The 115,343-nt window shown below is 71.7% G+C and carries 93 protein-coding genes, 1 other RNA gene and 1 pseudogene (1 of these 95 only partly in view); 47 read left to right on the top strand and 48 right to left on the bottom strand.

What is annotated here, in order from left to right; all coding sequences use genetic code 11:
* A protein-coding gene (locus tag FLX07_RS17225; RefSeq protein WP_142571810.1) for a LacI family DNA-binding transcriptional regulator crosses the window boundary here: on the bottom strand, positions 1-383 show its beginning. Its footprint begins 628 nt before the window's first position; only the first 383 of its 1,011 coding nucleotides appear in the window; its start codon is at positions 381-383; its stop codon lies beyond the left edge, outside the window.
* 246 nt (positions 384-629) lie between these two features.
* Here FLX07_RS17225 and FLX07_RS17220 point away from each other — a divergent pair, with 246 nt between their 5' ends.
* The 3 genes from FLX07_RS17220 to FLX07_RS17210 all read left to right on the top strand — a co-directional run bounded on the left by FLX07_RS17220 (position 630) and on the right by FLX07_RS17210 (position 6,919).
* Entirely contained in the window at positions 630-2,006 is a 1,377-nt protein-coding gene (locus FLX07_RS17220) for a glycoside hydrolase family 5 protein (protein ID WP_142571809.1), read from the top strand.
* 184 nt (positions 2,007-2,190) lie between these two features.
* Positions 2,191-5,154: an endo-1,4-beta-xylanase gene (locus FLX07_RS17215; RefSeq protein WP_167748278.1), complete on the top strand. Its 2,964-nt coding sequence runs from the start codon at positions 2,191-2,193 to the stop codon at positions 5,152-5,154.
* Between the two features lie 199 nt (positions 5,155-5,353).
* Positions 5,354-6,919 carry a glycoside hydrolase family 43 protein gene (locus tag FLX07_RS17210; RefSeq protein ID WP_142571807.1) on the top strand — a complete coding sequence of 522 codons (1,566 nt, stop codon included), beginning with the start codon at positions 5,354-5,356 and terminating at the stop codon, positions 6,917-6,919.
* 13 nt (positions 6,920-6,932) lie between these two features.
* Here FLX07_RS17210 and FLX07_RS17205 read toward each other — a convergent pair whose 3' ends face one another.
* Positions 6,933-7,724 carry an SDR family NAD(P)-dependent oxidoreductase gene (locus tag FLX07_RS17205; protein WP_229689808.1) on the bottom strand — a complete coding sequence of 264 codons (792 nt, stop codon included), beginning with the start codon at positions 7,722-7,724 and terminating at the stop codon, positions 6,933-6,935.
* A 456-nt stretch (positions 7,725-8,180) separates the two neighbouring features.
* Between FLX07_RS17205 and FLX07_RS17200 the strand changes: the two genes are divergently transcribed.
* On the top strand, positions 8,181-9,437 hold the full coding sequence (locus FLX07_RS17200) for an NAD(P)/FAD-dependent oxidoreductase (protein ID WP_167748277.1): 1,257 nt from the start codon (positions 8,181-8,183) through the stop codon (positions 9,435-9,437).
* On the opposite strand, the gene FLX07_RS17195 is transcribed toward FLX07_RS17200, so the two are convergent.
* Genes FLX07_RS17195 through FLX07_RS17175 form a run of 5 tightly spaced genes read right to left on the bottom strand, consistent with a single transcriptional unit; the run spans position 9,400 to position 15,068 of the window.
* Positions 9,400-10,380 carry a phosphatidylserine/phosphatidylglycerophosphate/cardiolipin synthase family protein gene (locus FLX07_RS17195; protein WP_142571804.1) on the bottom strand — a complete coding sequence of 327 codons (981 nt, stop codon included), beginning with the start codon at positions 10,378-10,380 and terminating at the stop codon, positions 9,400-9,402. The two genes, FLX07_RS17200 and FLX07_RS17195, sit on opposite strands and share 38 nt — an antisense overlap.
* A gap of 2 nt (positions 10,381-10,382) precedes the next feature.
* Entirely contained in the window at positions 10,383-11,324 is a 942-nt protein-coding gene (locus tag FLX07_RS17190; protein WP_142571803.1) for an SCO2521 family protein, read from the bottom strand.
* A gap of 26 nt (positions 11,325-11,350) precedes the next feature.
* Entirely contained in the window at positions 11,351-12,322 is a 972-nt protein-coding gene (locus FLX07_RS17185; RefSeq protein ID WP_208762250.1) for an SCO2522 family protein, read from the bottom strand.
* Positions 12,319-13,233: an SCO2523 family variant P-loop protein gene (locus tag FLX07_RS17180; RefSeq protein ID WP_142571802.1), complete on the bottom strand. Its 915-nt coding sequence runs from the start codon at positions 13,231-13,233 to the stop codon at positions 12,319-12,321. Before FLX07_RS17180 ends, FLX07_RS17185 begins: the two co-directional genes overlap by 4 nt.
* Positions 13,233-15,068, bottom strand: a complete 1,836-nt coding sequence (locus FLX07_RS17175; RefSeq protein ID WP_142571801.1) for an SCO2524 family protein — start codon at positions 15,066-15,068, stop codon at positions 13,233-13,235. Before FLX07_RS17175 ends, FLX07_RS17180 begins: the two co-directional genes overlap by 1 nt.
* Before the next feature lie 366 nt (positions 15,069-15,434).
* Between FLX07_RS17175 and FLX07_RS17170 the strand changes: the two genes are divergently transcribed.
* Entirely contained in the window at positions 15,435-16,421 is a 987-nt protein-coding gene (locus FLX07_RS17170; protein ID WP_167748276.1) for a 2-hydroxyacid dehydrogenase, read from the top strand.
* A gap of 96 nt (positions 16,422-16,517) precedes the next feature.
* Positions 16,518-18,173, top strand: coding sequence for a thiamine pyrophosphate-binding protein (locus FLX07_RS17165; RefSeq protein WP_208762249.1), 1,656 nt, complete (start codon positions 16,518-16,520; stop codon positions 18,171-18,173).
* A 4-nt stretch (positions 18,174-18,177) separates the two neighbouring features.
* On the opposite strand, the gene FLX07_RS17160 is transcribed toward FLX07_RS17165, so the two are convergent.
* The 4 genes from FLX07_RS17160 to FLX07_RS17145 form a co-directional block, all read right to left on the bottom strand.
* Entirely contained in the window at positions 18,178-19,503 is a 1,326-nt protein-coding gene (locus FLX07_RS17160; RefSeq protein ID WP_229689807.1) for a HAMP domain-containing sensor histidine kinase, read from the bottom strand.
* A 200-nt stretch (positions 19,504-19,703) separates the two neighbouring features.
* Positions 19,704-20,570 (bottom strand): GNAT family N-acetyltransferase, encoded by an 867-nt coding sequence (locus FLX07_RS17155; RefSeq protein WP_229689806.1) that lies wholly within the window; start codon positions 20,568-20,570, stop codon positions 19,704-19,706.
* A complete protein-coding gene (locus FLX07_RS17150; protein WP_208762248.1) occupies positions 20,567-21,745 on the bottom strand; it encodes a M20/M25/M40 family metallo-hydrolase in 1,179 nt (392 codons plus the stop codon). Before FLX07_RS17150 ends, FLX07_RS17155 begins: the two co-directional genes overlap by 4 nt.
* The gene (locus FLX07_RS17145) at positions 21,742-22,845 is read right to left on the bottom strand and encodes a dipeptidase (protein ID WP_229689805.1); all 1,104 of its coding nucleotides are present in this window, start codon (positions 22,843-22,845) and stop codon (positions 21,742-21,744) included. The genes FLX07_RS17150 and FLX07_RS17145 overlap by 4 nt, the downstream gene beginning before the upstream one ends.
* An 85-nt stretch (positions 22,846-22,930) precedes the next feature.
* On the opposite strand from FLX07_RS17145, the gene FLX07_RS17140 reads away from it, so the two are divergent.
* The 4 genes from FLX07_RS17140 to FLX07_RS17125 all read left to right on the top strand — a co-directional run bounded on the left by FLX07_RS17140 (position 22,931) and on the right by FLX07_RS17125 (position 27,393).
* A complete protein-coding gene (locus tag FLX07_RS17140; protein WP_142571799.1) occupies positions 22,931-23,782 on the top strand; it encodes a Nif3-like dinuclear metal center hexameric protein in 852 nt (283 codons plus the stop codon).
* A 10-nt stretch (positions 23,783-23,792) separates the two neighbouring features.
* Complete coding sequence (locus FLX07_RS17135; protein ID WP_142571798.1) at positions 23,793-24,533, top strand: zinc ribbon domain-containing protein; 741 nt, start codon at positions 23,793-23,795, stop codon at positions 24,531-24,533.
* On the top strand, positions 24,530-25,885 hold the full coding sequence (locus FLX07_RS17130) for a bifunctional RNase H/acid phosphatase (protein WP_167748275.1): 1,356 nt from the start codon (positions 24,530-24,532) through the stop codon (positions 25,883-25,885). Before FLX07_RS17135 ends, FLX07_RS17130 begins: the two co-directional genes overlap by 4 nt.
* 305 nt (positions 25,886-26,190) lie before the next feature.
* Complete coding sequence (locus FLX07_RS17125) at positions 26,191-27,393, top strand: erythromycin esterase family protein (RefSeq protein WP_142571797.1); 1,203 nt, start codon at positions 26,191-26,193, stop codon at positions 27,391-27,393.
* Here the strand turns inward: FLX07_RS17125 and FLX07_RS17120 are convergent.
* The 5 genes from FLX07_RS17120 to FLX07_RS17105 form a co-directional block, all read right to left on the bottom strand.
* On the bottom strand, positions 27,390-28,865 hold the full coding sequence (locus FLX07_RS17120; protein WP_208762247.1) for a sensor histidine kinase: 1,476 nt from the start codon (positions 28,863-28,865) through the stop codon (positions 27,390-27,392). The two genes, FLX07_RS17125 and FLX07_RS17120, sit on opposite strands and share 4 nt — an antisense overlap.
* 134 nt (positions 28,866-28,999) lie before the next feature.
* A complete protein-coding gene (locus tag FLX07_RS37795; RefSeq protein ID WP_229689804.1) occupies positions 29,000-29,710 on the bottom strand; it encodes a response regulator transcription factor in 711 nt (236 codons plus the stop codon).
* A gap of 44 nt (positions 29,711-29,754) precedes the next feature.
* Positions 29,755-30,891 (bottom strand): hypothetical protein, encoded by a 1,137-nt coding sequence (locus FLX07_RS37790; protein ID WP_223853496.1) that lies wholly within the window; start codon positions 30,889-30,891, stop codon positions 29,755-29,757.
* A complete protein-coding gene (locus FLX07_RS17110) occupies positions 30,891-31,664 on the bottom strand; it encodes a hypothetical protein (RefSeq protein ID WP_142571795.1) in 774 nt (257 codons plus the stop codon). Before FLX07_RS17110 ends, FLX07_RS37790 begins: the two co-directional genes overlap by 1 nt.
* A complete protein-coding gene (locus FLX07_RS17105) occupies positions 31,661-32,581 on the bottom strand; it encodes an ABC transporter ATP-binding protein (RefSeq protein WP_142571794.1) in 921 nt (306 codons plus the stop codon). Before FLX07_RS17105 ends, FLX07_RS17110 begins: the two co-directional genes overlap by 4 nt.
* Before the next feature lie 193 nt (positions 32,582-32,774).
* On the opposite strand from FLX07_RS17105, the gene rnpB reads away from it, so the two are divergent.
* The 6 genes and pseudogenes from rnpB to FLX07_RS17080 all read left to right on the top strand — a co-directional run bounded on the left by rnpB (position 32,775) and on the right by FLX07_RS17080 (position 36,839).
* Positions 32,775-33,167, top strand: an RNA gene (gene rnpB, locus FLX07_RS17100) — RNase P RNA component class A.
* A 198-nt stretch (positions 33,168-33,365) separates the two neighbouring features.
* A pseudogene (locus tag FLX07_RS38865) lies at positions 33,366-33,491 on the top strand (DUF5984 family protein); the annotation flags it as partial.
* 10 nt (positions 33,492-33,501) lie between these two features.
* Positions 33,502-34,128 carry a DUF5984 family protein gene (locus FLX07_RS17095; protein ID WP_263407642.1) on the top strand — a complete coding sequence of 209 codons (627 nt, stop codon included), beginning with the start codon at positions 33,502-33,504 and terminating at the stop codon, positions 34,126-34,128.
* A 1,084-nt stretch (positions 34,129-35,212) separates the two neighbouring features.
* Positions 35,213-35,935 carry a VOC family protein gene (locus FLX07_RS17090; protein ID WP_142571792.1) on the top strand — a complete coding sequence of 241 codons (723 nt, stop codon included), beginning with the start codon at positions 35,213-35,215 and terminating at the stop codon, positions 35,933-35,935.
* A 105-nt stretch (positions 35,936-36,040) separates the two neighbouring features.
* The gene (locus FLX07_RS17085; RefSeq protein WP_142571791.1) at positions 36,041-36,601 is read left to right on the top strand and encodes a TOPRIM nucleotidyl transferase/hydrolase domain-containing protein; all 561 of its coding nucleotides are present in this window, start codon (positions 36,041-36,043) and stop codon (positions 36,599-36,601) included.
* A gap of 34 nt (positions 36,602-36,635) precedes the next feature.
* Positions 36,636-36,839 carry a hypothetical protein gene (locus FLX07_RS17080; protein WP_142571790.1) on the top strand — a complete coding sequence of 68 codons (204 nt, stop codon included), beginning with the start codon at positions 36,636-36,638 and terminating at the stop codon, positions 36,837-36,839.
* Between the two features lie 150 nt (positions 36,840-36,989).
* On the opposite strand, the gene FLX07_RS17075 is transcribed toward FLX07_RS17080, so the two are convergent.
* Positions 36,990-37,577 (bottom strand): TetR/AcrR family transcriptional regulator, encoded by a 588-nt coding sequence (locus FLX07_RS17075; RefSeq protein WP_142571789.1) that lies wholly within the window; start codon positions 37,575-37,577, stop codon positions 36,990-36,992.
* A gap of 82 nt (positions 37,578-37,659) precedes the next feature.
* On the opposite strand from FLX07_RS17075, the gene FLX07_RS17070 reads away from it, so the two are divergent.
* Positions 37,660-38,526 (top strand): SDR family oxidoreductase, encoded by an 867-nt coding sequence (locus FLX07_RS17070; protein WP_142571788.1) that lies wholly within the window; start codon positions 37,660-37,662, stop codon positions 38,524-38,526.
* A 122-nt stretch (positions 38,527-38,648) separates the two neighbouring features.
* Here FLX07_RS17070 and FLX07_RS17065 read toward each other — a convergent pair whose 3' ends face one another.
* Both FLX07_RS17065 and FLX07_RS17060 read right to left on the bottom strand, forming a co-directional pair.
* On the bottom strand, positions 38,649-39,389 hold the full coding sequence (locus FLX07_RS17065) for a hypothetical protein (RefSeq protein WP_142571787.1): 741 nt from the start codon (positions 39,387-39,389) through the stop codon (positions 38,649-38,651).
* A 95-nt stretch (positions 39,390-39,484) separates the two neighbouring features.
* Positions 39,485-40,465 (bottom strand): multicopper oxidase domain-containing protein, encoded by a 981-nt coding sequence (locus FLX07_RS17060; protein ID WP_208762246.1) that lies wholly within the window; start codon positions 40,463-40,465, stop codon positions 39,485-39,487.
* A 942-nt stretch (positions 40,466-41,407) separates the two neighbouring features.
* On the opposite strand from FLX07_RS17060, the gene FLX07_RS17055 reads away from it, so the two are divergent.
* Positions 41,408-45,454 (top strand): ThuA domain-containing protein, encoded by a 4,047-nt coding sequence (locus FLX07_RS17055; protein ID WP_142571785.1) that lies wholly within the window; start codon positions 41,408-41,410, stop codon positions 45,452-45,454.
* A 110-nt stretch (positions 45,455-45,564) separates the two neighbouring features.
* On the top strand, positions 45,565-48,351 hold the full coding sequence (locus FLX07_RS38450; RefSeq protein ID WP_142571784.1) for an OmpL47-type beta-barrel domain-containing protein: 2,787 nt from the start codon (positions 45,565-45,567) through the stop codon (positions 48,349-48,351).
* A gap of 74 nt (positions 48,352-48,425) precedes the next feature.
* Here FLX07_RS38450 and FLX07_RS17045 read toward each other — a convergent pair whose 3' ends face one another.
* A complete protein-coding gene (locus FLX07_RS17045; RefSeq protein WP_142571783.1) occupies positions 48,426-48,710 on the bottom strand; it encodes a YiaA/YiaB family inner membrane protein in 285 nt (94 codons plus the stop codon).
* Between the two features lie 74 nt (positions 48,711-48,784).
* A complete protein-coding gene (gene atpB / locus FLX07_RS17040) occupies positions 48,785-49,573 on the bottom strand; it encodes a F0F1 ATP synthase subunit A (RefSeq protein WP_142571782.1) in 789 nt (262 codons plus the stop codon).
* A gap of 114 nt (positions 49,574-49,687) precedes the next feature.
* Here atpB and FLX07_RS17035 point away from each other — a divergent pair, with 114 nt between their 5' ends.
* Positions 49,688-50,437, top strand: a complete 750-nt coding sequence (locus tag FLX07_RS17035) for a TetR/AcrR family transcriptional regulator (RefSeq protein ID WP_142571781.1) — start codon at positions 49,688-49,690, stop codon at positions 50,435-50,437.
* A gap of 103 nt (positions 50,438-50,540) precedes the next feature.
* On the opposite strand, the gene FLX07_RS38445 is transcribed toward FLX07_RS17035, so the two are convergent.
* The 5 genes from FLX07_RS38445 to FLX07_RS17010 all read right to left on the bottom strand — a co-directional run bounded on the left by FLX07_RS38445 (position 50,541) and on the right by FLX07_RS17010 (position 57,477).
* The gene (locus tag FLX07_RS38445) at positions 50,541-51,188 is read right to left on the bottom strand and encodes a type II toxin-antitoxin system PemK/MazF family toxin (protein WP_208762245.1); all 648 of its coding nucleotides are present in this window, start codon (positions 51,186-51,188) and stop codon (positions 50,541-50,543) included.
* A 45-nt stretch (positions 51,189-51,233) separates the two neighbouring features.
* Complete coding sequence (locus FLX07_RS17025; RefSeq protein WP_142571780.1) at positions 51,234-52,244, bottom strand: NAD-dependent epimerase/dehydratase family protein; 1,011 nt, start codon at positions 52,242-52,244, stop codon at positions 51,234-51,236.
* Between the two features lie 195 nt (positions 52,245-52,439).
* Positions 52,440-54,716: a SulP family inorganic anion transporter gene (locus FLX07_RS17020; RefSeq protein ID WP_142571779.1), complete on the bottom strand. Its 2,277-nt coding sequence runs from the start codon at positions 54,714-54,716 to the stop codon at positions 52,440-52,442.
* Positions 54,717-54,769: 53 nt separating this feature from the next.
* Positions 54,770-56,734 carry a hypothetical protein gene (locus FLX07_RS36480; RefSeq protein ID WP_167748274.1) on the bottom strand — a complete coding sequence of 655 codons (1,965 nt, stop codon included), beginning with the start codon at positions 56,732-56,734 and terminating at the stop codon, positions 54,770-54,772.
* Between the two features lie 197 nt (positions 56,735-56,931).
* On the bottom strand, positions 56,932-57,477 hold the full coding sequence (locus FLX07_RS17010; RefSeq protein WP_142571778.1) for a YbhB/YbcL family Raf kinase inhibitor-like protein: 546 nt from the start codon (positions 57,475-57,477) through the stop codon (positions 56,932-56,934).
* Between the two features lie 178 nt (positions 57,478-57,655).
* On the opposite strand from FLX07_RS17010, the gene FLX07_RS17005 reads away from it, so the two are divergent.
* Positions 57,656-60,883, top strand: a complete 3,228-nt coding sequence (locus tag FLX07_RS17005) for an AfsR/SARP family transcriptional regulator (protein ID WP_167748273.1) — start codon at positions 57,656-57,658, stop codon at positions 60,881-60,883.
* 33 nt (positions 60,884-60,916) lie between these two features.
* Here FLX07_RS17005 and FLX07_RS17000 read toward each other — a convergent pair whose 3' ends face one another.
* From FLX07_RS17000 to FLX07_RS16965, 8 genes are all read right to left on the bottom strand, one after another.
* Positions 60,917-61,729: an ABC transporter permease gene (locus FLX07_RS17000; RefSeq protein WP_142571776.1), complete on the bottom strand. Its 813-nt coding sequence runs from the start codon at positions 61,727-61,729 to the stop codon at positions 60,917-60,919.
* Positions 61,730-61,775: 46 nt separating this feature from the next.
* Positions 61,776-62,738, bottom strand: a complete 963-nt coding sequence (locus FLX07_RS16995) for an ATP-binding cassette domain-containing protein (RefSeq protein WP_142571775.1) — start codon at positions 62,736-62,738, stop codon at positions 61,776-61,778.
* 128 nt (positions 62,739-62,866) lie between these two features.
* Positions 62,867-63,688 carry an SAM-dependent methyltransferase gene (locus tag FLX07_RS16990; RefSeq protein WP_142571774.1) on the bottom strand — a complete coding sequence of 274 codons (822 nt, stop codon included), beginning with the start codon at positions 63,686-63,688 and terminating at the stop codon, positions 62,867-62,869.
* Positions 63,689-63,898: 210 nt separating this feature from the next.
* The gene (locus tag FLX07_RS16985; protein WP_142571773.1) at positions 63,899-65,101 is read right to left on the bottom strand and encodes a helix-turn-helix domain-containing protein; all 1,203 of its coding nucleotides are present in this window, start codon (positions 65,099-65,101) and stop codon (positions 63,899-63,901) included.
* A gap of 129 nt (positions 65,102-65,230) precedes the next feature.
* Complete coding sequence (locus tag FLX07_RS16980; protein WP_167748272.1) at positions 65,231-66,592, bottom strand: vanadium-dependent haloperoxidase; 1,362 nt, start codon at positions 66,590-66,592, stop codon at positions 65,231-65,233.
* Between the two features lie 401 nt (positions 66,593-66,993).
* Positions 66,994-69,675, bottom strand: coding sequence for a septation protein SepH (gene sepH / locus FLX07_RS37040; RefSeq protein ID WP_208762244.1), 2,682 nt, complete (start codon positions 69,673-69,675; stop codon positions 66,994-66,996).
* A gap of 500 nt (positions 69,676-70,175) precedes the next feature.
* Positions 70,176-71,468 (bottom strand): D-arabinono-1,4-lactone oxidase, encoded by a 1,293-nt coding sequence (locus tag FLX07_RS16970; RefSeq protein WP_142571771.1) that lies wholly within the window; start codon positions 71,466-71,468, stop codon positions 70,176-70,178.
* A gap of 83 nt (positions 71,469-71,551) precedes the next feature.
* Positions 71,552-72,745 (bottom strand): MFS transporter, encoded by a 1,194-nt coding sequence (locus FLX07_RS16965; protein ID WP_142571770.1) that lies wholly within the window; start codon positions 72,743-72,745, stop codon positions 71,552-71,554.
* Positions 72,746-72,947: 202 nt separating this feature from the next.
* Here FLX07_RS16965 and FLX07_RS16960 point away from each other — a divergent pair, with 202 nt between their 5' ends.
* Entirely contained in the window at positions 72,948-74,153 is a 1,206-nt protein-coding gene (locus FLX07_RS16960; RefSeq protein ID WP_229689802.1) for a lytic transglycosylase domain-containing protein, read from the top strand.
* A gap of 30 nt (positions 74,154-74,183) precedes the next feature.
* On the opposite strand, the gene FLX07_RS16955 is transcribed toward FLX07_RS16960, so the two are convergent.
* Positions 74,184-75,170 (bottom strand): ferrochelatase, encoded by a 987-nt coding sequence (locus FLX07_RS16955; protein WP_142571769.1) that lies wholly within the window; start codon positions 75,168-75,170, stop codon positions 74,184-74,186.
* Positions 75,171-75,256: 86 nt separating this feature from the next.
* Between FLX07_RS16955 and FLX07_RS16950 the strand changes: the two genes are divergently transcribed.
* Complete coding sequence (locus FLX07_RS16950; RefSeq protein ID WP_142571768.1) at positions 75,257-77,248, top strand: S9 family peptidase; 1,992 nt, start codon at positions 75,257-75,259, stop codon at positions 77,246-77,248.
* A gap of 111 nt (positions 77,249-77,359) precedes the next feature.
* Positions 77,360-78,181: an inositol monophosphatase family protein gene (locus FLX07_RS16945; protein WP_142571767.1), complete on the top strand. Its 822-nt coding sequence runs from the start codon at positions 77,360-77,362 to the stop codon at positions 78,179-78,181.
* 145 nt (positions 78,182-78,326) lie between these two features.
* Here the strand turns inward: FLX07_RS16945 and FLX07_RS36475 are convergent, their stop codons facing one another.
* The gene (locus FLX07_RS36475) at positions 78,327-78,491 is read right to left on the bottom strand and encodes a hypothetical protein (protein ID WP_167530612.1); all 165 of its coding nucleotides are present in this window, start codon (positions 78,489-78,491) and stop codon (positions 78,327-78,329) included.
* Positions 78,492-78,733: 242 nt separating this feature from the next.
* Here FLX07_RS36475 and FLX07_RS16940 point away from each other — a divergent pair, with 242 nt between their 5' ends.
* The 5 genes from FLX07_RS16940 to FLX07_RS16920 all read left to right on the top strand — a co-directional run bounded on the left by FLX07_RS16940 (position 78,734) and on the right by FLX07_RS16920 (position 83,872).
* Entirely contained in the window at positions 78,734-79,387 is a 654-nt protein-coding gene (locus tag FLX07_RS16940) for a response regulator transcription factor (protein WP_142571766.1), read from the top strand.
* Positions 79,388-79,478: 91 nt separating this feature from the next.
* On the top strand, positions 79,479-80,882 hold the full coding sequence (locus tag FLX07_RS16935; RefSeq protein WP_229689801.1) for a sensor histidine kinase: 1,404 nt from the start codon (positions 79,479-79,481) through the stop codon (positions 80,880-80,882).
* A 259-nt stretch (positions 80,883-81,141) separates the two neighbouring features.
* Positions 81,142-81,441, top strand: coding sequence for a DUF4193 domain-containing protein (locus tag FLX07_RS16930; protein WP_030454398.1), 300 nt, complete (start codon positions 81,142-81,144; stop codon positions 81,439-81,441).
* Positions 81,442-81,460: 19 nt separating this feature from the next.
* Positions 81,461-82,213 carry a hypothetical protein gene (locus FLX07_RS16925; protein ID WP_229689800.1) on the top strand — a complete coding sequence of 251 codons (753 nt, stop codon included), beginning with the start codon at positions 81,461-81,463 and terminating at the stop codon, positions 82,211-82,213.
* Positions 82,214-82,474: 261 nt separating this feature from the next.
* On the top strand, positions 82,475-83,872 hold the full coding sequence (locus FLX07_RS16920; RefSeq protein ID WP_142571765.1) for an alpha,alpha-trehalose-phosphate synthase (UDP-forming): 1,398 nt from the start codon (positions 82,475-82,477) through the stop codon (positions 83,870-83,872).
* Here FLX07_RS16920 and FLX07_RS16915 read toward each other — a convergent pair.
* Entirely contained in the window at positions 83,862-84,179 is a 318-nt protein-coding gene (locus FLX07_RS16915; protein WP_223853495.1) for a DUF4235 domain-containing protein, read from the bottom strand. The two genes, FLX07_RS16920 and FLX07_RS16915, sit on opposite strands and share 11 nt — an antisense overlap.
* 69 nt (positions 84,180-84,248) lie before the next feature.
* Between FLX07_RS16915 and valS the strand changes: the two genes are divergently transcribed.
* The 6 genes from valS to FLX07_RS16885 all read left to right on the top strand — a co-directional run bounded on the left by valS (position 84,249) and on the right by FLX07_RS16885 (position 90,902).
* Positions 84,249-86,783 carry a valine--tRNA ligase gene (gene valS / locus FLX07_RS16910; RefSeq protein ID WP_142571764.1) on the top strand — a complete coding sequence of 845 codons (2,535 nt, stop codon included), beginning with the start codon at positions 84,249-84,251 and terminating at the stop codon, positions 86,781-86,783.
* A 254-nt stretch (positions 86,784-87,037) separates the two neighbouring features.
* On the top strand, positions 87,038-88,318 hold the full coding sequence (locus FLX07_RS16905; RefSeq protein WP_142571763.1) for an AI-2E family transporter: 1,281 nt from the start codon (positions 87,038-87,040) through the stop codon (positions 88,316-88,318).
* A gap of 159 nt (positions 88,319-88,477) precedes the next feature.
* Positions 88,478-88,915 (top strand): dUTP diphosphatase, encoded by a 438-nt coding sequence (dut, locus tag FLX07_RS16900; protein ID WP_142571762.1) that lies wholly within the window; start codon positions 88,478-88,480, stop codon positions 88,913-88,915.
* Between the two features lie 48 nt (positions 88,916-88,963).
* Positions 88,964-89,650, top strand: coding sequence for a DUF3710 domain-containing protein (locus tag FLX07_RS16895; RefSeq protein ID WP_142571761.1), 687 nt, complete (start codon positions 88,964-88,966; stop codon positions 89,648-89,650).
* A 174-nt stretch (positions 89,651-89,824) separates the two neighbouring features.
* Positions 89,825-90,217, top strand: a complete 393-nt coding sequence (locus FLX07_RS16890; protein WP_142571760.1) for an OB-fold nucleic acid binding domain-containing protein — start codon at positions 89,825-89,827, stop codon at positions 90,215-90,217.
* A 16-nt stretch (positions 90,218-90,233) separates the two neighbouring features.
* On the top strand, positions 90,234-90,902 hold the full coding sequence (locus FLX07_RS16885) for a DUF3159 domain-containing protein (protein WP_142571759.1): 669 nt from the start codon (positions 90,234-90,236) through the stop codon (positions 90,900-90,902).
* A 61-nt stretch (positions 90,903-90,963) separates the two neighbouring features.
* Here FLX07_RS16885 and FLX07_RS16880 read toward each other — a convergent pair whose 3' ends face one another.
* Together FLX07_RS16880 and FLX07_RS16875 are read right to left on the bottom strand one after the other, a co-directional pair.
* Positions 90,964-91,632, bottom strand: a complete 669-nt coding sequence (locus tag FLX07_RS16880; RefSeq protein ID WP_142571758.1) for a potassium channel family protein — start codon at positions 91,630-91,632, stop codon at positions 90,964-90,966.
* Positions 91,632-92,300 carry a potassium channel family protein gene (locus FLX07_RS16875; RefSeq protein ID WP_142571757.1) on the bottom strand — a complete coding sequence of 223 codons (669 nt, stop codon included), beginning with the start codon at positions 92,298-92,300 and terminating at the stop codon, positions 91,632-91,634. The genes FLX07_RS16880 and FLX07_RS16875 overlap by 1 nt, the downstream gene beginning before the upstream one ends.
* A 106-nt stretch (positions 92,301-92,406) precedes the next feature.
* Here FLX07_RS16875 and FLX07_RS16870 point away from each other — a divergent pair, with 106 nt between their 5' ends.
* Positions 92,407-94,449: an APC family permease gene (locus FLX07_RS16870; RefSeq protein ID WP_142571756.1), complete on the top strand. Its 2,043-nt coding sequence runs from the start codon at positions 92,407-92,409 to the stop codon at positions 94,447-94,449.
* On the top strand, positions 94,446-95,714 hold the full coding sequence (locus tag FLX07_RS16865; protein WP_142571755.1) for a class I SAM-dependent RNA methyltransferase: 1,269 nt from the start codon (positions 94,446-94,448) through the stop codon (positions 95,712-95,714). The genes FLX07_RS16870 and FLX07_RS16865 overlap by 4 nt, the downstream gene beginning before the upstream one ends.
* Positions 95,715-95,757: 43 nt before the next feature.
* Here FLX07_RS16865 and FLX07_RS16860 read toward each other — a convergent pair whose 3' ends face one another.
* Positions 95,758-96,897, bottom strand: a complete 1,140-nt coding sequence (locus FLX07_RS16860; RefSeq protein WP_142571754.1) for a glycoside hydrolase family 18 protein — start codon at positions 96,895-96,897, stop codon at positions 95,758-95,760.
* A 92-nt stretch (positions 96,898-96,989) separates the two neighbouring features.
* Between FLX07_RS16860 and FLX07_RS16855 the strand changes: the two genes are divergently transcribed.
* From FLX07_RS16855 to FLX07_RS16845, 3 genes are all read left to right on the top strand, one after another.
* A complete protein-coding gene (locus tag FLX07_RS16855; RefSeq protein ID WP_142571753.1) occupies positions 96,990-97,907 on the top strand; it encodes an LLM class F420-dependent oxidoreductase in 918 nt (305 codons plus the stop codon).
* Positions 97,908-98,011: 104 nt separating this feature from the next.
* Positions 98,012-99,541, top strand: a complete 1,530-nt coding sequence (locus FLX07_RS16850; protein WP_142571752.1) for a 3' terminal RNA ribose 2'-O-methyltransferase Hen1 — start codon at positions 98,012-98,014, stop codon at positions 99,539-99,541.
* Positions 99,538-102,024, top strand: a complete 2,487-nt coding sequence (locus tag FLX07_RS16845; protein ID WP_142571751.1) for a polynucleotide kinase-phosphatase — start codon at positions 99,538-99,540, stop codon at positions 102,022-102,024. The genes FLX07_RS16850 and FLX07_RS16845 overlap by 4 nt, the downstream gene beginning before the upstream one ends.
* 145 nt (positions 102,025-102,169) lie before the next feature.
* Here FLX07_RS16845 and FLX07_RS16840 read toward each other — a convergent pair whose 3' ends face one another.
* Positions 102,170-103,750, bottom strand: coding sequence for an MDR family MFS transporter (locus FLX07_RS16840; RefSeq protein WP_268239505.1), 1,581 nt, complete (start codon positions 103,748-103,750; stop codon positions 102,170-102,172).
* 106 nt (positions 103,751-103,856) lie between these two features.
* Between FLX07_RS16840 and FLX07_RS16835 the strand changes: the two genes are divergently transcribed.
* Positions 103,857-104,453, top strand: coding sequence for a TetR/AcrR family transcriptional regulator (locus tag FLX07_RS16835; protein ID WP_142571750.1), 597 nt, complete (start codon positions 103,857-103,859; stop codon positions 104,451-104,453).
* Positions 104,454-104,469: 16 nt separating this feature from the next.
* Here FLX07_RS16835 and FLX07_RS16830 read toward each other — a convergent pair whose 3' ends face one another.
* Positions 104,470-105,042, bottom strand: a complete 573-nt coding sequence (locus FLX07_RS16830; RefSeq protein ID WP_142571749.1) for a TetR/AcrR family transcriptional regulator — start codon at positions 105,040-105,042, stop codon at positions 104,470-104,472.
* Positions 105,043-105,130: 88 nt separating this feature from the next.
* Between FLX07_RS16830 and FLX07_RS16825 the strand changes: the two genes are divergently transcribed.
* The 3 genes from FLX07_RS16825 to FLX07_RS16815 all read left to right on the top strand — a co-directional run bounded on the left by FLX07_RS16825 (position 105,131) and on the right by FLX07_RS16815 (position 106,761).
* Positions 105,131-105,502 (top strand): DUF4267 domain-containing protein, encoded by a 372-nt coding sequence (locus FLX07_RS16825; RefSeq protein WP_142571748.1) that lies wholly within the window; start codon positions 105,131-105,133, stop codon positions 105,500-105,502.
* 132 nt (positions 105,503-105,634) lie between these two features.
* On the top strand, positions 105,635-106,174 hold the full coding sequence (mug, locus tag FLX07_RS16820) for a G/U mismatch-specific DNA glycosylase (RefSeq protein ID WP_142571747.1): 540 nt from the start codon (positions 105,635-105,637) through the stop codon (positions 106,172-106,174).
* A gap of 131 nt (positions 106,175-106,305) precedes the next feature.
* Positions 106,306-106,761 (top strand): MarR family winged helix-turn-helix transcriptional regulator, encoded by a 456-nt coding sequence (locus FLX07_RS16815; protein ID WP_223853493.1) that lies wholly within the window; start codon positions 106,306-106,308, stop codon positions 106,759-106,761.
* Positions 106,762-106,793: 32 nt separating this feature from the next.
* Here the strand turns inward: FLX07_RS16815 and FLX07_RS16810 are convergent, their stop codons facing one another.
* The 4 genes from FLX07_RS16810 to FLX07_RS16800 form a co-directional block, all read right to left on the bottom strand.
* Entirely contained in the window at positions 106,794-107,423 is a 630-nt protein-coding gene (locus FLX07_RS16810) for a DUF6879 family protein (protein ID WP_142571745.1), read from the bottom strand.
* Between the two features lie 103 nt (positions 107,424-107,526).
* Positions 107,527-107,655 (bottom strand): hypothetical protein, encoded by a 129-nt coding sequence (locus tag FLX07_RS38440; RefSeq protein ID WP_263407641.1) that lies wholly within the window; start codon positions 107,653-107,655, stop codon positions 107,527-107,529.
* A gap of 358 nt (positions 107,656-108,013) precedes the next feature.
* Complete coding sequence (locus FLX07_RS16805; protein WP_142571744.1) at positions 108,014-108,718, bottom strand: DUF1707 SHOCT-like domain-containing protein; 705 nt, start codon at positions 108,716-108,718, stop codon at positions 108,014-108,016.
* Positions 108,715-109,464 carry a PadR family transcriptional regulator gene (locus FLX07_RS16800; RefSeq protein ID WP_142571743.1) on the bottom strand — a complete coding sequence of 250 codons (750 nt, stop codon included), beginning with the start codon at positions 109,462-109,464 and terminating at the stop codon, positions 108,715-108,717. The genes FLX07_RS16805 and FLX07_RS16800 overlap by 4 nt, the downstream gene beginning before the upstream one ends.
* A 404-nt stretch (positions 109,465-109,868) precedes the next feature.
* Between FLX07_RS16800 and FLX07_RS16795 the strand changes: the two genes are divergently transcribed.
* Both FLX07_RS16795 and FLX07_RS16790 read left to right on the top strand, forming a co-directional pair.
* On the top strand, positions 109,869-110,588 hold the full coding sequence (locus FLX07_RS16795; RefSeq protein ID WP_244311159.1) for a metal-dependent hydrolase: 720 nt from the start codon (positions 109,869-109,871) through the stop codon (positions 110,586-110,588).
* Positions 110,589-110,857: 269 nt separating this feature from the next.
* Positions 110,858-113,632, top strand: a complete 2,775-nt coding sequence (locus FLX07_RS16790) for an aconitate hydratase (protein WP_142571741.1) — start codon at positions 110,858-110,860, stop codon at positions 113,630-113,632.
* A gap of 70 nt (positions 113,633-113,702) precedes the next feature.
* Here the strand turns inward: FLX07_RS16790 and FLX07_RS16785 are convergent, their stop codons facing one another.
* Complete coding sequence (locus FLX07_RS16785; protein WP_142571740.1) at positions 113,703-114,035, bottom strand: type II toxin-antitoxin system PemK/MazF family toxin; 333 nt, start codon at positions 114,033-114,035, stop codon at positions 113,703-113,705.
* Positions 114,025-114,351 (bottom strand): ribbon-helix-helix protein, CopG family, encoded by a 327-nt coding sequence (locus tag FLX07_RS16780; protein ID WP_142571739.1) that lies wholly within the window; start codon positions 114,349-114,351, stop codon positions 114,025-114,027. Before FLX07_RS16780 ends, FLX07_RS16785 begins: the two co-directional genes overlap by 11 nt.
* Positions 114,352-114,542: 191 nt before the next feature.
* On the opposite strand from FLX07_RS16780, the gene FLX07_RS16775 reads away from it, so the two are divergent.
* Complete coding sequence (locus tag FLX07_RS16775) at positions 114,543-115,268, top strand: sulfite exporter TauE/SafE family protein (protein ID WP_223853492.1); 726 nt, start codon at positions 114,543-114,545, stop codon at positions 115,266-115,268.
* Positions 115,269-115,343: the final 75 nt, after the last annotated feature.

Genomic DNA, 115,343 nt, shown 5'->3' with positions numbered 1-115,343 from the left:
AGCCGGGAGCTGACGATGATCACACCGTCCGTGCGCCGCGCCGCGATGCGCTCCAGCCAGTCACGGCCGGGACCCGCGTGCGTGTGCAGTACGGAGATCACCACGCTGGCGGCGGCCTCGTGCGCCGCCTGCTCGGCCCCGCGCACCAATTCCATGGCCCACGGGCTCTCGATCTCGGCGAACACCAGGTCCAGTAGACCGACCGGGCCGTCGCCCTGCCCCGTCCTGCGCTGGTATCCGTGCTTCTGCAGGAGGCGCTCCACCCGCTGACGGGTCTCCGGCGCGACCTCGGGACGGCCGTTGATCACCTTGGACACGGTCGGAACGGAGACTCCGGCCTCCTCCGCTATCTGGGCGATGGTCACCCGCCTCTTCACTGGCATGATGCAGATCGTAGCCGAAACTTTCGGGAGACCCGAACCGGTTCCCCCTGATGAGACGCGTGACCGCCGTGATCAAGCCTGGAGCGCCCTTGACGCTCAACCTTAGCTTTACTTATTCTCCGGACCACGAAACATTCGGATGCTAGCCGAAACTTTCAGTACGACTGTCAACAGTGGGTAGCGGAGGAGAAGGCGGGGTCGTCGCTCTCCGGTCACGCCGCCGGTTTCGAGGAGTGAGGAGAATCGATGACGCTGCTGCGCGTGTCAGGATCTCGGCTGGTTGACGAGGCGGGCGAGCCGGTGAGGCTGCGGGGGGTCGGTCTGGGCGGCTGGCTCAACATGGAGAACTTCATCACCGGTTACCCCGCCGACGAGTCCTCGATGCGTGCCGCGGTGCGGGAGGTGCTGGGCGAGGAACGCTACGAGATGTTCTTCGACCGCTTCTTGACCTCGTTCTTTACCGAGGCCGACGCCGACCTCCTGCGGGACGTCGGCGTCAACTGCGTGCGGATCCCGGTGAACTACCGCCACTTCGAGGCGGACGATCGGCCGATGGAGATCGGTGAACGCGGCTTCCGCCATCTCGATCGCGTGATCGGGATGCTGGGCGAGCGCGGCGTCTACAGCGTCATCGACCTGCACGCGCTCCCGGGGGCGCAGAACCAGCACTGGCACTCCGACAATCGCACCCACGTCGCCTCCTTCTGGGAGCACCGGCACTTCCAGGACCGCGCGGTTCACCTGTGGGAGGCGCTGGCCGACCACTACAAGGACAACCCGTGGGTGGCGGGCTACAACCCCATCAACGAGCCGGCCGACCCCAGCGGCCGGGTGGTCGGGCCCTTCTACGACCGTCTGGTCAAGGCGCTGCGCGCGGTGGACCCCGCCCACGTGCTGTTCCTCGACGGCAACACCTACTCCACCGACTTCTCGGTCTTCCACGAGGTCTACGAGAACACGGTGTTCGTCTGCCACGACTACGCGCTGGCCGGGTTTGCCCACGGCGGCCCCTACCCGGGCTTCACCAGGGGCGAGTGGTGCGACCGCGACGAGCTGGAGCGCGCCTTCGCCCGCCGCACCGCCTTCCAGCGGGAGACCGGTACGCCGATCTGGGTCGGCGAGTTCGGGCCCGTCTACACCGGCGACCCCTCGGTGGACGAGCAGCGCTACCAGATCCTGCGCGACCAACTGGAAATCTTCGACGGGTGCGACGCCGGCTGGTCCATCTGGACCTACAAGGACGTCGGCCTGCAGGGCCTGGTCTGCGCGGGCGGCTCCTACATGGAGCGGTTCGGGCCGTTCATCGCGAAGAAGAAGCGGCTCGGCGCCGACCGGTGGGGCTCGACGATGGAGGAGACCGCGAGTGAGCTCGCGCCGCTGCACCGGCTGATCGACACGGAGTTCGCCTCCTGGGACCCGTACCCCTGGGGCGCCCGCTACCAGACCGACGACCTCATCCGGCACATCCTGATCGCCCAGGCGCTGCTGCCGGAGTACGCCGAGCTGTTCCGGGGGCTGGACGACGACGAACTGCTCGCGCTCGCCGACTCCTTCGCCCTGTCCACCTGCACCCGGCGCGAGCCTCTGATCCGGCTTCTCGCCGACAACCTGACCGCGCGCTAGCGCGGCACGAGGAGACCCCCCGATGCGCAGCCTCCTTTACCGGGCGGCCTCGGCAGTCCTGCGTGTGAACGCAGTACGGCCCGTTGTCGCGGCCCTTCTGCGTTCATTCACAGCACGGCGTTCATCTACGGCGCGGCGTTCGTTCACCGCGCGGCCCGCCGTCGCGGCCGTGCTGTGCGTGCTCATGGGACTGCCGGCGGTCCTGGCGAGTGCCACTCCCGCTGACGCCGCGGCCGTGCAGATCGCGACGTACGACTTCGAGGACGGCACCGCCCAGGGCTGGGGGCCAAGAGGCGACGGGGTCGAGGTCGGCGCGACCTCCGACGCCGCGCATTCGGGGTCGAGCTCCCTGCTCACCTCCGGCCGCACCGCCACCTGGCACGGGGCGTCCATCAGCCCGCCCTTCCAGAAGGGCGTCACCTACCAGGTCACGGCGTACGCCCGGATGGTGAGCGGGGAGCCGTCGAGCACGATCGCGCTGACGATGCAGCGCACGCCCGACGGCGGCGACACCACCTACGAACGGGTGGCCGCCGCCACCGTGACCGACGGCGGCTGGGCCGAGCTGTCGGGCACCTACTCCTTCGGCGCCGACTCCACCGGCCTGCAGCTCTACGCCGAGAGCTCCGAGGCCACGGCGACGTACTACATCGACGACATCGTCATCACCTCGGACACCGACCCCGCGCGCTCGGGCCTGAGCACCGACTTCGAGACCGGCACCGCCCAGGGCTGGTCGCCGCGCGCCTCGGCGTCCCTGACGGCCACGACCGACGCCGCGCACGGCGGCGCCCGCAGCCTCGCGGTGACCGGCCGCTCGGACTCCTGGGACGGCCCGGCGATCAGCATGCTCGGCAAGATGGCCAAGGGGTCGAAGTACACCCTGTCGGCCTGGGTGCGCCTCGGCCCGGACACGGCCTCGGGCGCCCTCGGCCTGTCGATCGAGCGCCGGACGGGCGACACCCCCAGCTACGAGCGGGTGGCCGCGCCGAAGACCGTCCCCGAGGGGCAGTGGGTGCAGCTCACCGGCACCTACACGCTCGCCTACGACGTGGACTTCCTGAGCGTCTACGTGGAGTCCGACACCGGCACGTTCCCCTTCTACCTGGACGACTTCACGCTGACGTACGTCGAGCCCAAGCCGATCCAGACGGACATCCCCTCGCTCAGGGACGAGGTGCCGTTCACGCTTGGGGCGGCCATCGGCCGCGCCCAGACGCTCGGCGAGCACGGCGACCTGCTGCTCAAGCACTTCAGCGGGGTCACCCCCGGCAACGAGCTGAAGTGGGACGCCACCGAGCCGCGCGAGGGCGAGTTCACCTTCGCCGAGGGCGACTACCTGGTGGACTACGCCGTCCAGCACGGGCTGACCTTCCGCGGGCACACGCTCGCCTGGCACAGCCAGACGCCCGACTGGGTGTTCAAGGACGGCGACCGCGACCTCACCTCCTCGCCGGAGGACAGGGCGCTGCTGCTGAAGCGGCTGGAGAACCACGTGAAGACGCTGGTCGGCCGCTACAAGGGCAAGATCGCGGTCTGGGACGTGGTCAACGAGGTGGTGGACGAGAACCAGCCCGACGGCCTGCGCCGGTCGAAGTGGTTCCAGATCACCGGCCTCGACTTCATCCGCACGGCCTTCCGCGTCGCGCACGAGACCGACCCGGCCGCCAAGCTGTTCGTCAACGACTACAACACCGAGTTCCCGCGCAAGCGGGAGGCGCTGTACGCCCTGGTGAAGAAGCTGAAGGCCGAGGGAGTGCCGATCGACGGCGTCGGCCACCAGCTCCACCTCAACATCGAGCAGCCGCCCGCCGCCGAGGTCGAGGCCACCATCGAGAAGTTCGCGACGCTCCACGTGGACCAGCAGATCACCGAGCTGGACGTGAGCGTCTACCCCGACTTCGTCTCCACCTACGACGAGGTCCCGGCCGAGGTGCTCGCCGAGCAGGGCTACCGCTACAAGGAGCTGTTCGACGTCTTCCGCAGGCACAGGGCGCAGATCAGCTCGGTCACCGTGTGGGGCCTGGCCGACGACGCCACCTGGCTGTCGACTTTCCCGATCACCCGGCTGAACGCTCCGCTGCTCTTCGACGACGAGCTCCAGGCCAAGCCGGCCTACTGGGGCGTCGTGGACCCGGCGAAGCTGCCGCCGCTGGTGCGCAGGCTTGAGGCCCCCGCCGCGACCCCCAAGGTGGACGGTAAGCGCGACCTCGAATGGGACCTGCTGCCCGCCACCCCGATCGCCCGCGTGGGTGACGTGTCCGCCGGGCTCCAGGCCCGCTCGTCCGCCGGATGGCTGTACGTCCTGGCCGAGGTGCGCGACCCGGACGACGACCGGAGCGACACGGTCACGTTCACCGTGGGCGGCAAGACGTACACCGTCCGGCGCGAGGACGGCCACCCGCACGGCCCCGACACGGCCGTGCAGAAGACGACCGGCGGCTACCGGGTGGAGGCGCGGTTCCCGACGGGGCCCGCCGCGGTACCCGGCACCGACGTCGCCGTGGCGGTCGCGGACGCCTCCGGCGGCACGCGGACCTCCTGGACCGGGAAGGTCACGTCGACGCCCGCGGTGAAGCTGACCACCGCCCCCAACCGCCGGCCGGTGGTCGACGGCGCCGTCGACCCGGCCTGGGCGCCGGCGCCGGAGATCCGCACCGCCACCTGGATCCAGGGCACGTCGGGGGCGACCGCGCGGGCCCGGGCGCTGTGGAGCGGCGACACGCTGTACCTGCTCGCGCAGGTCGCCGACCCCACACTCAGCGAGCAGTCGGCCAACCCGTGGGAGCAGGACTCCGTCGAGTTCTTCGTGGACCCCGGCAACGGCAAGACCAGGGGCTACGGCGACGACGACGGCCAGTATCGGATCAGCTTCTCCGGGAAGACGTCGGTCGGAGGCCCGCTCGACCCCGCCTCCATCGGGGACAACCTGACGGCCGCCGCCAAGGCCGTCCCCGGCGGCTACGTGATCGAGGCCGCCGTGAAGCTGCCCACGATCACGCTGCGGGACGGCGCGCTGCTCGGCTTCGACGTCCAGGTCAACGACGCCACGGGCGCCGCCAGGACCAGCGCGGCGACCTGGAGCGACGCCACAGGGCAGGGATACCGGGACACCAGCCACTGGGGGGTGCTGCAACTGCGGCACTGAGCCCAACACAGTGGGCCCAACACCAGTGGGCTCGACACACTGAGCTCCGGCACCGGATCGGACACCGGAGCCCGCCGGACGGGGCCTGGCGCAGGGAGGCCCCGCGCTGAAAGGCTCCGGCGCACCGTGCCGGTGCCGGACGGCCGGCCCGGTTCCCCCACACGGGGGACCGGGCCCGTCACGTTCGAGGAAGGGACGAATGATCGACGAAGTCGACGGGTGGGAGTACCGGAACCCCGTCATCCCCGGGTTCCACCCCGACCCCTCCGTGTGCCGGGTGGGCGAGGACTACTACCTCGTGACCTCCAGCTTCGAGTGGTTTCCAGGAGTGCCGATCTTCCACAGCCGCGACCTGGTCAACTGGCGGCAGCTCGGGCACGTGCTCGACCGCCCGTCCCAGCTCGACCTGGACGGCATGCGGCCCTCGGGCGGCGTCTACGCGGCCACCATCCGCCACCACGACGGCGTCTTCTACGTCGTCACCACCCTGGTGGACGGACGGGGCAACTTCATCGTCACCGCTACCGACCCCGCAGGCCCCTGGAGCGAGCCCCGATGGCTTCCCAGCACCCGGGGCATGGACCCCTCGCTGCTGTTCGACGACGGCCGCGTCTGGTTCACCGGCACCAGGGAGAAGGAGGCGGCCCGCTACTCCGGCGAGACCGAGGTCTACCTCGTGGAGCTCGACCCGGCCACGCTGCAGCCGCGGGGGGAGGAGCGGGTCGTCTGGGAGGCCGCCCAGCGGGGCGCCGTGTGGGCCGAGGGCCCCCACCTGTACAAGATCGGCGGCAGGTACTACCTGCTGGCGTCGGAGGGCGGCACGTCCTACGACCACGCGGTCGTGGTGGCCAGGGCCGACCACGTGACCGGGCCGTACGAGCCGAACCCGCGCAACCCGATCCTCACCCACAGGCATCTCGGCCTCGGCCACCCCATCGCCTGCACCGGCCACGCCGACCTGGTGGAGACCGGGGACGGCGAGTGGTGGATGGTGCTGCTGGCCACCCGCCCGTACGGCACCTCCGGCGACCTGGGCGCCGGCAACGTGAGGGGCGACAACCTGGGCAGGGAGACGTTCCTCACCCGGGTCTCCTGGGAGGACGGCTGGCCCGTCGCCGCGCAGGTCGCGCCCGTGGCCGCGGGACCGGCGCTGCCCGAGCACCGCTGGCCCGCCGTCCCCGCCTGCGACCACTTCGACGCCGACCGGCTCTCGCCCGTCTGGAACCACCTGCGCACCCCGCGCACGCCCTACTGGAGCCTGGGCGACAGCCGCCTGCGGCTGCGGCTGCGGCCGGAGACGCTGGCCCAGCGGGTCAACCCGAGCCTGATCGCCCGCAGGCAGCAGCACATGGACTTCGCCGTCCACGCCGCGCTCGACTTCACGCCCGCGGCCGGGGAGTGCGCCGGTCTCGCGCTGGTGCACAACGACGACCACCACGTGCTGCTCGTGCGCACCGCGCGCGGCCTCGAACTCGTCCGCAGGAAGGCGGGCGGCGACGACCTGCTCGCCTCCGTACGGGTGCCCGGCCAGCGGCGGCTGTATCTCGGCGTGGAGGCGCGGGGGCAGGCCTACCAGGCCAGGTACGCCGTGGCGGCGGGGGAGTGGACCGACCTCGGCGACCCGGTGGACGGCAGGATCCTCAGCAGCGCCGTGGCCGGCGGCTTCACCGGCGCCTACGTCGGCATGTACGCCAGCTCCAACGGCCGCCCGAGCTCCAACGTCGCCGCGTTCGACTGGTTCGAGTACCTGCCGCTCGGCCCCTGATGCGGTGAGCGGCTCAGCGCGTGATGCGGCGGAGGACGGAGCCGGCCGCCCGCACCGCCAGGGCGGGCGAGAGCCGTACGGCCCGCCAGGTGGCGCGGGCGGACGCGGGCGCGACGATGAGCGCCTGGTTTCCGGCCACGCCGCGCAGCACGTCGCGGGCGAGCGACTCCACGGGGTAGAGGCGCCCCTGCGCCCGCACGGCCGTCGTGCGGGCGTGCAGGCCGATCTCGGTCTGCGGCAGCCCGGGGTTGGCGTTGTCCAGCAGCGGGGTGTCGATGAACCCGGGGCAGACCACGCTGACCCTCACCCTGTGGGCGGCCGCCTCGGCCCGCAGCGCGAGCGACAGCCCGACGACGGCGTGCTTGGTCGCCGTGTAGGGCAGCATCATGGGCGCGGGGGTCAGCCCGGCCAGCGACGCGGTGTTGACGATGTGCCCGTAGCCCTGCTCGATCATGAGCGGGTACGCCGCGTGCACACCGTGGACCACCCCGCGCAGGTTCACGTCGATCGCCCGGTTCCAGTGGTCGAGCGTGAACTCCTCGGCACGGCCGCCCACCGCGATGCCCGCGTTGTTGAACAGGAAGTCGAGCCGCCCGTGCTCGGCCGCCACGCCGGTGATCAGCTCCCGCACGGCCTGCGCGTCGGAGACGTCGCACGCGACGCCCGCGCAGCCGAGATCCTTGGCGGCGTCCTCGGTTCCCCGGACGTCGGCGATCGTGACGTGGGCGCCGCGCCGGGCGAGCTCGGCGGCGACGGCCCGCCCGATTCCCGACGCCCCGCCCGTGACGACGGCGGTCTTCCTCACGCGCTTCCCCTCGCTTGAAGCTTCGCTTGAGCCTTCGCTTGAGCCTGCGGCTCGTTCCCGATGCCCATCGCCTGCCACGAACGGCGGCTGGTCGGTTTCATCATGCCCAGATCGGCGCAAAGCTCTCTCATTTCTGACCGCCGAGCGGCTGCTCCACGCGGCCGTCTCGGGGGTGTCGAGGCCGGCCTCGCGCACGACGCCGTCCGGGATCCGCTGATCACGGAGCCGGCGGGCCGGCATGATCCACGCCAGCGCCGATGATCAGCGGGGTGAGCGGGATCGACACGAAGCGGCGGCGGCGCGGCGTGCGCGGCGCCCGTCGGCGCGACTCGGTGGAATTCCCCGCCGGCAAGATTTCCGCGCGGTACAGTTCGGCGAGGTCACCCGTGTGTGACCTTCTTGAACGGCCCTCCCTCGCCTACTGTCGAAGCGAGGGGACGGCGAATTGGAGCCCGCGTGCCTGAGACCTGCGACGTCGTGATCATCGGTGGTGGCGTGATCGGCTGCGCGATCGCGCACAGGCTCGCCGCGCGGGGCACGAGCGTGGTGCTCGTGGACGCGGGGCAGCGTCTCGGGCTCGGCGCCTCCGACGGCGCGATGGGCGGCATCCTGACGCAGACGGAGCCCTCCTGCCTCGGCCCGCTCAGCAGCGTCATCAAGCGCAGCCGCGACGTCTACCCGCGGTGGCTGGAGGAGATCCACGCCGCCTCCGGCGTCGAGGTCCCGGTGCTGGACGGCGGCGACATCCAGGTCGCGCTGGACGAGGCCGAGATGGAGCGCCTGGAGTCCAAGGTGCTGCCGCAGTGGAAGAACTCGCCGTTCGCCGTCGAGAGGCTGACGGCGGCCGACGCCAGGAATCTCGAACCGCTGCTGAGCGAGCGCGTCGTCGGCGGTTTCCTGCTGCCGGAGGAGCTCGCGCTCGACCCGCGGGTGCTCATGGCCGCCCTGACGACGGCCGTGCTCTCGGGGCGCACGCCGATCCGGGTGCTGGGCGCGGTGCGCGCCACCGGCCTTCGGACCGGGCCGCGCGGTGTCGAGGTGGACCTCCACGACGGCCGCCGGGTGTCGGCGGAGCAGGCGGTCGTCGCGGCCGGACACCTGAGCGGGGTCTTCCTGCCCCGCCACCGCGCCCACCTGTTCCCCATCAAGGGCGTGGCCTTCGACGTCCGCCCGCCCGGGGCCGCCACCTACCCGCTGCGTCACCACATCTTCGCGGAGATCAAACAGGACGGCCGGGAGTATTTCCCCTATCTCGTCCCCCGGCACGACGGCAGGGTGGCCGTCGGCGTCACCTACGAGGAGAACGTGGGGGACGTGACGGTGACCCCCGCGGCGATCGAGGAGATCAGGCAGGGCGTCGCCGCCCTCATGCCCAGGGCGGCCACCTGGCCCATCGGCCGCCGCTGGGCCGGACTGCGGCCGGGCAGCGCCGACCACATGCCCATCCTCGGCCACGTGGACGACCACGGCCGGGTCGTGGCGGCGACCGGCCACAGCGGCCTCGGCGTCACGCTCGCCCCCGTCACGGCGGAGCTGGTGGCCGCCCTGGTCGGCGGGACCGCCGGCGCCCGGGAGCGCGAACTGCTCGCCGTCTGCCGGCCCGACCGCCCCTTCCCGCCCGCGCCTTTCCCGCCCGCGCCGGCTCCGTCCGCCCCGGCCGCGCCGCCGGTCTCGTCTACGCCGCCGGTGTCGCCGCCTCCCACAGCTCCGTGAACCGTTCGGTCCGCTCCCGCACCTGCTCCTGATCCTGTACGAGGATCGTGCTGTGGATCACTGGCGCGATGCCGTCGCCGACCTGTGGAGCGGGGTTGGACTCGTAGTAGACGACCCCGTCGAACAGGATGAAGTCGGACAGCGAGCCGCGCAGCAGGGGCGGCGCGTCGGCGAGGAGGAGCGTGCGCACCTCGATCCCGACCGTGGTCTGCCACTTCCACACCCGGCGGAACGCCTCGGAGTCGAGCCGCTCGGAACGATCCACCACGAACACCCGGCGCACCCGTGCCCCGCGCTGGACGAGGTCGCGCTGGAGCTTGACGTAGCGCTGCCCGAGGTCGGTGTGCCAGAAGCCGCCCTCGAACTCGGTGTCGCGGGCGTCCACGCTGGTCAGGCTGATCGCGTCGAGACTGACCCGGGCGTTGCGCGCGAGCGCGAGCAGCCAGTCGCGGTCCTCGCCCTCGTACAGCGCGTACCTGCCGTCGGACAGCTCGCCGAGGAACTTCGCCATCCGGGTGACCTCGTGGTGCACCAGGCTCTTGACGAGGCCGGGCATGTCGTCGCGGATCTTGGCGGCGTTCTGCACCAGCTCGGCCACGCCCCTGGTCTCCAGCGCGGACATCTCCACGACGCCGAACAGCTTGCTCGCCTCGTTGATCTTGAAGAAGCTGTCGGCCACCAGATCGTGGGTCTTGGTGTGCTGCCTGCGCTGCTCCTGCAGCACGGTCTCCAGCTGGTCGTCCACGTCCGCGAGGAACTGCACGACGAAGACGACGCCGCTGATGAACGTCGCGAGCAGCAGGCTCCACAGATCCTGGTTCGGTCCGTGGATGAGCGCGTTGCTCACGAGGTAGCTCACGCCGCCCACGAGCATCGTCACGAGGACCTTGCGCACGATCCTCGGGACGAGCGACGGGGAGGGCTCGGGTGCTGCTCCGGTCACGGTCATCTCCGTCCGGCTTCGGCGGTCGCGTTGAGCAGGGCCAGGGTGTTCATCGCGACCTGGTCGCGGACCCGGTCGACCAGGGAACGCCACTGCCGGGAGAACCCCGGCCGCCGCTCCAGGCTCTCCCAGAACGGCGTCAGCCACTCCTCGACCCGGGCTGCCGGCATCCACAAGTGCATGAGGTGGTCGATGGCGGGGGCCAGGCGGGCCACGGCCTGGGCTCCCTGCGTCCCGCCGATTCGCGCCCGCTCGACGATGACCAGCAGCGACGTGAGCAGCCAGTCGTGCGTCGCCAGGTCCTCGCACAGATCGACCACGGCGGGGGTGAACGGGCCGGGATGCGTCAGGCGCAGCGTCCGCTCCTGCTCGGTGTGCAGGGTGAACCGGATCGACGGCTCCCCGGTCTCGGCCACCCACCGCAGGCTCGTACGCGGGATCTTGAAGGGGGCCCGCCGGTCCAGCAGCGGGGACGCCTGGACGAGGTCGAGGAAGCGCCCGCTGACGGCCCCCAAATTGAGGCAGGCGCCGCCGGTGCCGCCGGGCGCGGAGTCGCCGGTGAACCCCTCGGCGAGGTCGGCCGCCTTCGCCTTCCCCAGGACCTCCACGACCCCCGGCCGGGCCAGGTAGTGCGACCAGGGCAGCCTGCGGTCGGCCTCCGAGCGCACCACCCGGACGTACGACGATCCCTGGGCCACCCGGCCCCCGGTCACCGCGCAGCGGGACATGACCGTGCCGACGCCCCTGACCCGGGAACGGGACGCGGTGGGCAGCGCGCAGTCCACCCCGGTCAGTCGCTCCGGCGACAGCGCGTGGACGATCGGACGGCGGGATACGCGCACGGTCTCCCCGGCCATGAGCGCGAGCACCTGACGGCACGTCGACTCGGAGATCTCCCCGGAGTTCTGCAGCAGCCCGGTGTGGACTTCCCCCATCACCAGCATCGGGCCGCCCCCATAATCGAAACCCCTCAGATGAAGACGTAGGAGATGCGGTCGACGAGCTCCTCTTCGAGCCGGACTCCCTCGCTCTCGCTCCGGGTGGCGACCTGCCGCAGGACCTCGTCGTCCACCGCGACCTGGCTCAGGATCGTCCGTACGGCCAGCTCGACGGGCAGGAACCGGGGGGACAGGACGGACAGCGTGGTGTACGCGCTGAACGGCGCGGCCTGGGGGTTGAGCCGGACGACCGCGGGCAGCCCGTCCCAGTCGCGGGGCCAGCCGCCGTCGAGGGCGACCGGCGGGAGCGGCACGTGGCCGTCGCTGCGCAGCAGCCCCAGCCGCAGGAGCTGCCAGACGGCCGCGAGGAAGGGGCACGACCAGGTGCGCCGGGGCCCCCTCTCGTCCCACAGCTCGACGTCCACGAAGATCGAGTGGGCGCGCTTGGCGTTCTGCGCGGGCGGCTCCCACGGCCGGGCCTTGCCCATCGCCTGCATCGGCGTGGTGCGGGGCGACCGGGAGCCGTTGCATAGCCAGCCCGTCTCCTTCACCGGCGGGCGGGACCCGTCGGTCTCCGGCGGCGGGTCGTCCACGAGCCGGTCCTCCACCAGCCGAGCGAGCTCGACGCCGCCCGACCGCGCGTCCTCGAAGTGGGCACAGGCCGACTCCCGGGCCAGGTAGTCGATGGTCAGGTCGTGCTCGGCCGCCGCGTCGAGGACCATCGGCAGCAGCTCGGCGGGGGTGCTGAAACGGCTGAAGTAGTCGTCCACGAGGAAGCAGGTGCTCACCCGGGCCCGGCCCCCGGGCACCCGCTCCCGCCACAGGGCGCGGACCGTGGCGAGCCACGGCGCGACCCTGGCGAACTGCTCGCGCAGCCGGTCGGGGCCCGCCTCGTAGTCCTCCATGTAGAGGTGCCCGAGCTCGACGGACACATGGGAGAGGGGAACGGAGGCGATCCTGCGCTCGGCCGCCACCTCGCCGAACGTCGCGTGCACCGGCGTCACAAGCCCTCCCACGCGCTGTCGTCGACGATCTTCTTGGCGAGATCCTCGAACGCGGCGGCGGTCTCCGCGTTGGCGATCTTGCTGGCCAGCACGTCCTCGTCGGTGATGAGCTGCTCGCGCCACTGGAGGACCGGGTCCAGCGGGATCTTGCCGAGCATGGCCGTACGGCCGACGCCGTGGCGGCCCGCCAGCTCGCGCAGCTCGCTGTCGCACGCGCTCAGCCAGGCCCGCTGCTCGTCGCGCAGCCCGACGAGCTCCGCCGCGTCCGGTTCGAGCACGGCCGTGCGCACGAAGCGGATGCGGTCGCGCAGGTCCTCGGGGTCGTGGCCGAACCTGGTGCCGACGTCGAGCAGCCCGTCGGCGCCGGTGACGAGCCCGTCGGCGGCGATGATGTGCTGACGCGTCCAGCGGTGGAAGACCAGCCAGCGGAACGGGATCGCGGGCATCCGCACGGTCGCCGCCAGGACCAGCTCGGCGGTGAACGACCGGCCGGCGCTGACGTCGACCACGCACAGGTCGAACTCCTCGTCCAGCCGCCCGAGCAACTGGACGCAGCGGCCGACGACCTCGTCGGTGAGGGCCGACAGTTCGCCGCCGCCCTCGCTGCCGGGCAGCAGCACGAGCCGCCCCGCACCGGGCGGACGGGCGCGCAGCCCCTCGCGGTCGGACTCGGTCCACACGTCCACCCGCCGCGGTAGCGGGCACTCGCCCCGCAGGTAGTGGTGCAGACCGTTCTCCCGGGTGCCGCGGGCCACCGCGCTGACGCTGAAGATGGCCCCCGCGGTCGGCGAGCCGAAGTCGAAGTCCAGGTAGCAGACGTCGTTGCCCTGCAGCGCGTGGCGGTAGGCGATGTTGGTGCCGGTGACCGAGCGCCCGGTCCCGCCCTTGTCGGAGATCGCGAAGATGAGCATCAGATCGCCTCCGACGCGCTGTCGCGGGCGGCGGACAGCCGTTCGAGGCCGAGCAGGGCGTCGTTGATCAGCGCCTGGGCGGTGGCCGGCCGATCGCTGACGATCGACCTGGCCCGCTGCAGCGACGCCTGGATCGAGCGCAGCTTGGGCTGGATCGTCTGCCCGCCCACCAGGGGCCGGGCGACCAGCTCCTGGTCCAGCAGGTGCTCGGCCTCCCCGAGCATCTGGAGGGCGAGCTCGACGAGCTGGGGGCTGCGCAGCGGCGGCTCCCCGCTGGACGCCGCGGCGGAGACGAGGAACTCGACGACCCGCTCGCTGAAGTACCAGGACGGGTCCTCGTCGCGCACCTCGATGTCGGTGAAGACGTTGCCCGGCTGATCCCACAGCCCGGCCGCCAGGCCGTCCGTCTGGCGGCGCTGCATGATGTGCCGCCAGATCTGGTCGGCGAGTGCGAGCAGCCGCTCGCGCATCCGCGTGTTCTGCGCGATGGAGGCGGCCCAGATGGTCCGTTTCAGCAGCGTGATGGCGAAGTCGGAGACGACCCAGACGAGGTGGGGGCCGAGTGAGTCGCTGCCGTGCAGGTTGATCGGGACACCGGGGGAGTGCATGAGCACGGGCGGGTCGCCCGGCACCGCCCTGCGGATGATCCTGGCGCGGACGGCCAGTTCCTCCAGCACGGCGGCGACCCGGCCGAGGTCGACGTCGGCCGCCCGGTTGTTGACCAGGTTCTGCACGACCATGGCGGTGACGCCGAGACTGTAGTAGTCCGACTCCTTCTCGTCGACCGTCCGCCAGGGGATGTCCTCCAGCGGCCAGGTGCCCCGTCCGTACGTCGCGATGGTGCGCCAGTAGGACTGGGTGAGGTCCCAGCGGCGCTGGATGGCCTGGGCGAGGGTGATCTGGTCGTCGTTGAGCAGGCTCAGGACGCGGGTGCGGGCGGAGAACAGGTCGGCGATGCCGACCAGGGCGTTGACGGTGAAGTAGAGGAACGGCGTGTCGGCGGCCACGCCCTTGGGCTGGGGGCCGATGTCGAGAGGCGTGACGATGTCGGGGGCGTCCTTCACGATGCCCCACGTCCAGCCGCACTCGAACAGCAGGTTCTCGTTGTCCAGGTCCAGCTGGCTGCCCGAGCCGATGGTCAGGTCGCGCAGGCCGGCCCGTACGGGCCGCAGCTCGCGCCGCAGGTCGTCGAGCACGCGGCGGGTGGGCGCGCCGGTCTGGTTCACGGTGCGCAGCAGCGCGCGGCCCGCCGGGGACCCGGGGTCGAACGCGTTGACCGTGAAGCTGCGCAGCAGGCCCGCCATCGCGGCCGACAGCCGTTTGCTGGCCAGGTCCTCCAGCTCGCGGATCTCGCGGCGGATCGACTCGCGCCGCACGCTCTGGCGGAAGACCTTCAGGAAGCCGAGTGTGCCGAGCGCGAGCGTGACCGACATCGAGAAGGAGTCGACCACGTCGAGCTGGAGCTGCTCGGGGGTGACCTTCGCCTCGTCGTCCAACGGCCGGAAGTAGCTGCCGCCGGAGAACAGGGGCCGCCCGTCCTCGGCGGTGTAGGTGCGCAGATACTGGCCCATCACGCGCAGCAGCAGCTTGGGGATCTCCACCGAGTCGCCCAGGACCGTGAGCGCGGCCAGCACGTCGTCGGCCGTCTCGTCCGGGGTGTCCAGGCGGAAGCCCGGCAGTTCCGAGGCCGGGTACATGAAGCACAGAAGCTGCTCCGCGTCGGAGATGGAGTTCGACCCGTCCCGGCCGCCCCAGGTCCAGACGCCGTCGCGGTAGGAGGCGCGCGCGGCTGCCTCCCACAGCTCCAGAAGCTGCTGTCGCGGCTGGAGTTTCATTCGCGGCCCTCTCTGCGACTGCGCCGTCCTGTGCGCTCTCTCCGTGCTGCCGTCAAGGAGAAAGACGCGCTCGTGTGGCCGGGCGGGACCGAGGCCGGGGTCCCCAGACCCTCCCCAGGGGTTTCCTTTTCCGATTCAGGTGGAGACGGAACCACCACAACCCTTATACCATTGGATTCCTGCTCCGTCGCCTGGACCAGCAGTGGTATTTCATGCACCGCTTGGTTGTCGTGATTGGAGAGATACCACAGAGAAAAACAGACATATATGTCCTAAGTCTGAGAGATATTTGAAATGTCCCAAACTGCGGCTCCAAGGGATATAACGGACTATCGTCCCGCTCAGCCGCGCCCGGCGACCGGAGCGGTGCGCAGGGATGGGACGGTCCTGGTGACCGGCGCCGGCATCGACACGGCGCTGCTGGAGTCGCTCGCCGGCCAGGGGCTCACGGTGCGCCGGCCCGCGTCGCCGCTGACGGAGGACCTGCTGGCGCGCGAACTGCGGGGGGCGGTCGCCTACCTGCACGGAGGCGAGGAGCGGGCGACCGCGCGAGTGCTGCGCAAGGCCAAGACGCTGAAGGTCGTCGCCTTCCTCGGCGTGGGCTACGAGAACTTCGTCGACGTGGCGGCGGCCGACCGGCTGGGCATCGCGGTCACGAACACGCCGGGGGCGGCCACCGACGCGGTCGCCACGTTCACGGTCACGCAGATCGTCAACGCCAACCTGGGCATCCCGCGGCATCTGGGCGAGCGGGTCCCCGGCTGGCAGGGCTCAGACGAACTGCCGCACGAACTCGCCGCCCGCCGCGTCGGCATCATCGGCATGGGCGCGAACGGCCGGCGGATCGCGGAGATCCTGCGCCGGGGCTTCGGTGTCCGAGTGTCCTACTACAGCCGCACCCGCAGGCCGGACGCCGAGCGGGACCTCGGCATCTCCTACCTGCCCCTGCTCGACCTGGCCGCGGGCAGCGACATCCTCGTGGTCATGGTGCCGGAGACCGGCGAGACCAGATCGATGATCGATTCGTCGGTGATCAGCCGGATGCCGGAAGGCGCCATCCTCGTCAACACCGCCCGCCCGGCGATCGTCAGTCCCGGCGCCCTCTACGCAGGCCTGGAGAAAGGCCGCGTCAGCATGGCGGTCTTCGACGGCTTCTACGGTCAGGAATGCGAGGAGGCCGGCGAATTGCGGCGGGATTTCCCCGACCGCCTTCTGGTAACCGGGCACATCGCCTCCCACACCGCCGAGGCGATGCACCGGATGGTGCGCCAGGCCGTGAAGTCCATTGAGAATGTGCTGACGTACGGATCGGACGAGCACGAGGTCGGAACGCGTCCGCGCCCCCGTTTCTGAAAAATCCGGCACGCGGAACGGTAGGGCGGTGCCCGGAAGGGGAAACCATTGTGGGAAACCCAAGGGAAACCCCTCCGCTCTCCCGGGAAGTGATAAGTGGACGGCCATGACCCGATCCCCCATCCGGGGACGATCACGACGCCCACGGGGGCGCGCGCCCTGGTCGAGGCGCTGAGGCTGCACGGCGTCGACACGATCTTCGGCATTCCGGGCACTCACAACCTCGCGATCTACGAGGAGCTCGACCGGGCCGGCGTGCACTGCGTGACGCCCCGGCACGAGCAGGGCGCGGGATACGCCGCCGACGGGTACGCCAGGGTGACCGGCAGGCCCGGCGTCGTCGTCACCACCACCGGGCCCGGCGTGGTCAACGCGGCCACGGCACTCGGGCAGGCGTACTCCGACTCCTCCCCGATCCTGCTCATCTCCCCGGGCGTCCCCACCGGCCATCCCCGTGACGGCCGCGGCTACCTGCACGAGAGCAGGGACCAGTCGCGGGCGATCGACGCGCTGTGCGCCTGGAGCCACCGCGTGACGACCGTGCGGGAGATCCCCGCCGCCGTCGCCCGGGCCTTCGGCCGCTTCGCTGAGGGACGCCCCCGGCCGGTCCACATCGAGATCCCCTTCGACCTGCTCGACCTGAAGGGCCCGGTCAAGATCGTCCCGCCGTACCGGATCACTCGCCGCGAGCCCGATCCGAAGGCCCTCGACGTGGCGGCCGGGCTGCTGCGCACGGCGCGCCGCCCGGGTTTCGTGCTGGGCGGCGGCGCCCAATGCCCGGGTGAGCGGCCCCCGGGGGAGGACGAGCCCCCGGTGGGGCGCCTGACGATGCGCCTGGCGGAGCGGCTCGGCGCGCGGGTCGTGACCACGGTCAACGGCAAGGGCGCCGTGCCGGAGAGCCACCCGCTGGCGCTCGGCACCACGCTGCACCTGGCGGCCGTCCGCCGGTGGCTGGCCGCGTGCGACGTCGTGCTGGCCGTCGGCACCGAGCTGGGCCCGGCCGACCTGTGGGACGACGAGTTCGCCCTGTCCGGCCGCCTCGTGCGCATCGACATCGACCCGGGGCAGATGCACGGCGACCACGTGGCCGACGTGGCGATCGTCGCGGACGCGGAGCTCGCCGTGCGCGGGCTGGCCGAACGGCTCGACCGGCAGGGCGTCGTGCCGCGTCCGCGCCGGGAGCGGGATGCCGGCATCGGTCACGGAGCGGAGTTCGACGAGCTCACCCGCAGATGGTCGGGCCAGCTCGCGGCGCTGCGCCGGGCCCTGCCCAAGGAGAGCGTCGTGGTGGGGGACAACTCGATGTGCGTCTACCACGGCGCGCTCGTCGGCATGCCGATGGACCCACCCGGCCGGTTCCTGTTCCCGACCGGGTTCGGCACACTCGGCTTCGCGCTGCCGGCCGCCATCGGGGCCAAGCTCGGCCGGCCCGGCGTCCCCGTGGTGGCGCTGGCGGGCGACGGGGCGTTCCAGTTCAGCCTGCAGGAGCTGGCCACGGCGGTGGAGCTCCAGCTGAGCCTGCCGGTCGTCGTCTTCGCGAACGGCGGCTTCGGGGAGATCCGCGAGGAGATGCGGGAGCGGGGCATGCGGCCGGTCGCCGTGGACCTGCACGCGCCGGACTTCCCCGCACTCGCCGTCGCGTACGGCGCGCGGGGCCGTGCCGTCAAGACGCCGGGCGAGCTGGAGGACGCGGTCGCCGAGGCCCTGCGCACCCCGGTGCCCACCGTGATCGTCGTACCCGAGGAGGAGTGACCGGTCAGCGCGGGGGCGCGAGCGGGAGCCGCAGCACGAAGCGGGCGCCCTTGTCGCTGTCCTCGATCGTGAGCGTCCCCCCGTGCGCCTGGGCGATCTGACGGGCGATGGACAGTCCGAGCCCGGTGCCGCCGGCGTCCTTCGACCGGCCGTCGTCGAGCCGGGCGAAGCGCTGGAAGACCAGCTCCCGCTTGTCGGGCGGGATTCCCGCGCCGTCGTCGAGCACCTCAAGCACGCCCTTGCCGCCCTCCCGCCGCACGGTCACCGAGAGCATGGACACCGCGTGCCGCTCGCCGTTGTCGAGGAGGTTGTTGAGCAGGCGGGCCAGGGCCAGCCGGTCGACGACGACGACCACTCCCGGCGTCAGGTGCCGCACCACCTCCACCTTGCGCGACCTGCGATCGAGCTCACGGGCGACGAGGCCGCCGAGGTCGGAGGGCTCGCGCCGGGGTGAGGCGCCGGCGTCGAGGCGCGCGAGCTGGAGCAGGTCGGTCACCAGCGCCTGCAGGCGGTCGCAACTGCTCAGCAGGGCGCGCCCGGTGGCCGGCCAGTCGGCGTCCTCACTGTGCAGCAACGCCTCCTCGATCTCCGTACGCATCGCGGTCAGCGGGCTGCGCAGGTCGTGGGAGGCGTCGGAGGCGAAACGCCGCTGCCGCTCGACGGCCGTCTCCGCCCGGTCCAGGGTCTGGTTGGCGGTCTCGGCGAGCCGCTGGATCTCGTCGTGATACTTCGACACCGGCACGCGCTGGCTCAGGTCGGTCGCGGTGATCCTGGCCAGCTTGCTCGTGATCGCCTCCACCGGGCCGAGCGCCTTGCGCACGGTCTGGTAGGTGCCGAGCGCGGTCAGCCCGACCAGCAGGAGCGAGCCGCCGAGGAGCGCCGCCAGCAGCGGGCCGTTGACATACGGCGGCACGGTGTCCTCGGCCGCGTAGATCGTCCACAGACCGCCGGTGTTGTGGAAGCGGAACGCGACGACGACCATGCACCGGTCCGGGAACGCCGGGGACGTGCACAGCACCTTGCTCGTCTCCGGAGTCGTCAGCTCCGGCCGGAACGCGGCCATGCGCGGGCGGCCCATCAGGGTGTCGCTGACGGAGACGATCCGGCCGTTGTGGTCGATCACCTGCACGCCGGCCACGCGCTGGTCCAGCAGCACCGGAGGCAGCCGGTCGCGCTTGGCCTGGTAGGCGAGGCGTACGGCGGTGGTGGTGATCTCGTCGGTCCTGTACCGCTGGGCGGTGCCGTGCAGGACGCCGAGGACCAGCAGCACGGCGACGGCGCACAGCAGCGCCATCACCGTGCTCGCCAGCACCGTCAAGCGGATCCGCACCGAGGATCCCCGCCACCCGCTCACCTGATTCCCCCCGGTAATCAGATGATCAATAAGGCCTCGTGGCCGCCGTCGCGTGTCCCCACCCGGCTCACTTGGCACGTTACCTCTGCCGGTGATCGCCGCCGTGGCCGGGACGCCGCTGTCCGGTCTCTACCCATTCCGGCCCCGTACCCTGCGCCCCGGTCACGCCGCAGATCTCATCCGGGGGCGGGGGAGCGCCGTTCGACGACGTAGCAGCCGCCGGCGAAGCCCGTCACCGGACGGCCCTGCGCCATCAGCCCGCCCAGCACCTCGCGTACGGCGTGCCGCCAGGCCTTGGCCCTTTCCGGGGCGGCGCGGCGCAGGGTCTCCACGTCCGCGGGCACGGCGACGAGCACCGCCGGGCCGTCCGCGGGCAGGAACTCCGGGCACCCGTCCCGCTCGGCGAGCACGGCCACCGCGCCGTCCGCGCCCGCGGGCCGGTGCGGCAGGCCGTCGCACGCCCGCGCCACCCGCGGGTCGTCCAGCCGCCACACCGCGAGGACGCGGTCGGACTCGTCGCCGGCGTTGACCGCGTCGCCCATCGGACCGTAGAAGTCGGGCAGGTACTCCTCCGGCAGGGCGGCCAGTTTGGCCAGGTTGAAGTGGGCGTTGCGCCGCACGAGGGGATCGAAGGTCCAGGTGATCCGGCTCAGCCCGCGCTCCAGGGCCCAGGCCCGCTGGTGCAGCTTGAGCGCGAACCCGGCGCCGGGCCGCACGGCGCCGGTCACGTGCGAGTGCAGCGCCTGCCCCGCGGGCGCCGCGAGGAAGGCGACGGCGGCCCCGACGAGTTCCGCGCCGTCGAACGCCCCGGCGACATATCCGCCCGCGTGGGTCAGCGCCCGCATGAGCTCCGCCGTGATCGGAGGGTTCCATGGCTCGGGGCGCCAGATGACGTCGAACAGCCGGACCACCCGCTCGAACTCGGCGACCGTGCGCAACTCGGCGATCCGCAGGCCGCGCCGCGCGGCGGCCCCGGCCGCCTGGTCCCACGCGACGACGTGGTTCCCCGGGTCCCCGGCGCCCACGCGCTCTTCCGGGTTCACGCGGTCTCCCGGGCGGTCCGCCTCGTGTCTCCCGCCATGGGGCCGACGTCGTCGCCGAGGCCGATCGGCCCGCCCGACAGCACGTACGCGGCCAGGGCCGCGACCAGACGGGCGCGGACCGGCATCTCGGCGACCAGGACGTGCTCCTCGGCGGCGTGCGCGCCGCCGCCCACCGCGCCCAGGCCGTCGAGCGTGGGGCAGCCGACGCCCGCGGTGAAGTTGCCGTCGGAGCCGCCGCCGACGGCCGCCCCGCGCAGCGGCGCCATGCCCAGCTCGGCCGCGAGCCGTACGGCGACGTCGAAGAGCCCGGCGGAGGCGGCGGCATCGAGGGGCGGGCGGTTCGGCCCGCCGCGCAGCTCCAGCCGGACGCCCGGCGTGCGCGGGGCCAGCGCGCGCATCAGCTCGTCCACCCGGCGCTGCGCCGCCCGGTCGGGCACGCGGACGTCGACCGCCACCCGGCCCCGGGCCGGCACCGTGTTGGTGCTCGTCCCCGCGGTCAGCATGGTGGGGGTCACCGACGTCGCCCCCGCCCTGGACGACGACTCGACCCGGGCCGCGATGCCCGCGATGGCCAGCACCTGGTGGGCCAGCTCGATGCCGGCGTTGGCCCCCCGCTCGGGTTCGAGGCCGGCGTGCGCGGCCCGGCCGTGCACGGTCAGCTCATACCGCGAGATGCCCTTGCGCGCCGTCTTCAGCGCGCCGCCGTCCGCGCTGGCCTCCAGCACGAACGCGGCGGCGCACCGCGACGCGATCGACTCGATCAGGGGGCGGGAGGTCGGTGAGCCGAGCTCCTCGTCCCCGACGACGAGCACGGTCAGACCCTCGGGCGACGGCAGCGACGCGACCGCGTGGAAGAGCTGAACGAGGCCGGCCTTCATGTCGAACACGCCGGGCCCCCGCGCGACCCCGTCCCGCACCGACCAGGGGTGCTCGCGCAGCGTGCCGACCGGCCAGACGGTGTCGTGGTGGCCCAGCAGCAGGGCCCGCGGCGGGCCGAACGACCAGCGCAGATGGGTCACCCCGTCGATCACCAGGGTCTCCGGCTCGGCCCCCAGCAGCCTGCGGCCCAGCGCCCCCACGACGCGGGCGCTGCGCGCCACGGCCTCGTGGTCGGCGGAATACGACTCGCAGAGCACCAGCTCCTCCAGGTCGGCCAGCATGGCCTCCGGATTCACGGCCGTGGCCGTTCCGGCTCGGGCCGCTCCCGGGCCGGGGCGTGAGCGAGGTCATGAGCCGGGCGGCCCAGCTCGGCGCGGAACAGGCGCATCACGTTGGCGCCCAGGATCTTCTGGATCTCCTCGTCGGAGAAGCCCCGCTTGACTAGCGCGTCGGTCACCAGCGGCAGGCCGCGCGGGCCCTCCAGCCCCGGGATCGCGGCGTCGGCGTCGATCCCGGAGTAGCTGAAGCCCTCGCAGCACGGCGGGGTGAGGTCCTCGTTCACCTCGCGCATGAAGTCGGGGCCGAGGCCGACGTGGTCGATGCCGGCGACGCCCGCGACGTGCTCGATGTGGTCCACGAGGTGGTCGATCGTGGCCGAGCGGGCGTCCTCGGTGAGGAAGGCGGCGAGGAAGTTCACACAGACGACGCCGCCGCCCGCGGCGATGCCCCTGAGCTGCTCGTCGGTGAGGTTCCTGTGGTGGTCGCGCAGGGCCCGCGCGGAGGAGTGGGTCGCGATGACGGGCCGGGTCGCGATCTCCAGCACGTGCCCGACGCCCGTGGCGCCAAGGTGCGAGACGTCGAAGAGCATGCCGAGCCGCTCCATCTCAGCCAGCGCCTCGACCCCGTGACTGGTGAGCCTGGAGCCGGTGCCGTCCTGGCCGCTGCCGTCGGCGAGAGCCGTACGGCCCCAGTGGGCGATCGAGGCAACGCGGACTCCGAGGCGGTGCAGGGTCGGGATCAGCTCGACGCTCTCGTCGATCCCCGGCATGCTCTCCAGGGCCGGCACCAGGGCGATCTTCCCGGCGGCGAGGGCCGCGTCGATCTGCTGCCCGTCCTGACACAGCGCCACCGTGCCGGGGTTGCCCTCGGCCAGCACGTGGGCGCACTCGATCATCCGCAGGGTCTGGCGCAGCGCGCCCTCCGGGCGGAACTGGCTCTCCACGAACACGGGCAGCACCTGCACGTCGACCCCGCCCTCGACGAGCTGGGGGAGCCACCGCTCGCGGAAGAATGAGGCCCATGTCGCGGGCGGCCGGGCGGAGACGGCCATGAGCAGGTCGTTGTGGGTGTCGGCGACCACGGAGCTGACGTGCAGGCTCTGCTGATCAACGGGCACGCTGGGGATCCTTCCTGGCGGTGGGGCGTCAAATGGGACGTTACTCTTCCCGGGTCGTTCCGCCAGCAGGCTGTAGTGTGCGCGGGTGGAATCGATCTCCTGCACCCTCGCCGAGGTGGTCGAGTGCCTGGAGGCGCTGTACGACCCCTCGTGGGCCGAGTCCTGGGACGCGGTCGGCCTCGTCTGCGGCGACCCGGAGCAGGCCGTACGGAAGGTCCTGTTCGCGGTCGACCCGGTCGCCGTGGTCGTGGACGAGGCCCTCGGCTGGGGGGCCGGCCTCGTCGTCACCCACCACCCGCTCTACCTGCGCGGCACCACGAGCGTCGCCGCCACGACCTTCAAGGGCCGGGTCGTGCACCGGCTCATCCGCGGCGGCGCCGCGCTCTACGCCGCGCACACCAACGCCGACGTCGCCGACCCGGGGGTCTCCGACGCGCTCGCGCGGGCCGTCGGCCTGCGGGGGGACCTGCGGCCGCTCCAGCCGTCCGCCGACGACCCGCGCCGCGGGCTCGGCCGCATCGGAGAGCTGCCCGCCCCGATGCCGCTGCGCGAGTTCGCCGCGCTGGCCGCCTCGGGCCTGCCCCGCACGGCGGGGCCGCTGCGGGTCGCGGGCGACCCCGGCCGGCCGGTGAGGACCGTCGCCGTCTGCGGCGGTGCGGGCGACTCCCTGCTGGGCACGGCCAGGGCCGCGGGCGTGGACGTCTTCCTCACGGCCGATCTGCGGCACCATCCGGCGAGTGAGCACATGGAGGCGGACGGGCCGGCGCTGGTCGACGCCTCCCACTGGGCCACCGAATGGCCGTGGCTCGCGGACGCCGCCCGGCGTCTGACGTCAGCATTGGCGGCCAGGGGCATTACTGTTGAGGCGCGCGTCTCAGACGCCGTCACGGACGCCTGGACGGCGACGACCACCGACTTGGACCCCCGAGCATCTTGAGGGATTTGGGATGAAGGCCGCACCGGAAGCACAGAAGCGTCTGCTCGATCTCGCTGAGCTCGACACCGGCCTCGACCGGTTGCGGCATCGTCGCCGCAGCCTGCCGGAGCTCGCCGAGATCGACGAGCTGTCCAAGAGGCTGGCCCAGGTCTCCACGCAGATCATCGCCGCCGAGACCGAGGCCGGCGACCTCGCCCGCGACCAGGCCAAGGCCGAGTCGGACGTGGACGCCGTACGCGTCCGGGTCGAGCGCGACACCAAGCGCCTCGACTCCGGGCAGGTCTCCTCGCCGAAGGACCTGGCGAGCCTCCAGTCCGAGATCGTCTCGCTGCGGCGCAGGCAGTCGGACCTGGAGGAGATCGTGCTGGAGATCATGGAGCGCCGGGAGGCGGCCGACGCCCGGGTCGCCGCGCTCAAGGCGGAGCGCGAAGAGGTGACCGGCACGCTGCGCGCCGCCGAGGACCGCAGGGACGCGGCGTTCGCGGAGATCGACAAGGAGGCCGGCGAGCTGACCTCCGGCCGGTCCGTGATCACCGCCGACGTCCCCGCCGACCTGCTCGGGCTGTACGAGAAGATGCGCGAGCAGAGCGGCATCGGCGCCGCCATGCTGCACGGCGGCCGGTGCCTCGGCTGCCGCACGACCCTGTCGATCGCCGACCTCAACCGGATCCGGGCCGCCGCCCACGACGAGGTGGTCCGCTGCGAGGAGTGCCGCCGCATCCTGGTCCGTACGGGCGAGTCGGGTCTGTGACGGTCGCCGTGGAGTTCACCGTCGAGGCCGACGGGGGGTCGCGGGGCAATCCGGGCCCGGCCGGGTACGGCGCGGTGGTCAAGGACGAGGCCGGGCGGGTGCTCGCCGAGGCCGCCGAGTCGATCGGCACCGCGACCAACAACGTGGCCGAATACCGCGGCCTGATCGCCGGGCTCCGTGCGCTGCTCGCGCTCGGCGCGGAGGGCGCTCAGGTCGAGGTGCGGATGGACTCCAAGCTGGTCATCGAGCAGATGGCCGGCCGGTGGAAGGTCAAGCACGAGGGCCTGCGGCCGCTCGCCCTGGAGGCGGCGGGCCTGGCCCGGCGGTTCCGGGTCACCTGGACGTGGATTCCGCGCGAGCGCAACAGCCACGCCGACCGGCTCGCCAACGAGGCGATGGACGCGGCGGCCCGGGGGGAGACCTGGCGGGCGAGCGCGCTCACCTCGGCGCCGGACTCCGCCCCGGCCGTCGAGCCCGGCGCGGAGCCGCCCAACATCGACGCGCCCTCGCTGTTCGACGCCGATCCCGGCGCCCGTGCTCTCGGTGCCCCTACTCTCGGTGCCCCTGCTCTCGCCGCCCGGGCTCCGGTCGCCGCCGTCGGGGAAACCGCCGGTGAGCGCGCGGGGACCTCCGGCGCGACCGGTGCGGGGACCGCCGGCGGAGGCGCGGACGCGGCGGCCGGAACGGCCACGTCCCACGACAGGCGCGGGCATGGGTGGATGCCCCGGGCCACGCGCGTCGCCACGTCCCTGCTCCTGCTCAGGCACGGGCAGACCCCGCTGTCGGTGGACAAGCGGTTCTCGGGGCTGGGCGACCCGTCGCTCACCCGGACGGGGCTCGCGCAGGCCGAGGCCGCCGCCCTGCGCCTGTCGCGGCAGCCGTACGAGGTCGAGGTGATCGTCGCCTCCCCGCTCGCGCGCGCCCGGCAGACGGCGGAGGCGGTGGCCGCCCGGACGGGTTTGGCGGTGCTGGTCGACCACGACCTCCGCGAGACCGACTTCGGCGAGTGGGAGGGGCACACGTTCGCCGAGATCCAGCAGCGCTGGCCCCGCGAACTGGCGGCCTGGCTGGCCGACCCCGACGTCGCGCCGCCCGGCGGGGAGAGCTTCGCGTCGACCGCTCTCAGGGTCGAGCAGGCGAGGGACCGCATCGTGAAGGCCCACGAAGGCCGCAGCGTGGTCGTGGTCTCCCATGTGACCCCGATCAAGATGCTCGTCCGCCTCGCGCTGGGCGCTCCGCCGGAGGCCCTCTATCGGATGCATCTCGACCTGGCCTGTCTGTCGGCGATCGACTACTACGCCGACGGGCCCGCCGTCGTACGGGCGCTCAACGACACCGCCCACCTTTCCTGACGCCGCTCACAAGGCGCCGCTCTCACAGGGCCCTCTTACAGGGCGCTGCTCCTAGGGCGCTGTTCTCACAGGGTGCCCTCTGACAGGGCGCCGCGCTTTCCACTGAGAGGCCCGCTCTCTGCCGAGGCGACACGCCGCGGGGCCGCACGCTTAGCCGTGCCCCCGCGGCGTCGGCGTTTTCCCACCCGGGCAAGCCGCACCCGCCGCCGGGGCGCTTGAAGTCGCCAATTGAGGGTTTCTCTCTATCGTTCTGGCGTTTTAACGGTTAAGTCTCCACGAAATACTTCAACGATACCGTTGAAGGTATGGATACCGGCATCAAGGACACCGTCCGTCCCGTCGAGGCCGCCTCCGTCATGAGGCTGCTTCCGGCCCGGCCGCGGCTGCTCGCGCTGGGCGAGCCCACCCACGGTGAGGACCTCCTGCTCGACGTGCGCAACGAGCTCTTCCGGCAGCTCGTCGAGCAGGAGGGCTACCGGACGATCGGGATCGAGAGCGACTGCCTGATGGGCCTGGTCGTGGACGACTACGTCACCTCGGGCACGGGCTCCCTCGACGAGGTCATGGAGCGCGGATTCAGCCACGGCTGGGGCGCGTCCGCGGCCAACCGGGAGCTCGTGCGCTGGATGCGCGCCTACAACGAGGGCCGGCCCGTGGCCGAGCGGCTGCGCTTCGCCGGTCTCGACGGTCCGCTGGAGATGAGCCACGCCGCGAGCCCGCGGCAGGCCCTCACCGCTCTGCACGGCTACCTCGCGGCCCGGGTGGACGCGGACCTGCTCCCCTGTGATGCGGAAACACTCGACCGCCTGCTCGGCCCCGACGGCCGCTGGGCCAATCCCGCCACGATGATGGACCCGTCCCAATCCGTGGGGCAGTCGGCCGAGGCCGGAAAGCTGCGGCTGCTCGCCGACGATCTCGTGGCGCTGCTCGACGCGGAGACGCCGCACCTGGTCGCGGTGTCCTCCGGGGACGACTGGGACCGGGCGCACCTGTACGGGCGTGCCGCCACCGGCCTGCTGCGCTACCACCACTGGATGGCCGACACGTCACCGGGCCGCATGCCGCGCCTGCTGGGCCTGCGCAGTTCGATGATCGCCGCCAATCTCCTCGCCGCCGCCGAGCGGGGCCCGGCCCTGGTCCACGCCCACAACGCGCATTTCCAGCGGAGCAAGAGCACGATGCGGTTGGGCGGCACGCCGTTCGAATGGTGGAGCTCCGGTGCGATCGCGAGCGCCCACCTGGGTGAGGGATACGCCTTCCTGGCCACGGCGGTCGGCACGATCCGGCACCAGGGAGTGGACGCGCCGCCCCCGGACACGCTCGAAGGGCTCCTTTACGCGATCCCCGAGGACCGCTACGTCGTCGACGCCCGCCGCCTGGCCGCCGCCCTCGGCGACGCGCGGCCCGCCCCCCGCGAGTCTCCCTGGTTCGGCTACTCCGCGCTGGACCCGGCCCACCTCGCCGCCTACGACGGGGTCGTGTTCGTCAGGGACGTCACGCGAAGCTAGGTCGTGTCCGGCCCGGTCTGGCCGTGTGGAGACAGTGGCGTGCAGGGCAGGACGACGCGGAAGGCGGCCCCCTCGCCGGGCCGTGTCCGCAGCTCCACCGTGCCCCCGTGCGCGGCGACGATCGACCGGACGATGGCCAGGCCCAGCCCGGCGCCTCCGGCGCCGGTGCGGGTGCGTGAGCCGTCCACCCGGTAGAAACGGTCGAACACCCGGGTGGCCTCCTCCGCGGGCATCCCGGGCCCCTCGTCGGCGATCACCAGGACCCCGCCCCCGCCGGCCGTGCCGACGCCGATCCGCACCGGCGTGCCCGGCGGGGTGTGGGCGACGGCGTTTCCCACCAGGTTGGAGACCATCTGGCGCAGCCGCGCCTCGTCGCCGTGAACCGGCGCCGCACCCGGTGGCCCGCCGTCCGGCCCGGTCAGCGTGACCTCCCGTCCGGGGTCCAGCGCGCGCAGGTCGTTGTGGGCGTCGGCGGCGAGCGTCCGCAGGTCCATGGGCGCGAAGTCCATGGGCAGGGCGTCCTCGCCCTCGTCCAGGCGGGCCAGCAGGAGCAGGTCCTCCACGAGCCGGACCAGGCGCCCCGCCTCGCTCTCGATGCGGCCGAGGGTGAGATCGGCGTCGGGCAGCCCGCCCATCCGGTGCAGTTCGGCGAACCCCTTGATGCCGAAGAGCGGAGTGCGCAACTCGTGGCTGGCGTCCGCGACGAAGCGGCGCATCCGGGCCTGCGCCCGCTCCCGCTCGGCGAAGGCCGCCTCCAGCTGGCCGAGCATGACGTTCAGGGCGGCCCCCAGCCGGCCGACCTCGGTCCGGGGCGAGGCCAACGCGGGGACGCGCCGCGACAGGTCGCCCCCGGCTATGGCCGCGGCGGTCTCCTCGATACGCCGCAACGGCCGCAACCCCCGCCGTACGGCGAACCATCCGATGACGGCGAGCGACGTCACGAGCGCCGCCGCGGTCGCCGCGCAGACCGTCGTCAGGCGGCCGACGGTGGACCTCACGCCGCCGAGCGACGCCGCCACGACGACGCTGCCGGACGCGGCGGCGGGCGCCGTCGCCGAGGCGGGCCGCGGGACGGCGACGACCCGCCACCTGCCGCCTGGGCCGGTCGCGTCGAACGGCCGCCCGGCACGCCGCTCGACCGCGGCGGTGTCGAGCCGGGGGAGTGACAGGCCCCCACTCCGTTGCCCGTCCTGTTGCCCGTCCCGCGGCCACGGATCGCCCTCCTGCTCGACGGTGCCGTCGGCGCGCAGGTACGCGACGTACACCTGGTCGATCAGGTCCATGCCGGGCAGGGCGCCCAGCAGCTGGCGGCTCTGCGGCGCGGCCGGCACGGCGACCAGCAGGGCGGGGACCCGCGCCAGGACCGTGGCCATCGGGGTGAGCTGCCGGTCCACGCGTTCGATGAGGTGGGCCCGCAGCGTGGCGACCGCGACCGCGCCGCTGATCGCGAGCCCGGCCGTGAGCAGGGCCATGGTGGTGAGCAGAAGCCGCCCACGCAGCGACAGGCCGCCTGAGCGCGGCCACCGGCCGCGCGGGCGCGGTGACAGGTCGCGTAAGCCCGCTGACAGGCCACGCGGGCGCGGTGCCGGACGGCTCGTGCGCGCCGTCATGAGCGCGGCCCGCGCAGCACGTATCCGATCCCGTGCATGGTGTGGATCAGCTTGGGCCCGGTTCTGTCGACCTTGCGGCGCACATAGCTCACGTACGTGTCCACGATGCTGGAGTCCCCGGCGAAGTCGTACCGCCAGACGTGCTCCAGGATCTGCGCCTTGGACACCACCCTCCCGGCGTTGAGCACCAGATAGTGGAGCAGGCGGAACTCGGTCGGCGACAGCCGCACGGGAGTGCCCGCCCGAAGCACCTGAAGGCCCTCCGGATCGAGTTCGAGGTCGGCCACCCGCAGCGTGCGGTCCTCGGGGGCGGCCCCGGCGCGCCTGAGCACGGCCTCGATCCGGGCGAGCAGCTCCTCCAGGTCGAACGGCTTGGTCACGTAGTCGTCGCCGCCCAGACGCAGCCCGTTGATCTTGTCCTGCGTGGTGTCGCGCGCGGTCAGGAACAGCACAGGCACCTGATCGGGACGGCCGCCGGACAGTCGGCGGGGAAGCTTCCGGAGACGGCGCATGACCTCGAAACCATCCATGTCGGGCAGCATGACGTCGAGGAGCACGAGGCAGGGCGGCGTGTCCCGCGCGATCTCCAGGGCCTGCGACCCGGTGGCGGCCGAGGTCACCTCGTATCCCGCGAAGCGCAGCGTGGCCGCCAGCAGTTCCCGCACCACGGGTTCGTCGTCGACCACCAGCAGATGCCACCCGTCCACCCCGGCCTCCCTTCGCCGATCAGCGGAAGAATAGGTACGCGGTGCTAAGCCCGGCGTACAGGCCGGTACGCGGCGAGCACCCGCACCCGCCCGGCGAGCGCGGCCCCCGAGGCCGCGAGAAGCGCCGCGGGCGGCACCATCAGGAGCACCGCCCGCCAGGCCGCCTCCCAGGGGTCGCTTCCGAGGCGCGCGACGGGCAGGACACGCCCCTGCAGCGTGGCGGTCACATCCAGGGACACCGCGCTGAGCGCCGCCAGGACGGGGACCGCGACGGCGACGACCAGCCCCGTCCACATCGCCGCGTACACCGCCGTGCGCGGCGTACGGTACGCGGAGGCGGGCGTGAGCATGGCGGCGAGCACTCCCGCGAGCACGGCCAGGGCGGCGCCCCCGGCCCATACTCCCCAGACCCATGCGCCCCCGGTTTGAGGCACAGGTGTGCCGGTCCACGCCGCACCGCCCGCACCCGGGGGCCTCAGGGCGAGTCCGGGCATCAGGGCCGTGAGGCCCGAGATCGTCTCTCCCGGCCCGGACGCGGAGGAGGATCCGGCGGTGGCCGACAGAGCCCCGAAGGCGGCGTTGGGCGCGCCCAGCACGGCGAGGCCCGCCCCCGGCAGGGCCGGGAGCGCCGCCGCGACGCCCAGCAGCGTCGCCACCAGCGCGACTCCCGCCCACACACCCAGCATGGCCCGTACGGCGGCCCGTACGGCGGGCCGTGTCGGAGTGAGGCGCGTGAGCGCCGGGCAGATCAGCAGCACCAGGCCGACGCGGACGAGACCGCCGGCCGCCACGCTCTGCGCCCGCGGCTCGAAAGCCGCCCGGAGCCCGCCCGTACCCAGCACGACGGTGCCCCGAGCCGCCGCCGCGGTCAGCGCGAGCAGCGCGAGGCAGGCGACCAGGGACGACACGATCCGGATCGCCTGCGCCGCGGCCGGCGAAGGCCGCCCCGCGTCCGCCGTGTCCACCGCCTGCGCAGTTTCCACCGCCTGCGCCGTGTCCACCCCAGGTGCCACGGCTGCGGACGCCGGGCGTGGCCGGCCGTGAAGCAGGGCGAGGACCAGGACGAGGGCGCCCGCGCCCGCGACGCCGAGCGCCGCGACGACGGCCATCGCCGCGAAGCCCAGCAGGGCCGCGCCGATTCCGCACGTGGTCTGGTACGCCAGGGCCCGGGCGCCCGCCATCACGCGTCCCGCCGCTGGAAGACGGCGACGGCGGCGCAGAGCAGGACGAGCACGGTGGCGGCGAGCACACCGGCGCCCGCGAGCGGCGCGAGCAGCTCGGTGCCGGGATGGACCGCGAAGATCCGTGCGCCCGCCGCGCTCGGCCACCAGGTGACGATCCACCTGGCCACCGGCTTCGGGAACAGGCTCGCCATGCCCGGCAGGATCAGAAGGAACGTCCCGAGCGAGATGGCCCCCGCCGACCTGCGCAGCAGGAACCCGAGCGCCATTCCGTACAGCCCGATCAGGCCGGTGAACAGGCCCGCGCCCAGCAGCGCCGCGGGCACGCCCGGATCACCGGCTCCGGCGCTCGGCAGGCCCTGCGCGGCCAGCGCCGCCTGACTGAGCGTGAACGACAGGAGCGCCAGCGGCGGCCCGATGAGGAGCGTGGTCAGCGCGACGACGGCCCCCTTGCCGAGGAGGAGGAGCCCGCGTCTCGGCAGGGCGGTGATGCTCACCGGCATCGTTCCCGCGGCGTACTCGGTGGTCACGGCCAGTACGCCGACCGCGCTGACGAGCACCCCTGCCAGCACGAGAGCGCGGAAGGCCGTCTCCGTGGGGTCGAAGGCCGCCCGGTCCGCGGCCGACGCGCCGAGATACTCGCGTGCGGCCGCCATGCCGAACAGATAGCCGTACGATCCCGCCGCCACCACAGCCCCGGCCAGGCAGCCGAGCATGGCCCGGACGCTGCGGAACTTCACCCACTCCGAGCGCAGCACGCCGTACGCGGTCATGACACGACCCCGGCGGCACTCGTGGCGAACTCGACGCTGTCGCCGGTCAGCTCCAGATAGGCCTCCTCCAGAGAGGCTCGCCGAGGCGTGAGCTCGTGCAGGACGATTCCGTGAGCGGCGGCGAGAGCGCCGACCTCGGCACTGGACATCACGGTCACCAGCAGGCCGCCGTCGGCGCCCGGCCGCACGGTGGCGCCGGACTCCCGGAGCAGCGAGGCGAGCCGCCGCGCGTCGGGGGTGCGGACGAGCACCCCCTGCCGCGCGGCCGACTGGACGAACGTCTCCAGCCCGGTGTCGGCGATCAGCCGCCCCCGGCCGATGACGACGAGGTGGTCGGCGGTGAGGGCCATCTCACTCATCAGGTGGCTGGACAGCAGGATGGTTCTGCCCTCGGCGGCCAGGCTCCGCGTCAGCGTGCGGATCCAGCGGATGCCCTCGGGGTCCAGACCGTTGACGGGCTCGTCGAGCAGGACCACCGGGGGATCGCCCAGCAGCGCCACCGCGATGCCGAGCCGCTGCTTCATCCCCAGGGAGAACCCGCCGGGACGCCGTCCCGCCACGTCGGCCAGGCCCACGAGCCCGAGCACCTCCTCGACCCGCCGCCGTCCGATGCCGTTGCCGTACGCCAGGGAGAGCAGGTGGTCGAACGCGGTCCTGCGCGGGTGCACGGCGTGCGCGTCGAGCAGCGCCCCCACCTCCCGCAGGGGTACGGGCAGGTCGGCGTAGCGCCGCCCCCCGATCGTCGCGCTCCCGCTCGTCGGCCTGTCGAGCCCGAGGATCATCCGCATCGTGCTCGTCTTGCCCGCGCCGTTCGGCCCGAGGAAGCCGGTGACGACGCCCGGCCGTACGTCGAAGCTGAGGCCGTCCACGACGGCGACCTCGCCGTACCTCTTGGTGAGCTGCCGTAACTCAATCATGGGAGGCAGGCTCGCCCACCGGTCTGCGCGACCTCTGAGAGGATCTGTGCGGTTCCTGTGAGCGGTTCGCCCCCGACCTGCGCCGGCGTCGTCTCACGCTCCCGCCCGGCGGGAGAACTCAGAGAGTTTTCACATGACCTCCGGCCGGGCAGGGGAATGATTCGGAAGCCGCTAGGCTTACCTTCACGGTGGACGAGCCGGCCGGGCGGCCGCGTCAGGGCCTCACGGCCCTGCCGAGGAAGGTCCGGGCTCCACAGGGCAGGGTGGTCGGTAACGCCGACCCGGGGTGACCCGCGGGACAGTGCCACAGAAAACAGACCGCCCCCTTCGCGGGGGTAAGGGTGAAACGGTGGTGTAAGAGACCACCAGCGCCCACGGTGACGTGGGCGGCTCGGTAAACCCCACCCGGAGCAAGGTCAAGAAGGGACGTTCTCCGGAACGTCCCGCGCGCGACGTTTGAGGGCTGCCCGCCCGAGCCGCGCGGGTAGACCGCTTGAGGCCGCCGGCAACGGCGGTCCTAGATGGATGGCCGCCGGTCAGTCCTTGTGGCTGATCACAGAACCCGGCCTACAGGCCGGCTCGTCCACCTTCCGCCCCTCTGAGCCGGGCCGACTCCCGGATCAACTCCTGCTCGGGGCACATCGGGGGCACTCGCGGACGACGATGGACGCTCCGGAGCAGGTAGACACCACACCGGGCCTGGCTCGAACACCTGTTGCCGTTGCCTGATTAAAAGTAATACCGAGCACCGCTGGATCGAAGACACGTCCACCGAGCAGCTAACATGCGCTCGGTGATCAGGTTCCGCTTTGCGTTGACACCACTGGGCCAGGTTTCCCCCTGGGGCCGTGAGGATCGTCACCTGCACTGGTTTGGACTAACCGATGGCTGGTACTGGATAGAACTGGCCGGTCAACGAGTTGCTGCGCTACTCACCGGAAACGCTTCAGCATCATCGAACCGACCATCCTGCCGTGCAGCGCCAATATGTCGACTACTACGTGGCTCGGCTATGGGAAGACATCAACGAGATGACACCCACTGTCCTCCAACCGGTGCCAACCGACCTCCTGGATTTCGTGGCCAGCGACCCCGACTCCTGGCGGCCGATGGACAGCGATGCAGCCATGATTGCCGCGGAGTGGCACGCCGAGCATGCCTTGGATCTCGGCTACATCCGACAACCGCCCCGCGTCAGGGCTTGGCGTACCGTCGGCGACGATTTCGACATGGTGACAGTGACCTGGCGGCATGACGACGATGGCGACATCCGGTTCACAGCTGACCCGGCCGGTCAGGTCGAAATCCCGACCGAATCGTTCCTCGCCGCCGTCCAGCAACTCGACCTTGAGCTCATGACCGCCATGAAGCGGAGAATCAGAGCATTGGAGCGGACAGGGCCACCGAGCGGTGTCCGGTTGGACCTGGATGCACTCCGCGCCGAGCACGTCAATCGAGCGACATGGCTGGCGCAACGCTTACAACGCGAACCGGCAACCGACTGGGCAGCCGTCGGCGCCGGCGCGGAAGAGCTGCTCCCGCGCTGAGGGTTCGAAATAGGTCTCGGTGAGATAGGTCACAGGCCCTAGAGGGGATACCGCGCCGTCCAGGTCTACGAGTTGCTTCTGGGGGCCGTCAGCCGGCGTTCTTCATCTTCCATCCAAGACTTTTGGAGTCTCCGGATTCATCCGCTCTGCGAACCTTGATGCTGTGGTTCCTGATGATTCGATTCTTCTCGGTGACGCGAATCTTCGGAGTGTCCTCGTTGAGTCCGGCGCGAAGAACGAAGTTACGCCAGTGCGTCTCGTCCAAGCCGAGATCTATTGGCCCAACCTCGCGGATGCATTCCGCGAGGACCGTTGCTCCCATGTGCGTGAATTGGCCGACTCCGAGAATTTCTCCCCTGACTTCTAGGCCGACTACGGTCCACCAAGAGGTTATTCGGGGTCGTCCTTGAAAGTTCGATGTCGTCCCCGATCTGAAGCCCCCTTGCCTCGATGTGAAGTTCTGGCATGCGAGGGAGATTAATCTCCCTTGACCGGCAGTGCGAGGGACTCACACTGAGAGTGACAAGATGCGAAACCTTTAGGAAGGTGCGAAATGGTGATTCCGGGCTGCGGCTGTGACCAGGGTTGCTCAGACGAGATGGGGAAGGCTTACGCCGGTCCCCCTCGTTGGGTAGTCATCATGACCAACAAGTGATGTCGCACTAGGAAGGCCGGTACTCCTCCCGGAACGGAGTACCGGCCTTCTCTGCGCCTGGCTCTGTAGTCGGGTCTCGATACCGGGGGCACCCAGGAGACCTGGTAGGGGCGAACCGGGGGAGTCCTGCCAGGCTGGAGACCTGCCCAGGAAGACCCCGGCCTATAGGTCGGCACGTCCACCTTCCGCCCCTCTGAGCCTTCGCTCGGGCTTCCGGCACCCGTGCGAGCCCGCTCGGATGCCGGCCGTCCTTCAAACCCAGCGGCTCGTCATGTCGATGCCGTGGGCGTCCCTGCCGCTCTTGCCTGCGAACCCAGCCGAAATTGGTTCGCGAGACAGGTTCCCGAGCACCTAGCGTTGAACCCCCCATGGCCGCGGAGGACGTGCCGTGTCCGCGACCGGTATCAGCGAATGGAGGTGCGGAGCGGAATGACGTGTCACCTTGTCGCACTCTGCTTCGACGCGCACGACCCGTCCCGTCTCGCGCGATTCTGGGCCGGTGTCCTGGGCTGGGAGATGGCCGACGACCCCCTACACGGCATCACGCTTCTGCCGAGCGATGACACCGGCTTCCGGATCAGATTTCTTCCGAGTCAGGAGCAGAAGACCGGCCAGAACCAGATGCACTTCGACCTGACGAGCGCGTCCCTTGAGGACCAGCAGAAGACGGTGGCGAAGGCGCTCGGGCTCGGCGCCCGGCATATCGACATCGGGCAGCGCCCGGACGAGGACCATGTCGTGCTCGCCGACCCCGAGGGCAACGAGTTCTGCGTGATCGGGCCGGACAACGAATTCCTCGCCGACTGCGGATTCATCGGAGCGCTGGCGTGCGACGGTTCGCAGGAGGTCGGGTACTTCTGGAGCAAGGCTCTGGGCTGGCCGCTGGTCTGGGATCAGGACCAGGAGACCGCAATCCGCTCGCCGCATGGTGGCCCGAAGATCACCTGGGGCGGTCCGCCGCTGGCGCCGAAGATCGGCAAGGAGCGGCTGCATTTCGATCTCGCTCCACCCGCCGACGGCGATCAGCAAGCGGAGGTCGATCGTCTCATCTCCCTCGGGGCGACGCGTATCGACATCGGTCAGGGCGAGGTCGGCTGGGTGGTCATGGCCGATCCCGACGGCCACGAGTTCTGCGTGCAGACCCCGCGATAGCGCGAGCGCGAGACCCGGATCCGGACCGTTCTCCCGCCGACCGCGAGTCCCGTCAACACGGGAAAACAGGTACAAACGTCGCCGCATTGGGTGCAAGCTGGGCGCGTGAACCATCCGCACACGGTGGTCCTTGTCGAGGGGATCAGCGACAGGTCGGCCATTGAGGCGTTAGCCGAGCGCCGGGGCCGAAACCTCGCGGCTGAAGGCATCTCCGTTGTGGCGATGGGCGGTGCCACGAACATCGGGGCGCACATCGGCGAGTTCGGCCCTCTCGGTCGCGATCTCCGGCTGGCCGGTCTGTGCGACGCCGGCGAACAAGGCGCCTTTCTGCGGGGGCTCGAGCGCGCCGGCTTCGGATCCGATCTCGCCAGAAGTGATCTGGAGGCGCTCGGATTCTTCGTGTGCGTGGCCGACCTGGAAGACGAGCTGATCCGCGCGCTCGGCACCGCCACGGTCGAGCGCGTCGTCGATGCCCTGGGCGAACTCGGCTCCTTTCGGACACTCCAGAAGCAACCCACATGGCGCGGACGCAGCACCCACGACCAGCTACGCCGGTTCATGGGAGCAGGCAGCGGCCGCAAGATCCGCTACGCGGGCCCGCTCGTCGCGGCACTGGAGCTCGATCGCGTGCCGCAGCCGCTGGACGGCCTGCTGGCCCACCTCTGAGACTGCATGTTTCGCCGGGGCTTTCATCGGCAGCGTGTGGAAGTCCCTCCACCGCCCCAGCAGCGACTGGCGGGAGTTCCTCGATCTCGAACGCCGCACCGGAGACGACGTGCAGGGTGTGGAGGACCGCTGGCACGGGAAGGGCGCCACGATCGTGCACTGGGTGAATCGGGGGGTCACCAAGCCGTCCCCCGGACGCTGCAACACCTGGACCGCCGCCAGGAAATCGGTCGCCTGACGCACGGGGTCCTGCGGCCGTTGACGGTGTAGTCGACGCGGGAGGCGTTGGGGATGGTCACGGTCTGATGCGCCTTGAACCTGTCGAGTTCGGCCGTAAGGTCGAGCGAGGCGAGCCCAGGCGATGCTCCCCCCCAGTCGGCGCGTGCGATCAGGGGCCGGTCCGCGGGGCCCCGGTGATCGATGCCACGGCGTCGGCGATCTGCATCCGCAGTGTGGCGGGGTCGGTGGCCAGCCCGGGGCTGAGTCTCGGGCCGAAGGGGCTCGCCGCCGACCAGGCGGTGGCGAGGGCCAGGATGGCCGTCAGCAGGAATTCGGGCGCGAAGCGCGCCCCCGGCCCGTCCGCCTCCCGCGCCGCCGCCTCCATGGCCGAGACCTTCGCACTCTGCGCCGCGTTGCGCAGGGCGACCGCGCCGGTCTCCTGCTCCAGGCCCGCCCACGCCATGAGCCGCATCAGGCCGGGCTCGGCCATCGAGAAGTCGAAGACCCGCGCCGCATACCCGGGCAGGTCGTCGGGCGTGAACCGCAACTCGTCGTAGACCCGTCGCAGGTTCTGCTCCAGGACGGTGGCGAACAGGGTCTCCTTGCTCTGGAAGTAGATGTAGAGCAGGTTCTTGTTGCAGCCGGCCGCCTTGGCGATGCGGTCGACGCGCGCCCCGGCGATGCCGTGAGCGGAGAACTCATCCCGCGCCGCTTCGAGGATGCGCGCCTTCGTCGCCTCGGCGTTACCTGTTGCCACGGCGCCATCCTAGCGTTGACTAACCGGTTAGATGGCGACATATGCTAACTAACGAGTTAGGCAGCTTCTGGAAGGAACGAGGATGGACGCACGTACATGGCTGATCACCGGAGTGAGCAGTGGCTTCGGCCGGGAGATGACCGAACAGCTCCTCCGCCGCGGTGACCGGGTCGCGGGGACGGCCCGGCGGATGGAGTCGATGGGCGACCTGAAGGCGGAGTACGGCGACCGGCTGTGGCTCGCCCGCCTCGATCTGACCGATGGCCCCACGATCCGGGAGGTCGTGGACCGGGCATTCGCCGACTTGGGCAGGATCGACGTGGTGGTCGGCAACGCCGGGTATGGCCTGTTCGGCGCGGCCGAGGAGCTCACGGACAAGCAGATCGTCCACCAGATCGACACGAACCTGCTCGGCTCGATCCGGCTGGTGCGCGCCGCGCTGCCTCACCTGCGCCGACAGGGCGGCGGCCGCATCATCCAGCTCTCCACGTACGGCGGTCAGGCCACGAACGCGGGCGCGTCCGCGTATCACGCGAGCAAGTGGGGCATCGAGGGGTTCATGGAGTCGACGGCCAAGGACGTCGCGCCGTTCGGCATCGGCGTGACCATCGTCGAGCCGGGCAGTGTCCGTACGCGATTCCGCGACGGGAGCTCACGGCTCGCCACGCCGATGAGCGCCTACGACGCCAGCCCGGCCGCGCTGACCCGGGGCATCCGCAATCCCGCGCTGCCGTCTGTCGGCGACCTCGCGAAGACGGCCGCGGCGATTGTCGGCTGTGCGGACCTGGACCCCGCGCCCGTACGGGTCGCCCTGGGCAGCGACTCCTACACCTTCATCCACACGGCACTCGCCGATCGGCTCGCGGAGCTGGAGGCGCGACGGGACCTCGCCTTCTCGACTGATGCCGATGCCGATGCCGATGCCGGCGCCGAGGCCGCGCGCCGCTGAAGACCGACCGGCCCATCCCCGGATCCCGGCCCGCTCATCCCAGGAAGCCCGCCGCCCCGGGGCCCGAACCCGGTCAGCCGGCCTCGGAGCCGGACCGCCTGCTCGCGAAGGGCCGGAGCCGGTCAGGAGAAACGCTCGACGGTCACGGGGACCGCTCCCGCGTAGCGCATGACCGTCGTCAACCGCCGCAGCAGCGGCCTGAGGGGCTCGTCGGACGTGGTCCCCAGATGGGCCGTGAGATCGACGGAGCAGGCGGCTCCGGGCCCGATCCGGCGTACGTCCCAGGTGAAGACGTCCGAAGCCGTGCGCAGCTCACCTGTGCCGACGACCCGGGTCCGCGGGTCGCCGGCTTCCACGGCGAGCGTCACCACGTCCGCGAGGCGGGACAGGTGCGGCTCACCGGCGAACAGGACACGGTAGACCCGCGTGTCGTGGAACCCGTCGTCAACCCGCGGCGGGCTGAGGCGCAGAGGAGGCGAGTCCGGCAGCGGCTGGTGGTCGTGGAAAAGGGCCCGCAGCCGCGTCTCACCGGGCAGCTCGCCCCCGCCGAGATCGTGGTACGCGGACTCGGCCTCGGGGCGGCTCACCGCGCGGACCCGGGTGCGCAGGCCGGGATCCTCGCGCATCGCGCGTCCGAAGGCCGCCGAACTCCACCAGACGCCGTCGGCCGCGGTCCATCCTGCGGTGTCCAGGCCGACGGTCCTGAAGTCCTCGGTGAGCGTGAACTCCTCGACGACGATTCCCTCGGCCGGGGCTCCGTCCGTGCCTGCCGCCGGCGTGATCAGGTAGTAGTCCAGAGCCGCCTGCGATCCAGACTCGGCGGTGACGCCCGCCTGCCCGCGCCCGCGTATGTCGCTGGTCATGGGCGCACCCTACTGACCTTCGGCCGTCCACACGCCGGGCGGGCGGCTCGCCCAGTGCCTCACCAGGACTGCGCCCGAGGGGGAGCGGGGCGGGCTCAGTGAGGCATGGTGCTCATGTCCGAGCCGGTGCCCGAGCTCATGCCGCCCATGTCGTGGCCGGGAACGTTCCCGTTCTCGTCGGCCACCATGAACACTCCCGCCATCCCCATGTCCGAATGGCTTTGGACATGGCAGTGGTACATCCAGGCGCCGGGCCCGACCCGCTCCCCGGCGATCACCTGGAAGCCGAACGACTCGGCCGGTCCGGTGATCTTGGTGTCGATGATCCGGGTCTGGTCCTGCGGGTTGTCCAGCAGACCGGTGCGGTTGTCCGCCCAGCGGTGCCCGTGGAGGTGCCACGTGTGGAAGAAGTCCCCATGGGTGACCACGATGAACTCCACACGCTCGCCGATCTTCGCCATGAAGTGGGGAGCCTCGCCGGCCTTGGCGTTGTTGACGGTCATGTCGTTGAAGAAGACGACGAACTGCTTGTCCGGCAGGATGTCGCCCTTGCGGCGCACCACCAGCGCGCCGTATAGGCCTCTCTTGATGCCGCCGGTGCCGTGGTCGGTCCCCACGACGTGGTCGTGGTAGTGCCAGTAGCCGGCGCTGCCGGGCTCGATGGTGCCGCCCGGGCGGCGGCCCGGCGCGTGGGTGCGCCAGACGTAGGTGCGCCGGCCTCCCGGCTCCACCACGCTGTCGCTCATTCTCGTGCCGTCGCTGGTGAACTCGTAGTCCACCCCGTGCACGTGCAGGCTGGCGGTGACATCGGTGTTGTTCACCAGTTCGATCTCGAGGGTCTCGCCTTCGACCATCTCGATGAGCGGGCCGGGGATCGTGGCCTTGCCGGGCTCCAGACCGTAGCCCAGCAGGTTGTTCGGCAACTTCTCCGCGTACAGGGTGATGCGGCGGACGTCGCCTTTGTCGGGCTTGCCGGTGACCTTGTCGGATGGCGCCGCGTCGGCCTGGCTCGTCCCGACCAGCGGCACGAACGCGGCGGCCGTCGCGGCCGTGGTGAAGGCGCGCCGGGAGAACATGCCTCGCGTCGTACCCCTGCCTACCTCGGTCATGGTTCCCCATTCGGGTCGTGACGCCTCACTGCCGTGAGGCGAGCGGCAACTGTCGTAGCGCCGGCCCGGGGGACCGGCCTGGACGGCGCGACGTCTCGCTGGGGCTCCCCTGCAGTGGGGCCGGTTCCCGCCGGGACGGGGACCGGTCAACGAGCCTTTCGACACCGTGGATACAGCTTTCGATGGAAGTAGGCGATACTTCTGCTAAAAAGTCAAGAAGTCATGTTGTAAAGAAGAGAACTTTGTAATGGGACTGGATGAAGTTCGGTGAGGCTGCTACGTTGAGCCCAAACCGCCCACTTGACGCGACTCGACTACCAGAGTCCATGCAGGTCTCGTGGGCATCACCTGGCCCTCGTCCCCCCGCCCGCCCACGCAACCATCCGCGACTCCCCGAAAGGCTCAGCGGTGCTTCGGCGACACCCCCCACAGCCGACATCCGCCCCGCACGGTCCGCCCTCTCACGTCCCGGCGGACCTGCGGCTCAGACGCACCGGACCACGCCCCGGCGGCGCCGCCAGGCGTCGCCGGCCTCGCGGCACCCCGGCCTGAGACCGGCAAGACACCCTCATTCCGGTCGCCGTCCCCGCAGGACGGCCGGCGACCGCTGCACGCGATCAGTCCCGGCGCCCGCCACGACGGGCTCCGTGGCGATCGCCCGCCGACAACGCGATGAACGGCGATGCCGCACGTCCGCGACGGCCCAACCGCCCCGACCACGCCATCACGCGACGCGTCACCGCGTCACCGCGTCACCGCGACGCGGGGTCAGGGACAGAACGGCAAGTGAGAGGAGGAGACGGCAGAACCCTCGCGCCTTTCGGCATCTGCGTGCCCGGCCACCGCCACGGCTGACCGAACGACCTCCGCAAGGTGCTGATCCAACCCCCCGACCTGAAGGAGCGAACGATGGGTCGCAGAGACCTGCTCGCACACCCCCGGCCACCCGCCTGGCGCCGCGCTCTTGTCGCGGCGTCGAGCGCCGCCCTGACGCTGGGACTGGCGACCGTCCCCGCCATGCAGGCGCAGGCCGCACCGGCCCTTCCCGCCGCGCAACTGCAGGCGCAGGCCAAGCCCAACCCTCCCGAGCCGGATACCGGTAAGCCAGACAAATCCGATGAGTCGGTCGGTGTGCTGGTGTTCCACGGACCCGCCAAGGAACAGAGCGACCCGGTCGAGAAGGCCGCGGACTCGATCAAGAACCTGGGCAAGGACAACGGCTTCTCCGTCGAGGTGTCCGAAGACCCGGCCGTCTTCACCTCCAGCAACCTGGCGCGCTATCGCGGGGTGGTGTTCCTGTCCGCCAAGGGCGTGACGCTGAACGCCGCACAGGAGGCCGCCTTCCAGGCGTACATCCGGGACGGCGGCGGGTTCGTCGGCGTCCACGACGCCGTACGCGCCCAGCCCGACTCGTCCTGGTTCACCGAACTGGTCGGCACCCGCCCCGCCGGCAGCCTGCCCCCAGCGGAGAAGGTCGTGGAGGTCACGGCGAGCGGGGACAACCCGCCGAACGAGACCAAGGAGAAGCTGGTCGACGGGAACAACAACAGCAAGTGGCTGACGTTCAACCCGACCGGCTGGGTCTCGCTGAAGCCGGAGCAGCCGAAGGCGATCGCCCACTACGCGCTGACCTCGGCCAACGACTTCCCCGGCCGCGACCCGAAGGACTGGACGCTGCAGGGCTCCCAGGACGGGAAGAGCTGGACGGACCTGGACAAGCGGACGGGGGAGACCTTCCCCTCGCGGTTCCAGACCAAGGAATACACGTTCACCAACACCACGGCGTACGCGTACTACCGGCTGAACATCACGGCGAACAGCGGTGAGCCCCTCATCCAGCTGGCCGAGGTGCGGCTGTTCGGTCCCGACGCCGGGCCTCCGCCGGACAGCCAGGTGCAGAAGGCCACGGTGGACTTCACCGACCGTCAGCACCCGGCGAACAAGGGCCTGCCGTTCAACGCGACGCGGTCCGACAAGTGGATGAACTGGAGCCCGAGCCCGCTGGGCAAGGTCCAGACGGTCGCGCAGGTCGAGGAGTGGACCTACAAGGCGGGCCTGAACGGCAACGGCGCGTTCCACCCGATCTCGTGGTGCCGCGACTACGACGGCGGACGGTCGTTCTACACCGGCATGGGCGGCACCGAGGAGAGCTACACCAAGGACGAGCAGTTCAAGAGCCACCTCGGCGGTGCGATCAAGTGGGCGGCCGGCCTGGTCCGCGGCGACTGCCAGGCGACCATCGCGTCGAACTACAAGACCGAGCGACTGACCACGCAGAACCAGTCGGGCCAGCTCGACCAGATCGGCGAACCGCACGGCCTGACCGTCGCCCCCGACGGCAAGGTCTTCTACGTCGGCAAGGCGGCCTGCCCCACCGGCCCGATCGCCGACTGGAACGACCCGAAGGTGGGCCTCGGCTGCGGCACGATCCACCAGTGGGACCCCAAGACCAAGCAGGTCAAGCTCCTCACCACCCTCGCCGTCATGGGCAACCGCGGCAGCGGCGACGAGCTGGTGAAGAACGAGGAGGGTCTCCTCGGCATCGTGCCCGACCCCAAGTTCCAGGAGAACGGCTGGCTGTACGTCTACTGGATGCCGCACGAGTCGATCGACAGGGACAAGCGGATCGGCAAGCGGACGATCTCCCGGTTCACCTACGACTCCGCCACTCAGACGATCGACCAGAAGACCCGCAAGGACCTGCTGCAGTGGGACACCCAGATCCACAGCTGCTGCCACGCGGGCGGTGGCATGGCCTTCGACAAGGAGGGGAACCTCTACGTCGGTTCCGGTGACAGCAACTCCTCCGGCGGCTCGAGCGGTTACTCCGGGAACAACTGGACCCAGGACTACAAGGGCACCTCGTTCCAGGACGCCCGCCGCACCGCGGGCAACACCAACGACCTGAACGGCAAGATCATCCGTATTCACCCTGAGGCCGACGGGACGTACACGATCCCGAAGGGCAACCTGTTCACGGGTAAGGAAGAGGGCGGCGGCAAGACCCGCCCGGAGATCTACGTGATGGGCGTTCGCAACATCGCGCGGCTCCAGTGGGACAACGTGAACGACTGGCTGACCGCCGGATGGGTCGGTCCGGACGCGGGCGGCCCGAGCGAGATCTGGGGTCCGGCGAAGTACGAGACCGCGACGATCCTCACGTCCGCCGGCAACCAGGGCTGGCCCTACTGCATGGGCAACAGACAGCCTTACCGTGACCGCAGCAACGTCGACGCCAGCCAGCCCGCCGACTGGTACAACTGCGGCAACCTGAAGAACACCTCGCCGCGCAACACCGGCCTCGTCGACATCCCGCCGGCCCGCGACAACATGATCTGGTTCTCGCCGCAGGGCGGCGGCCCGGTCTACCCGAAGCGGACCGACGGCAGCGGCCTGCCGACCTACAAGCCGGGCGAGGAGACCTTCACCGAGCCCTACCTTTCCGGCGGCGGCCAGGCGATCATGTCCGGGCCGACCTACCACCGCTCCGAGGTCGACACCGACAGCGGTGTCGCGTGGCCCGCGTACTGGGACGACAAGTGGTTCATCGGTGACGAGTCCAACGCGAACAACCGGGTGGCCGTCACCGTCGACCCGAAGGGCGTCAAGGACGCGAAGCCGCCGGTCTTCGCCGAGGACCTGCGCTCCATCATCCAGCCCGGCGGCGGCGCCTCCCAGCTGCAGTCGTGGATGGACGCCAAGTTCGGCAAGGATGGCGCCCTCTACATGCTGGACTACGCCGGTGGCTTCTTCAGCCTGCACCCCAACCAGAAGCTGATCCGCATCACCTACCAGGGTGGTCCTGCGACGCCGAACCCGAGCCTGGCCACGGTGCGGCCGGAGCGGCAGAGCACGCCGAAGACGGTGGTGTTCTCCCACGCCAGGGCCGGCGGCGTGAAGTGGGAGTGGGACTTCGGCGACGGCAGCAAGCCGTCGACCGAGGCCGACCCGACGCACACCTACAAGGACTTCGGCACCTACAAGGCCACGCTGAAGGTCACCTACGCCGACGGCGAGGTGACGACCGGCGAGATCACCGTCGAGATCGGCTGCACGGCGCCGGACTCCCGGACGACGGTCCGGCTGCTGGACACCGACACCGGCGTGGCCAACCGCGTCGTCGGCGGCGGTTGCACGATCAACGACCTGATCGACGACGAGCGCATGTGGCAGAACCACGGCGAGTTCGTCAAGCACCTCAACGACCAGGTGAACGAGTTCCGCAAGGCCGGCGTCATCGACAACAAGGAGGCCTCCACGCTCAGTAAGGCGGGGGCGCAGTCCGAGATCGGCAAGACGAACGGCTACGAGACCGTCTTCGACGGGACCGCGCAGTCACTCCAGGGGTGGTCGCAGGCTCCGACCGGCCAGTTCATCCTGCAGCAGGACGGCACTCTCCGCACCTCCGGTGGGATGGGCATGCTGTGGTACTCGGCCAAGGCGTACGCCGACTTCTCGGTGCGGCTGCAGTTCCGTGACGTCGCGCCCGGCACGGCCCGTGCCAACACCGGCGTGTTCGTCCGGTTCCCCGACCCGCGGACCCCACTGGACCAGCGTCCGGCCGGGAGTTGCGGCACGGTCGGATCGGCCCGTACGTCGGAGGCGTGGGTCGCGGTCTACTGCGGCCACGAGATCCAGATCTACGACGGCGACTCGGGCGAGCCGCAGAAGACGGGCTCGATCTACAACTTCCAGCCGAACACGCTGGATAAGGCGGGGGCGACCCCGAAGGGCCAGTGGAACGACTACGAGGTCCGGGTGGTCGGGCAGCACTACACGATCATCCGCAACGGCGTCGTGATCAACGAGTTCGACAACACCCCGGGCAAATCGTCGTCCCGCGCCGGCGACCCCGTCACGGACCTGCGTCAATTCGTCAGCGGGTTCATCGGGCTGCAGAACCACAGCAACACCGACCTGGCGGAATTCCGCAACGTCCGCGTGCGGGAGCTCTGACCCGGTAGCCGGGCGGGGGGAGTCCCCCCGCCCGGCCCCCACCCCATGACCTCAGGCGGACGGACGCCGTTCGTCCGCTCACATGCACGTTCTGTGAGGTGCGACCTCAGATGCAGTTACTGACAGGAAGGCTACGCAGGGCGCTACGCGCCGTCGTGGCCGTGGCGCTGTTGTGCGTGGCGCTTCCGGCGCTGTGGCTGTCGCCGGCCGAAGCCGCCGCCGCGCCGCAGCCCGAGACGCGGCAGCAGGTCGCCCAGGCGGCGGCGCAGGTGCTCACCTGGACCGCCGACAACGGCATGACCGCGTACAAGGACGCGCCGGCCACGGCGGTCGCGGGACCCGCGACGATCGTCTTCGAAAACAGCATGGCGACCGGCAGCACGTTCGGGATGACGCACACGCTGACCTTCGACGTCTCGACGCCCGGATACAACCACGACGTCAACGTCAACATCATCGCCAGCCCGTACGACGCGGACGGCGGCCGGCACGAGATCCAGGTGAACCTCACCCCCGGCAAATACCGCTTCTTCTGCGCGATCCCCGGCCACCAGATGGTCGGCGAGCTCGTGGTCACCCCCGGCGGCCCCACCGACACGACCGCGCCGCAGGTGTCCGCCAACGTGTCGGGCGAGAAGGACGCCGACGGCAACTACGTCGGTTCGGCGACGGTGACGGTCTCGGCGAGCGACACCGAGTCGGGTGTGGACCGGGTGGAGTACGCGCTGGACAACGGGGCGTTCACCACCTACTCGGCTCCGGTTTCGGTGAACAAGACCGGGTCGCACACGGTGCAGTATCGGGCGACCGATGAGGCGGGCAACGTCTCGCCGGTGGCGTCGGTGTCGTTCACGGTGGTCGCTCCGCCGGCGAAGGACACGACCGCGCCGCAGGTGTCGGCGCAGGTGGCCGGTGACAAGGACGCCGACGGCAACTACGTCGGCTCGGCGACGGTGACGATCTCGGCGAGCGACAGCGAGTCGGGTGTGGACACGGTGGAGTACTCCCTGGACTCGCAGCCGTTCGCGCTGTATTCCAAGGCGCTGACGGTCGACCAGCCGGGTGCGCACCGGGTGAGCTACCGGGCCACCGACAAGGCGGGCAACGTCTCGGCGGTGGCGTCGGTGACGTTCACGGTCGTGGTCCCGCCGGCCAAGGACACCACGGCCCCGCAGGTGTCGGCGCAGGTGGCCGGTGACAAGGACACGGACGGCGACTACGTCGGTTCGGCCACCGTGACGGTCTCGGCGACTGACACCGAGTCGGGCGTCGACAAGGTGGAATACGCGCTGGACGACGCATCCTTCACGACGTACTCGGCGCCGATCTCGGTGAACAAGACCGGGTCGCACACGGTGCAGTACCGGGCGACCGACAAGGCGGGCAACACCTCGCCGGTGGCGTCGGTGTCGTTCACGGTGGTCGCTCCGCCGGCGAAGGACACGACCGCGCCGCAGGTGTCGGCGCAGGTGGCCGGTGACAAGGACACCAACGGCAACTACGTCGGTTCGGCGACCGTCACGATCTCGGCGAGCGACAGCGAGTCGGGGGTGGCGACGGTCGAGTACTCCCTCGACGGGCAGCCGCTCGGCCTGTACTCGGCGCCGGTGGCGGTCAAGCAGCCGGGCGCGCACACTGTGAGCTACCGGGCCACCGATAAGGCCGGGAACGCCTCCGACGTCGCGTCGGTGTCGTTCACGGTCGTCTCCGCGGAGCAGAAGGACACCACGCCTCCGCTGGCGTCGGCGCAGGTGGCCGGTGACAAGGACACCAACGGCAACTACGTCGGTTCTGCGACGGTGACCGTCTCGGCGACCGACACCGAATCGGGCGTGGACAGGATCGAGTACGCCCTGGACGGCGGGGCCTTCGCGACGTACTCGGCTCCGGTGTCGGTGAACACGGCCGGGTCGCACACGGTGCAGTACCGGGCTACGGACAAGGCGGGCAACGTCTCGCCGGTCGGGTCGGTGTCGTTCACGGTGGTCGCTCCGCCGACGAAGGACACGACCGCGCCGCAGGTGTCGGCGCAGGTGGCCGGTGACAAGGACACCAACGGCAACTACGTGGGCTCCGCCACTGTCACGATCTCGGCGAGCGATAGCGAGTCGGGGGTGGACAAGGTCGAGTACTCCCTCGACTCGCAGCCGTTCGCGGTCTACTCGAAGGCGCTGACGGTCGACCAGCCGGGTGCGCACCGGGTGAGCTACCGGGCCACCGACAAGGCGGGCAACGTCTCGGCGGTGGCGTCGGTGACGTTTACCGTGGTGGTCCCGCCGGCCAAGGACACCACCGCGCCGCAGGTGTCGGCCGGTGTGTCGGGCACGAAGGACGCCGACGGCAACTACGTCGGCTCGGCCACCGTGACGGTCTCGGCGACCGACACCGAGTCGGGCGTCGACAAGGTCGAGTACTCCCTCGACTCGCAGCCGTTCGCGGCCTACACGGCTCCGGTCTCGGTGAACAAGACCGGGTCGCACACGGTGCAGTATCGGGCGACCGACATGGCCGGCAACACGTCGCCGGTGGGGTCGGTGACCTTCAAGGTCGTCGCGCCGCAGCAGGACGACACCACGGCTCCGCAGATGTCGGCGCAGCTCAGCGGCAGCATGGACTGGGCGTGGAACTACGTCGGCTCCGCCACGCTCACCATCTCGGCGACCGACAGCGAGTCGGGCGTGGCCACGGTGGAGTACTCCCTCGACGGCCAGCCGTTCGCGCTGTACTCCAAGCCGGTGGCGGTGAGCCAGCCGGGGGCGCACACCGTGAGCTACCGGGCCACCGACAAGGCCGGCAACACCTCCAACGCGGGCACGGCGACGTTCAGCGTCGTCGGCGCCACGTCGGGCTCCGACTGTACGAAGCCGGGCAAGGGCAAGGGCTGCACGGACGACTGAGTTCGTGCGGCCGCAAGCGGCCTCGGTCCGGCGACGGCCCGAGGCCGCCTCTTCTCGTCGTGCGGGACTCGCCCTCATTCGGCCCGGAAGGGGTCGTGCTCGGCGAGGAGCTTGTCGAGCCGGGCCTGGTCGACCCGGCTGACGACGGTCGCCTCCTCCTGCCGGTCCCGTACGCACTTGGCCAGCGTGAACGTCGAGGTCACCACGTACATCAGCCCGAGAGCGAGGAAGGAACGCACCCAGGTCGTCACCGGGAGGTAGATGATGCCTGCCGCCAGGCCCACGAGGGAGATCGCGAACGAGATGACGGCCTGAAGGTAGAAGGCCGTTGTCGTCGGGGGTTTCACCGATTGCGCCATGACGCCATCGTCCGCGACGTCCGCCTGCCGGACATGAGCGCCAATACTCAGTTACCGGTGAGTACGAACTCGCGTCAGTGGTCCGGGTTCAGGGCGTTGCCGATGTACATGGCCGCCAGCATGGTGAACAGGAACGCCTGCAGGAACTGGATGAAGATCTCCAGCCCGGTCATCAGGACGGCCATGGCCACGCCGAGGAGGCCCACCGGGAACCCGGGCACCGTGGGGCGCTCGACGAGGAACCAGAATCCCACCGCGCTGAAGAACGCCAGCAGCAGGTGCCCGGCGAACATGTTCGCGAACAGCCGTACGGCATGGGTGAACGGCGCGAAGACGAACGTGTGCAGCAGTTCGAGGGGCGCGTAGAACGCGAGGGCGAGCGGCTTCGGCAGGCCGGGCGGGAACATCAGGCTCTTGAGATATCCGCCCACCCCGTGATGCCGGAAGCCGAGATAGAGCTTGATCACGTACACGACCACGGCGAACACCACCGGGAACGCTATGTGGGAGTTCACCGGGAACTGTACGCCCGGGATCACCCCGAAAAGGTTCCACAGCAGGATCACCGAGAACAGACTGAGCAGGAACGGCATCCACCTCTCGGCGTCGGCGCCGAGGAACGGCCGGGCCACCTGGTCGCGGACGAACAGATAGCCGTATTCGCCGAGGTGCTGCAGGCCGCGCGGGACGAGCTTCGGCCGTGCGAACGCCCCCCATGCGAGCGCGCACAGCAGGATCACGCCGACCACGGCCAGCACTACGGGCTTGTTCAGCCAGTGTGGCGCGCCGGGCCACAGCGGCGGAAAGTCGAACAGTTCGAGACCGGGCACGGTGAACTCGTCCCCGGCGAGGCTGGCGGGCATGGGAACCCCCTCGTCCGGCCGTAAAAACTGAGTACGACGTACTCACTTTATCGATGCGATCGTACATACCGAGTACCGTGTACGCAATAGTGCGACGACCTGGGACGATCAACGATGACGGGCCACGAGAACCTGTGGATGCGACCCGAGCGGCCTGCCCGCGGGCCGCGGCCGAGCTTCAGTCGCGCCGCACTCGCGCAGGCGGCGATCCGCATCGCCGACGCCGAGGGGCTGGAGGCGATCTCCATGCGGCGGCTCGCCGCCGATCTCGGAGCGGGCACGATGTCTCTGTACCGGTACGTGACGAGCAAGGACGAGGTGTTCGACCTCATGGTCGACACCGCGGTGGGCGGGTATCTGCCGGAGGACCGGCGGCCACCGGATGACTGGGTCGAAGGGCTCCGCCTGCTCGCCTGGCAGGCCCGGCGCACCATGCTGCGCCACCCGTGGCTCGCACCGCTCGCGGCCGGCCGCCCGCAGGCGGGCCCGAACAGCGCGCGTCTGATGGAGACCGCCCTCGGCATGCTCGACGGCCTTGGCCTGAGCGTCGACAGGATGCTGACCCTCGTCGGCGCGGTCTTCGCGTACGTGAACGGCTACATCCAGAGCGAGCTGGCCGATAGCGAGGCGCTCCGGCGGTCGGGGCTCACGCTGGCGCAACGGCTGGCGCAGCACCTGTCCTATATCCAGTCGCTCATCGCGACGGGGAACTATCCCATGCTGGAGCGGATGACGAAGGAGGGCGGGCGGGAGTACATGGGCACCGACGACCGCTTCGCGTACGGTCTCGACCGGCTGCTCGACGGCATCGCCGCGGGTCTGCCGCCGAGCGGCGGCTCGGAAGGGGCCGCGTCGTCACGGTGACGCCGACTGCCGGTCCCAAGACGCGCCCGGCCCGGGAGACGCGCCCGGTCCGGGAGACGCGCCCGGCCCAAAGACGGGCCCGGTCCCCGAGCGGTGGTACGGCTCAGTTCGGGGTGATCTCGTGGAGGCGGCAGACCTGCCGCCAGACGCGCGCGTCGAGCTGGCCCGCCCTGTCCTGGAAGTCGGCGACGGGCACGCGGACCGGACCGGTGAGATCGAGGAAGCTGTTGTGGTCGGCGTCCGGGTCCCAGGTGCGGGTGGGGATCTCCACGTGATCGGAGCGGTCGCTGCGGTCCTGACTTGTGATCTTCAGGACCTCGGCGCCGTCCCGGTGTGTCCTGAGCACCACGCAGGGGCGCACCTTGTGGCCCGGCCCGTCCTCGTAGGGCACGTCGGCCCACCAGATCTCACCGGGCTGCGGACCGGACTGGGTGGCCGCACCGCCGCGCGCGCCCGCTTCGCCGCCCGTCGCTCGGCCCGCGGCCCGGCCTCCGCTTCGGGCCCCCGCCCCGGAGGTGGTGCCGCGCCTCGTGCCGGGAGCGGTGCCGCCACCGGACCTGGTGCCCGGCCCCGTGGTCCCGGCCGGGGCACGACCACCGGGCCGCGCGGTCCGGCCGGCGCGGCCCGACGGATGGCCGCCCGACGGGGGGCGCGGCGCGGACCGTCGGCGTGAGACCCCCGGCAGGCGCCCGGTCACCCCGAGTGCTCCGAGAACGACCAGCACGGCGACGATCACAACCACCCAGATCATGGCCGACAGCCTACGGCTCCCCGCGAGCGCGCAGGCCGGTCGCGGTCAGGAGCGGGCATCCCAGGCGGCGAGGATGTGCGCCTCCTTGTCGGAGGCGATGCCGTGGTGCATCCGGCCGCCGAAGCTGCGCCGCTCCTCGGGGATGTCCTTCAGCCACTCCCAGGTGTCCCGGACGGTCTCCCGCACGGGCCGGCAGGTGAGACCCGCGGCGATCGCCTTCGCCGAGGAATGCGTCCACACGCCTTCGCGGTCCGCCGCCGGATACCACAGCGGAAGCTCGGTCCACATCTGCACGCCCTGGCCGACCAGGAACTCGTCGTCGGCCCACACCAGCTCCGCGTCGGAGCCGGTGACCTCCACGCAGTCGTTCAGCCAGCCGCCGTACGTGGCGTTGCCCTGCACCCCGCCCGTCATGTAGCGGCCGGTTGTGCCCCTGGCCGCCTGGCCGAGGGTGAACGCGGCGATGTCGCGGGCGTCGATGAGCTGGATCGGCAGGGCCGGGTCGCCAGGAGCGAGCACGCGCCCACCTTTGGAGATGCGGGTGAGCCACCAGGGCAGCCGGCCCACGTTCTCGTGCGGGCCGAGGATCAGGCCGGGCTGGATGATCAGGGCGGCGCCGTCGAAGTGCTGCTCGACCGCCCGCTCACAACCGGCCTTCAGCACGCCGTAGTCGCCGAACTCGGCGTCCACGTCCGGCGGGCACTCGTGCAGGGGGGAGGTCTCGTCGAGGCCGGACGTGCCGGGCCAGTCCGGGTAGGCGGAGATGCTGGAGATGAACGTGTAGTGCGGAGCGTGCCCGGACAGCGTGCGCACCGACTCCAGGACGACGCGGGGGACGAACCCGCACACGTCGATCACCGCGTCCCACTGCCTGCCGCCGGCAAGCCGCCGCAGGTCGTCGGTGCTCTCGCGGTCGCCGCGCACCGCCTCCACACCGGGCAGGTCCGCTCCGCTCCTGCCCCGGTTGAACGTCGTGACCTCATGTCCGCGCCGCAGCGCCTCGTCCACTATGGCGCGTCCGAGAAACACCGAACCGCCGATGACAAGAATCTTCATAACGGTCATCCTTGGCCCGCCCGTGCCACACGTCTGCCCCGTTTCACGGTCGGCGGACATGGTCCGCTGTCAGCGGAAGGCAGGCGCCGGTACGGCCCCGGCGCGCCGCCGCACGGTCGCTCTCCCCGGCACGGCCATTCCCTCTGGCGCGGCCGGACCGCAGCTCAGTAGACCGCAGCCCGGCCGGTGCGCCGCTCAGCCGGTGCGCAGCTCGGGGACCGGCGTGAAGCGTTCCCGATCCAGCAGGTGCACCCGCGCCGCGCCGATGTCGAAGTACAGCCCCATGAGCTCCAGCTCCCCGGCCCGTACGAGGGTGTCCACGAACGGGTGGGTGCGCAGATTGTCGAGCTGCTGGATCACGTTGGTCCGGCAGAGCCGGTCGAGCGGCCCGGCGTCGTCGTCACACGACTCGGCGGCCACGAACCTGGCCAGGCTCTGCCGTCCGTGCCGCAGCCAGCTGCGCAGCGCGGGCAGGTCGGGCACCTCGCCCAGCAGGGCGGCCATGGCGCCGCATCCCGAATGCCCGCAGACGGTGATCATGCGCACATCGAGCACCTTCACCGCGTACTCGATCGTGGCCGCGACCGAGTCGTCGGCGGGCACGGCGCCGGCGCGCGGCACGAGGTTGCCGATGTTGCGCAGCGTGAACAGGTCGCCGGGACCGCTCGCGGTGATGATGTTCGGCACGATGCGGGAGTCAGCGCAGGTGATGAACAGGTGCGACGGCGACTGCTTGCGGGCCATGCGGTGGAGCACCGACCGGACCATCGGCGCGGTCCTGCGCTGGAACTCCCGCGTCCCCTCCATCAGGTCGGGCATGCCCTGCGGCTCGCAGAGCACGGGGACGTCGTCGTGGCCTCCGCCGTCCGCGCTGAGCACGGCGTAGGACCCGGCGTCCCCGGCCGCGGCGTCCATGCGACGGGAGTGGCGCCGGTAGGCCCAGGGCAGCCACCAGCGGTCGTGCCGGGGCGGAATCCTGGCTGGGAACAGGCGGACGCCGTTGATCGCGGCGGCGTACCACTCGCCGTGCGGCTCGTCCACGTCGATGACACCGCCGGTGCGTTCGTGCTCAAGCCGCCAGGCGTGCAGCGCCTCGAAGGCGGCGTTGTCCATGAAGTCGAGGTGCAGGTCGAGCTCGACCACGACCCCCGCGGGGATGCCGCGCAGCGCCTCGGTCAGCCGGGGCACGCCGAGGAACGTCAGCGATCCGGTGACGACCACCCGCCAGCGCCGCTCGCCCGTCTCCCGTGCGTCGACCGACACCCAGGCCAGGCGGCGCAGGGCGAGCAGGGCGGCCAGCCCGAGGCCGATCGCCACGCCCTCGGCCAGACCGATCAGCACGACCGCGGCCATCGTCACGAAGTAGACCGGCATCTCACGGTGGCTGCGCAGGTTGCGTACGTGCCCGAGGTTGACCATCTGCACGCCGATGAACAGCAGCAGCGCCGCGAGCGCCTCCAGGGGGATCAACGTGATCATCCAGGCGAAGGCCGTGGTGAACAGCAGCACCCACACCCCGTGGAGCACCGCGGACCAGCGGCTCCGGGCGCCCGCCCGCGCGTTGGTGGTCGTCCGGACGACGACACCCGCCACCGGAAGGCCGCCGAGCGCGCCGGACAGCGCGTTCGCCACGCCCTGCGCGGTGAGTTCGCGGTCGAGATCGGCGCGGGGCCCGTCGTGCAGGCGGTTGGACGCGACGCAGGTCAGCAGCGACTCCACTCCGGCGAGGAGGGCGACGAGCAGGACGGCTCCGGCGATCGCGTGCCAGTCGCCCTGCGGCATCACAGGTCCCTGGACGGAGGAGAACCCGCCCTTCAGGTCCACCTTCGTCAGGTCCCAGCCCGTCACCGCGGCCGTCAGCGCGGCGATCATCAGGGCGGCGAGCGGGGCGGGCACGGTGCGCAGCCGGGGGATGCGGCCCCACACGAGCAGGACCCCGATCGTCAGCACGCCGATCATGACGGCGTGCGTGTGGTTGTCGAGGATCTGGGCGGGGAGTTCGAGGACGTTCTCCAGCGCGGAGCGCTGTGGCGCACCGCCGAGCACGATGTGCAACTGGGACAGCGCGATCACCACGCCGACCCCGGCGAGCATGCCGTGGACGACGGCGGGGGAGACCCCGAGCGCCGCCCGCGCCACCTTGAGCCCGCCGAGGACCAACTGGAGGAGGCCGGCCATGACGGTGATGGCGCACGTGGCGCGCCAGCCGTACGTGTGGACGAGTTCGGCGACCACCAGGGACAGCCCCGCGGCCGGACCGCTCACCTGGACGACGGATCCGCCGAGGGCGCCGGCCACCACGCCGCCGACCACGGCGGCGACGAGCCCGGCCGCCACCGGTGCGCCGGACGCGACGGCGATGCCGAGCGACAGCGGCACCGCCACCAGGAAGACCACCAGCGACGCGGGTACGTCACGCCGGAGCACGGACTTCCAGTTACGTAGCGAGACCGCGTCGTCACTGATTGTCATGGGCTGACAATATGCCAGCCGCGGAGGTCGTCACCAGGCAGGGAACGGGAAAATCACCGGTAGTAGTCGGGATAGTCGCTCTCGGGGTTGCGGTGGCTGCCCCGCCGCCGCCCGCTCGCGGAGGTGGAGGCGTCGTCGTGGGCCTCGTCGTAGGAGGGCCAGCTTCCGGCGGCGTCCTGCTGCTCGGGCCACGACGGCTGCTGGACGCCGCCGTACCCCTGCTGCTGCCGGTCGTAGCCGTACTGGCTCTGCCCGGACGGCGCGTCGTAGCCCGCCGACTCGTACGGCGAGGCGGTCGCCGGAGCCGAACCGGTCACCGTGTCCGAGGCGTCGATCGTCGCCCAGCCCGCGCTCACCTCGTATGACGGGGTGGAGGGCGCGGCGGGCGACGGCGCCGAGGCGGCCGGGTAGCCGCCCTCCGCCGGGTAGGCGGACGCGTAGCCGTCGTAGGCCGGGGTCTGGTAGGTCTCCGCGTTGGGCCAGGAGGACGCGCCGTGCGCCGGTTCCGGGTCGTCGAGCACGTCGCGGGCGCCCGGCCAGGAGGAGTCCGTCGCGGGACCGGAGGCGGCGGGGACCGGCGGGTAGCTGCCGGTGACCGGCCAGCCGGAGTCGGTGGCACCCGCTCCGTCGGTGCCGGTCGCCGCCGGGTTGGGCGGGTAGGACGGCGAGGCGCCGGCCGCGCGGAACGGGCCCGTCGCGACGTGGGACGAGTCGTAGGCGTCGGATCGGGGCGTGTCGTAGCTCGCCGCCCACGCGTCGAAGGAGCCGCCGGTCGAACGGGCAGCGGGGTCGGCGAGAGCGTCGGCCGGCGAGGTGGTCGGCGAGGTGGCGGGCGCGGCGGCCTCGAACGCGCCGCTCGTGCGGGCCGGATCGTACGCGCCGGCGGCGGACCCGGCGGCCGAGATGGGGGAGGACGGCGTCGCGGCGTAGCCGCCCGTCGCGCGGCCGTCGTGGGAGCCCGCGCCGCCCTGCGAGGCGAACGGCCCGGTGGCCGCGGGCGTGTCGTAGGCGGGAGCCCCGAACGGGCCGGTGCTCGCCGCGATCCCCAGGGGGTCGGCGTTCGGCTGCGTCCCGTACGCGCCGGCGCTCGGGGCCGACGGGAACGGGCCCGTGGCCTGGTGGCTGTCGTGGGAGCCGCCGGCCTGCCCGGCATCGCCCGCGGCGGCCGTGGCGCGGCGGGCCGCGCGCGATGAGCGGCCGGACCTGCTCGGCCTGCGGCTGGACGTGCCGGGTGTGCCCGACCGGGTTCCGGCGGGGGCCGCGAAGGGGTCGCCGGCCGGGGACGCGGGGGCGCCACTCGCCGCGGGGGCGTCGAACGGGCCGGTCGCGCGGCTCGCGTCGAAGGGACCGGTCGACGGGGAGCCGGCCGGAGCGGCGGGGACGTCGAGCAGGTCGGGCGTCGGAGCGGAGAAGGTGACGGTCTTCTGGTCGGCCATGGCCGAGGCGGGGACGGGGGCGCCGGGAAGCACGGGCTCGTCGGCGCCGGCGCGCCGGGCGCGGTTCGGGCGGGCGGGCAGGGGGGCCTGCACGGTCGCGGCGTCGGGGTCGGCCATCTGGGCCGCGCCCGCGGTCTCGTCGATCGGCCGGGGGGTGGCCATCCTCGCGGCGATCGTCCCCCCGAAGCCGCCGTCGTCGGCGCGTACGCGCGACCAGTAGTCGTCATCGTAGTCGTCGGCGCCGCCCCACTCGTCCACGCCGCGCTTGCCGCGGGCGGCGGCGGCCTGTTTGCCGCCGCGCTGCGCGGGCCGTGCCGCCTGCCGCCCGCCGGGGCGGGGGGCAGGGCGGGGCGCCGGACGCTCCTTCTCCGGCTCCTCGAAGGCGTCGAACCCCGCGGGGAAGCTCTCGAAGAACGTCTCCTCGGCGGGCCGCCGGGGCTTGGGTCCCTTGTTCTCTGCCATCGCCTTGAGGCGCTCGGCGGAGAGAGCGCTCTCTCTGCGGTTCATCGACCGCATGCCCAGCGCCACGACCAGCAGCACGAGAAGCACGACGGCGACAAGACCCACAATGACCGCAGTCATAGCACCACCCTCAAGGCGATGGCCTTTCTGCGGCGCCGGTGAGGTCGCGCGGCCATCGACGCGACCTGTCCCCTTTGATCACCTGCGCTCAGCAATTGGATCCGATTCTGCTCGACCACAATGACCGTTGTCACACCCTAGGTGAAGATTGGTGTAGCACGACTACCTCCGGTGCCCAGCATGTCACTCGATGCATGTCACTCGATCGTGTTCGCCGTGAGGCGCCCACGGGCGATGGTGTGACTCGCGATGCCCTCCAGGGTCTTCGCGAGGTCGGCGCCCTGCTTCAGGTCGAGCTTCGTGTTCAGCGCGTAGACAGTGAAACGGTAGCTGCCGCCGGCCTGGCATGGGGGCGCATAGCCCACCTTCCCGTTCGACGTCATGCCCTGGCGGGCCCCCCGGGGGACGTCGTCCATGCCCAGCTCGGTCGTCGCGGGGTCGATGTCGAACACCACCCAGTGCACCTCCGGGCCGCTGCGGGGACTGTTGTCGTCGACCACGAGGGCCACCGACTTGGCGCCCGACGTGCCCGACCAGCGGAGAGGCGGGTTGCCCTGCCCCCCCTTACAGGAGTAGTCGTCCGGCAGGGGGGCGCCGTCGCGGAACTGCGGGCTCGACACGCTGATGACGTCGAGGTTCCTCGGCGATCCCCCGCCCAGGATTCCACAGCCCGACGCGGCCAGCGTGAGCGCCGTCACCGTGACGGCGGCCCGCGCGACCGCTGATTTTCTCGGCGACCCCATGCCCGATGATGCTACGCGGATTGGACACGTGCCCCGACCGGATCGCGGTGATCCGTACCGATGACCGGGGCCGTGCGAGGCGCTGACCTCCGCGTTCTCCCGAATCGATCGGTACGTGCGGAGAACCGGTATGTGGGGGTGTGAGGCTCCGAGTGCCCTTATCCGCCACAATCGAGGCATGCAGGGGGACACGCCGGGAGTGGGCATGAGCTTCGCCGTTCTGGGCCCCCTCGACGTACGGCGCGACGGGCAGCCGGTCGAGGTCGGCGGGCGGCGGCTGCGGGCCCTGCTGACGCTCCTGCTGCTGGACGCCGGGCGCACCGTCTCCACCGAGGCGCTCGTGGCGGGGGTGTGGGACGACCGCCCGCCCAGCGGCGTGGGGAACGCCCTGCAGGCGCTGGTGTCCCGGCTACGGGCCACGGTCGACCGTGGCCTGGTGGTCGGCGGGCCGTCCGGCTACCGCCTGGCCGTCTCCCCCGACCAGGTGGACCTCCACAGGTTCGCCCGCCTCGCGGGGGAGGGCGCCGCGGCGCTGGCCGCGGGCGATCCGGGCTACGCCGCCGGCCTGCTGCGTGAGGCGCTCGGCCTGTGGCGCGGCGCTCCGCTGACCGACCTGCCGGACGCCGAGGTCGAGGTGGCCCGGCTGGAGGGGCTCAGGATCGCGGCCGCCGAGGACAGGATCGAGGCGGAGCTGGCCCTGGGCCGGCACGCCGACCTGATCTCGGAGCTGCGGCTGCTCGTCGCCGCCCACCCGCTGCGGGAACGGCCGCACGGGCAGCTCATGCGCGCCCTCTACGGGGCGGGCCGCCGGGTCGAGGCGCTGGCCGCCTACGAGGAGGCCCGGTCCGTGTTCGCCGACCTGCTCGGGGCCGACCCCTCGCCGGCTCTGGCCGGGCTTCACCTCGCGATGCTGAGGGGCGAGGCACCCGAGGAGGGAACCCGCCCGTCACCCGGGGTGACGCCCAGGAGGTTCGCCCGGATGGAGCAGGGGCTCGCCCCGGTGGACGGGCCGTCGCCGCGCGCTGCGCGCCGGGGCAACCTGAGTGCGCGGCTGACCAGCTTCGTCGGCCGGGACGACGACGTCCGCAGGATCGGCGGGCTCCTCGCCGCCGACCGCCTGGTCACACTGCTCGGCCCGGGCGGTGCGGGCAAGACGAGGCTCGCGGTGGAGTCGGCCGAGGCGATCGCCGCGCGCATGCCCGACGGCGTCTGGCTGGTCGAGCTCGCACCCGTCGGGGACGCGGCGGAGGTGCCGCAGGCCGCCCTGACCGCGCTCGGCCTGCGCGACACCGGCCTGGTGCCCGTGCGCGCGGCGCCCGCCATGCCGTCCGCGCCGGGTGGGGAGTCCGACCCGGTGTCCCGGCTCGTCTCCGCTCTGGCGGCGCGCGACACGCTGATCGTGCTGGACAACTGCGAGCACGTGATCGAGCCGGCCGCCGCGCTCGCCGACCGGCTCCTCGCCGAGTGCCCCGGCCTGCGCATCCTCGCCACCAGCAGGGAGCCGCTCGGCATCACCGGAGAGCGGCTGTGGCCGGTCGGGCCGCTCGGGGCCGGTCACGCCGTGCGGCTGTTCGCCGAGCGGGCGGCCGCCAAACGGCCCGGCTATCTGGTGGACGGCGAGCGCGACGCCGTCGAGCGCATCTGCCGCGAGCTCGACGGCATGCCGCTTGCCATCGAGCTGGCCGCCGCCCGGCTCCGCATGCTGTCGGCCGGGCAGATCGCCGAGCGGCTCGGCGATCGGTTCCGGCTGTTCACCGGCGGAAGCCGTACGGCCGTGCCCCGCCACCAGACGCTCCGCGCCGTCGTGGAGTGGAGCTGGGACCTGCTCGACGCCGGCGAGCGCGCGCTCGCCGCACGGCTGGCGGTGTTCGCGGGCGGGGCCACGCTGGAGGCCGCCGAGCAGGTCTGCGAGGGCGACATCGACGTGCTCGGCAGGCTGGTGGACAAGTCGCTGGTCGTGTTCGACGGCGGCCGCTACCGCATGCTGGAGACGATCAAGGCGTACGCCGCGGAACGCCTGGCCGAGTCGGGTGAGGAGCGGAAGGTGCGGCTCGCCCACGCAGAGTTCTTCGCCCGCCTCGCCGCGGACACCGAGCCACACCTGCGCGGTGCGGAGCAGCTCGTGTGTCTGGCCCGGCTGTCGGCGGAACACGACAACCTGTCGGCGGCCCTCAGATGGGCCTGCGAGGAGGCCGAGGCGGACCTCGCGCTGCGCCTGGTCGGCGGACTCGGGTGGTATTGGTGGCTGTCCGGCCAGCGGCTGGAGGGCGCCCAGCGGTCGGCGGAGGCGCTGGCCCTGGCGGGCGACGACGGCGACCCCGCGCGGCTGGCGCTGGCCCACGCGGTGCACGGCATCACGAGTGCGGGCGGGGAGGGGAACCTGGCGCAGGCCGGGCGGAGCCTGGCGGTCACGGCCCGCTACGCGCGCGGCATCCGGGACGCCGCTCCGCACCCCCTCGTGGCGATCGCGATGCCGATCATGTCGATGTTCTCCGGCCTGCGGCAGGAGGCGGAGGCTCAGCTGGAGCCGCTGCTCGGACATCCGGACGGCTGGGTCGCCGCCTCCGCCCGTATCTTCCGCGCCCACCTGCACTTCAACGCGGGACGTTCCGAGGAGGGCGAGGCCGACCTGGTGCTCGCGCTCGACACGTTCAGGACGGTCGGAGACCGGTGGGGGGTGGGGAACTGCCTGAGCGTCCTCGCGGAGACGAACGTGATGCGCGGCGACCTCCGGAAGGCCGTGCCCCTCATGAAGGAGGCGATCGCGCTCCTGGAGGAGGTCGGGGCCGTCGAGGAGACGCCGTTCCTGCGCACCCGCCTGGCGGTCGCGCTGAGCGCGGCGGGCGACCGGGAGGCCGCCGAGGCGGCTCTGCGGGAGACCGAGCGGCTGTGCGGCGCCACCGGCGACCCCATCGGGCTGGCCGGGGTGCGGCACGTGCGGGGCGACTTCGCCCGAGCGGACGGCGACCTCGAGACGGCGCGGCGTCACTACGACGAGGCCGTCCGGCTGCTCCGGTCCACGCCGGCCATCCCCCAGTTCGAGGCGACGCTGACGACCTCGCTCGGCATGCTGGCCGGGCAGGAGGGAGACGCGGCGGCGGCCCGCACCCTGCACGACAGGGCGCTGGCCCTCGCGGTGAAGTCCGGCGACGCCCCGGTCGTCGGGCACGCGCTCGTCGGGCACGCGGCGCTCGCCGTCCACGAGGGCGACCACGCGCGGGCCGCCGTCATCCTCGGCGGGGCGGAGGCCGTCCGCGGGTTCGTCCACGACCCGAGCGTCGACCACCGGAGGGTGGCCGACGCCGTGCGGGCCGTGCTCGGGTCCGTGGAGTTCTCCCGGTGCGGTGAGCGCGGGCGCGCCCTGCGGCGCGACGAGGTGCTGGCCCTCGCGTCCCGTAGGACGTGAGTCCGCGACCGCGGGCACCCCGCAGCGCTGCTTTCAGATGCGGTTGCGGAAGGCGCGGACGGCGAGCGGGGCGACGACGACGGCGATGCCCGCGGCCCACAGCAGCGAGATCGTGGCGTCCGACGCGACCGGCCCGCCGCCGAGCAGTCCGCGTACGGCGTCAGCCAGGTGGCTGACCGGGTTGACCTCCACCCACTTCTGCAGCCAGGACGGCATGGTGTCGGTGGCGACGAAGGCGTTGCTGGTGAAGGTGATCGGCATCATCAGCGAGAACATCAGGATCTGTACCTTCTCCATGCTCGCGGCCGTGACCCCGACCAGCACCGCCGTCCACGACATCGCGAGTGCGAACGCCAGCAGCAGCGCGAGTGCGCCCAGCACCCCGGCGATCCCCGTGTGCACGCGGAACCCGAGCACCAGGCCCAGCCCGAGGAACAGGGCGAACGCCCACACCTGCTTCAGCGTGTCGGCGACGATGCGCCCGGCCAGCGGGGCGGAGCGGGAGATCGGCAGGCTGCGCAGCCGGTCGAACACGCCCTTGGCGATGTCGACGTTCAATCCGACGGCCGTGGTCATGCTCGCGAACAGCATGTTCTGCGCGACCAGGCCAGGCAGCGCGAACTGCAGGTAGTCGCCCGTGGACCCCGCGATCGCGCCGCCGAACACGTAGGTGAACAGCAGCAGGAACATGATCGGCTGCACGCTGAGGTCGAGCAGCTCCATCGGGTTGTGCTTGATCTGCACCATGCTCCGCCAGGCGAGCGTCATCGTCTGGCGCAGGGCCGCTCCCGCGCCCGGCCGGGAGGACGCCGCGACCGCGGGCGCGGTCTGGGTGATCGTGGTCATCTTCTCTCCTCGTCGCTTGGTGCGTCCTGCGGCTCCCGTCGCGGGCTCACGCCGCGGCCTCGGCGCCCTGCTGCTCGTCCTCGGCGCGGTGCCCGGTCAGTGCGAGGAACACCTCGTTGAGGCTCGCCCGGCGCAGCGACAGCTCCGCCGCGACCACGTCGAGGTCGTCGAGGCGCCGTACGATCGCGGGGACGGCCGCGGGGTCGCGCACCGGAGCCGTTACCTGGCCCTGGGAGACCTCCGGCGTGACGTCGAGCACGTCGGCCACCACGCGGCGGACGAGATCGAGGTACGTGGCCTCGATGGGCCGCACCTCCAGGACCTGGCCCCGGGTCGCCGCCTTCAGGTCGTCCGGCGTGCCGCTCGCGATGACCTTTCCGTGGTCGAACACCACGATGTCGTCCGCGAGCCGGTCGGCCTCCTCCAGGTACTGCGTGGTGAGCAGGACGGTCACGCCCTCGTCCTGCAGGCCGCGGACGACGCCCCACAGCTCGGTGCGGCTGCGCGGGTCGAGGCCGCTCGTCGGCTCGTCCAGGAACAGCACCCGGGGGCGGCCGACGAGGCTCGCGGCGAGGTCGAGCCGGCGGCGCATTCCGCCCGAGTAGGTCTTGGCCGCCCGCCCGCCCGCGTCGGTGAGCGCGAAGCGGTCGAGCAGGCCGTCGGCCCGGCGCCGTGCGTCCGCCCTCGTCAGGCCCAGCAGGCGGCCGATCATCATGAGGTTCTCGACCCCGGTGAGGGCGTCGTCGACGGCCGCGTACTGCCCGGTCAGCCCGATGAGCGAGCGCACCTGGTGCGCCTGCCGGACCACGTCGAACCCCGACACGCGCGCCCCGCCCCCGTCCGGCCGCACGAGCGTCGCCAGGATTCGCACCGCCGTGGTCTTCCCCGCCCCGTTGGGGCCCAGGACGCCCAGGAGGCGGCCCTGCGGCACCTCAAGGTCCACCCCGTCGAGCGCCCTCGTCTCGCCGTACCGTTTCGCCAGGCCATCGGCCTGGATCGCATAGCCCATGTCGTCTCCTCCGGTCGTGTGCGCCTCCACTCTGCGGGGCGACGCTGACACGGCTCTGAGGGCGGCCGTCAGCCGCTGACATATCGCTGACGGCGCGGCTGAGAAGGCGGAGAGGGCTGGGCGAGGACTCAGGGGCGGCGGGCCAGGACTCCGATGTAACCGCTGTTGCCGGGGTCGCCCGGGTACTGGTCGTGGCGGGGACGCCAGAGCTCGACGGGCACGACGCCGGGCTCCAGAATCTCCATGCCGTTCAGCATGGCGGCGAGTTCCTCGGGTCCACGGTGCACGAAGCCCCCGGCGGAGGTCTTGCCGTAGACCGACTGTGCCTGCTCCACATTGTTCTGGTCGGAGCGGCGGACATAGGTGTGGGAGATGGCGAGGTAGCCGCCGGAGGGCAGCCCGTCCCGCAGATTCGAGATGATCCGGCTCACCTCCGCGTCGTCGGTGAAGAAGTGCAGGACCGCCAGCGCGAGGATCGCCACCGGCCGGTCGAAGTCCAGGTGAGCGCGGACCCGCTCGTCGGCGAGGATCTCGCCGGGCCGCTGCAGATCCCCCTCCACGACGACCGTGTCGGGCGTGTCGGCGAGGATGGCGCGTGCGTGCACGAGAACCGTCGGATCGTTGTCCACGTAGACGGTGCGGGAACGCGGACCGAACGTCGCGGCGACCTGGTGCACGTTCTGCTGGGTGGGCAGGCCGGTCCCGATGTCGAGGAACTGGCGCACGCCGGCATCGGTCAGTTCCCTGATCACCCGCACCAGGAAGGCGCGGTTGGCGCGGGCCAGCGCGGGGATGTCGTACCCCTGCTCGCGGCCGAGCCGGATGACCCGGTCGGCGGCCTCGCGATCGGAGGCGAAGTTGTCCTTGCCGCCGAGGAAGTAGTCGTAGATGCGCGCCACGCTCGGGACTCTCGGATCAACACCCTGCGGAACGCGTCCTGTCTCCGTCATTCGTCGCCTTCCGCGCGATCGATGCTCCGAGTGATGAACCCATGCGTTAACGATCATAAGAGGTATGTGCGCGCCGCACCCACCGTACGGCGAGGAACCCGGACCAACTGGTTAGGCGTGGGCAGGAGCATGCAGGGAGAGGTCACTGTTGCTGTTCTCCGGGCTGGTGGGAGCTCGGCCCGGACAGCGAGCCCGATCGGCGAGTCCGGATCAGCGAGGCGTCCAGGTGGGGGCGGGCGCCGGGCGGAAGAGGAACACCTGGTCACGCCGCCCGGTGCAGGACTCCTGGGCGAGCTCAGCGCCTGGGGTCACGTCGGGCTCGCCGTACAGCGCTCCCAGGCACAGCCCGCTGTGCAGGGGACGCAGGGCGAACCCGGCCCCCGCGGGCTCCAGCAGGAACCGCTGGTGCGCCGCGCCGGAGCAGTTCTCGGGAGCGATCAGCACGTCAGGGCCGCGCAGCGCCTCGTCGACGGTGAGGCAGCCGACGCCCTCCTTGGGATGATGCCACTGGATCTCGTAGGCGCCGCCGCCGACCGACTGCACGTAGGTGTCGGGGACGATATCCCGGCAGCTCCGCTGGACGGCCAGTGGCCGGTCGGTCCGCCTGTTGCGCTCGCGTCCCTCCCCGATACACAGGTCGCGGTCGGCGACGTGCGACGGGACGATGTGATACCAGCCGTCGGGCGGGGTGCGGCCGCTTCCGGCCGCCGGTGCGGCGGAGGGCGGGGTCAGGCCGCTCCCGGTCGTCGCGGTGGGGAAGGCCGAGGGCCGTGCGCGGCCGCCGGCCCAGGAGACACGCAGTTGCGACAGGACCGTGCCCGTGGCGAGGAGCAGGACCAGGACAACGGCCCCGGCTATGACGAACCGTCGCAGCGCCCGGGTCTGCGGCCGTACGGCGTCCGCGCCCGGTCCGGCCGGGTCGCGTGGCACGGCGGCGTCGCGCGGTTCGGTGGGGTCGCGCGGTCCGGCAGAGTTTGGGGGACCGGTCTGTTCGCGCCCGTCGAGACGGCCGGGCTCGAAGCGGTCGGCCTGATCGGGCCGCCCATCCGGGCCGGGCTGCTCCGGCGGGACGGGCGGCCGGTCCGGGCCTGCTGCCGCGTCGTGGGGATCGGCCGGAGGCGCCATGCCGGCGGCCAGCCGTTTTCTGTGCGCCACCCAGCGCGCCGTCTCGGCCTCGCCGAGCCCGCAGGCTCGCACGAAAGCCGCCACGAACTCCTCCCTCGGGAGGGTCGTGCGCCCGAGTGCTCCCGCGATCGTGCTGGGGGGCAGCACGTCTCCCGACGCCTTCGCGGCGGCCGTGAGCTGCCGGTAAGTCAGCCCGGACCACTGGCGGAGACGGCCCAGAGCGGCGACGAATTCGGCCGCGGTGGTCACGCCGTCGGGCTGGGGAGGCACGCTGAACGGCCCTGACACGACGATCCTCCCAAGCCACGCTTCGGCGTCGATCCGGGCGAAACACTAACAAAGATCGATGACGCGAGGCAGCCCCCCGGGTCGGCGGGTTGCGCCGCCCGGAGGGCCTGGAGGTCGGGTGCTCGGTTCCTATCCCTGGTCGCGCTTGGTCACGTAGACGAAGTCACCCAGGTTGAATCCCGCGTCGAGTCCGCGGTCGGCGTCCCAGCGGTAGTGGACGCCGAGCCAGAGCCGGCTGAGGGCGTCCTCCTCGGCGGCCTGCTCGAAACTCGTGAAGGTCCTGGTCTTCGGGTTGGCGTTCGGATCGTCGGTGGGCGCGGTGAAGGTCAGGTTGTGCCCGAACCACCTCTGCATCACGCCCGCCCATGCGCCCGCGAACGTGGCGTGCCCCGATATGTACGAGGGGAAGGGCGGCGAAAAGTGCTGCCCGGCGGCGTTCACCGACAGCGGCTCCCAGGAGGAATCGGGTGTGACGGCGGGATTGAGGCTCGTGTCGGCCAGCTTGATGGCGCTTTCCGGCCGCCACAGGTCGATCGGCGTGTCGAACTTCGCTCCCCAGGCGATGATCGACGCGTCGGCCAGCGCCATGGACACGAGGTTGAACAACTCGGCCGTCTCGTTCTGCCTCAGCCCCCTCTGCCTGGCGACCGTCTGGGTGATGGCGAACAGCTGCCCCACCGGCCGATAGGTGCCCTTGCCGTCGTTGGCCCAGAAGAACGCCGCCTGCGTCTGGTCGGCGGACCGCGAGGTCGGGTTCTTCGCCCCGCCATACGCCTTGACCTCGTTGACCTGCTGGGCGTACTGGGAGCTGCGGACGAGTTGGTCGTAGGAGGTGAAGCCGCCGGGCGGCGGCGGCCGGAACTGCGTGGGGGACGTCATGGCGAACGGCTTGAGCTTCCACCAGTTCGGCGCCACCGCCGGTCCGGAGCCCGTCTGCCGCCACGCGCCGGGGACCGTCCCCTCTGTGTATGAGAGGTCGAACGCCGGCCCGTCCCCCGACCTTTCGGCGATCATCAGGTCGCCGATCCTCTCGCCGTCGGTCCGGCCGCCCTGGACGTAGCGGGACGGCACCGACGAGGGGATCTGCGCGAGCGCGTAGGCCAGGTTCGCGTCGAAGTCGATGTAGGGATAGAGGTGTTCGAGCACGCGGTGCGCCGCCGCGTCCATCGTGGCCTCTATCGAGTCGTTCGGGTTCTGCTGCGTGATCTTGGGCAGGTACGTGACCGGCGCGGCCGGCCAGTTCGCGTCGTGGACGGCGATGTGCAGCATGGCGCCGGCCCGCGCGAGCAAGGTCGGGTCCCCGTCGTGGCTGTGCTGCGGGTCGACGCCGTCGCGGGGAAGGGTGCGGATGGTGTCGAGGAAGACGGTGTTCCAGTAGAGCACGTGATCGAAGGCGGACGCCTGCGGCGGTGGCCCCGTGACCGCCGCGTGCGCCGCCTGGGGGAGCGCGACCAGCGTGCCGGCGGCAACAACAGCTGCCGCCGCGATCACGCGAACGCGTTTCCACCATGATCGTGGATGCAAGGAGAACCTCCGGGGAAGCCCCCGAGCTCCGGCCGGGTGCCGGGAGAGGGGGTGCACCACGGAAGATCTTCGATCGACGGGCCGCGTGACAAGGCTCATGATCGTGCGGAACTGTTCCGGACGGTCCCGTACGGCCCTGCTCGCGTGGGATGCCGGGACGAGCGCGTCTGGTCACGCCGCGAATCGACAAGCGTCCCGGACGCGTCCTTGGGGCAACGGAGTGTTCGGGACCGAGGGGCACGGCCCGGCAGACGGCGGAGGGCCGGCCGGCGAGTTCGCGAACCCGCCGGCCGGCCCTCATCCGCCGGTGTGACGATGCCGGCTCCGTGGGCGGCTCCGCCCCAGGTGCCGTGCCGCGTCCTGCGCGGTCAATCCTGCTTGCGCGCGCCGAACATGATCTCGTCCCAGGTCGGCACCGACGCCCGGCGTCCGCGCGACTTGCGGGGCCGCGGGGGAGCCGGCTTCGGCACGGGCGGGGCGGGCGTGTCGGGCTTGGCGTCCTTCGGAGCCTCCTTCTGCGCCTCCTTCGCCCCGTCCTTGGACCCGTCGCCCGCGCGCTGGTTCTTCCCGGCGTCCCCTGTCCGGGGCGCCGGGGCGGCCGCGGGTGCCTGGGCTGCGGGAGCCTGGGCCGCGGGTGCTTGCCGTGCAGGTGCCTGCGGCGCGGGAGTGGCCTCGGCCGCGGGCTGCGCGGCGGGGCCCTGTGGCGTGGCCTGTGCCGCCGGGGCCGCGGCCGGAGTCGCCGGTGCGGCAGGAGCGGCAGGCGCTGGGCTGGGCTTCGGAGCGGGCTTGGGAGTGGGCTTGGGAATGGGCTTCGGAGCCGTGGGTGCTGAGGTGGGCGTCGCAGTGTCCTCCGAGGGCGCGCTCTGCGCGGGCACACTCACCACCGTGGCGTCGGCCGCAGGGCTCGGAGCGGGCTCCTTCGTGGGCTCCACCGGCGGAGCCGGCGCGGGAACGGAGACCGGAACCGCGGCCGCCGGCGACGCTTCGTTCGCCGCGCCGCCCTCGGCCGGGTCGGCTGTCGCCCCCGTGGCTGCGTCCGTGTCCGTGGCTGCGCCCGCGCCCGCGTCCGCCGCCGTTTCCGTGACCGTGCTTTGGACCGGCCGCGACGCGGACACGGCGGTCGAGGGCTCGGCCGGACTCGCGGCCTCCGTGGCTGCGGCAGCCTGCACGCTGGCCTGCATGGGGGGCTCCGCGCTTTCGCGGACGGAGCCCTCGGCGTCCTGGGAGGACGAGGCAGCGGCTACGACGTCCGTCACCCCGGGGCCTGTCGCCCCGGAGTCCGGAGTGGACTGCCCAGTGGAGTGCTCAGTGGATTGCGCAGTGGGCTGCCCAGTGGATTGCTCAGTGGCGTGCTCAGTGGAGTCCGGACGGAAGTCCGGACGGGAGTCCAGGCCGGAGCCCGCGGCGGATTCCGGAGTCGACGTGGTGCTGGCTGTCGCCGTGGTGCTCGTGATCGCCGTGGTGGCCGCGGGCGTGCTGGTGCCGGCGGGCGCCGAGTCCTCGGCGGCCACGTGGTCCGCGGGCGGCGTCGCCGGGCGCACGGCCTCCTGGGTGTCCGCCGCGCCACTGGACGGCGTCACGCCGGTCGGGATGTGGGGAGCCTCGTCCGGGACGGCGGGCTCCTGCGGGAGGGACGCCGGTTCGGCGACCGCAGTCTCACCGGCGGCGCTGTCCCCACCCGTCACGGGGACCGATACGGCGCTGTCCCCGTCGGTCACGGGGACCGAGGTGGCGCTGTTCCCGTCGGTCACGGGGACCGAGGTGGCGCTGTTCCCGTCGGTCACGGGGACCGAGGTGGCGCTGTTCCCGTCGGTCACGGGGACCGATGCGGCGGTGTCCGCAACCGGCGCGGGTGCGACGGCATCCGCGGGCGGCCGGGACGCGGCCTGCGGTCCCGCGGCGTCTCGACCGCCCACGCGGACCGCGCCGTCTCCGGCGGCGTTCGAGTCCGGAGCGTCCGGAACGCCGCCGGGGGCAGGGGCAGGGGCGGGGTCGGTGGCCGGGACGGGGCCGGCGGGCGTACGCGAAGGAGCGGCCTGCGGGGTGGATCCGGCCTGCGCGGTGGATCCGGCCTGCGGGGTGGGCTCCACCCTGGGTTCGGCGGTGGGCGGCGGGAGCACGGCATCGTGCGCGGCGATGAGCGACTGCGGCAGCCGGAAGGGCACCGGGGTCAGTTCGGGCCGGTACGCCGCCGGCTCGTCCGCGTACGGCTCGGGCCGGTACGCCGACGGCTCGTCGGCATACGGCTCAGGCCGCTCGTGCCGTACGGTCTCCGCGCGCAGCGGCGGGCTCAGCCGAGGCGGCGGCAGGGGCTCGGGAAGCGCGGCGGGCTCGGAGCGTATGGCAGGCACGCCGAGACCCGGCTCGTCGCGGCGGGAAGAGGTCACCTCGGGCAGCGGCGGCACCGGGGCGAGCTTGGACGCGAGGCGGGGCATGAAGGGGCGCACGGTGGCGTTGTCCCGCTCGGGCTCGACGTACTCGGCGGCCGACAGGCGCATGGCCTCGTCGTCGTTCGGGGTGATGTGGCGGCGGCGCGGGTCGAAGAGCCACTCGGCGTGGCGGGTGTGACCGTTCCAGACGAAGCCGAGCCGCACCCGCCACAGGTTGTCGTCGCGCTTGGCGGAGTCCCAGTCGATCTCGTCGGCGGGCACGCCGCGCCGGGTCAACCGCTCGGCGACCAGCTCGCCGAGCGTGGGCCCGGGGGTCGTCTCGCCCGGCATCCGGACCGCGACCCGCTGGGCCTGCTGGGCCATGTACTCGCGCTCCTGGAGAACCGGTCCCTCGAACCAACGGACTCTCTCCACCGGAATACCGGCGGTGGCCGCGATCTCCTCCGCCGTCTCGCCGGCACGGATGCGCGCCTGGATCTCCTTGGGACGCAACGGGCTCTCCACTTCGATCTCGTACTGGCCGAGACGGGAGAAGTTGCCGCGAACCGCAGCGCGGAGCCGGTCGTCGACGGGCAGCGTGAAGCGCGTGCCCCGCCCGGCTGTCGCCAGGACGAGGTACGTTCCGTCTTCACTTACCGCGACGAGACGGAGCTCCTGCATGCGAGTCCCTTCGTCGTCGTGCTCTGTCTTCCCCCGGACCCTTGAGTCTCTCGCGTGAACCGGTTGCCTTCCAGCACCGTACCCGGCATGTCCGAACATCGCCTCGCCAGGGGGCGAGGCAGGTGTTGTGACCCCGGTCACATTTTTCGTGTTCACCTTTCCGCAACCTGTCGGTCGTCCGGAAGCGGCAGTGCGCAGGCGGCGGCCGCGCCGCCGATCCGGCCCGGAAGGCGAGAGCGAGGGTCGTGTCTCCTCAGGTGGTGCGCGCCCACCGCCCGTCCGTACGGCACGGGCGCGGCGCACGGCGGTGTGACCGTGCCGTACGCCGTCCGGCCGGACCTGCGGGAGGGTCTCATTCCTGCTTGCTCCCTCGGGTTCGAGTGGCGCGCCGGGCTCTGGTGTGCCCGTGCTCCGCAATGTGCCTGCCCGAGGGCCGGCGCGGGCAACGCGACACGCGGAAGACGCCGGACCGTGGAGAGGGACTTTACGCGGCGATGGGGTCAGCCTTCCCGCGACGCGCCGAGCACCCGGTCGAGGTAATCGTTGGAGAACAGCCCGTCCGGGTCCATCTCGCGGCGCAGCGCGAGGAAGTCGCCGAACCTCGGATACACGCCACGCAGGTAGTCCGCGTCGCGGGTGTGCAGTTTGCCCCAGTGGGGCCGGCCCCCCAGCCTGACCATGATCTCCTCCACTCCCTCGAAGTACGCGGGGTTGGGCGCCTGGCGGTAGACGTGGCAGGCGACGTACGCCGAGGGCCTGCCGTACGCGGTGGACAGCCAGGCGTCCGAGGGCGGAGTGACCCGCACCTCGACCGGGAAGGTGATCGGCCAGCCCGACCGCTCCACGAGGTCCCGGGTCTCCCGCAGGGCCTGGGCGAGGTGGTGGCGCGGGACGGCGTACTCCATCTCCAGGAAGCGGACCTCGCGCACGGACGTGAAGATCTTGTAAGAGGTGTCGACGCACTCCGACGAGCCGAGCATGCGCGCGGAGATCCCGTTGATCGCGGGCACCGCGCCGGGGAAGCGGGCCCCGAGGGCGCAGGCCGCGCCGAACAGCGTGTTCTCCAGGAAGACGTTGTCGAGCCAGCGCTTGAAGGCGGCCGGCGGCCGGGCGGGGCCGGGGTGGCGGTTGTTGCGTTTGACCAGGCAGGTGTCGGTGTGCGGGAGCCAGAAGAAGTCGAGGTGGTCGTCGGCCTCCGTCAGGTCGTCCAGTTGGTCGAGGATCCGGCTGAACGCCATCGGATCGCGGCGGTTGCGCAGGAGGAACGCGGGTTCGACCCGGAACGTGACGGCGGTGAGGATGCCGAGCGCGCCGAGGCCCACCCGCGCCGCGTCGAACAGGTCGCCCTCGCGCACGGTCGTCACGGAGCCGTCGGCGAGCACCATCTCCAGTTCGACGACCTGGTCGGCGAGGCCGCCGACGTGCCTACCGGTGCCGTGGGTCCCGGTCTGGATCGCCCCGGCGGCGGTCTGGGCCGTGATGTCGCCCATGTTCGCCAGGGCCAGGCCGCGCCGGTGGAGCTCCTCGTTGAGCGCGTGGAGCGGGGTGCCCGCGGCGACCGTGACCCACCCGTCGCCCGCGTCGAGGACGCCGGTCAGCGCGCCGGGGCGCAGCAGGATGCCGTCGGTGAGCGCGACCCCGGTGAAGGAGTGTCCCGTGCCGGTCATGCGCACCCGCCGGCCGGTCTTCGCGGCCTCCCGTACGGCGTCGGCGACCTCGGACGCCGACGCGGGGACGCGGACCTCCGAGGGGGTGGCCGACTGGTTGCGCGCCCAGTTGACGAAGGCGTCCATGCTCCTCCTCGCCCCGGCACCTGCCTCGGGGTGGACATGAACACTACTCATGAGTCGGCCCGCTGCCTACGGGGCCGGAGGTCTCAGTTCGTGTGCTGGTGACGCACCCGGACCAGTGCCGAACCGCCGAGGCCCACGACGGCCGCGAGCAGCGCGCAGGCATAGGAGAAGCCGTACGCGTTGGACGCCCCGAACGCGTCGGTCAGCCGTCCGCCGGCCCAGGAGCCCACGGCCACGCCAAGGTTGATCGAGGTGGTGATCCACGCCATGCCCTCGTTGAGCTGGGCCGCCGGGACCATGCGCTCCACCAGCGAGAACCCGGTGATGATGGTGGGCGAGATGGACAGGCCGGCGATGAAGAGCGCCAGCGCCATGACCCGCACGTCGCGCATGAGCAGCACCGGCGTGAGACCGGCGGCGAACAGCGACAGGCCGCGGACGAACCGGGCACGCATGCTGATCTTCCAGTGCCGCGAGCCGTACCACAGGCCGGAGACCGCGCTGCCGCATGCGATCGACGCGAGGAGCAGACCGGCCGCGCCCTTGCTGCCGTGCTCCTCCGCGAAGGCCACGGTGATGATGTCGACGGAACCGAACACCGCGCCCATGGCCAGGAACACCGCCGACAGCAGCGCCACGCCCGGGATCGCGATCGGGGACCCGGCCGCCCCCCGGTGCCGTACGGCAGGCGGTTCGGTGCCGCGGAGGGAGGCGAACGCCAGCGTGCCCGACACGGTCAGCACGATCGCGGCGATCAGGCCCGCGTACGGGTTGATCGCGATCGTGAGGGCGGTCACGAAGGCGGGGCCGCCGACGAAGATCAGCTCGTCGGCCACGGACTCGAACGAGAACGCGGTGTGCAGCTTGGCGGGGTCGTCGAGCACGTGCGTCCAGCGGGCCCGGACCATCGAGCCGAGCGAGATCCCGGTGGCCCCGGACGCCGCGCCCGCGGCGTACAGCGTCCATTCGGGAGCCCCGGCGTGCGCGCACAACATCAGGGTGGTGAGCGAGCAGGCGTGCAGCAGCACCAGGGGGAGCAGAACCCGCGCCTGGCCGAACCGGTCCACCAGCCGCCCCGCGAGGGGCCCGGCCACGGCGACCGCGATCGAGAAGGTCGCCGCCACGGCGCCCGCCTTCGCGTACGAGCCGGTGATGGCGGTGATCAGCAGGATGACGCCGATGCCGAGCATCGACATGGGCGCCCGCCCGATGAATCCCGTGATGACGAAGCCCTTGACTCCGGGCGTGCCGAACAGCCCCCGATACGGCCCGACCATGGTGTGTTCCCCTTCGGCACTGTGTTCGGCACTACGGTGTCCGGCACTGTAGTGCGTGTGCGTCCGGGCCGGCCGTTCGACAGCGGCGGCGGCCCCGGGCGGCCCCGGGACACGCGGACGGCGTTTGTCTCCGGTTTGACCATCGCGTACCCGCCTATCATGAGGCAAGTGATTTTTCCGTGCCGGGGGTGGAGGGGCTGAAGTGAGGTCGTCCACTCATTCCACCTCCATGCGGCTGCGCCCGATCGTGTCCGGCCTCGCGGTCGTGATCCTGAGCGTCATGACCGCGGGCACCGCCTTCCTGGTCACCTGGCCCGGTGACGGCGCGCTGGCGGCCGGCGGCGGCCGGGCGGAGACGGACCGCACCCGGGCCGACAACCCCCTTCCGGCCGCGCGGGCGACGGCGGGAAGCCTCATGCCCGATCGCACGCTGCCGTCGAGCGCGCCCGTCGTCGGCGGGCCCGGCGTGCAGGTCACGCTGCCGCACCTGCTGGCGATCTCCCCGAAGCGGGTGCCGCAGAGCACCCTGTTGAAGATCGCCAAGCTGCGGCACGTGCAGAAGGTGGCGGTCGCCGACGGCGGCGCCGTGCGCGTGTCCGGCACGACCCTTCGGCTGCTCGCGGTCGACCCGGCCACGTTCCGGTCGTGGACGCCGAAGAACGTGGCCGATCACCCGGAGGTGTGGAGCGCGCTCGCGCGGGGCGAGATGGTCGCCGACGCGGCCACGGTCAAACGTCTCGGCATGCGGCTCGGCGCGGAGTACCAGATCGACCGGGGCCCCCGGCTGCGCGTGGCGGCCTCGGCCTCGCTCGGGCTGCCGGGCGTCGACGGCCTGGTCAGCCAGGACCTGGGCCGCAAGCTCGGCTTCCCCGGCGGCGTCGTGGTGCTGGTCCACGGCGACCCGGGCAAGGTGAGCGACAAGTCGGTCGCGCGCCTGCTCGGCAAGGGCGCGCAGGTCGTGAGGGTCGGCGAGGCCGCCGTACGGCCGCGGCCCACGGCCACGCCGGGGCAGGCCCTGGTGGGACGGCCCACAAGCTACCTCGACCTCTACCAGAGGTCCGCCACTGTCTGCCCCGGCCTCTCGTGGACCGTCCTCGCCGCGATCGGCCAGGTCGAGAGCAGCCACGGCCGCAACAACGGCCCCTCGTCGGCGGGGGCGCTCGGGCCGATGCAGTTCATGCCCGCCACCTGGAAGACGTACGGCGTGGACGGCGACGGTGACGGCGCGGCGGACATCTGGAGCCCCTACGACGCGGTGCCGTCGGCGGCCAAATACCTGTGCGCCAACGGGGCCGGGGCGGGGGGCGACAAGCTCAGGAAGGCCGTGTGGTTCTACAACCACTCCTGGGACTACGTGAACAAGGTCCTGTCGCTCGCGGAGGCGTACGCCCGCACGTACGCCTCCTGACAGAGCCGGGGGACCCGCGACGGCGGGCCGCTACCGGCCCGGCCCGTGGGCGGGCCGGACGGGCGCCGGGCAGCAGGTCGCCGCGCACGGCACGGGCTCGGGCTCGGCGAGCAGCTCGGCCACCATCGACACGAACCGCGGGTGGGTGCCTGCGGTCGACGCCCTGGTGAGGGCCATGCCGAGCTTCTCGGCCGTGGCCGCGGCCTCCACGTCGAGGTCGTAGGCGACCTCCATGTGATCGGAGACGAACCCGATGGGCACCAGGACCGCCGACCGCACGCCCTCGGCGTGCAGCGCCTCCAGGTGGTCGCACACGTCGGGCTCCAGCCAGGGCACCTGCGGCGGGCCGCTGCGGCTCTGCCAGACCAGGTCCCAGGCCCGTCCCTCGTCGACCTGCGTGGTCACCAGTTCGGCGGCCCGCCTGAGCTGGGCCTCGTACGCGCCACCCGCGGGCCCGGCCGTGCGGTTCATGGAGACGGGGATGCTGTGCGCGGTGAAGACGAGGCGGGCCTGCTCGCGGACGTCGGCCGGCAGGCGATCGAGGGCCTCGCGAGTGTGGTCGGCTATCGCCGCGATGAATCCGGGATGGTCGTAGTAGTGGCGGAGCTTGACGATCTCGGGTGCGCCGGGGACGGCGGCGCGGGCACGGGCGATGTCGTCGAGGTACTGCCGGCAGGACGAGTAGGAGCTGTAGGCCGCGGTGACGAAGGCCGCCGCCTTGCGGACGCCGTCGTCCTTCATCCGCCGGACCGTGTCCTCAAGGAACGGGTGCCAGTTGCGGTTGCCCCAGTAGACCGGCAGGTCCACGTCGAGCGCGGCGATCAGGTCACGGCACTGCTGGTTGATCGGGCTGACCCCGCCGAACCCCTGGTAGTGCGCCTCGACCTCAAGCAGCCGCTCGCGTGGCACGCCCCGGCCGCGCACGACGTTCTCCAGGAACGGCATGACGTCCTCGGGCTTCTCCGGCCCGCCGAAGGAGACGACGAGCAGGGCGTCGTATCCGTTGGTGCTCCCCATGCGCCACACCTTACGCGGGCGGTACGACGGTTCCGCCCGCGCCTGACGGCTTGGGTGGTGCGTGCGTCACGGAGTAGGTTCGAGCGGTGAGCCAATTTCCGGACATCCGCGAATACACGGCCCTGCCACGCGTGAACTCCTTGCGGCTGTCGCCCGACGGGACCCGGCTCGTGTCCGTGGTCCAGTCGCTCAACGCCGACGGCAAGTCGTACGGCGCCGCGCTGTGGGAGATCCCCCAGGACCCCGGAGGCGAGCCCCGCCGGCTGACACGGTCGGCGAAGGGGGAGGCGGGGGCCGAGTTCGCGCCCGACGGGACCCTGTTGTTCGTCTCCCGCAGGCCCGACGAGACGGCCAAGGAGGCCGGTGGCGACAGCGCCGCCCTGTGGCTGCTGCCCGAGCGCGGCGAGCCGGTGCGCGTCGCCACCCGCCCCGGCGGGATCGGCGGCGTGCGGGCGGCGGGCGGCACGGTCGTCTACTCCTCCGAGGTGCTGCCCGGCGACGCCGCCACCGAGGAGGAGCGCCGCAAGGCCCGCGAGGAGGCCGGGGTCAGCGCGATCCTGCACGAGGGCTACCCGGTGCGCTACTGGGACCACGACCTCGGCCCGGCGCAGACGCGGCTGTTCGCCGGCCGCGCCGTACGCGAGGGCCTGGAGGACGTGCGCGATCTCACGCCCGCACCCGGCGGCGCGCTGGACGAGCACATGTCGTTCGACCTCACCCCCGACGGGCGGACCGTGGTCGCGACCTGGCGGGCACCGCTCCCGAACGGCGACGTCCGCTGGGACCTGGTCGCGATCGACGTCGCGGACGGGTCCCGGCGCACGCTCGCGACGTCCGGCGGGCACGACTTCGGCGGTCCGGTCACGGTGTCGCCCGACGGGCGCCTGGTCGCCTGCGTGCGGGAGCGGCACGGCGCCGAGGAGACGGCGGTCGCGCTCGACCTGTGGGTGGTCGACCTGGACACGGGCGAGGGACGCGCGGTCGCCGCGGAGATCTTCCCCGCGGCGGTCGCGTGGGCGCCCTCCTCCCAGGAGCTCTTCTTCGCCGCCGACCACCAGGGCCGCCGGCCGGTCTTCCGCGTTTCCCTCGACGGCGTCCCCCTCGACGGCGAGGTCACCCGGGTGACCCCGGACGACGGTGCGTACGCCGAGCTGTGCCCGGCGCCGGACGGCTCGGTCTACGCTCTGCGCGGCGCGGTCGACTCGCCGCCGCGGCCGGTGCGGATCGCCGCCGACGGCTCGGTGACCACGCTGCCCTCGCCCACGCCGGCGCTCGACCTGCCCGGCACGCTGACCGAGGTGAGCGCGACGGCCGAGGACGGGACCGAGATCCGCGGCTGGCTGGTCGTCCCCGCGGAGGCGACGGCCGAGGACCCGGCGCCCTTCCTGCTGTGGATCCACGGCGGCCCGCTGTCGAGCTGGAACGACTGGAGCTGGCGGTGGAACCCCTGGCTCATGGCCCGGCACGGCTACGCCGTGCTGCTGCCCGACCCCTGCCTGTCCACCGGGTACGGCCAGGGCATGGTCGAGCGGGGCTGGGGCGACTGGGGGCCGGTGACCCACGCCGACCTCATGGCGATCACGGACGAGTGCCTCAAGCGGCCGGAGATCGACGAGCAGCGGACGGCGGCGATGGGCGGCTCGTTCGGCGGCTACATGGCCAACTGGGTCGCCGGGCACACCGACCGGTTCCGGGCCGTCGTGACGCACGCCTCGCTGTGGAACCTGGACCAGTTCGCGGGCACCACCGACGGAGCGAACTACTGGCAGCGGGAGTTCGGCCTCCCCGGGTCCGCCCGGTACGCCCGGCTGTCGCCCCACCGGTCGCTCGGGGAGATCAGAACGCCGATGCTGGTGATCCACGGCGACAAGGACTACCGCGTGCCGATCGGCGAGGGCCTGCGGCTGTGGTGGGACCTCCAGCGGTCGGGGGTCGAGTCGAAGTTCCTCTACTTCCCCGACGAGAACCACTGGGTGCTCAAGCCCGGCAACGCGATCGCCTGGTACGAGACCGTCCTCGCCTTCCTTTCTCAGCACGTCCTGGACGAGGAGTGGACCCGGCCGCCGTCCCTGAGCTGACCGTTGAGTGGCGGTAGATCCCGGTTTGGGAGGATGTCATCCATGCGGCCGACGCCCGAGCCGGGCGCCGGCCGCTTCGGTGGAGCACGTACGAGGAGGGGGCAGGCGAGGATGGACGAGCGGGAGTACCGGCATGACCGCGCGCGGGCGGAGGAGCTGCTGGAGCTGGCGGCCGGCATAGCGGAGGAGGCCGGCCAGATGCTCCTCGCCAAGCGGCCCGCGCGGCCCGAGGTGCTCGCCACCAAGTCGAGCCCCACCGACGTCGTCACCGCGCTCGACCGGGCCGCGGAGGAACTGATCCGCGGCAGGATCGCCGAGGCCAGGCCGCGCGACGCGGTCCTCGGCGAGGAGGGCGGCGATACTCCCGGCGAGGGCGGCGTCCGGTGGGTCGTCGACCCCATCGACGGCACGGTCAACTTCCTGTACGGCCTGCCGGACTGGGCGGTCAGCATCGGCGTCGAGGTGGACGGCGAGATCGTCGCCGGAGTGGTGCACAACGTGCCGCGCGGTGAGTTGTTCACCGCGTCGAAGGGCGGCGGCGCCTGGCTGAGGGGCGAGCGGCTGCGCTGCAACACCGGCGTCCCGCTGGCCAAGGCCCTCGTCGCCACCGGGTTCGGCTACGAGGCCGGGCGGCGCCGGGTGCAGGCCGAGGTGCTGGCGCAGGTGGTGCCACAGGTCAGGGACATCCGGCGCGGCGGCTCGTGCGCGATCGATCTCTGCTCGGTCGCCGCGGGCCGGGTCGACGCCTACTACGAGCGCGGCACCAACTACTGGGACCACGCGGCGGCCGGCCTCGTCGCCGTGGAGGCCGGAGCCCGCATCGGCGGCCTGAACGGCAGGCCGGTCAGTCCCGACATGGCCCTGTGCGCCGCTCCGGGGCTCTTCGAGGAACTGCACGACCTGCTCGTCCCCCTCGACCCCGAGCACGATTGAGCACACGAGCGCGGCTGTTCGCCGGGAGCGTGCGCGGAGGCGGCCCGGGAGCCGTGAATTCGCGTGACGTTCGCGCCGGCTTCACCCTGCGCACAGGCGAGGGGGCCCGCCGTACGGCGGGCCCCCTCGTCAGTGTCGGTTCCGGTCAGCGCTGGATGTCGATGCCGTGATCCTCGGCGAGACGGTGCAGGTCCTCGATCTCGGCGGTGAGGGTGTCGGCGAGGAAGTCGTCCCCGCTCGTGGTGGCCTCTTCAAGACCCTTGTAGGCCTGGTCGAGCCTGGTTTCGATCGTGGTCGTGAACTCGCCCATCTCACCTTCTTTCTCAGGGGGCGAAACGTGTCACGGGGGGCTACGGCACAGGTCCTGCGGAGAGGCGCGCCATTCCCCGGCACACGACAATGGAGGGTGTCACGGGCCTTACCCATGTCCGGGTCGAGCGTAAACCTGTGAATTTCTGTGCTCTACGTCACGTAGAGTGCCGGAACCGCTTACCAGCGGCTTACGCCGAATATGACCACAATGAGGGGCGTCGTACCAGCTAGGAGGACTTGATGCGCGTGCTTGTGGTGGAGGACGAGCGGGTGCTCGCGGACGCGATCGCCACCGGCCTCCGCCGGGAGGCGATGGCCGTGGACGTCGCCTACGACGGCGCCGCCGCTTTGGAGAAGACCGGCTACATCGACTACGACGTGATCGTGCTCGACCGCGACCTGCCCAAGGTGCACGGCGACGAGGTGGCTCGCCGCCTGGTCGCCGAGCGGTCGGCCTCCCGGATCATCATGCTGACGGCCGCGGGCGACGTGGACGACAAGGTCGAGGGGCTGGAGCTGGGCGCCGACGACTATCTGGCCAAGCCGTTCGTGTTCATGGAGCTCGTGGCCCGGGTGCGCGCGCTCGGCCGCAGGTCCGCGCCGCCGCTGCCGCCCGTGCTCGAACGCGCCGGCGTCCGGCTCGACCCCGGCAAACGCCAGGTGTCGAGGGACGGGGTCGAGGTCCACCTCACCAAGAAGGAGTTCGCGGTGCTGGAGGAGCTGATGCGGGCCGAGGGCGCCGTCGTCAGCCAGGAGGACCTGCTCGACAAGGCGTGGGACGAGAACATCGACCCGTTCACGAACGTGGTCAGGGTGACCATGATGACGCTGCGCAAGAAGCTGGGCGATCCGCCGGTCATCGAGACCGTGCCCGGTGTCGGGTACCGGCTGTGACGATCCGGGCCGTCGCCGCGTCCCGAGGGAGGGGGCCCTTGTGAGCGAACCGCGTGACGCCTCCGAGAGGAGGGCGCCCCAAATCCTCCCGGTGCCCGCCGAATCCGACGCCGCCACGACCTCGCCGGACGTGGCGGCCGCGGCCGGCGGCCGGGCTCCGGCGGGTCGCACCCCGCGGATGTCGGCCCCGATGGGCACCGGTCCCTACCGCAGCCAGGTGCCGCCGCCGCCCAGCGGCCCGCCCGCCTGGGACGGCCCGCCGCCCCTGGTGGCCCACCCCGTGCAGCGGGGCAACCTGCTCAGCGAGATCAAGTCGCTGCAGAACCGCATCAGCATCCGCTGGCGCCTGACCCTCACGTACGCCGCGCTGGTCTTCGTCGCCGGCGCGCTGCTGGTGATGGTCATGTACGTGCTGCTCGGCCAGGCGATCGACATCGGCTGGCAGAGTGTGCCGCAGATCATCTTCCCGCGCGGGAGCGTGCCGCAGGAGTGGATCGACGAGGCCAACCACCAGTTCGCCCAGTCGCAGGCGGAGGTCACCGCGGTGGCGCGGGCCGAGCTGCTGAAGCGGGCGCTGCTGGCCCTGCTGGGCGTGGGGATCCTGGCGCTGATGCTGGGATACGTCGTGGCGGACCGGGCGCTGCGGCCCGTCATCAAGATGACGGCGACCGCGCGGAAGCTGTCGGAGACCTCGCTCGCCCACGAGCGCATCGACCTCCAGGGCCCCGACGACGAGTTGAAGGAGCTGGCCGACACCTTCGACGCGATGCTCACCCGGCTCAACACCGCCTTCGACGTGCAGCGGAGGTTCGTCGACAACGCCTCGCACGAGCTGCGGACGCCGCTGGCGATCAACCGCACGGTGCTGGAGGTGGCCCTGTCCGACCCCGAGGCGTCGGACGATCTGAAGGTGCTCGGGCGCACGCTCCTCGGCACCACCGCACGCAACGAGCGGCTGATCGAGGGCCTGCTGCTGCTCGCCCGCAGCGAGCGCGAGCTGTCGGTGCGAAAGCCCCTGGACGTCCAGGAGGTCGCCAGGACGGCGGTGGAGCAACTGGCCCCCTTCGCCGGGGAGGAGGGCGTGACGGTCGAATACGACCTCCACCCGGCGGCGACGACGGGCGACCCCGTTCTCATAGAACGCTGTGTCTCCAACCTCGTGGAGAACGGAATCAAGCACAATCTCGGCGAGTCCGGAAAAGTATGGGTCCGTACGGGAATTGTGGACGGGGGTGCGGTTGTTCAGGTCGCGAACACGGGACCGCACGTTCCCGCGTACGAGGTGGAGGGCCTGTTCGAGCCGTTCCGGCGTCTGAATGCCGACCGGGTCCAGTCCGCCAAGGGCGCGGGTCTCGGCCTGTCCATCGTGCGGGCGATCGTTCGCGCGCACGGCGGGAAGGTCGCCGCCGTCCCCCGCGACGGGGGCGGTCTCGTGGTGACGGTGCGTCTGTCCGGGGCCGGGGTATCTCCGGGGACACCGCAGTCGGCGCGCTGATGGAGCGAGCACGCCGTACATGTGGTTGGATGTGCCGTCGAACGCGGTGGGGATACCGCCGATACTGTGGTTTTCGCCATATTTGGCTAACCGCAGCCCCCGGTGGGACGGCCCCTCGCGTATCGGAAGGTTCAGTGTTCGTTCAAGCGGGTACCGAATGCACAATTTAGCGGCCTCCGCGGGCACAACACGGGCCTTCCGAGCGTTATCCACGCGCGACACAGGCGCAGGCAGATAGATGAGGGGGATGGAGTAGCAGATGGCTACCGACTACGACAGCCCGCGTAAGACCGATGACGATCTCAGCGAGGACAGCCTCCAGGAACTGCAGGCGCGTAGGAGCGACAAGTCGTCGGGCAGCATCGACATCGACGAGACCGATCTGGCCGAGTCGTTGGAGTTGCCGGGGGCGGATCTGTCGAATGAGGAGCTCTCGCTGCGGGTGATTCCTCGGCAGGCCGACGAATTCACCTGTTCGCGGTGCTTCCTGGTGCACCACCGCAGCCAGCTGGCCTCAGAGAAGAACGGCCAGCAGGTCTGCCGCGAGTGCGCCGCCTAGGAGACCCTTGGGAGGGTCCGTGACTTCAGCAGCGGATGAATCAAACAACGAGGTGGCCGACCTGGTCGGCAAACTCGTCGCCCCTGAGGAGACGGACGGGGCCGAGCGGCGTCGGCTGCTCGGCCGCCTCGGCGGGGCATTGGCGAGATCCGCCGGGAAGGCACGTGCACGGGGGGTCGGCCGGGGGCGATGGCTGGCCGACGTCTTCATGAACATCGCCCCGCGGTTACCGGTCAGGGACCTCGAGACACTGCGGGAACACCACTACGGGCTCACCGGCGAGCAACTCGCCGACGATCTGGTCCGCACCGCCGCGAAGGCGACGACGGCGGTCGGCGCGGTCGGCGGGGCGCTCGCCGCGGCCGAGTTCGCCGCCCCGCCGCTCCTGCTGTCGGCCCCCGCCCAGATCGTGGCCGAGACGCTGGTCGTCGCGGCCATCGAAGTGAAGCTCCTCGCCGAACTGCACGAGGTGTACGGCGTGAAGGTCCCCGGCAACGGCAGCCAGAGGGCGACCGCGTTCGCGCTCGCCTGGTCCAAGCAGCGGGGCGTCACCCCCCTCGCCCCCGGCTCGGCCACGCTCGCGCTCGGGACCGCCGCCAAGACCGCCCTGCGCAACCGCCTGATGCGCACGCTCGGCCGCCACCTCACCACGCTCGGCCCCTTCCTCACCGGCGCGGTGGCCGGCGGCGCGCTGAACCGGGCAGCCACCAGGAAACTCGCCGTCGCCGTACGCGCGGATCTGCGCCGCCAGCAAGCCCTGCCGCCCGGCTGACACCCTGCCGTCCGGCTTGGCCCCTCGCGCCGCCCGATCTCCCTTGTGGCCCCGGTGCCCGACCCAATCGGCATCTCCGGCCGTCCTGATCTTCCGGGTAGAGAAGTGTCACCGATTGGTCTAAACCTCTTGCCGACCCCATATGAGCTGCGTGAGATCATTCTCACAGTGACCAGCGTGGATTGTGCACGTTCTTACGGGTATGGGGGTCCTTGGTGACTTTCCGTATGGTGGTCACAGGCGACCACCTGGAGGAGATTCATGCGTGGCACCAGCTCATTTCTGATCGTCGCGAACCGGCTGCCGGTCGACCGCGTGGGCGAGAACGAGTGGCGGCGCAGCCCGGGAGGGCTCGTGACCGCCATCGCGCCCGTCATGCAACGCCGTGACGGAGCCTGGCTCGGCTGGACCGGCGCGGCGGGGGAGGAGCTGAAGCCCTTCGACCACGACGGGATGCACCTGATTCCCATCCCGCTGTCGCAGCTCGAGGTCGAGCTGTACTACGAAGGCTTCTCCAACGCCACGCTGTGGCCGCTCTACCACGACGTGGTCGCCACGCCCGTCTACTCGCGCGTGCTCTGGGACGCGTACCGGGCGGTCAACGACCGGTTCGCCCGCGCTGCCGCGGACGCCGCCGCGCCCGGCGCGGTCGTGTGGGTGCAGGACTACCAGCTCCAGCTCGTGCCCGCGATGCTGCGGAAGCTGCGGCCCGACCTGAAGATCGGCTTCTTCCTGCACATCCCGTTCCCGCCGGGCGAGCTGTTCTACCAGCTGCCCTGGCGCAACGAGATCCTCGAAGGACTGCTCGGGGCCGATCTCGTGGGCTTCCAGCGGCCGGGCGGCGCCGCCAACTTCCTGCGCCTGTGCCGCCGCCTGCTCGGCGTGCAGCACCTCCGCAACGCGATCCAGCTCGGGGACCGGACGGTCCGTGCCGAGTCGTTCCCGATCTCGGTCGACTTCGGCGAGCTGGACCAGCTCGTCCGGGAGCCGCGCATCCAGCAGCGGGCCAAGGAGATCCGCGCCGAGCTGGGCGATCCCGAGCACGTGCTGCTCGGCGTCGACCGGCTCGACTACACCAAGGGCATCGGCCAGCGGCTCAAGGCGTTCGGCGAGCTGCTCGACGACGGCGCGATCAAACCGGACGAGGCGGTCTTCGTGCAGGTCGCCACGCCCACCCGCGAGCGGGTCGCCGAATACATCCGGCTGCGCAACGACATCGAGCTGAGGGTGGGCCGCATCAACGGCGAGCACGGCGTGCTCGGCCGGATGCCGATCTCCTACCTCCACCAGTCGTACAACAAGGAGGAGCTGGCGGCGCTCTACTGCGCGGCCGACGTCATGGTCGTCACGCCGCTGCGCGACGGCATGAACCTCGTCGCCAAGGAGTACGTCGCCTGCCGCCACGACCTGCGCGGGGCGCTCGTGCTGAGCGAGTTCGCCGGGGCGGCCGACGAACTGCGCCAGTCCTACATGGTCAACCCGTACGACATCGCCGGCATGAAGCGGGTGATGCTGGCGGCGATGCGGGCGACCCCGCACGAGCTGGCGCGCCGGATGCGCTCGCTCAGACGCAGGGTCGCGACCTACGACGTGGACAGGTGGGCCAGCGACTTCCTCGCGGCCCTGGAGTCCGGGGAGCCGGCCGCTCCTAGGGAGTGAGGTCCCGGGCGGCGTCCTTCCAGGAGCGCCACTTCCTCGCCGCCGACCGTGTGACGACGATCCGCGTGATCTCCATGCCCAGACCCATCACGACGGCGTACGCGATCGCCTCGCCGAGTCCGATGTCGGGGGAGTCGACGCTCGCCGGCGGTTTCTTGCCGGTCGCCTTCTCCCACGCGAACGTCAGCACCTTACGCGAGCAGAAGCCCACCGCCAGGCCGAGCAGGCCGCCGACGATCCGCCACTGCATGTCGGGCTTGTCCATCGCGCCGATTTCGCGCTTGGCCTCCCGAGCCATGTCCGCCATGATTCCTCCTCGATAACGACCCTAGTGTCTCCCCGCGGGGTGACGGTCCACGCCATACCATGTGGTGGCATGACCGAACAGCGACTCCCCGCAGCCATGCCCGAGAAACCAACACTCGACGGCTTGGAAGCGGTATGGGTAGCGCGCTGGGAGGCGCAGGGCACCTACCGGTTCGACCGGTCCCGGGGCAGGGACGAGGTCTACTCCATCGACACCCCCCCGCCTACCGTCTCCGGGTCCCTTCACGTGGGGCACGTCTTCTCCTACACGCACACGGACACGATCGCCCGCTACCAGCGGATGCGGGGGCGCGAGGTCTTCTACCCGATGGGGTGGGACGATAACGGCCTGCCCACCGAGCGCCGCGTGCAGAACCACTTCGGCGTGCGGTGCGACCCCTCCATGCCGTACGACCCGGACTTCGCGCCGCCCGGCAAGCCGGACGCCAAGCGGCAGGTGCCGATCTCGCGCCGCAACTTCATCGAGCTGTGCGAGCGGCTGACCGCCGAGGACGAGAAGGCGTTCGAGGAGCTGTGGCGCCGCCTCGGCCTGTCGGTGGACTGGTCGATGACGTACGCGACCATCGACGCCACCTCGCGGGCGGCATCCCAGCGCGCGTTCCTGCGCAACCTCGCCCGCGGCGAGGCGTACGTCGCCGAGGCCCCGACCCTGTGGGACGTGACGTTCCGCACGGCCGTGGCCCAGGCCGAGCTGGAGGACCGGGAGTGGCCCGGCGCCTTCCACCGCATCGGGTTCGAACGGCCGGACGGCGACGGCCCCGGCGGGACGGTGTGGATCGAGACGACCCGGCCCGAGCTGATCCCGGCCTGCGTGGCGCTGGTCGCCCACCCCGACGACGAGCGCTACCGGCCGCTGTTCGGCACCACCGTCCGCACCCCGGTCTTCGGGGTCGAGGTGCCGGTCGTGGCCCACCACCTCGCCGAGCCCGACAAGGGCTCGGGCATCGCGATGATCTGCACGTTCGGCGACGTCACCGACGTGACGTGGTGGCGCGAGCTCGACCTGCCCACCCGGCCGGTCATCGGCTGGGACGGCCGCCTGCTGCCCGAGCCGCCCCAGGGCGTGCCGGCCGGGCCGTACGCCGAGCTGGCCGGCAAGACCGTGCACAGCGCGCGCGAGCGCATCGTGGAGATGCTGCGCGAGTCCGGCCACCTGGACGGCGAGCCGCGCAGGATCCAGCGTCCGGTGAAGTTCTACGAGAAGGGCGACCGGCCCCTCGAAATCGTCACCACCCGGCAGTGGTACATCCGCAACGGCGGCAGGGACGCGAAGCTGCGCGCCGAGCTCCTGGAGCGCGGCCGGGAGCTGGAGTGGCACCCGCCGCACATGCGGGTCAGATACGACAACTGGGTGGAGGGCCTGGCGGGCGACTGGCTGATCTCCCGCCAGCGGTTCTTCGGCGTGCCGATCCCGGTCTGGTACCCGCTCGACGCCGGAGGCGAGCCGATCCACGAGGCGCCGATCGTCCCGCCCGAGTCGGCGCTGCCGGTCGACCCGTCCAGCGACGTGCCTCCCGGATACACCGAGGACCAGCGGGGCAAGCCGCTCGGCTTCGCCGCCGATCCCGACGTCATGGACACATGGGCGACCTCGTCGCTGAGCCCGCAGATCGCCGCCGGGTGGGAGCGCGACGACGACCTGTTCCGCCGCGTCTTCCCGATGGACCTGCGGCCCCAGGCCCACGAGATCATCCGTACCTGGCTGTTCTCCACGGTCGTGCGGTCGCACCTGGAGCACGGCGGGCTGCCCTGGCGGCACGCGGGGATCTCCGGGTGGATCCTCGACCCCGACCGCAAGAAGATGTCGAAGTCCAAGGGCAACGTGGTCACGCCCATGGGCCTGCTGGTGGAGTACGGCTCCGACGCGGTCCGCTACTGGGCGGCGAACGGGCGCCCCGGCACCGACACGGCGTTCGACACCGGGCAGATCAAGATCGGCCGCCGGCTGGCCATCAAGATCCTCAACGCGTCGAAGTTCGTGCTCGGCTTCCGGTCCGAGGGCGGCGGCGAGGTGACCGAGCCGGTCGACCTGTCCATGCTGGCCGCGCTGGGGGCGGTCGTCGCCGAGGCCACCGACGCGTTCGAGTCCTACGACTACACCAGGGCGCTGGAGCGGACCGAACGCTTCTTCTGGTCGTTCTGCGACGACTACGTGGAGCTGGTCAAGGCCCGCGCGTACGACGGGGACGCCTCGGCCGTCGCCGCCCTGCGGCGGGCGCTCGACGTGCTGCTGCGGCTGTTCGCGCCGTTCCTGCCGTTCGTGACCGAGGAGGTCTGGGGGTGGTGGCGGGAGGGCTCGGTGCACCGGGCCGCCTGGCCGTCCGCCGGCGAGCTGCCCGAGGCGCGGCACGGCGATCCCGCGGTGCTGGACGCCGTGGCGGAGGTGCTCCGCCGGGTGCGGCGGGCCAAGTCCGAGGCGCGGCTGTCGATGCGGGCCGAGGTCGCCCGGCTCACCGTGTCGGGGGGCCAGGCGGACCTCGTCCGGATGGCCCAGGACGACCTGTGCGCGGCCGGCAACGTCGAGGAGTTCGTCCTCGACCCCGGTGACGGCCCGCTCGACGCGGTCGCCGAGCTGACCGCGTGAGGCCACCGCCGGCCACCGCCGTGCCTTCGTGGTGACGGCGGTGGCCGGTGACGTTTGGGACGTTCCACGGTGTTCCCGGACGTTTCGGTACGGGTGACGGCCCGCGGCCGGGGACCTGCGGCGAGGGCGCGGCGGAGGCGACCTCCACACGCGGGTAAAACGACTGCGCATCCCGCCCGCCGACATGCCAGGCTGGATCCGTGATCCCGTCTAACCGCAGTACCTCGGAGAGGGTTCCGCCGACGCTGGCCACGATGGCCGCGTGGAGCTGGCGGCTGTTGCTGCTCGGTGGGATGATCTACGTTTTCTGGCTGATCATCGAAAGGATCAGCTTCGTCGTCATGCCGGTGGTGGTCGCGCTGCTGCTCGCGGCCCTGCTTCACCCATTGACCCGCCGGCTGCGTGCCGCCGGGCTCCGGCCGATCTACGCGACGTGGCTCACGATGCTGCTCGGCCTCGCGCTGATCGTCGGCATCGGGTTCCTCATCGGCGTGCGGGCGAACGAGGAGTTCCCCCGGCTGGTCCTGCAGATCCAGGTGACCGCTCGCAACGTCCAGGACTGGCTGCTGCACGGCCCCCTCCACCTGAAGGAGGCGCAGATCGCCGACTTCGTGGACCAGCTCAGCAGCCAGGTGACCCAATACCGCAGTCAGATCACCAGCACGGTGCTGAGCGGCGCCACCGCGGTCGTCGAGGTGCTCACCTCCATCGTGCTGATCCTCTTCGTCACCTTCTTCCTGCTGAAGGACGGCGACCGGATCTGGGTCTGGTTCCTGCGCGCCTTCGGCGGCGCCTCCACGCGCGTCGACCGCGCGGGCCGCGCCGCCTGGGCGACGATCTCCCACTACGTGCACGGCACGGTGGCGGTCGCCGCCATCCACGGGCTCGTGATCGGAGTGGTGCTCGCGGGGATGCAGGTGCCGCTGTGGGCGCCCCTCGCGGTGCTGGTCTTCGTCGCCAGCTTCATCCCGATCGTCGGCATCCTGTTCGCGGGCACCATCGCGACGCTGGTGACCTTCGGCTCCCGGGGCTGGTTCCTGGCGCTGATCTTCGTGGGCGTCCTCGTGGTCGAGCAGCAACTGGAGAACCACGTGCTCCAGCCGCTCATCGTGGGCCGGGCCCTGGAGTTCCACCCTCTGGCGATCATCCTCGTCCTCGCGGTGGGCGGCGTGCTCGGCGGCATCGCGGGCGCGGTGGTGGCCGTGCCGCTCACGGCGGTCATCTACCGCGCGCTGCCAGAACTGCGCCGCGGCCGGCCCCCCGCCATCGAGCCGCCCTCCGAAGGCGGCCCGCCGGGCGCGGCCGAGCCCGGAGCGGAGCCCGGTGCCGGGGACGTGCCCCCGCAGCCGGAGCCCGGTGCCGGGGACCTGCCCCCGCGGCCCGAGGCCGGCGCCGCGGAGCCCGCGCCCTCTCACCCGTCCCAGCCCGCCGACTCAGGGCGCGGCGAGCAGGGCGGACAGGGCGGACAGGGACCGGAGACGGCGCGCCCGCCCTCCGGAGCGGGAGAGGCGGTGTCCCCCCAGCACAACGGGTAGGGTCTTGCCTCGTGAGCGAGCGTAGCGAGCGAACCAAGGAACACAGCGCAATTCGCGAGGTGCTGATCTGCGCGCCTTCGGCACGACGCAACCCCGAGCCGCCAGGCGAGGGTGTGGCATGAGCTGCCCTGTACCGAATCGCGGGATCGAGGCCGTCCGATGAGTGTCGAGATCCTGATCCACCGGCTCGATCCGGACCTTCCGCTCCCGTCGTACGCGCATCCGGGTGATGCCGGGGCCGACCTGTTCGCGGCGGAGGACGTGGAGTTGCTGCCCGGCGAGCGGGCGGTCGTGCGGACCGGCGTCGCCATCGCGCTGCCGGACGGGTACGCCGCCTTCGTCCATCCGCGGTCGGGCCTGGCGGCCCGGCACGGGGTCACGCTGGTCAACGCGCCGGGCACGATCGACGCCGGCTACCGGGGCGAGATCAAAGTGACGATGATCAACACCGACGCCAAGGACCCGGTGCGGTTCCGGCGCGGTGACCGCATCGCCCAGCTCGTCGTCCAGCGGGTGGAACGGGCGGCGTTCTACGAGGTAGACCGGTTGCCCGGCTCCGTACGGGGCACGAACGGGTTCGGCTCGACGGGTAGCTGACACCGCGGAACCCGGGAACCGGGCCACGATGCGAGGAGAGTGAGACAAGTGTTGCGACGCCGGCAACGCGCGGAGGAGGAGACCGCACCAGTCGTCGTGCGGGGGGAGAGCCCCGCCCAGGCGCGGAGGACGGGCCCCTGGGACGCCGCTGACGACTACCCGGAGGCCGAGCGTGTGGACCTGGGGGGCCTGCGCCTGCCCGTCGGTCCCGGATTCGAGATCCAGCTCAGCATGGCGGGCGACCAGGTCGACGGTGTGATCGTCCTGGTCGAGGAGAGCGCCCTTCAGGTGAACGCCTTCGCCGCGCCCAAGCGCAGCGGGATCTGGGACGAGGTGCGCGCCGAACTCGCCCGTGAGGTGGTGGCCGCCGGCGGCTCGGCCGAGGACCGGGACGGCCCGTTCGGCCCGGAGGTCGCGGCCGAGGTGCCCACACAGGGCCAGGGTCAGGCGCAGGGACGGCAGCCGGTGCGCTACGTCGGTGTCGACGGGCCGCGCTGGTTCCTCCGCGCCGTGATCAGCGGCAGGGCGGCGGTCGACCCGGAGGCGGCGCGGGTCCTGGAGGACGTCGTGCGCGGCATCGTCGTCGTGCGCGGCGACGAGCCGATGCCGCCCAGGGAGGCGATCCAGCTCCGGCTGCCCACCGAGGCCAGGCAGGCCATGGAGGAGCAGCAGGGGGCCCGGCAGGAGGAGCTCCGGCCCTTCGAACGTGGTCCGGAGATCAGCGAGATCCGCTGACGCCGTCCGGGACGCGGCGGTTGACCGAATCGGGGGGTAAGCCCTGCCCTGACCGTCCTTCTGGCCCGAAACCGGCTCACGTATGCTGCGGTGGGAAACGACGGGCCTAGGCTGGAGCCAGGACGACGAATCCCCCGAAGGGGATCGCGAACGAGGAAGCTGGGTGAGTGACCGATGGGCACGCCGGAGCCTGCCAGACGCGGCGGACTGCGGGGCTTCTTCCAGAGGCTGACCACCAGCCAGGCCGAACTGGAGGCCGCCGAGCTCCAGGAGGACCTGGAGCACGAGGGGGCCACTCCCATCGCGCGGTGCGGTGAGCGCCAGCGGACATGTGTGGCGGGCACGCTGCGCACCGTGACCCTCCGCCCGCGCGGCGGCGCTCCCGCCCTCGAGGCCGAGCTGTACGACGGGTCGGACGTGATCGACCTGGTCTGGCTCGGCCGTCGGAAGATCGCCGGCATCGAGCCGGGCCGGGTGGTGCGGGCCGAAGGGCTGGTCAGCCTCCAGGACGGCCGCAAGGTCATGTTCAACCCCCGCTACGAGCTACGCCCGGCCGGTGGCCCTTGATCTCTCAGGAGACCGTATGAGCACAGCGGACATGACGGCCCCCGCGGCGCACGCCACCGTCGAGGCGGCGGTTCGCGCACAGATGAGCAAGGCCTTGGGCGGCAGGCGCGGGATCGTCGAGGCGGCGGTGCCCACGCTCGCCTTCACCGGCACGTGGATGGGCACCAACGAGCTGAAGCCCTCGCTGATCGTCGGCATCGCATCGGCGGTGGTGCTCCTGCTGGTGCGGCTCGCGCAGCGCACCACGCCGCAGTTCGTGCTCAACAGCCTCGTCGGCATCGGGATCGGCGCGTTCTTCGCGGCCCGCACCGGCGACGCCAAGGACGTGTTCCTGCCCGGGATCCTCTACAACGGGGCCTACGCCGCCGGCATGCTGCTGTCGATCGTGGTCCGCTGGCCGGTCGTGGGCTTCCTGATCGGCTCGGTGACCGGCGACCCGACGGCCTGGCACGGCGACTCCGCGCTGGTTCGGCTGTGCTCGCGGCTCACGTGGCTGCTCATGCTGCCGTGCCTGCTGAGGGTGATGGTCCAGCTGCCGCTTTACTGGGCGGACCAGGTGACCGCCCTCGGCGTGGCCAAGATCGCTCTCGGCTGGCCGCTGCAGGTCGCGGCGCTCGGCGCGATGGTGTGGGTGCTCGCCCGGGGCCGCACTCCGATGCAGCCGCCGGCGCAGCCGTCCATCTGACGATCACGCGGAAACGACTCAGGCCCCGGGCAGTATGCCCGGGGCCTGAGTCGTACGCGGGTCAGGGACGCCCGTGGGCCGACAGCAGTTCGGTGAGCTCGTTCTCGACCTCCTGGCTGGCCACGAACAGCAGCTCGTCGCCGGCCTCCAGCGGGTCGTCGGCCGAGGGAACCAGCACCCGGCCCTCGCGCAGGATCGCCACGAGGGCGGAGTCCACCGGCCACGGCACCGAGCCGGCCCGCTGACCCACCACCGGGGCGTCATCGGCCAGCGTGAGCTCCACCAGGTTGGCCTGGCCCTGCCGGAAGGTCATCAGGCGCACCAGGTCGCCGACGCTGACCGCCTCCTCGACCAGGGCCGACAGCAGGCGCGGGGTGGAGACGGCGACGTCCACGCCCCACGACTCGTTGAACAGCCACTCGTTCTTGGGGTGGTTGACCCGGGCGACCACCCGCGGCACGCCGTACTCGGTCTTGGCGAGCAGCGAGACCACGAGGTTGACCTTGTCGTCGCCCGAGGCGGCGATCACGACCTGGCAACTGTTCAGCCCGGCCTCGTCCAGCGAGGAGATCTCACAGGCGTCGGCGAGCAGCCACTCGGCCCGCGGCACGCTGTCGATCTTGATGGCGCGGGGGTCGATATCGATGAGCAGGACCTCGTGACCGTTCTCCAGGAGCTCCGCCGCGATGGAACGGCCGACGGCTCCCGCGCCGGCGATGGTGACGCGCATCAGTGCTCCTCGTCGGACGGCGGGGCGGACAGCGCCTTGTTGATTCGGTCCATCTCGTTCTCGGCGGCGACCAGGTGGAGGAGGTCACCTTCCTGGAGGACGGTGGCGTCCTTCGGCACGAGCGCCTCGCCCATGCGGTTGACGAAGGCCACGCGCGCGCCGGTGACGTCCTCGATCACCCTGGCCCGGGTGCCGATCCAGCCCTGGTGGAAGGCCACCTCGGCGAGGATGACCGTGCCGGTCGGGTCCCGCCAGAGGGGCTCGGCGCCCTCGGGCAGCACCCGGCGAAGGATCTGGTCGGCGGTCCAGCGGACCGTCGCCACGGTGGGAATGCCGAGCCGCTGGTAGACCTCGGCGCGGCGAGGGTCGTAGATGCGGGCGACCACGGTGTCCACGCCGAACATCTCCCGGGCGACCCGGGCGGAAATGATGTTGGAGTTGTCCCCGCTGCTCACGGCGACGAAGGCGGCGGCCGAGGTGATGCCGGCCTCTTCGAGCACGTCGCGGTCGAAGCCGATGCCGGTGACCCTGCGGCCCCGGAAGCCGGCCCGCAGCCGCCGGAAGGCCTGCGGGTCGCGGTCGATCACGGCGACCGAGTGCCCGTTGTCCTCAAGGATGTGCGCCAGGGTCGAGCCGACCCGGCCACATCCCATGATCACAATATGCATGCTCCCCCGCCGTGGGTTGTGGCGGTCTCCTCTTGCAGACAGTATGTCGCCACTCCGCGCCACCGCATGACCCGGGCGCGGCGCCGGGGGACTAGGCTCAACAGACGTGTCGAAGGTGCCAGATCTTGTCAAGCGGCTCCTCGTGGGGCGGGCTCTGCGGAGCACCGCGCTCCACCATCAGTTGCTGCCCAAGCGCGTGGCACTGCCCGTGTTCGCGAGTGACGCACTGTCATCGGTCGCGTACGCACCGCAGGAGATTCTGGTCATCCTGTCGATCGGCGGGGTCGGCCTCTACAGCGTCAGCCCGTGGGTCGCGGCGGGCGTCGTCCTCGTCATGCTCACGGTGGTCGCCTCCTACCGGCAGAACGTGCACGCCTATCCCAGCGGCGGCGGCGACTACGAGGTGGCGACGACGAACCTGGGGCCGACCGCCGGGCTGACCGTCGCGAGCGCCCTGCTCGTCGACTACGTGCTGACCGTGGCGGTGTCGGTCGCCAACGGCGCCGACTACGTGGGCGCGACGATCCCCTTCGTCGCCGAACACCGCCCGTTGGTGGCGATATCCATCGTCACACTCCTGACGATCATGAACCTGCGCGGCCTCCGGGAATCGGGTGTCGCGTTCGCCGTTCCGACCTACGCCTTCATGATCGCGGTCATCGGCATGGTCGCGTGGGGCCTGTTCCGGCTGGTCGTGCTCGGCGACGACCTGCGCGCACCCACCGCCGACTACCGGATCATCGGGCAGCAGGCCGATCTCGCCGGATTCGCGATGGCGTTCCTGGTGCTGCGCGCCTTCTCGTCCGGATGCGCCGCGCTCACCGGCGTCGAGGCGATCAGCAACGGCGTGCCGGCCTTCCGCAAGCCCAAGAGCAAGAACGCCGCGACCACGCTGCTCATGATGGGCCTCATCGCGGTCACGATGTTCAGCGGGATCATCTTCCTCGGCCTCAAGTCGGGCGTGAAGCTGACCGACCCGGCGTTTGTGGCCAGGGACGTCATCATCGCCGGGCACCCGGCCGGGCCCGGCTACTACCAGCAGCCGATCATCGCCCAGGTCGCCTCCGCCGTCTTCGGCCACGGCTCGTTCCTGTTCGTCGTGATCGCCGCGGTGACCGCACTCATCCTGTTCCTGGCCGCCAACACCGCGTTCAACGGTTTCCCGGTGCTCGGCTCGATCCTCGCCCAGGACCGTTACCTGCCGCGTCAGCTCCACACCCGGGGCGACCGCCTCGCGTTCAGCAACGGCATCGTCATCCTCGCGGCCGGAGCCTGCCTGCTGATCTGGGCGTTCGACGCGGACGTGAGCAAGCTGCTCAACCTCTACATCGTCGGCGTGTTCGTCTCGTTCACCCTCAGCCAGATCGGCATGGTCCGGCACTGGACCCGTCACCTGAGGACCGAGACCGACGCGAGGGCGCGCTTCCACATGATGCGCTCACGGGTGATCAACGGCTTCGGCGCGGTCATGACCGGGCTCGTGCTCGTCGTCGTGCTCGCCACCAAGTTCACGCACGGCGCGTACATCGTCTGCATCGCGATGCCGGTGCTCTTCCTCATGATGAAGGGCATCAGGCGCCACTACGACCGGGTCGCCGAGGAACTCGCCGCGCCGGAGGGGCATGAGAGCGAGGAGTCGCTGCTGCCCGCCCGCAACCACGCGATCGTGCTCGTTTCGAAGATCCACAAGCCGACGCTCCGCGCGCTCGCGTACGCCAGAGCGACTCGTCCGTCGACCCTGGAGGCCGTGACCGTCAGCGTGGACGCCGACGAGGCGAACAGGCTCAGAGAGGAATGGGATCGGCGCGGCATCGAGGCGCCGCTGAAGATCCTCGACTCGCCGTACCGGGAGATCACCGGCCCGGTGCTCGAATACGTGAAATCGCTGCGGCGGCGCTCGCCGCGCGACGTCGTGACGGTCTACATCCCCGAGTACGTGGTCGGCCGCTGGTGGGAGCACCTGCTGCACAACCAGAGCGCGCTGCGGCTCAAGGGACGACTGCTGTTCAAGCCCGGGGTCATGGTCACGAGCGTGCCGTTCCAGCTCGCCTCCTCCGACCGCCTCAAGGGCCGCAGGGAGCCATCCGCTCCCGGCGCCTCCCGCCGCTCCTATCAGCACCCACCTAAGGACACACAGGTCAAGGCATGACCGATACGAAAGAGGCCGACATGGCCGGCGAACGGCTCGAACTGACGGTGGACACCGTCGCCAACGGCGGCTGGTGTGTGGCCAGGCACGAGGGCCGGGTGGTCTTCGTCCGGCACGCCCTGCCCGGCGAGCGGGTGGTCGCCGAGGTCACCGAGGAGACCACGAAGTTCCTGCGGGCCGACGCGGTCGAGGTCCTGGAGCCCTCACCCGACCGGGTCACGCCGCCCTGCCCGTTCGCCGGCCCCGGCCGCTGCGGCGGCTGCGACTGGCAGCACGCGTCGCTGGAGGCGCAGCGTCGGCTCAAGGCCGACGTGGTCGCCGAGCAGTTCCGGCGCCTGGCGAGCCTCGACCTCAAGGTCGTGGTCGAGGAGGTGCCGGGGGCGGAGAACGGCCTCGGGTGGCGCACCCGCGTGCGGTTCGCCGTGGAGCGGGACGGCACGGCGGGGCTGCGGCGGCACCGGTCGCACGACATCGAGCACGTCACCGAGTGCCTCATCGCGCACCCCGCCGTCGAGGAGGTCGGCGCGGAACGCCTGGCCTGGCCGGGGGCCGCCGCGGTCGAGGTGGTGGCCGCCTCCGGCGGCGACCGCGCCGTGATCGTCGAACCCGTCCCGCGCCGCCGGGCGGACATCCCGGACGTGGACGCCTCGGTCCTGCTCGACGAGGGCAGGCGGGGCACGCGGGCGCTGCGTGGCCGGGCCTCGCTGACCGAGCGGGTGGGCGAACGGGACTTCCGGGTCACCGCGAGCGGATTCTGGCAGGTCCACCCGGGCGCGGCGGCCACGCTGCTCGGTGCGGTGCTCGACCTCGGCCGGCCCGAGCCGGGGGAGTGGGCGCTCGACCTCTACTGCGGCGCCGGTCTGTTCGCCGCCGGGCTCGCCGAGGCCGTCGGCCCCGAGGGCGCGGTGCTCGGCGTCGAGTCCGAGCCGCAGGCGGCGCAGGACGCCCGGTTCAACCTGCGTGACCTGCCGCAGGCGCAGGTCGAGCGAGGCAGGGTGGAGGAGGCGCTCGACCGGCTGCGGATCGAACGGGCCGACCTGGTGGTGGCCGACCCGCCCCGCGCGGGTCTCGGCCGTGCGGTGGTCGAGCGCGTCGCCGGCCTGCAGGCCTCGCGCGTGGTGTACGTCTCGTGCGACCCCGCCACGCTGGCCAGGGACGTCGCCTGGTTCGCCGGGCACGGCTACCGGCTGGAGGACCTGCGGGCCTTCGACCAGTACCCCATGACCCACCACGTGGAGTGCGTCGCGCTGCTCGTCAGGGACTGAGCCCGCGCCGCTCGCCCGACGAGCGCGGCGCCGCCGAGAAGGATCACCGGGGGCGGACGGGAGGAGCCCCGGGCGCGACCTCGGGGCGGGCGACGCCCGCGTCGGGGTGCGACGGCCGGGTCAGGATCCGTACGACGTCGTCGGCCGGACTGGCGCCCCGCAGGGACAGCCAGCCCAGGCCGTTGCGGGCCCGGAACGCCGCCAGCCGCCCGGCCTCGTCCATGCCGAGGTCGCCGGCGCCGGCCAGGACCGGCGCGAGGCCCATCCGCCGCCATGCCCGGTCGGGCGGCACGTCCAGCGCCGTGGCGATCTGGAGGCGCGCCGCCCGCGCGGCGACGGCCAGGTCGTGGAGGTTCGAGACGCCGGAGGCGATCGGCACGAGCAGGCCGACGGACTCGATCTCCACGCCTTCCTCGCGGGTCGCCCGCAGCATCTCCTGGTCGGCGGGCTCCAGGCCGCGCCGGGAGGCGGGAAGGGTGAACGTGACCCGCAGGGAGCGGCCGTGCGACCGCGCGTCGCGCTGCAACCGGGCGACGGCGGCGGCGCGGCGGCGGACGGCGGCGGGGCCGGCCGCCCCACCGGCCTCGAAGTCGACGCCGGGAGGGTCGAGCGCCGACACGACATGGCGGTAGGCGGCGAGCAGCCGGGCCGGATCCTCGCAGGTGACCGCCAGCTCCTGCCCGTACGGCCCGCCGAACGCCGCCCACACCTCGCGGCCGTCGGCCCGCAGCCGGTCGACCCGCGCCGTGACGGAGTATCCGCCCCGCGGTTGCGCCCCCGCCCAGTGGGGAGCGCAGCCGCCGGGGCCGGCGACGATGTGCCCGATGGCGAACGAGCGCACCCCCGCCCGCAGCAGTTCCGGGCGCGGCTCACCGGCGGCGTCGAGGAACCCCCGATAACGGGCCGCGGGCTCGTCGGCCGGGGGCGCGGCGGCGGGCGGGGCCGGCGAGGTGACGGTCTGGCGCGCGGCGACCAGCGTCTCCGGCACCGGCGAGGCCGGAGACGTCCCACCGCCGGCCGTGACCCCGGGCTCGCCCCCGGGCGTCGCGGCCCAGCCGCCGGTCGGGGCGGCGGGCAGGGCCCACAGCGCCGCGCCGGTGCCCGCGACGAGCGCGGCCGAGGCCAGGAAGACGAGGGAGCGCGAGGGGCGGCCCGCTTCGCGGGAATGACGTGCGGAGTCCACGCTCACCACCCTGAGTTGTGATGTGACTACGTTACGCACAGGCGGCTCGCACTCTAGCAAGCGGCGGTCGCGGGGGCGGGGATAATGGACGGATGAAATTGAGGATCTTCACCGAGCCCCAGCAGGGGGCGAGCTACGACGATCTGCTCAGGGTGGCGCAGGCGGCTGAGCGGCTCGGGTTCGACGCGTTCTTCCGGTCCGACCATTACCTGCGGATGGGCGACGGCGACCCGGCCCCGGGCCCGACCGACGCGTGGATCACCCTGGCCGGTCTCGCGCGGGAGACCTCGCGCATCCGGCTGGGCACGCTCGTGAGCGCCGCGACGTTCCGGCTGCCCGGTCCGCTGGCGATCAGCGTGGCCCAGGTCGACCAGATGAGCGGCGGCCGCGTGGAGCTGGGTCTCGGCACCGGCTGGTTCGAGGAGGAGCACACGGCGTACGGGATCCCCTTCCCCTCCCTGGGCGAGCGGTTCGAGCGCCTGGAGGAGCAGCTCGAGATCGTCACCGGGTTGTGGGCGGCGGACAAGCCGTTCTCCTTCGAGGGCGCGCACTATCGGCTGGCCGACTCCCCGGGGCTGCCCAAGCCGGCCCAGCGGCCCCGGCCGCCCGTCATCATCGGCGGCGGCGGCGCCAAGCGGACGCCGCGGCTGGTCGCGCGGTTCGCCGACGAGTACAACGTGCCGTTCCACCTTCCCGAGGACACCGCCGCGGCCTTCGACCGGGTCAGGCAGGCGTGCGACGCCGCGGGCCGGGAGACCGTCCTGCTGTCGGCGGCGCAGATCATCTGCGCCGGGCGGGACGAGGCGGAGATCGCCCGGCGGGCCGCCGGCATCGGCCGCAATGTCGACGAGCTGCGTGTCAACGGGCTGGCGGGCACGCCGCAGGAGATCGTGGACAAGATCGGCCGGTTCGCCGAGATGGGCGCCGAGCGTCTCTACCTGCAGGTTCTCGACCTGCACGACCTGGAGCACCTGGAGCTGATCGCGGCCGAGGTGCTTCCGCACGTGTGAGAAGGGTGCTGCGGCACGTGTGAGAAGGGTGCTCTCGCACGTGTGAGCCCGCAGGCCTGAAAAGCCATAGCCGGTCGAAAGGGGCATCCGGCACACTTTGTCGGGTGCTCCTCACGATCTCGACGACTCTGCGGCCTGCCACGGACCTCGGCTTCCTCCTGCACAAGCACCCCGACCGGGTGCAGGAGTTCGAGCAGTCGTCCGGCATGGCGCGGGTCTTCTACCCAGAGGCGGGCGAGGATCGGTGCACCGCGGCGCTGCTGCTGGAGATCGACCCGGTGCGGCTGGCCCGTTCTAGGGGCTCGTCCTCGCCCGACTTCTCCCTGGGGCAGTACGTCAACGACCGGCCGTACGCCGCGTCCTCCCTGCTGGCGTCGGCGCTCGCCGACGTGTTCCGCACGGCGCGGACCGGCCGGTGCGCCTCGCGGCAGGCTCTCGCGGACGGGCCGATTCCCCTGGAGATCGGCCTGCCCGCCCTGCCGTGCCGGGGCGGGGCCGATCTCGCGCACCGGCTGTTCGGGCCGCTGGGCTGGGAGGTCGGAGCCGAGGCCGTGCCGCTGGACCCCGGTTTCCCCGAGTGGGGCGAGTCCCGGTACGTACGGCTCGCGCTGCGCGGCAATGTGCGCCTGGCCGACGCGCTCAACCACCTGTACGTCCTGCTGCCGGTGCTGGACGACGCCAAGCACTACTGGCTGGCGGGCGACGAGGTCGACAAGCTCGTCCGCGCCGGAGAGGGCTGGCTGGCCGGCCATCCGGACAAGGGCCTGATCACCCGTCGGTATCTCGGCCGGCGGTGGGCGCTCACCCGCGCCGCCTTCGCCCGTCTCGCCGAGCTGGGCGACGACGTGGAGGAGAGCCTGGACCCGCCGGTCGAGGAGGAGCCGGGCGCCGAGGCTGTCTCCGATGACAGGCCCGCTGACGAGCCCCGTGACAACCTCAGTGACAAGCCCGGTGACAAGCCTGAGGACAAGCCCGGAGACCAGCCTGAGGACAAGCCCGGTGACGGGGCGGGTGAGGAGCGGGTGCCGCTGAACACGCTGCGCCGGGAGGCCGTCGTGGCGGTGCTGCGGGAGGTCGGCGCCCGCACCGTGCTCGACCTCGGCTGCGGCTCGGGGCAGCTGCTGTCGGCGCTGCTGGCCGACCCGGCCTTCGCCAAGGTGGCCGGCATGGACGTCTCGGCCCGCGCGCTCGCGATGGCCGACCGCCGCCTGCGCACCGACCGGATGCCGGACGCCAAGCGGGCCAGGCTGGAGCTGTTCCAGGGCTCGCTGACCTACACCGACGCGCGCCTGGCAGGGTACGACGCCGCGGTGCTGATGGAGGTCGTCGAGCATGTGGACCCGCCGCGCCTGCCCGCGCTCGAACGCGTGGTCTTCGGCACGGCGCGGCCCGCACACGTGATCGTCACCACGCCCAACGTGGAGCACAACGTCAGGTACGAGCTGCTCGCGGGGGCGCGCCGCCACCCCGACCACCGGTTCGAGTGGAGCCGGGCGGAGTTCGCCCGATGGGTGGCGGGCGTGTGCGAGACGTACGGCTACGCGGCCGATGTGCGGCCGGTCGGCGAGGACGACCCCGAGGTGGGCCCGCCCACCCAGATGGCGGTCTTCAGCAGGAGGGAGGAGCGGTCGTGACCGAGATCAGCGTGCCGGAGCTGTCGCTGGTGGTGATCGTCGGCATCTCCGGGAGCGGCAAGTCGACGTTCGCGGCCCGGCACTTCGCGCCCACGCAGGTCGTCTCGTCCGACTTCTGCCGCGGCCTGGTCGCCGACGACGAGAACGACCAGACGGCCACGCCCGAGGCGTTCGACCTGCTCCACCACATCGTGGGCATCCGCCTGCGGCGGGGGCTCCTCACGGTGGTGGACGCGACCAACGTGCAGTGGGAGGCCCGCAGGAAGCTCATCGAGCTGGCCAGATCTCACGACGTGCTCGCGGACGCCATCGTGCTCGACGCGCCGGAGGAGGTGGCGCGCGCCCGCAACGCGGCCCGCCCCGACCGGGCCTTCGGCCCCCACGTGATCACCCGGCAGCGCAAGGAGCTGCGCCGGTCGCTCGGCAAGATCGCCAAGGACGGCTTCCGCCGGGTCCACGTGCTGCACGGCGACGAGATCGACGACGTGACCGTCACGTACGAGAAGGCGTGGACCGACAAGACCCACCTCACCGGGCCGTTCGACGTCATCGGCGACGTGCACGGCTGCCGGGCCGAGCTGGAGTCCCTGCTGGTGCGGCTCGGCTGGAAGGTCGGGCCGGACGGCGCCGTCCACCCCGAGGGGCGTACGGCGGTCTTCGTCGGCGACCTGGTCGACCGCGGCCCGGACACGCCGGGTGTGCTGCGGCTGGTCATGAGCATGGTCGAGGCGGGGACCGCCCTGTGCGTGTCCGGCAACCACGAGCAGAAGCTGGTGCGGGCCCTCGACGGCCGCAAGGTGCGGGTCGCCCACGGCCTTGAGCGGTCGCTGGAGCAGCTCGCCGCCGAGCCGGAGGAGTTCCGCGCGGCCGCCAGGACGTTCATGGACGGTCTCATCAGCCACTACCGCCTCGACGGCGGCAGGCTGGTGGTCGCGCACGCGGGGCTCAAGGAGGCCTATCACGGACGGGCCTCCGGGCGGGTGCGGGCGTTCGCGCTGTACGGCGACACGACCGGGGAGACCGACGAGTACGGCCTGCCGGTGCGCTACCCCTGGGCGAACGACTACCGGGGGCGCGCCATGGTCGTCTACGGGCACACCCCGGTGCCGGAGCCGGAGTGGGTCAACAACACCATCTGCCTCGACACCGGCGTGGTCTTCGGCGGGCGGCTGACCGCCCTGCGCTACCCCGAGCGCGAGCTCGTCTCGGTCCCGGCGGAGAAGGTCTGGTACGAGCCCACGCGGCCCCTGGCGGCGTCGGCCCCGGCCCGCGACCCCGGTGTGCTGGACATCGGCGACGTGGACGGCACCCGCTTCGTGGAGACGCGGTTTGGCGGCCGGATCAGAATCGCGGAGGAGAACTCCCGCGCCGCGCTGGAGATCATGAGCCGGTTCGCCGTGGACCCCCGCTGGCTTGTCTACCTGCCGCCGACCATGGCTCCGCCGGAGACCTCCGCGCTGGAGGGCTTCCTGGAGCACCCGGCCGAGGCGTTCGACGAGTTCGCGCGGGCGGGGGTGACCCGGGTGGTGTGCGAGGAGAAGCACATGGGTTCGCGGGCGATCGCCGTGCTGGCGCGGACGCCGGAGGCGGCGGCCCGCCGCTTCGGCGTCGCCGACGGCACGACGGGCAGCGTCTACACCCGCACCGGGCGGCCCTTCTTCGACGAGCGCGGGCCGGAACTGGTGGACCGGCTGCGCGAGGCGGCCGCGCCGCTGTGGGAGGCGCTGGAGACCGACTGGGTGGTGCTCGACTGCGAGCTGCTGCCGTGGTCGGCAAAGGCGGAGGGGCTGATCCGCGACCAGTACGCCTCGGTGGGGGCGGCCGCCCGGGTGGCCCTGCCCGAGGCGGTCGCGGCGCTGGAGTCGGCGGCGGGACGTGGCCTGGACGTAGGCGCTCTGCTCGACCGCACCCGCCGCCGTGCCCACAACGCTGCCCGGTTCCGCGACGCCTATGCCCGTTACTGCTGGCCGGTCTCGGGCCTCGACGGCGTACGGCTCGCGCCGTTCCAGATCCTCGCCTGCGAGGGCAGGGCGACGGTGGTGGAGGAGCCGCACGAGTGGCACCTGAAGACGCTCGGCCTGATGGACTCGCCGCTCGTGACGCCGACCCGTCACGTGTTCGTCTCCCTCGACTCGCCGGAGGAGCGGGAGGCGGCCATCGCGTGGTGGACGGCGCTGACCGAGGCCGGGGGAGAGGGCATGGTGGTCAAACCGGCCGCGCATCAGGAGGGACGGGTGCAGCCGGGCGTGAAGGTGCGGGGCCGTGAGTATCTGCGGATCATCTACGGCCCCGACTACACGGAGTCGCTCGACGTGCTGCGGCGCAGGTTCACCGGCAGGAAGCGGTCACTGGCGCTGCGGGAGCACGCGCTCGGCCTGGAGGCGCTGACGCGCCTGGCCGAGGGCGAGCCGCTGTGGCGGATCCACGAGGCGGTCTTCGCCGTCCTCGCGCTGGAGTCCGAGCCGGTCGATCCCCGTCTGTGACACCGGACGGCCCCGGGTACGGCCTCCCGCTCACGCGACGGGAGCCGTACCCGGGGGCCGGGCTCAGGGGCCGTATCCGGGAAGCCGTACCCGGGGGCAGGGTTCAGGGGACAGGGTTCAGCGGACAGGGTTCGGCGGACAGGGCTCAGCGGGGCTCGGCCGAGGCGGGCGCGTCCGATCCGGCGGCGGCCGGCTCGGCCAGGTCGACGCTGTCGCGCAGCCGCACCTGCGGGAGGAACAGCACGGCGAGGACGCCGACGACCGCGATGCAGGCCGAGATGAGGAAGATGTGGCCGGTGGCGTCGCCGTAGGCGGCGCGCACGACGCTGCGGATCGGCTCGGGCATCGCCTTGATGTTGAGGGTGCCGCCATCCTGCAGCCCGGCCGGCTGGATGCCGGCCTTCGCGAGGCCCGCGACGATGTTCTCGGTGACCCGGTTCGCCAGCACCGCGCCGAGGATCGAGACGCCGATCGTGCCGCCCAGCGAGCGGAAGAACGTGACGGCGCCGCTGGCCGCGCCCAGCTCACGCAGGGGGACGGTGTTCTGCACGGCCAGGACGAGGTTCTGCATGGACATGCCGACGCCGACCCCGACCACCAGCATCCCCGCGCCGACGAGGACCAGCGAGGTCTCGTGGTCGACTGCGGACAGGGCCGCGAAGCCGAGCGTGAGCACGATCGAGCCGACCAGGATGTACGGCTTGACCCGTCCGCTGCGGGACACCATCCGCCCCGAGATCGTGGACGACACGAGGACGCCGAACATCATCGGGATGGTGAGCAGGCCCGCCTCGGTGGGGCTGTAGCCGCGGCCGATCTGGAAGTACTGCCCCAGGAAGACGGCGCCGCCGAACATCGCCATGCCCACGGCCAGGCTGGCCAGGATCGCGAGGGCGGGCACCCGCCGCCGCACGACGTGCAGAGGGACGACGGGCTCCCGGACCACGGTCTCGACCCACACGGCCAGGACCAGCAGCACGATCGCGGCGCCGACCATGGCGAGGGTCTGCCAGGAGATCCAGTCGAAGGAGTTGCCGACGAACGTCACCCAGACCAGCAGGACGCTCACGCCGATCGCGATCAGGAGGGCGCCCACGTAGTCGACCGAGGTCTCCGGACGGCGGATGGACGCCACGTTGAGCGTGCGGTGCAGGACGACCAGGGCGACGAGTGCGAACGGGATCGGCAGGAAGAAGCACCACCGCCAGCCGAGCCACGAGGTGTCGGTGATCAGACCGCCGAGCAGCGGGCCGCCGACCGTGGCCACGGCGATGACCGCGCCGAGGTATCCGTTGTACTTGCCGCGCTCCTTCGGCGGGATCATCGCGGCGATGACGACCTGGACCAGGATCTGCAGGGCGCCCATGCCCAGGCCCTGGACCGCGCGGAAGGCGATCAGCATCGGGGTGCTCTGGGCGAAACCGCAGGCGAACGAGGCGACAAGGAAGATGCCGATGGCGACCTCGATCAGCAGCTTCTTACTGAACAGGTCGGCGAGCTTGCCCCAGATGGGGGTCGAGGCGGTCGTGGTGAGCAGCGCCGCGGTGACCACCCAGGTGTACTGCGACTGGGTGCCGTTCAGCGCACCGATGATCTGGGGGAGCGCGACCGACACGATCGTGCTGCTGATCATCGCGATGAACAGGACGAGGAGCAGCCCGCTCAGCGCTTCGAGTACCTGCCGTTGGCTTTTCGGCCCGGCCTCCGGCAGCGTGGGTGCGCTCACGCGCAGCCTCCAATCGGATGGGTGAGGACAACTGATCCAAGATTACATGCCCACTGGGCAAGTTTGCGCAATAGGCAATGTTTAAGCGGCTAAGCTGAAGCCCACCATGGAGACGACGGCGGGGTTGCGCGAGCGTAAGAAGGCCGAGACGCGGCAGGCCATCCACAAGGCCGCGCTGCGGCTCGCCGTGGATCGAGGGCTCGACCACGTCACCGTCGACGACATCGTGGAGGCCGCCAACATCTCGCGCCGGACCTTCTCCAACTACTTCGGCAGCAAGGAGGACGCCCTCCTGTACGGCGAGGAGCAGCGCGTCCGGTCACTGGTGCGGGCGATCCGCGAACGGCCGGCAGGGGAGTCGGGCTGGCAGGCGCTGCGCGCGGCGGTGCGCGACGAGCTGGAGGACGTGGGCGAGCCCGACCGGGAGTGGGCGGTGCGCACCACGCTCACCAAGCGCCACCCGTCCCTGCTCGCCCGGCAGCTCGCCAACCACGCCGCACTCGAACGGGAGCTGGTCCAGGCGATCTCCGACCGCGACGGGGCGGGAGAGCCGGCCGCCGACCTGAAGTGCCGGACCATGGCCGCCGCGTTCCTCGCCGCGTTGCGCATCGCGACGCACATCTGGATCGAGGAGCAGGAGGCCCGCCCGCTCTTCCGGATCATGGAGCAGGCTCTCGACGAGATGGCGCGGCCCTTCCGCTGAGCCGCCGGTTTCGGGCTCAGCCCGTGAAACGGGCCAGGAGCAGCGCGAGCCTGTGGTCGTGGTGCTCGCGCGGGAGCCGCCCGTCGCGCATGAGGGTGACCAGTCCGTGCAGGGCGGCCCAGAAGGTCTCGGTGAGCATGGGCAGGTCGTCGCCGCCCGCGTGAGGGCGGACGGCCTCGACCAGCTCGCCGAAGGCCGCGTGCAGGGCGGGCGGCGCCTCGGGGGTCGCGAACGGCAGCGCGACGAACTGGCTGAACATCGCGTCGTAGAGGGCCGGGCGCCGCTCGGCGAAAGCCGCGTAGGCCGCGCCGACGTCGGCGAGCGCGCGGCGGGCGTCCGGCGCGGCGGTCCGGGCCGCGCGCAGCTCCTCGGCCAGGTCGGCGCAGCCCTCCACGGCGACCGCCGCCATGATCGCGACCTTGTTCTTGAAATGGCTGTAGAGCACCGGCTGGCTGTATTCGACCCGCTCGGCCAGCCGCCGCGTCGTCACCGCCTCCCAGCCCTCGGCCTCGGCGAGCTCCCTGGCCGCCGTGACGATCAGCTTCTCCCGCTCGGCGCGCTCGCGCTCTCTGCGCGACTGGATCGACATGCTTGGAATTCTAGCAGCGCTAGCGTTCGTTGCGGCGCTCTGCTAGCGTCGTTCTCGTTACTAGCGCCGCTAGATTATGGAGAGAGACGTGCTCACCCCCATCGCTTACGGCCTCGCCGTCGTCCTCAACCTGTTCGTCCTGTTCATCGGAGCCCGCTTCCTGCTCGTGCCCCACGCCGCGGCCGCCGGCTACGGCGTCCCGGCCAAGAAGGACGGCGACGTCGCCTACCTGACGATCAAGGGCCTGCGTGACGGAGGCTACGGTCTGCTGGGCCTGGCCCTACTGGTCTTCGCCGGCGCCCGCGCCGAGGCCTGGTACATGCTGATCGTCGCCCTGATCCCCCTGGGCGACACCCTGATCGTGCTGCGCAACGGCGGCACCCGGGCGGTCGCGTTCGGCATCCACTTCGCGACCGCCGTGGTGGTTCTGATCAGCGCCGCCCTGCTCTTCGCCGTCTGACCGCTGTTCCGGCGACCACCTGCGCGCCGCCGCCGTCTGGAACGCGACCGGGAGCGGACGGCCGGTCTCGTGCCGCGAGGACAGGATTCGCCCAGGGCGAGGACCGGCGGGAGGGGGCACTAGCATCGCGGCATGGCCCCCACCAAGGCCGACATCGAGGCGGCCAGAAACGCGACGATCGAGGACGTGCTCGGCCCCGGGCTCGACGTGCTGTTCTGCGGGATCAACCCCGGCCTCTACTCGGCCGCGACCGGTCATCACTTCGCCCGGCCGGGTAACCGGTTCTGGCCCGCCCTGCACCTGTCCGGTCTCGTGCCGCGCAGGCTCGTGCCGTACGAGCAGCACCTGCTCCCGTCGTACGGGCTGGGCATCACCAACATCGTGGCCCGGGCGACCGCCCGGGCCGGCGAGCTGGACCCGGAGGAGCTCCGCGTGGGCGGCGAGAGGCTCGCGCGGCTGGTGGCGGAGGTCCGCCCCCGTGTCCTGGCGGTAGCGGGGGTGTCGGCCTATCGGGTCGCCTTCGCGCACCCCGCCGCCCAGATCGGCCCGCAGGAGGAGACGATCGGCGGGGCGGCGCTGTGGGTGCTGCCCAACCCCAGCGGGCTGAACGCGCACTGGAGGCTGGAGGCCATCGCGGCCGAGATGGCCCGCCTGCGCGCGCCGCGTGCCTGACTGGATCGACCACGGCGGTCAGGGACGGCCCGCTCCCGGATCCCGGCGGCGGCGGCTCTGCGGACCTGCAATGTGGTCAGGGTGAGATGATGTTTTCCGTGGAATGCACGTGCGATCCTCGATCCGATTCCTTGGAAGACGATTCCCTGGACATCACACGGCTGTTCACCGATCTCGTCCGGGTCGAGATCCGGCTGTACAACGCGGTGGACGACCGATTGCGTGCCGAGCACGGCATCGGCCTGGGTCAGTTCGAGTTCCTGGGGATCATCGACGGCCGCCCCAGGTGCCGGGTGCTCGACATCGCGCGCGAGGTGGGGATCACCGTCGGAGCCGTGAGCAAGGCCGTCGACCGGATCGAGAGCGCGGGCCTGTGCGTGCGCGCCGCGCATCCGGAGGACCGGCGGTCCTCCGTCCTCAGCCTCACACCGGAGGGGGCCCGGCTCCTGGCCGCGGCCCGCCCGACTTTCAAGGCCGAGCTGGCGGCCCGCACCGCCGCCGTCCCGGCCGCCGACCTCACCCGGACCGCCGCGACGCTCGCCACCCTGCGCGCGGCGCTGGAGGAACACCGGCGGGACGGGGCCTGAGCCCTGTCCCGCCGGCGGGGGTGGGGCCCGTCTCAGGGGTGGCCGGGGCGGGACAGGATCCGCCGGGCGACCGGCGGCGGCAGGTGCGTCACCTCACGGTCGTGGAAGGCCACCATGTCCTCGGCGTCGGCGTACAGCTCGGCGACGGCTCGGACGCAGTCCTCGACGACCCGGGTGTCGGTGATCCGTCGTCCGCCCACATGGGCGCCGATCTCGTCGTAGAGGACCTCGTACATCAGGTCCCGGTCGAGGATCAGCAGCTCGGGCAGCGGCGCGCGGTTCTCCAGGTGGCGTACGGACCGGGTGTGCAGCGCGCGTGCCCGCTCGCCCGCCCGCGTGCGCGCCGCGAGCAGGACGATCTCCCACTGCAGGTACGGCGTCGGCGGCATCTCGACGATCCGCAGGCGACGCAACTCCGCCCGGGGTGGCAGGTCGTCGGCGAAGCGCATCTCGTCCATCAGCGCGAGCGACCGGTCCCAGTCTCCGTTCATCATGGCCACCCAACTCGGGGTGTCGGGTTCGTGGAAGTGCTGGGCGCGTTCCAGCTTCCATACCACGCCCTCGATCCGGCGCAGGTGGTCGTAGAGCTCGGTCCGGTACGACGCCGCGGGAAGCACCTCTCCCGCGGTCTTTCTGACGTGCTCGAACGCTTCTCCGGGCATGAAATCTCCTTCGGCCGAAGCCGAATCGCTGGTCGGAGCGCGCCGGCTCCGGCCCGGATTTGGAGACGTGGCGCGCGTGGGTCTTCCGCGGACGTCGGGTGAATCAGTTCCCCGTCGAGTTGCTGCACACGGCCGTCTCCGTCGCGTCCAGCAGCCTGATCCTGATCTGCCTCGTCCACGCTGTCGCTTCGGTCTCCTGCACCACCTCGGGTTCTGGCTCGGCCGGCTTCATCTCACCCTCCGTTCGTCGGCATGGCCGCAAACTCTCCCCCGAGGGCGACACGTCGATCGTTGGCCGCTCCCGATCCGTGGTCAAGGCCCAATCCAGGCGGACTTGTCCGACAGGCGTCCAATCTCAGGAATCCGCCGTCGGCTGCCCTGAGGGCATCGAACACGTCGCTCGTAACCACGGCTCCCGCTCGGCGGTTCCGGCGCCCCGACAGCCGCCCGACAGCCGCCCGACAGCGGTGCGGCGCGTGCCTCCGCTTGACCCGCGGCAACGGCTCGTGTCCCGGTTCCTCCTCGGTGGACGGCTGACGCGGTCCTACCGAGGAGTGATCACCTGGACCTCCGGCACGCACGACCGGAGGTCAGTGCCGGGTGGGGTAGCGGTGCCGACGACGGTGCTGGGTCAGGCCGAGCACCACCTTCACGAGCATGGCGACGAACACGAGTTTGAGCACCAGGAACGGCGGCCACATCGGACCGGCCATCAGGACGACGATCGCGGCCACCGGGATGAGGAACATCGCGGGATGCCGATGGTGGCGGCGGCGCCGCGGGCCCATGCCGTGTCCCCATGCGCCGTGTCCCGAGGTGCCGTCCGCCCAGTACGGCCCGGGGTGCGCGCCCACGGGAGCGCCGGGGAAACCGGGCAGGCCGGCGGAGGGGAAGCCCGGGTGCCACGGGCTCCCGGCCCGTGGATCGCCGGCCCGGTGTCCGCGGCCCGAGGCGCCGCCCGGAGCGCCCCCCGTCCGGGCGTCACCCTGCCACGCGCCCGGCAGGTCGGCGGTCACCCGCCGCAGGTCCTCGGCCGTGCGCGCCGAGAGCGTCGCGTCGAGACGCTCGTCGAGCTCCTCGCGGGTGATGCGGCCCTGCGCGAACGCGTCGTGCAGGAGCCGCGTCACCTCGTCGCGCTCCCGGTCGCCGATCCGTAGCCCGCCGTACGCGGACGGGGCATGGGCCGGACCGCTCGACGGGGCGTGGCCCGTGGCCCCGGCACCTGGCGCGTCGCCGCCGCGGGGGGCGTGTGCGCCGCCTGCGGCGGCGGGCTCGTCGGGGGAGACCATCGTCATTCCTCCACAGGGTCGCCGTCGGCGAGGATCTGGTAGAGCTGCCGCCTGGTCTCGGTCAGGACCTGCCTCGCCTGCCTGACCTGCCCCTCGCTGCCCGAGTGGGCGATCTGGAACAGCGCGGACGCCGCCTGCCTGGACAGGTCGAACAGCTCGTGGACGTTGTCCCCGATGTCCGGCGTCATCTCCTCCCAGGGCGCCCGGACCTCGTCCCCGTGCTCCTCGATGTAGGCGCGGCCGGCCTCGGTGAGCTGGAACGTCTTGCGCCCGTCGGTCTCCTCCGCGCGCACCAGGGCCTCGTCGGTGAGCTGCTGCAGCGCCGGGTAGACCGCGCCCGGGCTGGGCTTCCATCCGCCCTGGCTGCGCTCGGCGATCTCCTGGATGATCTGGTAGCCGTTGCGCGGCTCCTCGGCGAGCAGGGCGAGGATCGCCGCCCGTACGTCACCGCGCTTGGCCTTCCTCGGCCGTCCGAGCCCGCGGGCGCCGAACGGGAAGCCGCCGCCCGCCCAGGGCGGCCCGAACGGGCCGCCGGGCCCGAAGCCGCCCCAGGGGCCGCGCCCCCGCATGCCGCCCCTGTGCCGGTGCTCGTGAGGGCCCCCGCCCTCGTGATGTTCCTGCTGCCACATGACTGCCCCCTTCGTCAGCGCCTCGCGCAGCGCGCGCCGCATCTCGTGTCTGAACTCGTGCCTGAACCGGTGTCCGTGCTCCGGGCGGGCCCAGGGCCCGCCGACCGCGTGTGCCGAACTCATCGCAGTGCCCCCTTGTGGTCAACGATTCGCCTGGTTCACGATCCGTTCTCGATGCCTCAACGATATATCGCGATCGTTCTTGCGACAATCCCCGAGTGCAAGTGACGTAGCTCACGCGGAAGTTTTTCGCGGAAGGGGAACACGTCCCGAGACCGGAGCGTTACCTCTCACGAAGACGGGATCGTTCTGCTCTGAGAGGGCTGGGGGGTGCTCTTGGAGCGGGACGATCCCGTCTTTGTCATTTCCGGCCGCCCTCGCGCGGCCTGTTCCGCGTCTTCCGTTCGCCCTCGCGGCGCGTTCCGCCGTCGCCGTGCCGATGGGGTGCGACACGGCCCCCACGGGTGGGCGCTTCGCGGAATTTGTCGGTGCTTTGCCGTACAGTTTCAAAGCGTGATCTTGTCATGATGGGGCACTCGCACGCCCTCAGCGGGGCAGCGATGTGGCTGGCGGTCTCGCCGGCCCTGGTGGCGCTGCCGGATGCGCTGGGACGCCCGGAGCTGGCGACGTTGACCGGGCCGATCCTGACCCCGCCCGAGCTCGTCGCGGGCGCCGTGATGTGCGCGGGCGCGGCCATGCTGCCCGATCTCGACCACCCCAGTGCCACGATCGCCCAGACGTTCGGACCCGTGACCTGGTTGCTCAGCAAGGGTGTGAACTTCGTGAGCGGCGGGCACCGGCACGCCACCCACTCGCTGCTGTTCGCCGTCCTGATGGGGGTGGGCGCGCACCTTCTCGGTGACCGCTACCCCATCGGCCGCGACATCATGGTCGTGCTGATGATCGGTCTGGCGATCCGCGCCGTGGGCATCGGCGTGCCGGGCAGGACGCTCACCTCCGCGATCGTGAACGTGGGACTCACCGCGGGGTTGTTCCTGACCTTCATGACGCTCGGGGTCACCTACTCCTGGCTGGGACTGGCCATCGGGGTCGGCTGCCTGGTGCACGTGATCGGCGACTGCCTCACCGAGCGCGGCTGCCCCGTCTTATGGCCGATCAAGGGACGCTGGCTACTGCCGTGGGACATCGGCATCAAGACCGGCAAGGCGTTCGAGAAGCAGTTCCTCGGCCCCGCCCTGTCGATCGTGGTGATCGCGCTGTTCTGTCTGCGGCTCATGCCCGCCTGAGTGGGACGCCTCCGCGCTAGGCGGCGCTAGGCGCGGCCGCAGGAACTTCCCGAAAGCCGAAAAATCCGGCTCTCTGCCGATGTTGGCGCCATAACCACAGCCTACCAATTAGTAACTTGATGTCGAGATATCTTGAGGGATATCTTGACATCGAGACATCCGTCGACCCGCACAGGTTAGGGCAACCTGATTGTCAGGAGTGTCCCGGGCGTGCGGGAGGATGCACACGAAACCTGAGACAAGCCCGGAACCCTGGGGAGGCGAACTTCGTGTCCGCGAACAGCTTCGGCAGCCGTGACACGCTGCGCGTCGGTGACGCGTCGTACGAGATCTACCGGCTGGACGCCGTCGAGGGGTCGGCGCGCCTCCCGTACAGCCTGAAGATCCTGCTGGAGAACCTGCTCCGCACCGAGGACGGCGCGAACATCACCGCCGACCACATTCGCGCCATCGCGGGCTGGGACCCGAACGCCCAGCCGGGCGTGGAGATCCAGTTCACCCCCGCCCGCGTGATCATGCAGGACTTCACCGGCGTGCCCTGCGTCGTCGACCTCGCCACGATGCGCGAGGCCGTACGCGACCTGGGCGGCGACCCGGCGAAGATCAACCCGCTCGCGCCGGCCGAGCTGGTCATCGACCACTCGGTCATCGTCGACTTCTTCGGCCACCCCGACTCCTTCGTCCGCAACGTCGAGCGGGAGTACGAGCGCAACCGCGAGCGCTACCAGTTCCTGCGCTGGGGCCAGACCGCGTTCGACGAGTTCAAGGTCGTCCCGCCCGGCACCGGCATCGTGCACCAGGTCAACATCGAGCACCTGGCCCGCGTGGTCATGACCCGCGACGGCAAGGCGTACCCGGACACCTGCGTGGGCACCGACTCCCACACCACGATGGAGAACGGCATCGGCGTGCTCGGCTGGGGCGTCGGCGGCATCGAGGCCGAGGCCGCGATGCTCGGCCAGCCGATCTCGATGCTGATCCCGCGGGTGGTCGGCTTCAAGCTGACCGGCAAGCTGCCGGCCGGCGCCACCGCGACCGACCTCGTGCTCACGATCACCGAAATGCTGCGCAAGCACGGCGTGGTCGGCAAGTTCGTCGAGTTCTACGGTGAGGGCGTCTCCAGCGTGCCGCTGGCCAACCGCGCCACGATCGGCAACATGAGCCCCGAGTTCGGCTCCACCTGCGCCATCTTCCCGATCGACGGCCAGACCGTCGACTACCTCAAGCTCACCGGCCGCTCGCCGGAGCAGGTCGCGCTGGTCGAGGCCTACGCCAAGGAGCAGGGCCTGTGGCTCGACTCCTCGGCGCCCGAGCCCGCCTTCAGCGAGTACATCGAGCTCGACCTGTCGACCGTCGTCCCGTCGATCGCCGGGCCGAAGCGCCCGCAGGACCGCATCCCGCTGGCCGACGCCAAGTCCGCCTGGCGCGCGGCGGTCCGCACGTACGTCACCGACGACAGCATCGAGGGCCCCGCCGACGAGTCGTCGGCCGAGTCGTTCCCGGCGTCGGACTCCCCGGCGATCTCCCACAGCGGGGCGGGCGACGTGCCGCACGCGGTGCGGCGCAACGGCGAGCGGCCGAACCGGCCGACCCCCGTCACGCTGTCGGACGGCACCTCGTTCGAGATCGACCACGGTATCGTCTCGATCGCCGCGATCACCTCCTGCACGAACACCTCCAACCCGTACGTCATGCTCGGCGCGGCCCTGCTGGCGAAGAACGCGGTGGAGAAGGGCCTGTCGCGCAAGCCCTGGGTGAAGACGTCGCTCGCCCCGGGCAGCCAGGTCGTCACCGGCTACTTCGAGCGGTCCGGCCTCCAGCCCTACCTGGACAAGCTGGGCTTCAACCTCGTCGGCTACGGCTGCACCACCTGCATCGGCAACTCCGGCCCGCTGGAGCCGGAGATCTCCGCGGCGGTCCAGGAGAACGACCTCGCGGTCACCGCCGTGCTGTCGGGCAACCGCAACTTCGAGGGCCGGATCAACCCCGACGTCAAGATGAACTACCTGGCCTCGCCGCCGCTCGTGGTGGCGTACGCGCTGGCCGGGACCATGGACATCGACCTGAACAACGAGCCGCTCGGCGTCGGCTCCGACGGGCAGCCGGTCTTCCTCAAGGACGTCTGGCCCGCCCCCGAAGAGGTCGCGGCGGTGGTGTCGGGGTCGATCAGCCAGGACATGTTCCAGCGTGACTACGCGGACGTGTTCAAGGGTGACGAACACTGGCGGTCGCTGCCGATCCCGACCGGGGACACCTTCGAGTGGGACCCGGAGTCGACGTACGCCCGCAAGGCGCCGTACTTCGACGGCATGCCCGCCAAGCCCGAGCCGGTCACGGACATCCACGGCGCCCGGGTTCTCGCCAAGCTGGGCGACTCGGTCACCACCGACCACATCTCGCCCGCGGGCTCGATCAAGGCCGACACCCCGGCCGGCCGCTACCTGCGCGAGCACGGCGTCGAGGTCAGGGACTTCAACTCCTACGGCTCCCGCCGTGGCAACCACGAGGTGATGATCCGGGGCACGTTCGCCAACATCCGGCTGCGCAACCTGCTGCTGGACGGCGTCGAGGGCGGCTACACCCGCGACTTCACCAAGGGCGGGGAGCAGGCGTTCATCTACGACGCGTCGCAGAACTACCAGGCCGACGGCATCCCGCTGGTCGTCCTGGCCGGCAAGGAGTACGGCTCGGGGTCGTCGCGTGACTGGGCGGCCAAGGGCACCGCGCTGCTCGGCGTGCGCGCCGTCATCGCGGAGTCGTACGAGCGCATCCACCGGTCGAACCTGATCGGCATGGGCGTGCTGCCGCTGCAGTTCCCCGAGGGCGAGAGCGCCGGCTCGCTGGGCCTGACCGGCGAGGAGACCTTCGACATCGTGGGTGTCGAGGAGCTCAACGCCGGCTCGACCCCCGCCACCGTCACCGTGCGGGCCGGGGACGTCGAGTTCCAGGCCGTGGTGCGGATCGACACGCCCGGCGAGGCGGACTACTACCGCCACGGCGGCATCATGCAGTACGTCCTGCGCTCCCTGCTCGCCAAGAGCTGAGTCGGCTCCCTATCGGATATGACGCCGTCCTGGGCGGGATCTCAGTCCCGTCCAGGACGACGCCGCTGTTCTACAGCATGTCGGCGACCCAGTCGGTGATCTCCGACAGTACGTCGGACGGAACGACTCCGATCCTTGTGCCGAATCGTTCCGGTGAGAGCGCGCGCAACTGTTCGACCATCGCCCAGCTTGTCTTCGGCAGCCCTGTTTCCTCGGGCGCTATCTCGATGTGCGTGTCCCAGCCGCGCAATCGCGTCGTCAACGGGACGGCGAGCACGGGGTCCCGTACGAGCCTGTTGAAGATGTCGTTGCTGACCACGAGGGCAGGCCGGTCGTACCCTTGCTCGCGGCCGATCGGGTCGCCGAAGCTCGCCCACCAGATGTCGCCTTGCCTAACCCTCATCCCTCTCCTTGGCTGCGTCGGGGAGATCCTCGGGCAGATCGATCAGGCCTTCCCACTCGGGGGCGACGCGGTCAGACGGAGGGCCGAGCCACAGGTCGCGCTCCGCGACGTACTCCGCCCAGCTCTCCGGCTCTTCCCTTCGTGTGCGTTCCATCTGGTCTGCGACACGCTGCCAGCGAAGCTTCTTCCTGTGCTCCCTCACGGCGTCCTCGACCAATGCGGTCATGCTCTTGCCTTCCTGCTCCGAGAGCTGCGCTATCAGGTCTCTGGTCTCGACGCTGACCCGGATCGTGGTGTGGCGTTGCTCGCTCCCCATACCGCGAGGCTACGATCCTGTCTACAAAAAGCGCTATGGCGATGTCGCCACATGGAGTCTACGAAGGCTCTGATTACTCTCGCACAACTTTCGATTACTGACGGTGATTGTCAGAGTTCCTGGGCCCGGATAACCGGTTCGCCCGGCGGCCTGGGGCATGGTGGCGCGGGGGCACCGCTAGGGTCCCGCGCATGGATCACGACATGGCGTTGCTGCTCATCGCGGGCGTGGCCGTCTTCACCGGGGCGGTCGTGCAGGGCGGGGTGGGGTTCGGGCTGGGCCTGGTGGCCGCACCCCTGATCACGCTGCTCGATCCCTCGGTCATGCCCGGGGCGGTCCAGGTCGTCAACATGGCGATGCCGCTGTTCACCCTCGCCAGGGAGTGGCGCAGGGCCGAGTGGCGGGGAGCGGGGTGGGCCCTGCTGGGCCGGCTGCCGGGCAGCGCGATCGGCGCCCTCGTGGTCGTCTACGTGAGCACGGCGACGCTCGGCGTGCTGGTCGGCGTGATGGTGCTGGTCGCGGTCGTGCTGACGGCCCGCGCCGTGTCCGTGCCGCGCAACGGCGCGACGCTGACGGCCGCCGGGTTCCTCTCGGGGATCACCGGCACGGCCACCGGGATCGGCGGCCCGCCGATCGCCCTCGTCTATCAGAGCGCGCGCGGCCCGCAGATCCGGGCGACGCTGGCGCTGTTCTTCTGCGTGAGCGCGGCCCAGTCGCTCGTCATCCTCGCCGTCCTGGACAGGCTTCCGGGGCGCGCCCTGGCCGCGGGAGCGGCGCTGGTGCCCTTCGTCGTGCTCGGCTTCGCGGTCTCGGGGCCGCTGCGCCGCTATCTCGACGGCGGGCGGGTCCGTACGGCGGTGCTGGCGGTGGCCGCCGTCTCCGCCTGTGCGCTGCTCGGGCAGAGCCTCGCCCACTGAGCGCGAGCCGTACGGCGGTGAGCACGCGGGCCGCCCCCGTCGAGGGATACGCACGGGGGTCACGAGTGCGTCACG

The organism is Microbispora bryophytorum (assembly GCF_006874465.1).
In the GTDB taxonomy this organism is placed as follows: Bacteria; Actinomycetota; Actinomycetes; order Streptosporangiales; family Streptosporangiaceae; genus Microbispora; species Microbispora bryophytorum.
Note: the sequence above shows the minus strand (reverse complement) of the source record. Positions and strands in the feature narration are given on the sequence as shown.

What these genes read in the sequence shown, in the direction of transcription:
- FLX07_RS16855 (WP_142571753.1), top strand. Translation starts at nt 96,990, where the DNA reads ATGAAATTGAGGATCTTCACCGAGCCCCAGCAGGGGGCGAGCTACGAC.
- dut (WP_142571762.1), top strand. Translation starts at nt 88,478, where the DNA reads ATGAGTGTCGAGATCCTGATCCACCGGCTCGATCCGGACCTTCCGCTC.
- FLX07_RS17175 (WP_142571801.1), bottom strand. Translation starts at nt 15,068, where the DNA reads ATGAAACTCCAGCCGCGACAGCAGCTTCTGGAGCTGTGGGAGGCAGCC.
- FLX07_RS17090 (WP_142571792.1), top strand. Translation starts at nt 35,213, where the DNA reads ATGACGTGTCACCTTGTCGCACTCTGCTTCGACGCGCACGACCCGTCC.
- FLX07_RS17120 (WP_208762247.1), bottom strand. Translation starts at nt 28,865, where the DNA reads ATGGCCCTGCTCACGGCCGGGCTCGCGATCAGCGGCGCGGTCGCGGTC.
- FLX07_RS17220 (WP_142571809.1), top strand. Translation starts at nt 630, where the DNA reads ATGACGCTGCTGCGCGTGTCAGGATCTCGGCTGGTTGACGAGGCGGGC.
- FLX07_RS36475 (WP_167530612.1), bottom strand. Translation starts at nt 78,491, where the DNA reads ATGGGCGAGTTCACGACCACGATCGAAACCAGGCTCGACCAGGCCTAC.
- FLX07_RS16805 (WP_142571744.1), bottom strand. Translation starts at nt 108,718, where the DNA reads ATGACGATGGTCTCCCCCGACGAGCCCGCCGCCGCAGGCGGCGCACAC.
- FLX07_RS17190 (WP_142571803.1), bottom strand. Translation starts at nt 11,324, where the DNA reads ATGCTGGTGATGGGGGAAGTCCACACCGGGCTGCTGCAGAACTCCGGG.
- FLX07_RS16835 (WP_142571750.1), top strand. Translation starts at nt 103,857, where the DNA reads ATGGAGACGACGGCGGGGTTGCGCGAGCGTAAGAAGGCCGAGACGCGG.
- FLX07_RS16970 (WP_142571771.1), bottom strand. Translation starts at nt 71,468, where the DNA reads ATGGACGCCTTCGTCAACTGGGCGCGCAACCAGTCGGCCACCCCCTCG.
- FLX07_RS16830 (WP_142571749.1), bottom strand. Translation starts at nt 105,042, where the DNA reads ATGTCGATCCAGTCGCGCAGAGAGCGCGAGCGCGCCGAGCGGGAGAAG.
- sepH (WP_208762244.1), bottom strand. Translation starts at nt 69,675, where the DNA reads ATGCAGGAGCTCCGTCTCGTCGCGGTAAGTGAAGACGGAACGTACCTC.
- FLX07_RS16945 (WP_142571767.1), top strand. Translation starts at nt 77,360, where the DNA reads ATGGACGAGCGGGAGTACCGGCATGACCGCGCGCGGGCGGAGGAGCTG.
- FLX07_RS17110 (WP_142571795.1), bottom strand. Translation starts at nt 31,664, where the DNA reads ATGACCGCGTACGGCGTGCTGCGCTCGGAGTGGGTGAAGTTCCGCAGC.
- FLX07_RS38445 (WP_208762245.1), bottom strand. Translation starts at nt 51,188, where the DNA reads ATGATCTGGGTGGTTGTGATCGTCGCCGTGCTGGTCGTTCTCGGAGCA.
- FLX07_RS17070 (WP_142571788.1), top strand. Translation starts at nt 37,660, where the DNA reads ATGGACGCACGTACATGGCTGATCACCGGAGTGAGCAGTGGCTTCGGC.
- FLX07_RS17035 (WP_142571781.1), top strand. Translation starts at nt 49,688, where the DNA reads ATGACGGGCCACGAGAACCTGTGGATGCGACCCGAGCGGCCTGCCCGC.
- FLX07_RS16880 (WP_142571758.1), bottom strand. Translation starts at nt 91,632, where the DNA reads ATGCGCGTCACCATCGCCGGCGCGGGAGCCGTCGGCCGTTCCATCGCG.
- FLX07_RS17000 (WP_142571776.1), bottom strand. Translation starts at nt 61,729, where the DNA reads ATGACCACGATCACCCAGACCGCGCCCGCGGTCGCGGCGTCCTCCCGG.
- FLX07_RS16875 (WP_142571757.1), bottom strand. Translation starts at nt 92,300, where the DNA reads ATGCATATTGTGATCATGGGATGTGGCCGGGTCGGCTCGACCCTGGCG.
- FLX07_RS38450 (WP_142571784.1), top strand. Translation starts at nt 45,565, where the DNA reads ATGCAGTTACTGACAGGAAGGCTACGCAGGGCGCTACGCGCCGTCGTG.
- FLX07_RS37790 (WP_223853496.1), bottom strand. Translation starts at nt 30,891, where the DNA reads ATGGCGGGCGCCCGGGCCCTGGCGTACCAGACCACGTGCGGAATCGGC.
- FLX07_RS16965 (WP_142571770.1), bottom strand. Translation starts at nt 72,745, where the DNA reads ATGGTCGGGCCGTATCGGGGGCTGTTCGGCACGCCCGGAGTCAAGGGC.
- FLX07_RS16955 (WP_142571769.1), bottom strand. Translation starts at nt 75,170, where the DNA reads ATGGGGAGCACCAACGGATACGACGCCCTGCTCGTCGTCTCCTTCGGC.
- FLX07_RS17125 (WP_142571797.1), top strand. Translation starts at nt 26,191, where the DNA reads ATGGATACCGGCATCAAGGACACCGTCCGTCCCGTCGAGGCCGCCTCC.
- FLX07_RS17010 (WP_142571778.1), bottom strand. Translation starts at nt 57,477, where the DNA reads ATGGGGTCGCCGAGAAAATCAGCGGTCGCGCGGGCCGCCGTCACGGTG.
- FLX07_RS17135 (WP_142571798.1), top strand. Translation starts at nt 23,793, where the DNA reads ATGAAGGCCGCACCGGAAGCACAGAAGCGTCTGCTCGATCTCGCTGAG.
- FLX07_RS38440 (WP_263407641.1), bottom strand. Translation starts at nt 107,655, where the DNA reads ATGAAGCCGGCCGAGCCAGAACCCGAGGTGGTGCAGGAGACCGAAGCG.
- FLX07_RS17055 (WP_142571785.1), top strand. Translation starts at nt 41,408, where the DNA reads ATGGGTCGCAGAGACCTGCTCGCACACCCCCGGCCACCCGCCTGGCGC.
- mug (WP_142571747.1), top strand. Translation starts at nt 105,635, where the DNA reads ATGGCCCCCACCAAGGCCGACATCGAGGCGGCCAGAAACGCGACGATC.
- FLX07_RS16785 (WP_142571740.1), bottom strand. Translation starts at nt 114,035, where the DNA reads ATGAGGGTTAGGCAAGGCGACATCTGGTGGGCGAGCTTCGGCGACCCG.
- FLX07_RS16930 (WP_030454398.1), top strand. Translation starts at nt 81,142, where the DNA reads ATGGCTACCGACTACGACAGCCCGCGTAAGACCGATGACGATCTCAGC.
- FLX07_RS16775 (WP_223853492.1), top strand. Translation starts at nt 114,543, where the DNA reads ATGGATCACGACATGGCGTTGCTGCTCATCGCGGGCGTGGCCGTCTTC.
- FLX07_RS16990 (WP_142571774.1), bottom strand. Translation starts at nt 63,688, where the DNA reads ATGACGGAGACAGGACGCGTTCCGCAGGGTGTTGATCCGAGAGTCCCG.
- FLX07_RS17025 (WP_142571780.1), bottom strand. Translation starts at nt 52,244, where the DNA reads ATGAAGATTCTTGTCATCGGCGGTTCGGTGTTTCTCGGACGCGCCATA.
- FLX07_RS16780 (WP_142571739.1), bottom strand. Translation starts at nt 114,351, where the DNA reads ATGGGGAGCGAGCAACGCCACACCACGATCCGGGTCAGCGTCGAGACC.
- FLX07_RS16800 (WP_142571743.1), bottom strand. Translation starts at nt 109,464, where the DNA reads ATGAGTTCGGCACACGCGGTCGGCGGGCCCTGGGCCCGCCCGGAGCAC.
- FLX07_RS17215 (WP_167748278.1), top strand. Translation starts at nt 2,191, where the DNA reads ATGGGACTGCCGGCGGTCCTGGCGAGTGCCACTCCCGCTGACGCCGCG.
- FLX07_RS36480 (WP_167748274.1), bottom strand. Translation starts at nt 56,734, where the DNA reads ATGACTGCGGTCATTGTGGGTCTTGTCGCCGTCGTGCTTCTCGTGCTG.
- FLX07_RS16915 (WP_223853495.1), bottom strand. Translation starts at nt 84,179, where the DNA reads ATGGCGGACATGGCTCGGGAGGCCAAGCGCGAAATCGGCGCGATGGAC.
- FLX07_RS17065 (WP_142571787.1), bottom strand. Translation starts at nt 39,389, where the DNA reads ATGACCAGCGACATACGCGGGCGCGGGCAGGCGGGCGTCACCGCCGAG.
- FLX07_RS17005 (WP_167748273.1), top strand. Translation starts at nt 57,656, where the DNA reads ATGCAGGGGGACACGCCGGGAGTGGGCATGAGCTTCGCCGTTCTGGGC.
- FLX07_RS17210 (WP_142571807.1), top strand. Translation starts at nt 5,354, where the DNA reads ATGATCGACGAAGTCGACGGGTGGGAGTACCGGAACCCCGTCATCCCC.
- FLX07_RS16885 (WP_142571759.1), top strand. Translation starts at nt 90,234, where the DNA reads ATGAGCACAGCGGACATGACGGCCCCCGCGGCGCACGCCACCGTCGAG.
- atpB (WP_142571782.1), bottom strand. Translation starts at nt 49,573, where the DNA reads ATGCCCGCCAGCCTCGCCGGGGACGAGTTCACCGTGCCCGGTCTCGAA.
- FLX07_RS16920 (WP_142571765.1), top strand. Translation starts at nt 82,475, where the DNA reads ATGCGTGGCACCAGCTCATTTCTGATCGTCGCGAACCGGCTGCCGGTC.
- FLX07_RS16995 (WP_142571775.1), bottom strand. Translation starts at nt 62,738, where the DNA reads ATGGGCTATGCGATCCAGGCCGATGGCCTGGCGAAACGGTACGGCGAG.
- FLX07_RS16890 (WP_142571760.1), top strand. Translation starts at nt 89,825, where the DNA reads ATGGGCACGCCGGAGCCTGCCAGACGCGGCGGACTGCGGGGCTTCTTC.
- FLX07_RS16940 (WP_142571766.1), top strand. Translation starts at nt 78,734, where the DNA reads ATGCGCGTGCTTGTGGTGGAGGACGAGCGGGTGCTCGCGGACGCGATC.
- FLX07_RS17105 (WP_142571794.1), bottom strand. Translation starts at nt 32,581, where the DNA reads ATGATTGAGTTACGGCAGCTCACCAAGAGGTACGGCGAGGTCGCCGTC.
- FLX07_RS16795 (WP_244311159.1), top strand. Translation starts at nt 109,869, where the DNA reads ATGGGGCACTCGCACGCCCTCAGCGGGGCAGCGATGTGGCTGGCGGTC.
- FLX07_RS17020 (WP_142571779.1), bottom strand. Translation starts at nt 54,716, where the DNA reads ATGACAATCAGTGACGACGCGGTCTCGCTACGTAACTGGAAGTCCGTG.
- FLX07_RS16905 (WP_142571763.1), top strand. Translation starts at nt 87,038, where the DNA reads ATGGCCGCGTGGAGCTGGCGGCTGTTGCTGCTCGGTGGGATGATCTAC.
- FLX07_RS17060 (WP_208762246.1), bottom strand. Translation starts at nt 40,465, where the DNA reads ATGTTCTCCCGGCGCGCCTTCACCACGGCCGCGACGGCCGCCGCGTTC.
- FLX07_RS16810 (WP_142571745.1), bottom strand. Translation starts at nt 107,423, where the DNA reads ATGCCCGGAGAAGCGTTCGAGCACGTCAGAAAGACCGCGGGAGAGGTG.
- FLX07_RS17180 (WP_142571802.1), bottom strand. Translation starts at nt 13,233, where the DNA reads ATGCTCATCTTCGCGATCTCCGACAAGGGCGGGACCGGGCGCTCGGTC.
- valS (WP_142571764.1), top strand. Translation starts at nt 84,249, where the DNA reads ATGACCGAACAGCGACTCCCCGCAGCCATGCCCGAGAAACCAACACTC.
- FLX07_RS16865 (WP_142571755.1), top strand. Translation starts at nt 94,446, where the DNA reads ATGACCGATACGAAAGAGGCCGACATGGCCGGCGAACGGCTCGAACTG.
- FLX07_RS17045 (WP_142571783.1), bottom strand. Translation starts at nt 48,710, where the DNA reads ATGGCGCAATCGGTGAAACCCCCGACGACAACGGCCTTCTACCTTCAG.